The 86215-nt window shown below is 70.8% G+C and carries 89 protein-coding genes and 1 rRNA gene (1 of these 90 running past the window's edge); 29 read left to right on the forward strand and 61 right to left on the reverse strand.

What is annotated here, in order from left to right; all coding sequences use genetic code 11:
- The 5 genes from KUM49_RS04115 to KUM49_RS04135 all read right to left on the reverse strand — a co-directional run.
- A protein-coding gene (locus KUM49_RS04115; RefSeq protein WP_217235288.1) for a hypothetical protein crosses the window boundary here: on the reverse strand, positions 1–298 show its start. It extends 359 nt beyond the left edge of the window; 298 of the gene's 657 nt are visible here — the first part of the coding sequence; its start codon is at positions 296–298; its stop codon lies beyond the left edge, outside the window.
- A gap of 7 nt (positions 299–305) precedes the next feature.
- Positions 306–1505: a cyclic dehypoxanthinyl futalosine synthase gene (gene mqnC / locus KUM49_RS04120; RefSeq protein WP_217235289.1), complete on the reverse strand. Its 1200-nt coding sequence runs from the start codon at positions 1503–1505 to the stop codon at positions 306–308.
- 72 nt (positions 1506–1577) lie between these two features.
- Positions 1578–2387: an A24 family peptidase gene (locus KUM49_RS04125; protein ID WP_217235290.1), complete on the reverse strand. Its 810-nt coding sequence runs from the start codon at positions 2385–2387 to the stop codon at positions 1578–1580.
- Positions 2384–4096, reverse strand: coding sequence for a serine/threonine-protein kinase (locus KUM49_RS04130; RefSeq protein WP_217235291.1), 1713 nt, complete (start codon positions 4094–4096; stop codon positions 2384–2386). The genes KUM49_RS04125 and KUM49_RS04130 overlap by 4 nt, the downstream gene beginning before the upstream one ends.
- Before the next feature lie 63 nt (positions 4097–4159).
- Complete coding sequence (locus tag KUM49_RS04135; protein ID WP_217235292.1) at positions 4160–5008, reverse strand: menaquinone biosynthetic enzyme MqnA/MqnD family protein; 849 nt, start codon at positions 5006–5008, stop codon at positions 4160–4162.
- Between the two features lie 299 nt (positions 5009–5307).
- Between KUM49_RS04135 and KUM49_RS04140 the strand changes: the two genes are divergently transcribed.
- Positions 5308–5511, forward strand: coding sequence for a cold-shock protein (locus KUM49_RS04140; protein ID WP_003992177.1), 204 nt, complete (start codon positions 5308–5310; stop codon positions 5509–5511).
- A gap of 188 nt (positions 5512–5699) precedes the next feature.
- Positions 5700–6368, forward strand: a complete 669-nt coding sequence (locus KUM49_RS04145; RefSeq protein ID WP_217235293.1) for a class I SAM-dependent methyltransferase — start codon at positions 5700–5702, stop codon at positions 6366–6368.
- On the opposite strand, the gene kstD is transcribed toward KUM49_RS04145, so the two are convergent.
- Positions 6365–8158 (reverse strand): 3-oxosteroid 1-dehydrogenase, encoded by a 1794-nt coding sequence (gene kstD, locus KUM49_RS04150; RefSeq protein WP_217235294.1) that lies wholly within the window; start codon positions 8156–8158, stop codon positions 6365–6367. The genes KUM49_RS04145 and kstD overlap by 4 nt on opposite strands.
- Positions 8159–8303: 145 nt before the next feature.
- Positions 8304–10217, reverse strand: a complete 1914-nt coding sequence (locus tag KUM49_RS04155; RefSeq protein WP_217235295.1) for a long-chain fatty acid--CoA ligase — start codon at positions 10215–10217, stop codon at positions 8304–8306.
- A gap of 316 nt (positions 10218–10533) precedes the next feature.
- On the opposite strand from KUM49_RS04155, the gene KUM49_RS49705 reads away from it, so the two are divergent.
- Both KUM49_RS49705 and KUM49_RS04160 read left to right on the forward strand, forming a co-directional pair.
- Complete coding sequence (locus KUM49_RS49705) at positions 10534–10656, forward strand: hypothetical protein (RefSeq protein ID WP_302185391.1); 123 nt, start codon at positions 10534–10536, stop codon at positions 10654–10656.
- The gene (locus KUM49_RS04160; RefSeq protein WP_254400710.1) at positions 10656–11726 is read left to right on the forward strand and encodes a MaoC/PaaZ C-terminal domain-containing protein; all 1071 of its coding nucleotides are present in this window, start codon (positions 10656–10658) and stop codon (positions 11724–11726) included. The genes KUM49_RS49705 and KUM49_RS04160 overlap by 1 nt, the downstream gene beginning before the upstream one ends.
- On the opposite strand, the gene KUM49_RS04165 is transcribed toward KUM49_RS04160, so the two are convergent.
- The 7 genes from KUM49_RS04165 to KUM49_RS04195 all read right to left on the reverse strand — a co-directional run bounded on the left by KUM49_RS04165 (position 11708) and on the right by KUM49_RS04195 (position 16521).
- Positions 11708–12370 (reverse strand): TetR/AcrR family transcriptional regulator, encoded by a 663-nt coding sequence (locus KUM49_RS04165; protein ID WP_217235297.1) that lies wholly within the window; start codon positions 12368–12370, stop codon positions 11708–11710. The genes KUM49_RS04160 and KUM49_RS04165 overlap by 19 nt on opposite strands.
- Positions 12371–12409: 39 nt before the next feature.
- Positions 12410–12718, reverse strand: coding sequence for a DUF4229 domain-containing protein (locus KUM49_RS04170; protein ID WP_217235298.1), 309 nt, complete (start codon positions 12716–12718; stop codon positions 12410–12412).
- 120 nt (positions 12719–12838) lie between these two features.
- Complete coding sequence (locus KUM49_RS04175; RefSeq protein WP_217235299.1) at positions 12839–13360, reverse strand: GNAT family N-acetyltransferase; 522 nt, start codon at positions 13358–13360, stop codon at positions 12839–12841.
- Positions 13361–13426: 66 nt separating this feature from the next.
- On the reverse strand, positions 13427–14080 hold the full coding sequence (locus KUM49_RS04180; protein WP_217235300.1) for a UdgX family uracil-DNA binding protein: 654 nt from the start codon (positions 14078–14080) through the stop codon (positions 13427–13429).
- Between the two features lie 28 nt (positions 14081–14108).
- Positions 14109–15272, reverse strand: a complete 1164-nt coding sequence (mqnE, locus tag KUM49_RS04185; protein ID WP_217235301.1) for an aminofutalosine synthase MqnE — start codon at positions 15270–15272, stop codon at positions 14109–14111.
- A 50-nt stretch (positions 15273–15322) separates the two neighbouring features.
- Positions 15323–15778, reverse strand: coding sequence for an Lrp/AsnC family transcriptional regulator (locus KUM49_RS04190; protein WP_217235302.1), 456 nt, complete (start codon positions 15776–15778; stop codon positions 15323–15325).
- Between the two features lie 44 nt (positions 15779–15822).
- Positions 15823–16521, reverse strand: coding sequence for a UbiX family flavin prenyltransferase (locus tag KUM49_RS04195; RefSeq protein WP_217235303.1), 699 nt, complete (start codon positions 16519–16521; stop codon positions 15823–15825).
- Positions 16522–16611: 90 nt separating this feature from the next.
- Here KUM49_RS04195 and KUM49_RS04200 point away from each other — a divergent pair, with 90 nt between their 5' ends.
- Complete coding sequence (locus KUM49_RS04200; protein ID WP_217235304.1) at positions 16612–17217, forward strand: rhomboid family intramembrane serine protease; 606 nt, start codon at positions 16612–16614, stop codon at positions 17215–17217.
- Here KUM49_RS04200 and mqnP read toward each other — a convergent pair.
- Positions 17207–18112 (reverse strand): menaquinone biosynthesis prenyltransferase MqnP, encoded by a 906-nt coding sequence (mqnP, locus tag KUM49_RS04205; protein ID WP_217235305.1) that lies wholly within the window; start codon positions 18110–18112, stop codon positions 17207–17209. The two genes, KUM49_RS04200 and mqnP, sit on opposite strands and share 11 nt — an antisense overlap.
- Entirely contained in the window at positions 18109–19566 is a 1458-nt protein-coding gene (locus tag KUM49_RS04210) for a menaquinone biosynthesis decarboxylase (RefSeq protein WP_217235306.1), read from the reverse strand. The genes mqnP and KUM49_RS04210 overlap by 4 nt, the downstream gene beginning before the upstream one ends.
- An 88-nt stretch (positions 19567–19654) precedes the next feature.
- Here KUM49_RS04210 and KUM49_RS04215 point away from each other — a divergent pair, with 88 nt between their 5' ends.
- On the forward strand, positions 19655–20020 hold the full coding sequence (locus tag KUM49_RS04215) for a PLD nuclease N-terminal domain-containing protein (protein ID WP_217235307.1): 366 nt from the start codon (positions 19655–19657) through the stop codon (positions 20018–20020).
- 28 nt (positions 20021–20048) lie between these two features.
- Here KUM49_RS04215 and KUM49_RS04220 read toward each other — a convergent pair whose 3' ends face one another.
- The 5 genes from KUM49_RS04220 to KUM49_RS04240 form a co-directional block, all read right to left on the reverse strand.
- On the reverse strand, positions 20049–20672 hold the full coding sequence (locus KUM49_RS04220; protein ID WP_217235308.1) for a hypothetical protein: 624 nt from the start codon (positions 20670–20672) through the stop codon (positions 20049–20051).
- A 142-nt stretch (positions 20673–20814) separates the two neighbouring features.
- A complete protein-coding gene (locus KUM49_RS04225; protein WP_217235309.1) occupies positions 20815–21582 on the reverse strand; it encodes a CDP-alcohol phosphatidyltransferase family protein in 768 nt (255 codons plus the stop codon).
- A 258-nt stretch (positions 21583–21840) separates the two neighbouring features.
- Complete coding sequence (locus KUM49_RS04230; RefSeq protein WP_217235310.1) at positions 21841–22293, reverse strand: hypothetical protein; 453 nt, start codon at positions 22291–22293, stop codon at positions 21841–21843.
- A 26-nt stretch (positions 22294–22319) separates the two neighbouring features.
- Entirely contained in the window at positions 22320–22535 is a 216-nt protein-coding gene (locus KUM49_RS04235) for a hypothetical protein (protein ID WP_217235311.1), read from the reverse strand.
- 9 nt (positions 22536–22544) lie between these two features.
- On the reverse strand, positions 22545–23804 hold the full coding sequence (locus tag KUM49_RS04240) for a PucR family transcriptional regulator (protein ID WP_217235312.1): 1260 nt from the start codon (positions 23802–23804) through the stop codon (positions 22545–22547).
- Positions 23805–23903: 99 nt separating this feature from the next.
- On the opposite strand from KUM49_RS04240, the gene KUM49_RS04245 reads away from it, so the two are divergent.
- From KUM49_RS04245 to KUM49_RS04260, 4 genes are all read left to right on the forward strand, one after another.
- Complete coding sequence (locus tag KUM49_RS04245) at positions 23904–24362, forward strand: nucleoside deaminase (RefSeq protein ID WP_217235313.1); 459 nt, start codon at positions 23904–23906, stop codon at positions 24360–24362.
- Entirely contained in the window at positions 24355–25320 is a 966-nt protein-coding gene (locus tag KUM49_RS04250) for an isopenicillin N synthase family oxygenase (RefSeq protein ID WP_217235314.1), read from the forward strand. The genes KUM49_RS04245 and KUM49_RS04250 overlap by 8 nt, the downstream gene beginning before the upstream one ends.
- Positions 25321–25430: 110 nt before the next feature.
- Positions 25431–27542 carry a hypothetical protein gene (locus tag KUM49_RS04255; protein WP_217235315.1) on the forward strand — a complete coding sequence of 704 codons (2112 nt, stop codon included), beginning with the start codon at positions 25431–25433 and terminating at the stop codon, positions 27540–27542.
- The gene (locus tag KUM49_RS04260; RefSeq protein ID WP_217235316.1) at positions 27542–29113 is read left to right on the forward strand and encodes a hypothetical protein; all 1572 of its coding nucleotides are present in this window, start codon (positions 27542–27544) and stop codon (positions 29111–29113) included. The genes KUM49_RS04255 and KUM49_RS04260 overlap by 1 nt, the downstream gene beginning before the upstream one ends.
- A gap of 65 nt (positions 29114–29178) precedes the next feature.
- On the opposite strand, the gene ccsB is transcribed toward KUM49_RS04260, so the two are convergent.
- The 7 genes from ccsB to hemL all read right to left on the reverse strand — a co-directional run bounded on the left by ccsB (position 29179) and on the right by hemL (position 37047).
- Entirely contained in the window at positions 29179–30255 is a 1077-nt protein-coding gene (gene ccsB, locus KUM49_RS04265) for a c-type cytochrome biogenesis protein CcsB (protein WP_217235317.1), read from the reverse strand.
- Between the two features lie 186 nt (positions 30256–30441).
- Positions 30442–32160: a cytochrome c biogenesis protein ResB gene (locus KUM49_RS04270; protein WP_217235318.1), complete on the reverse strand. Its 1719-nt coding sequence runs from the start codon at positions 32158–32160 to the stop codon at positions 30442–30444.
- Positions 32161–32163: 3 nt separating this feature from the next.
- The gene (locus KUM49_RS04275; protein ID WP_217235319.1) at positions 32164–32937 is read right to left on the reverse strand and encodes a cytochrome c biogenesis CcdA family protein; all 774 of its coding nucleotides are present in this window, start codon (positions 32935–32937) and stop codon (positions 32164–32166) included.
- A 1-nt stretch (position 32938) separates the two neighbouring features.
- Positions 32939–33547 carry a TlpA disulfide reductase family protein gene (locus KUM49_RS04280; protein ID WP_217235320.1) on the reverse strand — a complete coding sequence of 203 codons (609 nt, stop codon included), beginning with the start codon at positions 33545–33547 and terminating at the stop codon, positions 32939–32941.
- A 66-nt stretch (positions 33548–33613) separates the two neighbouring features.
- Positions 33614–34918, reverse strand: coding sequence for a hypothetical protein (locus KUM49_RS04285; protein WP_217235321.1), 1305 nt, complete (start codon positions 34916–34918; stop codon positions 33614–33616).
- Between the two features lie 111 nt (positions 34919–35029).
- Positions 35030–35731 (reverse strand): histidine phosphatase family protein, encoded by a 702-nt coding sequence (locus tag KUM49_RS04290; RefSeq protein ID WP_217235322.1) that lies wholly within the window; start codon positions 35729–35731, stop codon positions 35030–35032.
- Positions 35728–37047, reverse strand: a complete 1320-nt coding sequence (hemL, locus tag KUM49_RS04295; RefSeq protein WP_217235323.1) for a glutamate-1-semialdehyde 2,1-aminomutase — start codon at positions 37045–37047, stop codon at positions 35728–35730. Before hemL ends, KUM49_RS04290 begins: the two co-directional genes overlap by 4 nt.
- Before the next feature lie 573 nt (positions 37048–37620).
- On the opposite strand from hemL, the gene KUM49_RS04300 reads away from it, so the two are divergent.
- Together KUM49_RS04300 and KUM49_RS04305 are read left to right on the forward strand one after the other, a co-directional pair.
- A complete protein-coding gene (locus KUM49_RS04300) occupies positions 37621–38058 on the forward strand; it encodes a hypothetical protein (RefSeq protein WP_003974483.1) in 438 nt (145 codons plus the stop codon).
- 73 nt (positions 38059–38131) lie between these two features.
- Positions 38132–38503, forward strand: coding sequence for a helix-turn-helix transcriptional regulator (locus KUM49_RS04305; RefSeq protein WP_217235324.1), 372 nt, complete (start codon positions 38132–38134; stop codon positions 38501–38503).
- Between the two features lie 113 nt (positions 38504–38616).
- Here KUM49_RS04305 and KUM49_RS04310 read toward each other — a convergent pair whose 3' ends face one another.
- From KUM49_RS04310 to KUM49_RS04345, 8 genes are all read right to left on the reverse strand, one after another.
- On the reverse strand, positions 38617–39261 hold the full coding sequence (locus tag KUM49_RS04310) for a hypothetical protein (RefSeq protein WP_254400711.1): 645 nt from the start codon (positions 39259–39261) through the stop codon (positions 38617–38619).
- Between the two features lie 2 nt (positions 39262–39263).
- Complete coding sequence (locus KUM49_RS04315; RefSeq protein WP_217235325.1) at positions 39264–39413, reverse strand: hypothetical protein; 150 nt, start codon at positions 39411–39413, stop codon at positions 39264–39266.
- 28 nt (positions 39414–39441) lie between these two features.
- Positions 39442–39657, reverse strand: coding sequence for a hypothetical protein (locus KUM49_RS04320; protein ID WP_217235326.1), 216 nt, complete (start codon positions 39655–39657; stop codon positions 39442–39444).
- A gap of 5 nt (positions 39658–39662) precedes the next feature.
- Complete coding sequence (locus KUM49_RS04325; protein WP_254400712.1) at positions 39663–40154, reverse strand: DUF5994 family protein; 492 nt, start codon at positions 40152–40154, stop codon at positions 39663–39665.
- Between the two features lie 318 nt (positions 40155–40472).
- Positions 40473–41885 (reverse strand): HAMP domain-containing sensor histidine kinase, encoded by a 1413-nt coding sequence (locus KUM49_RS04330; protein ID WP_217235327.1) that lies wholly within the window; start codon positions 41883–41885, stop codon positions 40473–40475.
- 3 nt (positions 41886–41888) lie between these two features.
- Positions 41889–42599, reverse strand: a complete 711-nt coding sequence (locus tag KUM49_RS04335) for a response regulator transcription factor (protein ID WP_308406541.1) — start codon at positions 42597–42599, stop codon at positions 41889–41891.
- A gap of 130 nt (positions 42600–42729) precedes the next feature.
- Complete coding sequence (locus KUM49_RS04340; RefSeq protein WP_217235329.1) at positions 42730–43320, reverse strand: FMN reductase; 591 nt, start codon at positions 43318–43320, stop codon at positions 42730–42732.
- Positions 43317–44408 carry an LLM class flavin-dependent oxidoreductase gene (locus tag KUM49_RS04345; RefSeq protein WP_217235330.1) on the reverse strand — a complete coding sequence of 364 codons (1092 nt, stop codon included), beginning with the start codon at positions 44406–44408 and terminating at the stop codon, positions 43317–43319. Before KUM49_RS04345 ends, KUM49_RS04340 begins: the two co-directional genes overlap by 4 nt.
- Before the next feature lie 113 nt (positions 44409–44521).
- Here KUM49_RS04345 and KUM49_RS04350 point away from each other — a divergent pair, with 113 nt between their 5' ends.
- The gene (locus KUM49_RS04350) at positions 44522–45325 is read left to right on the forward strand and encodes a helix-turn-helix transcriptional regulator (RefSeq protein ID WP_217235331.1); all 804 of its coding nucleotides are present in this window, start codon (positions 44522–44524) and stop codon (positions 45323–45325) included.
- 197 nt (positions 45326–45522) lie between these two features.
- Complete coding sequence (locus tag KUM49_RS04355) at positions 45523–45870, forward strand: DoxX family protein (protein WP_217235332.1); 348 nt, start codon at positions 45523–45525, stop codon at positions 45868–45870.
- A 16-nt stretch (positions 45871–45886) separates the two neighbouring features.
- Here the strand turns inward: KUM49_RS04355 and KUM49_RS04360 are convergent, their stop codons facing one another.
- Entirely contained in the window at positions 45887–46777 is an 891-nt protein-coding gene (locus KUM49_RS04360) for an NADP-dependent oxidoreductase (protein WP_217235333.1), read from the reverse strand.
- 126 nt (positions 46778–46903) lie between these two features.
- Between KUM49_RS04360 and KUM49_RS04365 the strand changes: the two genes are divergently transcribed.
- On the forward strand, positions 46904–47314 hold the full coding sequence (locus KUM49_RS04365) for a helix-turn-helix domain-containing protein (protein WP_217235334.1): 411 nt from the start codon (positions 46904–46906) through the stop codon (positions 47312–47314).
- 133 nt (positions 47315–47447) lie between these two features.
- On the opposite strand, the gene KUM49_RS04370 is transcribed toward KUM49_RS04365, so the two are convergent.
- Positions 47448–47924, reverse strand: coding sequence for a hypothetical protein (locus KUM49_RS04370; RefSeq protein ID WP_217235335.1), 477 nt, complete (start codon positions 47922–47924; stop codon positions 47448–47450).
- Positions 47925–48048: 124 nt separating this feature from the next.
- On the opposite strand from KUM49_RS04370, the gene KUM49_RS04375 reads away from it, so the two are divergent.
- On the forward strand, positions 48049–48384 hold the full coding sequence (locus KUM49_RS04375; RefSeq protein WP_217235336.1) for a YnfA family protein: 336 nt from the start codon (positions 48049–48051) through the stop codon (positions 48382–48384).
- A gap of 22 nt (positions 48385–48406) precedes the next feature.
- On the opposite strand, the gene KUM49_RS04380 is transcribed toward KUM49_RS04375, so the two are convergent.
- Positions 48407–48841, reverse strand: coding sequence for an ester cyclase (locus KUM49_RS04380; protein WP_217235337.1), 435 nt, complete (start codon positions 48839–48841; stop codon positions 48407–48409).
- Positions 48842–48995: 154 nt separating this feature from the next.
- Here KUM49_RS04380 and KUM49_RS04385 point away from each other — a divergent pair, with 154 nt between their 5' ends.
- From KUM49_RS04385 to KUM49_RS04390, 3 genes are read left to right on the forward strand one after another with little or no spacing between them, the layout of a single operon-like run.
- The gene (locus KUM49_RS04385; RefSeq protein WP_217235338.1) at positions 48996–49772 is read left to right on the forward strand and encodes an SDR family NAD(P)-dependent oxidoreductase; all 777 of its coding nucleotides are present in this window, start codon (positions 48996–48998) and stop codon (positions 49770–49772) included.
- Positions 49676–49891 carry a hypothetical protein gene (locus KUM49_RS50610; RefSeq protein WP_374200127.1) on the forward strand — a complete coding sequence of 72 codons (216 nt, stop codon included), beginning with the start codon at positions 49676–49678 and terminating at the stop codon, positions 49889–49891. The genes KUM49_RS04385 and KUM49_RS50610 overlap by 97 nt, the downstream gene beginning before the upstream one ends.
- Positions 49892–49929: 38 nt before the next feature.
- Complete coding sequence (locus KUM49_RS04390; protein WP_217235339.1) at positions 49930–51186, forward strand: GNAT family N-acetyltransferase; 1257 nt, start codon at positions 49930–49932, stop codon at positions 51184–51186.
- Between the two features lie 43 nt (positions 51187–51229).
- Here the strand turns inward: KUM49_RS04390 and KUM49_RS04395 are convergent, their stop codons facing one another.
- On the reverse strand, positions 51230–52423 hold the full coding sequence (locus tag KUM49_RS04395; protein ID WP_217235340.1) for an RtcB family protein: 1194 nt from the start codon (positions 52421–52423) through the stop codon (positions 51230–51232).
- 203 nt (positions 52424–52626) lie between these two features.
- Here KUM49_RS04395 and KUM49_RS04400 point away from each other — a divergent pair, with 203 nt between their 5' ends.
- Complete coding sequence (locus KUM49_RS04400; RefSeq protein ID WP_217235341.1) at positions 52627–53505, forward strand: DUF3558 domain-containing protein; 879 nt, start codon at positions 52627–52629, stop codon at positions 53503–53505.
- Between the two features lie 118 nt (positions 53506–53623).
- Positions 53624–54556, forward strand: coding sequence for a DUF3558 family protein (locus KUM49_RS04405; protein ID WP_217235342.1), 933 nt, complete (start codon positions 53624–53626; stop codon positions 54554–54556).
- A 64-nt stretch (positions 54557–54620) separates the two neighbouring features.
- On the opposite strand, the gene argG is transcribed toward KUM49_RS04405, so the two are convergent.
- Positions 54621–56042 (reverse strand): argininosuccinate synthase, encoded by a 1422-nt coding sequence (gene argG / locus KUM49_RS04410; protein ID WP_217235343.1) that lies wholly within the window; start codon positions 56040–56042, stop codon positions 54621–54623.
- A gap of 111 nt (positions 56043–56153) precedes the next feature.
- Between argG and KUM49_RS04415 the strand changes: the two genes are divergently transcribed.
- Positions 56154–57485 (forward strand): DUF2637 domain-containing protein, encoded by a 1332-nt coding sequence (locus tag KUM49_RS04415; protein WP_217235344.1) that lies wholly within the window; start codon positions 56154–56156, stop codon positions 57483–57485.
- Between the two features lie 70 nt (positions 57486–57555).
- On the opposite strand, the gene lysS is transcribed toward KUM49_RS04415, so the two are convergent.
- Positions 57556–59301 carry a lysine--tRNA ligase gene (lysS, locus tag KUM49_RS04420; RefSeq protein WP_217235345.1) on the reverse strand — a complete coding sequence of 582 codons (1746 nt, stop codon included), beginning with the start codon at positions 59299–59301 and terminating at the stop codon, positions 57556–57558.
- 166 nt (positions 59302–59467) lie between these two features.
- Here lysS and argS point away from each other — a divergent pair, with 166 nt between their 5' ends.
- Both argS and KUM49_RS04430 read left to right on the forward strand, forming a co-directional pair.
- Positions 59468–61237 (forward strand): arginine--tRNA ligase, encoded by a 1770-nt coding sequence (argS, locus tag KUM49_RS04425; RefSeq protein ID WP_217235346.1) that lies wholly within the window; start codon positions 59468–59470, stop codon positions 61235–61237.
- 64 nt (positions 61238–61301) lie between these two features.
- Positions 61302–62165, forward strand: coding sequence for a DUF4253 domain-containing protein (locus KUM49_RS04430; RefSeq protein WP_217235347.1), 864 nt, complete (start codon positions 61302–61304; stop codon positions 62163–62165).
- A 13-nt stretch (positions 62166–62178) separates the two neighbouring features.
- On the opposite strand, the gene KUM49_RS04435 is transcribed toward KUM49_RS04430, so the two are convergent.
- The 3 genes from KUM49_RS04435 to KUM49_RS04445 form a co-directional block, all read right to left on the reverse strand.
- Positions 62179–63006, reverse strand: coding sequence for an arylamine N-acetyltransferase (locus KUM49_RS04435; protein ID WP_217235348.1), 828 nt, complete (start codon positions 63004–63006; stop codon positions 62179–62181).
- Positions 63007–63040: 34 nt separating this feature from the next.
- Positions 63041–64261 (reverse strand): PLP-dependent aminotransferase family protein, encoded by a 1221-nt coding sequence (locus tag KUM49_RS04440; protein ID WP_217235349.1) that lies wholly within the window; start codon positions 64259–64261, stop codon positions 63041–63043.
- A 114-nt stretch (positions 64262–64375) separates the two neighbouring features.
- The gene (locus KUM49_RS04445) at positions 64376–65278 is read right to left on the reverse strand and encodes an SAM-dependent methyltransferase (RefSeq protein WP_217235350.1); all 903 of its coding nucleotides are present in this window, start codon (positions 65276–65278) and stop codon (positions 64376–64378) included.
- A gap of 224 nt (positions 65279–65502) precedes the next feature.
- Between KUM49_RS04445 and KUM49_RS49715 the strand changes: the two genes are divergently transcribed.
- Complete coding sequence (locus KUM49_RS49715) at positions 65503–65634, forward strand: hypothetical protein (RefSeq protein WP_302185393.1); 132 nt, start codon at positions 65503–65505, stop codon at positions 65632–65634.
- A 60-nt stretch (positions 65635–65694) separates the two neighbouring features.
- Here the strand turns inward: KUM49_RS49715 and KUM49_RS04450 are convergent, their stop codons facing one another.
- Positions 65695–66051 carry a DUF805 domain-containing protein gene (locus tag KUM49_RS04450; protein ID WP_217235351.1) on the reverse strand — a complete coding sequence of 119 codons (357 nt, stop codon included), beginning with the start codon at positions 66049–66051 and terminating at the stop codon, positions 65695–65697.
- A gap of 298 nt (positions 66052–66349) precedes the next feature.
- Positions 66350–67342 (reverse strand): porphobilinogen synthase, encoded by a 993-nt coding sequence (gene hemB / locus KUM49_RS04455; protein ID WP_217235352.1) that lies wholly within the window; start codon positions 67340–67342, stop codon positions 66350–66352.
- Between the two features lie 351 nt (positions 67343–67693).
- Here hemB and KUM49_RS04460 point away from each other — a divergent pair, with 351 nt between their 5' ends.
- Positions 67694–69088 carry an FAD-binding oxidoreductase gene (locus tag KUM49_RS04460; RefSeq protein WP_217235353.1) on the forward strand — a complete coding sequence of 465 codons (1395 nt, stop codon included), beginning with the start codon at positions 67694–67696 and terminating at the stop codon, positions 69086–69088.
- Between the two features lie 77 nt (positions 69089–69165).
- Here KUM49_RS04460 and KUM49_RS04465 read toward each other — a convergent pair whose 3' ends face one another.
- The 5 genes from KUM49_RS04465 to KUM49_RS04485 form a co-directional block, all read right to left on the reverse strand.
- Positions 69166–70887: a bifunctional uroporphyrinogen-III C-methyltransferase/uroporphyrinogen-III synthase gene (locus KUM49_RS04465; protein ID WP_217235354.1), complete on the reverse strand. Its 1722-nt coding sequence runs from the start codon at positions 70885–70887 to the stop codon at positions 69166–69168.
- Complete coding sequence (gene hemC / locus KUM49_RS04470) at positions 70884–71843, reverse strand: hydroxymethylbilane synthase (RefSeq protein ID WP_217235355.1); 960 nt, start codon at positions 71841–71843, stop codon at positions 70884–70886. The genes KUM49_RS04465 and hemC overlap by 4 nt, the downstream gene beginning before the upstream one ends.
- Positions 71840–73615 carry a glutamyl-tRNA reductase gene (locus KUM49_RS04475; protein ID WP_217235356.1) on the reverse strand — a complete coding sequence of 592 codons (1776 nt, stop codon included), beginning with the start codon at positions 73613–73615 and terminating at the stop codon, positions 71840–71842. The genes hemC and KUM49_RS04475 overlap by 4 nt, the downstream gene beginning before the upstream one ends.
- Positions 73612–74379: a redox-sensing transcriptional repressor Rex gene (locus tag KUM49_RS04480; RefSeq protein WP_217235357.1), complete on the reverse strand. Its 768-nt coding sequence runs from the start codon at positions 74377–74379 to the stop codon at positions 73612–73614. The genes KUM49_RS04475 and KUM49_RS04480 overlap by 4 nt, the downstream gene beginning before the upstream one ends.
- A gap of 281 nt (positions 74380–74660) precedes the next feature.
- Positions 74661–74948 (reverse strand): glutaredoxin family protein, encoded by a 288-nt coding sequence (locus KUM49_RS04485; RefSeq protein WP_217235370.1) that lies wholly within the window; start codon positions 74946–74948, stop codon positions 74661–74663.
- 105 nt (positions 74949–75053) lie between these two features.
- On the opposite strand from KUM49_RS04485, the gene KUM49_RS04490 reads away from it, so the two are divergent.
- From KUM49_RS04490 to KUM49_RS04500, 3 genes are all read left to right on the forward strand, one after another.
- Positions 75054–75965 carry an HAD family phosphatase gene (locus KUM49_RS04490; protein ID WP_217235358.1) on the forward strand — a complete coding sequence of 304 codons (912 nt, stop codon included), beginning with the start codon at positions 75054–75056 and terminating at the stop codon, positions 75963–75965.
- 340 nt (positions 75966–76305) lie between these two features.
- Positions 76306–77079 carry an ECF subfamily RNA polymerase sigma factor, BldN family gene (locus KUM49_RS04495; RefSeq protein ID WP_217235359.1) on the forward strand — a complete coding sequence of 258 codons (774 nt, stop codon included), beginning with the start codon at positions 76306–76308 and terminating at the stop codon, positions 77077–77079.
- Positions 77080–77312: 233 nt separating this feature from the next.
- Positions 77313–78545: a DUF5667 domain-containing protein gene (locus tag KUM49_RS04500; protein WP_217235360.1), complete on the forward strand. Its 1233-nt coding sequence runs from the start codon at positions 77313–77315 to the stop codon at positions 78543–78545.
- 76 nt (positions 78546–78621) lie between these two features.
- Here the strand turns inward: KUM49_RS04500 and KUM49_RS04505 are convergent, their stop codons facing one another.
- The 9 genes from KUM49_RS04505 to rrf all read right to left on the reverse strand — a co-directional run.
- Positions 78622–79683 (reverse strand): lysophospholipid acyltransferase family protein, encoded by a 1062-nt coding sequence (locus KUM49_RS04505; protein ID WP_217235361.1) that lies wholly within the window; start codon positions 79681–79683, stop codon positions 78622–78624.
- A gap of 14 nt (positions 79684–79697) precedes the next feature.
- Complete coding sequence (locus KUM49_RS04510; RefSeq protein WP_217235362.1) at positions 79698–80759, reverse strand: NAD-dependent epimerase/dehydratase family protein; 1062 nt, start codon at positions 80757–80759, stop codon at positions 79698–79700.
- 227 nt (positions 80760–80986) lie between these two features.
- Entirely contained in the window at positions 80987–81085 is a 99-nt protein-coding gene (locus tag KUM49_RS04515) for a 30S ribosomal protein bS22 (RefSeq protein ID WP_003948845.1), read from the reverse strand.
- A 154-nt stretch (positions 81086–81239) separates the two neighbouring features.
- Complete coding sequence (locus tag KUM49_RS04520; RefSeq protein ID WP_016437488.1) at positions 81240–81449, reverse strand: helix-turn-helix domain-containing protein; 210 nt, start codon at positions 81447–81449, stop codon at positions 81240–81242.
- Positions 81450–81578: 129 nt separating this feature from the next.
- Positions 81579–82394: a phosphatase gene (locus KUM49_RS04525; RefSeq protein WP_217235363.1), complete on the reverse strand. Its 816-nt coding sequence runs from the start codon at positions 82392–82394 to the stop codon at positions 81579–81581.
- A 537-nt stretch (positions 82395–82931) separates the two neighbouring features.
- Complete coding sequence (locus tag KUM49_RS04530; RefSeq protein ID WP_217235364.1) at positions 82932–84104, reverse strand: acetoin utilization protein AcuC; 1173 nt, start codon at positions 84102–84104, stop codon at positions 82932–82934.
- A complete protein-coding gene (locus KUM49_RS04535; RefSeq protein ID WP_217235365.1) occupies positions 84055–85269 on the reverse strand; it encodes an MFS transporter in 1215 nt (404 codons plus the stop codon). The genes KUM49_RS04530 and KUM49_RS04535 overlap by 50 nt, the downstream gene beginning before the upstream one ends.
- Before the next feature lie 135 nt (positions 85270–85404).
- Entirely contained in the window at positions 85405–86049 is a 645-nt protein-coding gene (locus KUM49_RS04540; RefSeq protein ID WP_217235366.1) for an HAD family phosphatase, read from the reverse strand.
- A 71-nt stretch (positions 86050–86120) separates the two neighbouring features.
- Positions 86121–86215, reverse strand: a 5S ribosomal RNA gene (gene rrf, locus KUM49_RS04545); the annotation flags it as partial.

The following is an 86215-nucleotide window of genomic DNA, read 5'->3' on the forward strand; positions in this document are numbered from 1 at the left end:
CGCTCTCGACGACCGCCGCGAGCGCGTCCCCGGTCAGCGGCTCGGTGCCCAGCTCGTCGGCCTCGCGCGGATCCGGATGGTAGGCCAGCTCCAGCAGTTCGGGCCCGTGAGGATTCAGCAGACCCGGCGTCAGCAGACCCGGCCAGCGCCGCACCCGGGCGGTCGGACGAGCCGCCACCAGTTCCTCGTACGGGCCGACGGCCGCGATCACCCGGCCGTCCACCAGCACCGCGCCGTCGGGCACGGCGGGCCGCCGGTCCCCGGGGACCAGAAGACCGGCGGTGTGGATCGTCAGCATCGGGGCCCTAGTTGGACGCGAGCAGCTTCAGCTCCGGATGAGCCGTGCCGCCCGCGATCGCCGTGGAGGAGATGTGGGACATGACGCGCTCGTCGACGGGGTCGTTCGCCGGGTCGTCGTGGACGACGAGGTGCTCGTACGTCGTCGCGCGCTGGGCCGGGACCCGTCCCGCCTTGCGGATGAGGTCGATGATCTCCATCCGGTTGGAGCGGTGCCTGGCGCCGGCGGAGGAGACGACGTTCTCCTCCAGCATGATCGAGCCGAGGTCGTCCGCCCCGTAGTGCAGCGACAGTTGGCCGACCTCCTTGCCGGTGGTCAGCCACGAGCCCTGGATGTGGGCGATGTTGTCCATGAACAGCCGCGCGATGGCGATCATCCGCAGGTACTCGAAGAGCGTGGCCTGCGTGCGGCCCTTCAGGTGGTTGTTCTCGGGCTGGTAGGTGTACGGGATGAAAGCGCGGAAGCCGCCCGTCCGGTCCTGTACGTCACGGATCATCCGCAGGTGCTCGATGCGTTCGGCGTTGGTCTCGCCGGTCCCCATCAGCATGGTGGAGGTGGACTCCACACCCAGCCCGTGCGCGGTCTCCATGATCTCCAGCCAGCGCTCGCCGGACTCCTTCAGCGGGGCGATCGCCTTGCGGGGACGCTCGGGCAGCAACTCGGCGCCGGCACCGGCGAAGGAGTCGAGACCGGCCGCGTGGATACGCGTGATGGCCTCCTCCACACTCACCTTGGAGATCCGGGCCATGTGCTCGACCTCGCTCGCCCCCAGGCTGTGGATGACCAGCTGCGGGAAGGCCTGCTTGATGGCGGAGAAGTGCTCCTCGTAGTACTCGACGCCGTAGTCCGGGTGGTGACCGCCCTGGAACATGATCTGCGTCCCGCCGAGCTCGACGGTCTCCGCGCACCGGCGCAGGATGTCGTCCAGGTCGCGGGTCCAGCCCTTGGCCGCGTCCTTGGGGGGCGCGTAGAAGGCGCAGAACTTGCACGCCGTGACGCACACGTTGGTGTAGTTGATGTTGCGCTCGATGATGTACGTCGCGATGTGCTCGGTCCCCGCGTACCTGCGCCGCCGTACGGCGTCGGCGGCGGCGCCCAGCGCGTGCAGCGGGGCGTCGCGGTAAAGGAGGAGCGCCTCCTCGGGGGTGATGCGCCCACCTTCGGCGGCACGGTCGAGGACGGACTGAAGGTCGGCCTTCTCGGTCACCGGGGGCGTCCCTTTCGTAAGGGGTGAGGACGGTCCGAACCAGCCTACGCCAGCCCTTTTCGGCGCCGGACTTCAGGCCGCGTACGCGCCCGTCAGCAGTCCCAGGTACGCGCCCGCGATCAGGAACGGCCCGAACGGGATCGCCGTCCTGCGCCCGGCCCGCCGCGCCACCACGAGCGCACCGCCGTACAGCGCCCCCGACAGGAACCCGGCGAGGGTACCGAGCAGCACGGTCCCCCAGCCGTACCACCCGAGCAGGGCCCCCGTCCCGAGCGCGAGTTTCACATCGCCGAAGCCCATGCCACCGGGGTTGGCCAGCCACAGCACGAGGTATCCGGCGCCGAGCGCGAGCGCGCCGAGCGCGGCGGACGGCCAGCTCCCGGCGTGCTCCGGCACCAGCGCGACCAGTCCGAGCAGTACCAGGGCCGCGCCGGCGAGCGGCAGCGTCAGCACGTCGGGCAGCCGCTGCACCCGGAGGTCGACGACGGCCAACAGCACCCCCACGGGCGCGAGCAGCAGCCAGACGGCGATCTCGGGCCGGGTGTCGGTGGCGGCGGCGAGGCCGGCGCAGAGGAGGGCGGTGACGAGAGCGAGGACGGGCGCGCGGGGGCCGTACCTCCCCTGCGCGGACCGCCTCGTCACGACCGTCCCGTCGCCCGCCGCCACCACGACGGCCCCGCCCGCGCACTCCCCGCACCGCGCCCGCCCGAGCCACCCGCGGATCGGATGCCCGCCGGGACACCGCTGCCGCCAGGCCTCCTCCGGGGGCACCGAGAACCGGTAGGCGGCGCGGGGCACCAGCGCCCCCGTCACCGCGCCCCACACCGCGGCGACGGCGATCAACAGGCCGGACAGACCGACTGGGCCGGACAGACCGGTCATCCCCGCTCGACCTTCGACAGCCGTGCCTGCGGCCGCCCCGAGTCCTCGCTGTCCGAGTCGTACCGCAGGTCGTCGCCGACCGGCGTGATCCGGACCGTGTGGGCGGCCTGGCTGCACACGCCCCGGTTCGACTCGGCGCCGACGGCGGTCGCCACGACCTGCCGGTTCGTCACCCTCTTCAGAGTCAGTACGTCGTCGCAGACACCGCCGAGCACATCCGTGTGCCGCAGCGTGCCCAGCTTCTCGCCCACCTGGGCCTTCCCGACGGTCAGCCGGAAGGTCCCCATGGGAAGCGTGCCGCCGAGCGCGGCGGCCTGTCCCTCCCAGGTACCGACGTACTTCACCGGTACCGCGGCCGCGTCGCTGTCCGCGCTCGTGCTCGGTGCCGAGGAGTGGGCGCTGTCGGAGTCCCCGGCGGCGCTGGGGCTGTTGTCGTCCGGCAACAGGTCGAACACCAGCACCGAGCCGACCGTCACCGCCGCCAGCGCGCCCGCGACAGCGAGGGCCACCGTGCAGCTGAGCCGGCGCCCTCGGCCGGTGGCCGCGGGGGCCGCCGTGGCGGACAGGGACACGGAGAGCCTGCCGGGACCGCGGTCGGAGGGTGCCGCGTCCTGCGGCTGATGCTCGTGCGGGTCCCGGGGCCCGGGGACGGGCGGCGCGGGCGTCTCCTCCGCGGCCGAAGCCGCAGCCGGAGTCGAAGCCGGAGTCGCAGTCGGGCTCGGAGCCATGACCGGTGGTGGGCCGAACTCCCCCAACGCCGGCGCCGCCTCCGAGGTCCGGCTGAACTCCACTGGCCCGGACGTCACCTCCTGTGCCGTCTCCAGGTTCAGCAGCCGTACGGCCCCCCGGCTGACCTGCTCGACCAGCGCCCCCGGCAGCCACCCGCCCGCGACCAGTCGCGCCGCGCCCTCGGGTGCCAGCTTCCGGGCCACTTCCGCGGGCGTCGGCCGCTCCTGCGGCTCCTTGGCCAGGCAGGCCTCCACGAGCGGCCGCAAGTCGTCGTCCAGCGAGCCTATTTCGGGCGGCTCGTGGACGACCCGGTAGAGCAGGGCCGCCGAGGAGTCGCCGCGGAAGGGCGCCTCCCCGGTCGCCGCGTACGCCAGCACCGCGCCCAGCGAGAAGACGTCCGCCGCTCCGGTCGCCCCGTTGCCCAGGATCTGCTCGGGCGACATGTACCCGGGTGAGCCGATCGAGACGCCGCTGGAGGTCAGGGAGGCCGTACCGTCCGTGGCCCGCGCGATACCGAAGTCGATCAGCAGCGGTCCGTCCAGCGTGAGCAGCACGTTCGACGGCTTCACGTCCCGGTGCACCAGCCCCAGTTCGTGCACCGCCGTGAGCGCCTCCGCGAGTCCCGCTCCCAGCGCCCGTACCGAACGCGCGGGCAGCGCGCCCCCGTCCGCGACCGCCGCCGACAACGACGGCCCCGCCGCGTAGGCGGTCGCCACCCACGGCACGGCGGCGTGCGGGTCCGCGTCCAGGACCGGCGCGGTCCAGGCGCCGCCGACCCGGCGCGCCGCGTCGACCTCGCGGCGGAAGCGGGCGCGGAACTCCTCGTCCAGGGCGAAGTGCGGGTGCACGATCTTCACCGCGACCGTGCGGCCACCGGCGCTGCGGCCGAGGTAGACCCGCCCCATGCCGCCGGAGCCGAGCCGGCCGAGCAGCCGGTAGGGCCCCACGACCGTGGGTTCGTCGACTCCGAGCGGCTGCATGGCGTCACTCCTCCCCCGTACGCCTCACGTCCTGGGCAGCGTAGCCCTGAAGGCCGCCGCGCCTCATGGCTGGAGCAGGTCGACCTTCACGTCCGCGGGGAAACCGGTCGTCGGACCCACCCGGCGGGCGAACTCGGCGACCGCCGCGAGCTGCGGGTCGCCGAAGCGGAAGTCGAGGGTCGTGAAGTAGCGCTCCAGGACCTGTTCGTCGAAGGCCTCCCAGCGGGCCGCCTGCTCGGCGACCTTGCCGACCTCCTCCAGGGAGAGGTTGCGGGAGGCGAGGAAGGCCTCGTGCACCTTGCGGGTGATGGCCGGCTCGCGCTCCACGTAGTCCCGGCGGGCCGCCCACACCGCGAAGACGAACGGCAGCCCCGTCCACTCCTTCCACAGCGCACCGAGGTCGTGCACTTCGAGCCCGAACCTGGGCCCGTCGAGCAGGTTCGCCCGCAGCGCCGCGTCCCCGATGAGTACGGCCGCCTCGGCCTCCTGCATCATCAGGCTCAGGTCGGGCGGGCAGGTGTAGTAGTCGGGCCGCACGCCGTAACGGTCCGACAGGAGGAGCTGGGCCAGGCGTACGGAGGTGCGCGAGGTCGAGCCGAGGGCGACCCGGGCGCCGTCCAGCTCGTCGAGCGGGACCTTCGAGACGATCACGCAGGACATCACCGGCCCGTCGCAGCCCACCGCGATGTCCGGGAAGGCGACCAGGTCGTCGGCGTTCTTCAGGAACTCGACCAGCGTGATGGGCCCGATGTCGAGGTCTCCCCGCACCAGCTGCTCGCTGAGCTTCTCCGGGGTGTCCTTGGTCAGCTCGAAGTCGAGGAGCGTGCCGGTTCTCGCGAGCCCCCAGTACAGGGGCAGGCAGTTGAGGAACTGGATGTGGCCGACGCGCGGCCGGGTGCGAGAAATGTCCACATCGCGAGACTAGCCCCCATGGGGTAGCGTGCAGGGCTCAGGGTCGGACTCGGATCTGTCAAGCCCGAGACGGCTCTTTCAAACGTCCGGGTGACGTGATCTTGACCTCTATTGCATTCGGCTGCCTGCATGCTAGGCTCGCCGCAAGTTGCAGTTTGGTTTCCCTTGCAGTACAGAGCCTGCGGAGCATGTGACCGCGGGCTCTAGTCGTTTTCAGACGTATGCAGTTGTGCGGCATTTTTGTTTTCACACTTGCAGGGTTCTGGAGCAGGGCGACCCTTTGGGCCCAAGGAGGGCTTATGGCTACCGGAACCGTGAAGTGGTTCAACGCCGAAAAGGGCTTTGGCTTCATCGCCCAAGAAGGCGGCGGCCCCGACGTCTTCGTCCACTACTCCGCGATCAACGCGAGCGGCTTCCGCTCGCTGGAGGAGAACCAGCAGGTTTCCTTCGACGTGACCCAGGGCCCGAAGGGCCCGCAGGCGGAGAACGTCACCCCTGTCTGAGTTCATGAGCCCAAAGCTCTGATCCGGAATCGACCGTAGTACCCAAGGAGCCCCGCGCCGCAAGGCGACGGGGCTCCTGCCTTTGCCCGGAGCGGCGGCGGCAGGAGTGGGGCCGGGTCGCGGGCCGTGAGAGGGGCCCGGCCGGCGGTCGGGTCGGTTGTCAGTGGCTGCCGCTAGGGTCCCCGCCCATGACCGAAGCCGATTTCCTGACCGCCACCCGCACCTTCTACGACACCGTGGCCGAGGACTACGCCGCCCGGTTCCTGGACGCGCTCGCGAAGAGGCCCTTGGACCGGGCCGTGCTCGCCGGGTTCGCCGAACTCGTCACCGCGGGCGGAGCCGACGGCGAGGTGGCGGACCTGGGCTGCGGGCCCGGGGAGGTGACCGCGTACCTGGCCTCGCTCGGCCTGCCCGTGTTCGGGCTCGACCTGTCGGAGTCGATGCTGGCGATCGCCCGCCGGGAGCACCCCGGCCTGCGTTTCCAGCAGGGCTCGATGCTGGAGCTGGAACTCGCCGACGGGGCGCTCGCCGGGGTCCTGTCCTGGTACTCGTCCATCCACACCCCTGTGGACCGGCTGCCCGGCCTCTTCGCCGAGTTCCACCGCGTGCTGGCACCCGGCGGCCACCTGCTCGTCGCCTTCCAGGTCGGCGACGAGCCCCGGTACCACGACCGCCCCTTCGGCCACCAGGTGTCGCTGGGCTTCCAGCGCAGGCGGCCGGAGGCCGTCGCCGAGCTGCTGTCGGCGGCCGGCTTCGCCCTTGTCTCACGGACGGTGCGCGAGCCGGACGACACGCTCGGGGAGCCGACCCCGCAGGCGGCCCTGATCGCCCGGAAGCCGCCGCGGGCCGCCGGCTAGAGCGCGCCCGCGAGGTCCAGTGCCGCGATGTACCCGAAGGTCATCGCCGGACCGATCGTCGAGCCCGCGCCCGCGTAGCTGTGCCCCATCACGGCGGCGCTGGCGTTCCCGGCGGCGTACAGGCCGGGGATGACCGAGCCGTCGGGGCGCAGGACGCGGGCCCGGGCGTCGGTGCGCAGGCCGCCCTTGGTGCCGAGGTCGCCGGGGACGATCTTGAAGGCGTGGTACGGGGGCAGCCACAGGGGCGCGAGGCAGGAGTCGGGGAGGACGGCGGGGTCCGTGTAGTAGTGGTCGTAGGCGCTGTCGCCGCGCCCGAAGTCGGGGTCGTCGCCCTTCACCGCGAGGGAGTTGAAGCGGTCGACGGTGGCGCGCAGGGCGGCCGCGGGGACGCCGATGGCGGTCGCCAGGGCGTCCAGGGTCCAGGCCTTGTGGGCCGCGCCCGAGCTGTACCAGTCGTCCGGGAACGGGAAGGTCGGAGCCACGTCCTTGAAGAGGTACCGGTTGCGGTAGTTCTGGTCGGTGATCAGCCAGGCCGGGATGTCGGGGTCGGTGGGGTGGCGCTCGTACATGGTGTGGACGACGTCGCTGTAGGGCGCGGCCTCGTTGACGAACCGACGCCCCGCCGCGTTGACCAGCAGGCCGCCGGGGAGGGTGCGTTCGGCGAGGCAGAAGTACGGCTGGCCGGGGAGCGGGATGGCCGGACCCCACCAGGCGTCGTCCATGAGGGCGAGGTCGGCTCCTAGGCGGTGGCCCGCCCGGATTCCGTCCCCGGTGTTCTCCTTCGCGCCGACGGTCCAGTCCGTGCCGATCGGCTGCTGCTGGTACTGCACCCGCATCGCCGCGTTGTGCTCGAATCCGCCGGATCCGACGACGACCCCGCGCCGGGCGCGGAGCAGCCCCGGGGTGCCGCCCCGCGTGACCACGGCGCCCGTGACCGCCCCGCCCTCGACGTACAGCTCGGTGAGCGGGGTGCCGAGCCGGACCGGCACGCCGGCGGTCCGGAGTCCGAGGCGCAGCCCCGCCGCCAGCGACTGGCCCATGGTGAGCGGCTTCTGCCCCAGCGCCGCGGCCTTCGTGCCCCGGGCCAGGCACTCGGCGGCGACGGCGACGCCCTTCGCGTTCACCGCGGCCAGGGCGAGCCACTTGTAGTCGGCGCTGAAGACGACCATGCCGGCCGGGACCTGGAGGTACGGCGGGTTGAGGCGGGCGAGTTCGGCGCCGAGGAGGTTGCCGTCGAGCTGGTCGGGCTCGATGGAGCGACCGTTCGGGAGGCCGCCGGGGAGCTCGGGGTAGTAGTCGCTGTACCCCTCCATCCAGCGGAACCGCAGCGGGCTGTTGGCCATGACGAAGGAGAGCATGGCGGGCCCGTGGGCGAGGAAGGCCCGCTGCCGGTCGGCGGGGACGTCGGCCCCGACGACGGCGGCCAGGTAGGCGGCGGCCTTGGCGGGGGTGTCGGGCACGCCGGCGGCGAGGATCACGGGGTTGTTGGGAATCCAGACCCCGGCGCCGGAGCGGGCGGCCGACCCTCCGAAGGTGTCCGCCTTCTCGACCACGACACAGCTCAGCCCCCGCTTGGCGGCCGTCAGCGCGGCGGTCATCCCGGCGGCGCCGGACCCGATGACGACGACGTCGTAGGTACCCAGGAGCGGCAGGTCGGCCGCACGGGCGCCTTGCTGGACGCCGGCCGCGACGGCGAGGCCGGCACCGGCGGCACCGGCGAGCAGGTGTCTTCGGGAAGGGCCGCCGGTCGGTCCGGTGCGTCGTCTCTCAGGGTCCGCGCTCGTGGTCATGGCTGCTCCAGCCCGCCGGGAACGATGGAAAGAGGTGCGGGACGGGAATGTCGCGCGGGGGCCTTGCGAAGTCAAGGGCCGTGCGGCTGGAGCAACTTCCTTGGCCTGAACCAGACGTGAACCAGACTTGGGGTGCGACGCCCTCTCACCGCTCGTACAGCCCCTCCACCTCCTGCGCGAAGTCCTTCATGACCGCTTCCCTGCGCAGCTTCATCGACGGGGTCAGGTGGCCGGCCTGCTCCGAGAAGTCCTTCGGCAGGATCGTGAAACGGCGGATCGACTCCGGGCGGGAGACCAGCTTGTTGGCCTCGTCGACCGCGCGCTGGAGGACCGCTCTCAGCTCCTCGTCGTTCACGAGGAGCTCCGGCGGGACGGAGTGCTTGCCGTTCATCCGGCGCCAGTGGCTGACGCCGTCCATGTCGAGGGTGATGAGGGCGGAGATGTAGGGGCGGGTGTCGCCGAGGACCATGCACTGGGAGATCAGGGGGTGGGAGCGGAGCCAGTTCTCGAGCGGCGCCGGGGCCACGTTCTTCCCTCCCGCCGTGATGAGGATTTCCTTCTTCCGGCCGGTGATCGTCAGGTAGCCCTCGTCGTCCAGGCGGCCGATGTCGCCCGTCGGGAACCAGCCGTCGGAGGACGAGGGGATCAGGCCGTTGCCGTGCGGGTCCCAGTAGCCGCGGAAGACCTGGCCGCCGCTCAGGAGGATCTCGCCGTCCGCGGCGATGCGGACCTTGGTGCCGGGCAGGGGCCAGCCGACGGTGCCGAGACGGGGTCTGAGGGGCGGGGTGACGGTGGCGGCGCCGGTCGACTCGGTGAGGCCGTACCCCTCGTAGATCTCCATGCCCGCGCCCGCGAAGAAGGCCGCGATGGGGCGGCCGAGGGGGGAGCCGCCGGAGATGATGTGGCGGATGCGGCCCCCCATGGCGTTGCGGATGCGGCGGTAGACGAGGGGGTCGTAGCAGGCGCGGGCCGCTTTGAGGGCGGGGCCGGGGCCGCTGCCGGTGCCGGCCTTGCGGGCCTCGACCGCCTCGGCGTAGCGGCCGGCCACGCCGGTGGCGCGGTCGAAGAGGGCGACCCGGCCGCCGCTCTCCGCCTTGGCGCGCGCGTTGTTGAAGACCTTCTCCAGCATGTACGGGATGACCAGCAGGAACGTCGGTTTGAAGCTGCCGAGGTCGGCGAGCAGGTCCTCCGCCTTCAGGCTCGGCGCGTGGCCGAGGCGGACCCGGGCGCGGACACAGGCGACGGCCACCATGCGGCCGAAGACGTGTGACATGGGCAGGAAGAGGAGGGTGGAGAGTTCGTCGGCCGTCTTCGACTTGAAGACGGGGTGCAGGAGTTCGATCGCGTTGTCGACCTCGGCCAGGAAGTTGCCGTGTGTGAGGGCACAGCCCTTGGGGCGGCCGGTGGTGCCCGAGGTGTAGACGACGGTGGCGAGCGTGTCGGGGCCCAGGACCCCTCGCCGTACGGCGATCTCCTGGTCGGGGACCTGCTGTCCTAGCTCGGCCAGGCGCTCCAGGTGGCTCTTCTCCAGGATCCACATGTGGCGCAGGTCGGGGAGATGGCTGAGTTCGGGGCCCAGTGCCGAGGCCTGTGCGACCGTCTCCGTCACCAGGGCCACCGCGCCCGAGTCCTGGAGGATCCAGCGGGTCTGGTAGACGGAGGAGGTCGGGTAGATCGGGACGGTGACGAGGCCGGCGGCCCAGGCGGCGAAGTCGAGGAGCGTCCACTCGTACGTCGTGCGCGCCATGATCGCGACCCGGTCGCCCGGCACGAGCCCTTCCGCGATCATCCCCTTCGCGAGGGCGAGCACTTCCCCGGCGAACTCGGCCGCCGTCAGGTCCGACCAGCCGCCCTCCTCGGTACGGCGGCTGAGCACCGGGTCCTCCGGCGCCGCGTCCGCGTTGTCGAAGGGCAGGTCGGCGAGCGACCCGTACGTGACCGGCGGGACGATCGGCGGGACGGAAACCTCCCGGACCTCTCCGTCCAGCCGCCGGATCTCCGGTTCCACGAGCACGGGCGCACCGTCGTAGTCGTGACCGGACGTGTAGGCGAGGGACATGGGGCAGCTCCAGGGGCGTGCAACAGTGTTCCGCTCTGTTGCATGTGGTACGTACGGGACGTACCGGGGCGTTCACCAGCGGTGCGCGGCTGACGGGTTACCGCGGGTTAAGACGGTGATCGTACGGCGCCCTCGTGGAAGGTTCGTGCGGGTTCGGGGGTGGTCCGGAGCCGGGGATGTGCAACCTCGGAGGTTATGTGAGCGACCCTCAGGTACGCTCCCGTGTCGCCGCCGCCCCTGCCCACCAGGCACGCTCTCGCCTTACCTGCGGTAACCTTACTTCGGAGTAAGCAGAGATCCGCGTGGGGAGACGGCCATGGCCGACCGCTACCTGAGGTTCACCGGCACCGCGCCCGGCCCTTTCCCGACCTGCCGGCCGAGGCTGCCGCATCCGGCCGCCCTCGTGCGGGTCCGCGGCCGGCGCCTGCCGGGGGCGTGATGTCCGTCGCCCTCACCCGGCCGCCCGCCCTCGCGCCCCTGCTCGCCCGCGGCGCCCTGCTCTCCCCCTTCAAACGCCCCCGCCCGGACGCGGACTTCCCCCGCACCCGGCTGGTGCTGCCCGGCCTGCGCGTCGACCTCGCACGGCTGGCCGCGTACGAGCGGGTGTGCGGCTTCGCCACCGGGGAGGACGCGCTGCCGGTGACGTATCCGCACGTCCTGGGCTTTCCGCTCGCGATGCGGCTGATGAGCGGGCGGGACTTCCCGCTGCCGCTGCTCGGACTCGTCCACACGTCGATCGAGATCACCCGGTACCAGGCACTCCCGGCCACCGGAGAGTACGAACTCACCGTGGGTGTCGAGCGGTTGGTGCCGCACCGGCGCGGCACTGAGGCCGTCGTGGTCACGGAGGTGCGGGCGGGCGGCAGCGTCAGGTGGGAGTCGAGAAGCACGTATCTCGCCCGGCACCGCACAAACGCCCACACCACGGAGCCCACGGAACGGGGACAGGAGCCCGGCGAACAGGCACGGGAGCCCGGCGAACAGCCGCGGCAATCCGGGTGGCAGGCACGGGAAACCGGCGAACAGCCGGAGGAGCCCGGGTGGCAGGCACGCCAATCCGGCGGGTGGTCGCAGGAACCCGGCCGACAGGCACGGGAAACCGGCCGACAGCCGCAGGAGCCCGGCCGACAGGCGCCTGGCACCGACCGGCGCGTACCGGACACCGCCCCACAGGCACCCGTGCCGCTTCCCGCTGTCGCCGAGTGGCGGCTGGCCGGGGACGTCGGGCGCCGGTACGGCGCGGCGTCCGGGGACCGCAACCCCATCCATCTCCACCCGCTCACCGCCCGGCTCTTCGGCTTCCCCCGGGCCATCGCGCACGGCATGTGGACCGTGGCCCGCTGCCTGGCCGCGCACGGCACCTCGCAAGCCGTCCGGATCCGGGCGGAGTTCAGGGCACCGGTGCTGCTGCCGGGCACGGTGACGTACGTCGCCGACGGCGAGCGGTTCGAGCTGCGCGGCGGAGACCAGGTGCATGTGAGCGGCGAGGTCTACCCGATCGCCTCGTGAACCGGCTCCGCCGGTGACCACGGCTGCCCGGTCATCAGGTTCCCCAGCCCGGCCCACGCGAAGTTCATCAGGGTCGCCGCCGCCTGTCTGGCGCTGACGCCGGGCGTCACGTTGGCCCAGGCGGCAAGTGACTCGGCCGCTCCGACCAGGGCCTCGGCGAGGCCGGCGACCTCGCGCTCGGGGAGGTCGGGGTCGCGGTGGGCCTCGCGGGCGGCGACGACGATCAGGTGGGTCACGAAGGCGACGATCTCCTCGCGCATCGCGGCGACCTCGGCGGCGAACCGCTCCCCGTGGGTCCGTGCCTGCAGATGCAGGACCGACCAGGCGTCCGGGTGCTGAGCGGTGTGCGTGAAGAACGCCCGCAGGCCGTCCCAGAGTTGGCGGTCGGCGGGCAGGCCGGTGTCGACGCCGGCCCGGACGGCCGCGGTGAGGGCCTGCGCCTCGCGGCGGATGCAGGCGGCGAAGAGATCTTCCTTCGAGTTCAGGTAGAGGTAGACCAACGGCTTGGACACGCCCACGAGTTCGGCGATCTCGTCCATCGACGCGGCCATGTACCCGCGCTGCCCGAAGGTCCGCACGGCGGCGTCCAGCATCTGCTGTTCACGGACGGCACGCGGCATCCGCTTGCTCTTCACGGCACCCATGCCGGAAAGACTAATTGGGTGCGGCCGTGCGGAACCCCCCTACGACGCCTGGGAGGCCGTGCCCTGCGTCCGCGCGGTGTCGTCGGCGACGTCCTCCTGGCTGCGGTTCGCGTCCAGGTTGGACTTCATGCGCTCCACCTTCTGCACGACCTTGACCGAGGCCCGGTCCCGCTCCTTGCGCAGCACGACGAAGCTGATCGGGGCGGAGAGCACGAGGGAGAGCAGGATGATCCACATGCCGTTGGAGTCACCGAGGCCGCGCGGAACGACACCGGAGTAGACCAGGCCCCAGACGACCACGAGGCAGCCCACCAGGATCCCGAGGCGCATCAGTGTGTAGCGGAGCATGTCAATCCACTCTTCCGTTCCGACTGGGGGTCGCCCCTCCGGGGGCGTTCCCGAAGGCACCATCCAGTGAAGCACGCCCGGGACGCGATCTTGCAGGGGGTCCGCGACGACGGGACGGCGTCAGTTCAGGGGAAGCCACATCATGATGTCGTCCCGGTAGTCGTCCGCGGCGACCCGCAGCCCTCCCGGCACCCGGCCCACCTCCTTGTAACCGACGGAGGCGTAGAAGTTCTCCAGGCCCGTCCCGCCCCGGCAGGTCAGCTTGATCGCCTCCAGACCGAGGGCACGGGCGTGCTCCTCGGCCGCCGCGAGCAGGGCGCGGCCGTGACCGCCGCGCTGGAGGGAGGGGTCGATCATCACGGTGGTCAGCCAGGCGTAATGGCCCTGGAGGCGGTGCGCGTTGAGGCCGAGGAAGGCGGTGGCCCGCAGCCGTCCGTCGAGGTCGAGCCCGGCGATCAGGCGGTGGCGTCCGGCCGCGAGCGACTGCGCGTACTGGTCGGTCTCGGGACGTACCTCCTCGTACGTCGTCTCGCCGACGAAGCCGACCGCTCCGCCCGCGTTGTTGACGGCCGTCCACAGCAGGGTCAGTTCGTGGAGGAACGCGGGGGTGGGGTCGGGGTCGAGCCGGAAAGTGAGCTGCATGGTCAACGAGCTTAGGTTCGGCCGCTCGCGCGCCGGTATCCGGGTCGCGGGCCTTCGCCCACCCGCTCACCCCAGGGCGTGGGCCGCCACCCGCAGGTCGGAGAGCAGTCCGCGGTAGGCGGCCTCCCGGTCGTCGGCCCGCAGCACCGACGAGGGATGCACGGTCGGCACCAGCCGCTCCGCATGCCCGTGGATCTCCTCCTCCAGGACCGTCCCGCGCACTTGCGTGACCCGGAACGACGAGCCGAGCAGTGCCTTGCCCGCGGTCGCCCCGAGCACCACGATCAGCTCGGGTTCCACGACCGCCAGCTCGGCGGCCAGCCACGGCCCGCACGCGGTCATCTCCCGCAGGGACGGCGCCTTGTGGATCCGGCGTTTGCGGGGCTCCGCCTGCGTGAACTTGAAGTGCTTCACGGCGTTGGTGACGTACGCCTCGCCGGGATCGATGCCCGCCTCCGCCAGCGCCCGGTCCAGCAGCTTTCCGGCCGGCCCGACGAAGGGCTTGCCCTGCCGGTCCTCCTGGTCCCCTGGCTGCTCCCCCACGAGCATCACGCGCGCGTCGGCCGCCCCCGCCCCGAACACGGTCTGCGTGGCGTCCCGGTGCAGGGGGCAGCCCCGGCACTCGCCGGCGGCGCGGCGCAGGGCCGGGAGGCCGCCGCGGTCCGGAACGAAGGGTTCGGCGGTGTACGCGTCTTCGGGCGCGGCCGTACGCGGACTCATGTCCGCCGGGTACCGCGCCCGCGGCGCCTCACACGCGCATCGGCTGCGGGGACTCCCGACGCGCCGGGTCGGGACCGTCGTACTCGCGGATGATCTCGTACCGCGTGTTCCGCTCGACGGGCCGGAAACCGGCGTCGCGGATGAGATCCAGCAGGTCCTCGCGGGTCAGCTTGTTCGGCGTGCCGTAGTTGTCCGCGTCGTGCGTGATCTTGTACTCGACGACCGAGCCGTCCATGTCGTCGGCGCCGTGCTGGAGCGCGAGCTGCGCGGTCTGGACACCGTGCATGACCCAGAAGACCTTGACGTGCGGGACGTTGTCGAAGAGCAGCCGGGAGACCGCGAAGGTCTTCAGCGCCTCAGCACCGGTCGCCATCTGCGTACGCGCCTGAAGGCGGTTGCGGACCTTCCCGTCCTGCACGTCCACGAAGTCGTGCTGGTAGCGGAGCGGGATGAAGACCTGGAAGCCGCCGGTCTCGTCCTGGAGCTCACGCAGGCGCAGCACGTGGTCGACGCGGTGACGGGGCTCCTCGATGTGGCCGTACAGCATGGTGCACGGGGTCTTGAGCCCCTTCTCGTGCGCGAGCCGGTGGATCCGCGACCAGTCTTCCCAGTGGGTGCGGTGGTCCACGATGTGCTGCCGGACCTCCCAGTCGAAGATCTCCGCGCCGCCGCCGGTGAGGGACTCGAGCCCCGCGTCGATCAGCTCGTCGAGGATCTCGGAGGCGGACAGCCCCGAGATGGTCTCGAAGTGGTGGATCTCCGTCGCCGTGAACGCCTTCAGCGACACGCTCGGCAGCGCGGCCTTCAACTCCCGCAGCGAGCGCGGGTAGTACCGCCACGGCAGGTTGGGGTGCAGCCCGTTGACGATGTGCAGCTCGGTGAGGTTCTCGCCCTCCATCGACTTGGCGAGCTTGACGGCCTCCTCGATGCGCATCGTGTACGCGTCCTTCTCGCCCGGCTTGCGCTGGAAGGAGCAGTAGGCGCAGGACGCCGTGCACACGTTGGTCATGTTGAGGTGGCGGTTGACGTTGAAGTGGACGACGTCGCCGTTCTTCCGCGTCCGCACCTCGTGCGCGAGACCGCCCAGCCAGGCCAGGTCGTCCGACTCGTAGAGCGCGATGCCGTCCTCGCGGGTCAGCCGCTCACCGGCCCGGACCTTGTCCTCCAGCTCGCGCTTGAGCCCGACATCCATGCTTGTACCTCTCCTCAGTGACAAACCGTGTCAACCGTACGCCTGCCCGCCTACTCCTCCTCGGGCAGCTCACCCACCCGGTTCTCCCACTTGGTGGAGAGCACGATGGTGGTACGGGTGCGGGACACGCCCTTGGTGCCGCTGAGCCGCCGGATGATCTTCTCCAGGCCGTCCACGTCGGTCGCCCGCACCTTGAGCATGAACGAGTCGTCGCCCGCGATGAACCAGCAGTCCTCGATCTCGGACAGGTCCTTCAGCCGTCGGGCCACGTCCTCGTGGTCGGCGGCGTCCGAGAGCGAGATGCCGATCAGGGCGATGACACCGAGGCCGAGCGAGGCGGAGTCGACCGTGGCCCGGTACCCGGTGATGACGCCGGCCGCCTCCAGCCGGTTGATGCGGTCGGTGACGCTGGGTCCCGACAGACCGACGAGGCGTCCCAGCTCCGCGTAGGAGGCCCGGCCGTTCTCCCTCAGGGCCTGGATGAGCTGCCTGTCCACCGCGTCCATGCGATTGAAGCCTTCCGATGAAGAGACTGAAGAGGTAGTGGTGCTTACTCGGGCGGTTCGGGCCGCTCGGCCCGGGAGCTCCCCAACTCGCCCGCCCACCGGCGGTACAGCCCGTGCCGGACGCCCGCCGCGTCGAGGACCCGTCCTGCGACGAAGTCCACCAGGTCCTGGATGTGGGTCGCGCCCGCGTAGAAGGCGGGCGAGGCCGGTACGACGCTCGCGCCCGCGTCGTCGAGCGCGACCAGGTGCCGCAGGGTCTGCCCGTTCAGGGGGGTCTCCCGCACGGCCACGACCAGCGTCCGCCGCTCCTTGAGGGTGACGCTCGCGGCCCGTTGCAGCAGGTCCTTGGACAGACCCAGCGCGACGCCGGCGACACACGCGGTGGAGGCCGGCACGATCAGCATCCCCTTCGAGGGGTACGACCCCGACGACGGCCCCGCCGCCAGGTCCCCGGCACTCCAGTGCCGTACGCCGTCGATGTCGGCCTCGAAGGTCCCCGGCTTCCCGTCGGCGCCCCTGGACAGCCATTCCCGCAGGTCGTCCTGCCAGTGGGCGTCCCGGAAGGAGATCCCGGTCTCGTCCAGGAGGGTCAGCCGGGAGGCCCGGGACACGACCAGGTCGACGCTCTCCCCGGCGGCGAGCAGCGCACGCAGCACGGCAGCGGCATAAGGGGTGCCGGAGGCGCCGGACACCCCTACGATCCAAGGCGTACGCGGCGTCTCTCCTGGCTTGACTGGGTTCACAACCCCGAGCCTATCCGGCGTCGCAGGGTGGGAACCGGCCAAGGGGTCCGGGCCGTTCCTCGGAGGGACGAGCGAGCTGTGGGGGTTGCCATGCCCGGCAGGGAACTGGAGTGGTCGCGCGGCGACCGTGCGAGGACCGCGGCCATGCTGATGGCGGGCTGGGTCGCGCTGCTGTGGCTCCTCGAGGTGGTGGACGTGGCCACGGGCCACGCGCTGGACGACTTCGGGATCGTCCCGCGCGTTCCCGGCGAGCTGGTCGACATCGTCCCCGCCGCCTTCCTGCACTTCGGCTTCGCCCATGTGGCCGCCAACAGCGTGCCGCTGCTGGTCCTCGGCTTCCTGGCGGCGCTGGGCGGTCTGCGCCGCTTCGCGGCGGTGTGCGCGCTGATCATCGTCGCGGACGGCCTGGGTGTGTGGCTGATATCCCCGGCACACAGCAACACCGCGGGCGCCTCCGGGCTGATCTTCGGCCTCTTCGGCTTCCTGATGGTCAGCGGCTTCGTCGAGCGCCGGCCGCTCGGGGTTCTGATCGGCCTGCTGGTCGGCGCGGTCTGGGGCGGCGCGATCCTCTCGGGCCTCGCCCCCACGCAGTCCGGGGTCAGCTGGCAGGGCCACCTGATCGGGCTCGTGTCGGGCGTGGCGGCGGCGTTCGTGTTCCGCCGCCGGGCCGGGACCGCCCCCGCGCTCACACCGTGAGGCCGCGCACCAGCAGATCCAGCAGCGCACACACGAACAGGGCAATCCCGATGAACCCGTTGACGCTGAAGAACGCCCTGTTCAGGCGGGACAGGTCATGGGGTCGCACGATCGAGTGCTCGTAGACGAACGCGCCCGCGACGATCATCAGGCCGAACCAGAAGAAGGCACCCGCGTCGGTCGCCGCGGCGTACCAGACGAACAACGCCGTCGTGGCGGCGTGGCAGACCCGCGCGCCCCACACCGCCGCCGGAATGCCGAAGCGGGCCGGGACCGACATGACGCCGATCTCGCGGTCGGTGTCGACGTCCTGGCAGGCGTAGATCAGGTCGAAGCCGCCGATCCAGACGCCGACGGCGAGACCGAGGATCACCGCGTCCCAGGACCACTCGCCGCTGATCGCCAGCCAGCCGCCGACCGGGCCCATCGCCTGGGCGAGACCGAGGATGGCCTGAGGGAAGTTCGTGAACCGCTTGCCGTAGGGGTAGACCACCATCGGGATCACCGCGATGGGGGCCAGCGCCAGGCACAGCGGGTTCAGCAGGGCCGCCGAGCCGAGGAAGACCACCAGCGCGACCAGCGCGCCCGTCCAGGCGTGCTTCACCGACATCGCGCCGGTGACCAGCTCGCGGTGCGCGGTGCGGGGGTTCCGGGCGTCGATCTCCCGGTCGATGATCCGGTTGACGGCCATCGCGAAGGTCCGCAGGCCCACCATGCAGACGGTGACCAGGAGAAGGCGGCCCCAGTGGATGTTCTTGTCCCACTGGAACATCGCGGTGAGCGCGGCGATGTAGGCGAAGGGCAGCGCGAACACGGAGTGCTCGATCATGACGAGGCGCAGGAAGGCCTTCGTGCGCCCCGGCTGCTGCGGAAGCGCCGCGGAAGCTGAACTCACAGCCCGTACTCCTTCCAGCGGCGGTCGACCGTCGCCGCCGTCTCGGGGTCGGACAGCACCATCTCGGGCCAGCCGCCGTCTCGCGTGTAGCCCTCCTCGGGCCACTTCCTCGTCGCGTCGATGCCCGCCTTGCCGCCCCAGAACTGCTGGTAGGAGGCATGATCGAGATGGTCGACGGGACCTTCGACGACCGAGAGGTCACGGGCGTAGTCCGTGTTGCCGAGGGCCCGCCACGCGACCTCGTGCAGGTCGTGGACGTCACAGTCGGCGTCGACGACCACGATCAGCTTGGTCAGGGACATCATGTGTGCCCCCCAGACCGCGTGCATCACCTTCTGCGCGTGCTTCGGGTACTTCTTGTCGATCGACACGATCGCGCAGTTGTGGAAGCCGCCGGCCTCGGGCAGGTGGTAGTCCACGATGTCCGGCACGATGATCTTCAGCAGCGGGAGGAAGAACCGCTCGGTCGCACGGCCCAGGGGTCCGTCCTCCGTCGGAGGGCGGCCTACGACGATCGACTGCAACAGCGGACGCTTCCGCATCGTCACGCAGTCGATCTTCAGGGCGGGGAAGGGCTCCTGCGGGGTGTAGAAGCCGGTGTGATCGCCGAAGGGACCCTCCGGCAGCATCTCCCCCGGCTCCAGCCAGCCCTCGATCACGACCTCCGCCTGCGCCGGCACCTGCAGCGGCACCGTCTTGCAGTCGACCATCTCGATCCGCTTGCCCGCGATGAACCCGGCGAACAGGTATTCGTCGATGTCACCGGGCAGGGGCGCGGTGGAGGCGTACGTCACGGCGGGCGGACACCCGAAGGCGATCGCGACCGGCAGCCGCTCGCCCCGCCGCGCCGCGACCTGGTAGTGGTTGCGGCTGTCCTTGTGGATCTGCCAGTGCATGCCGATGGTGCGCTTGTCGTGGCGCTGCAGGCGGTACAGGCCCAGGTTCCGGATGCCGCTCTCCGGATCCCTGGTGTGGGTGAGCCCCAGGTTGAAGAAGGAGCCGCCGTCCTGCGGCCAGGTGAAGAGCGCGGGCAGCTGGTCGAGGTCGACGTCGTCACCCTGGAGCACGACCTCCTGTACGGGCGCGTCCCCCGGCTTCACCTTCTTCGGCGGTACGTGCGTCATCGCGCCGAGCTTCCCGAACGCCTCCCGCACGCCCACGAAGCCGTGCGGCAGCTCGGGCCGCAGCAGCCCGCCGATCTTCTCGGAGATCTCGCCGTACGACTTCAGCCCGAGGGCCTTCAGCAGCCGCCGGTCGGTCCCGAAGACGTTCATCGCGAGGGGCATCGCGGAGCCCTTCACGTTCTCGAAGAGCAGCGCCGGGCCGCCGGACTTCTGCACCCGGTCGACGATCTCCCCTACCTCCAGATACGGGTCCACCTCGACCTTGACGCGCTTGAGGTCGCCCTCGCGCTCCAGGGCCCTGAGCAGGGAACGAAGATCGTCGTAAGCCATGGGGTCAAGTATCCCCGAGCGGCTACCCTGGCCCGGTACCTGGGGTCCGTGCCCGCGGCCCCGACGACTGTTCCACTGGAAGGCCCCCATGCTCCGGGTACTGATGTTCCTCGTGCCACTGGCGCTGAGCGTGTACGCGTTCATCGACTGCATCAGCACGAAGGACCAGGACGTCCGCTACATGCCCAAGCCGCTGTGGGCCATCCTCGTCCTGGTTTTCCCGCTCGCCGGCTCCCTCTCCTGGCTCATCGCGGGCAAGAAGCGGCACCCGGCCGGCGCGGGCGGCTCCGCAGGCTCCGCCGGTTCGCCGTGGAGCCGGGGCGGCAGGCAGCAGTGGGTGGCGCCCGACGACAATCCCGAGTTCCTCAAGTCCCTCAAGGACGAGAAGTCCCCCGACGACGAGGACAAGAAGGACCAGGACAAGAAGGACGGCGGCGAGGACCCCACCGCCTGACCCCACCGCCCGACACCACCACCTGACGTCAGCCGGTGACCAGGTGGGCCTGTTCCACGTGCTCCACCTTGAGATACCGCTCGCCGAACTCCTTCTCCAGGACCGGCCGGGCCTTGTCCGGATCGTCGACGCCCACGGCCACGTACCCGCTCTCGTCCACGCCGACTTCACGCAGGGCGAAGGTGCCCTCCCAGCGGTTCATGCCCTCGCCGATCCGCTCGGCGAGGGCGGCCAGGTCCTCGCGGTTCACGTCGGTGCTGTGCAGCCGCACCCTCACGCCCTTCTCGGCGGCGGCGCAGGCGGCGGTGTCGAAGGCGGAGGACGGGATGCGCCACACGTCCACGGCGTTGTCGTCATCGTCGACGGACAGACCCGTGTAGACGGCGGCGTGCCGGCCGGCGGTGAGCTTGTCGAGGTGGACCAGCGTCCGGTCCAGCGGGTTGTCGGGGAGCAAGTCGTCGTCCGTGGGAACGGGGCGGGTGCCGACGCATTTCCTGTCCGTGGCCGCCGCCTTGATCTCGGCGGGTGCCACCCGGGAACCCACGTCGGTGTGGCCGGTCTCCAGCTCGTCGATGTACAACCCGGCGGCCACGACCACCCCGGCGGTCGCGAGGCCCGCCGCGATCCAGGTGCGGTGCCAGATATCCCTCATGTCCCCCTCCGTCCCTCGTCGTCAGCACTCTGACGCCGGAAGGGACACGGAGGTTCAGGCGTTCTCGCGCAGGACGAGTCCCGCCGGTCAGCGCAGAGCGGAGGTGAAGTGAGGAGTGTGCCGTCACCTTCGTACGGCTGCCTCAGCGCAGCCGTGACGACGACAGGATCGACAGCAGGTGGGCCGGGACCATCACCCAGGTGATCACGGCGAGCGCGCCCAGGGCCCAGCGGGTCGGCTCGATGCCGCCGGTCATCTCGTCGGCGACGGCGGCGACCAGCAGCACCAGGGACGCCTCGATGCCGTTCGTCACACGGTGGATCTTGAAGGCGGCGGCGAGGCGGCGTACCGTCGCCACGCCCTGGGAGCGCGGGCGGGTCGACTCGTCGTCGACGACGCCCAGCCCGCGCCGGGCGCGTGCCACGTCCACGAGGTCGGTGGAAGCCTTCAGGAGGACGACGCCGAGCGCGGTGGCGATGCCGATCGACAGCCAGCCGCCGACGCCCGACTCGGCGGCCCGGTAGCCCGCGCCCGCCAGCAGGGCGGCGTCGGCCAGGTAGGCGCCGAGGCGGTCGACGTAGATGCCGGATGCGCTGTTCTGGCCCTTCCAGCGGGCGACTTCGCCGTCCACGCAGTCGAAGAGCAGGAACAGCTGCATGAGGACGACGGCCAGTACGGCACCGGTCAGGCCCGGGATCATCAGCGCGGCCCCGGACGCGACCCCGCACACCACCATCGTCCAGGTCAGCTGGTCGGGGGTGACCGGCGTGCGCACCAGCTGGCGGGTGAACCGCAGCGAGAGGCGCCGCATGTAGAGCCGGCCCGCCCAGTGCTCGCCGTTGCGGCTCGCCAGCTTGGCCTGCGGCTGGCAGACCTCGCGCAGCTCCTCCAGAACCGGAGCAGCAACCATGAACGTTCCTCCAAGAGGGCCCAACTGCCGCGGACACGGCGGTGATCGGCACAGGTTACCTGCCCGGACTCCTGGACATTTCGCCGGGAATTTTGACACGGTTCCGGCTGTGCATGGCGCCGTACAACGGGACGAGCGAAGTCACCCTGCGCTGAGGGCGTGAGCCACAACGCCCTGAGGAGGGGGCCTGGAAGCCGGTCTCCGGACTCCGGGTCCCTCCTCTTCTACGCGTCCGCTTCCTGCGCTCCCGTGGCTCCGCTACAGGTCACTGCGGAGCGTGCCCGGTGCCGTCCGTTGCTCCAGCACGGACAGCAGCCGTTGCCGGTCGGACAGGCGGACCAGCAGCAGCGGCATCTCCGTCCGCTGCCCCTTGTTGCCTTCCAGCACGAGCAGGCCGGCGCTCCTCGTCCGTCCTGTGCTGCGGGCGGTGCGCGGGACCGAGGCGAGCTCGGTCCAGGGGATCCGCGACGTACGGCCGCGGAAGCGCACGGCAGCGCCCTCCTGGTCCAGCCTGATCTGCATGAGCCGGGTCAGCAGCGGTACCGCAAGCATCGCGGCGGCCAGGCCGCCCCACAGCAGCCGGCCTTGGAGACCGTGGCCGAAAGCCACCCTGGGCAGCACGAGCAGCAGGCCGGGTACGACCAGCAGCAGGCCGAACCGCAGGGCGGGCCGGACGACCAGGTCCGGTTCAGGACGCTCCCTCGGTGACAACGAGACTTCCTCACTCTCTCGCATGCTCACCCCCCGCAGATCTTCCGCAGATTGCTGATCAGCGGGTCGATGGGCGCGGAGCGCATTCCCGGGAGCTTCCCCGTCGCCCAGCTTGTGCCGCCCACCGTCGCCAGGTCGGCTCCGAGCATGTCCCGCGCCCGAGGGAACCACCACATCACGCCGTTGACAAGCCTGCGCAGGTCGGGAATGGGACCGCGTTCGCCCAACGGCAGCAGCGGCACAGCCAGCCCCTAGGCCACCGTCCGCAAGCCGCCCGCCACCGTCGGGCTCGTCCCCCGCACCACCCGGTGCGCGCAGGCCGCCGTCAGGAGTTCGCCCAGCAGGTCCGGGTCGCCGATCTCCAGCCCGAGCAAGGACTCGATCCGCTCCAGCCGCTGGTAGAGGGACTGCCGGCCGATGTGCAGCAGGGCGGCCGTGCGGGTGGGTGAGCAGCCGTGCCGCAGGTGGACCTCCAGGGTGCGGACGAGGTCGCTGGGGTGGGCCGCCTCCCAGGCCAGCAGCGGGCCCAGGGCGTGCTGGACCAGCCCGGCGAGCCGCTCCCGGTTGGCGTCCACGCCACCCCGGGTCAGCTCCCGTTCCAGGGCGAGGGCGCGCGAGGACGTGACCAGCGCGCCGTCCGGTACGCCCGGTTCGGCGGCCGGCACGGTCAGCGCGAGCTCCAGCGTCGTACGGGCCGCACGCAGCGTGTCGCTCCAGCGCAGCCGGCCTCCACCGGCGGCGACGGCGTGCCCGACCGCGACGGTCAGGCCGGGCTCGGCGGCCGTACGGAAGGCGTCCTGGACGGCCCGTACCGGGTCGCCGGCACGCGAGCCGGGCAGTGACAGCAACGCCAGTACGTCCCCCGGGAACGTCGCCCGGAGCACCCCCGCCCCGCCGAGCAGCCGTACCGCACGGTCCACGGTGCTCACGTCCCGCGTGCCGTGCAGGGACACCCCCAGCAGGCGGGCGCCGGGGCCCGGGTGGAACCCGGCCAGCGCCGCCCGCGCCTCCACCTCGGGCTGATTCAGTGCCGCCCGGTCGGCCAGGTCCGCGAGCAGCGCGGCCGTGTGGTCGTCGCCCCACGGCCGTACCACCGACCGCCCGGACAGGCCCCGGGCCACGATCGCCCGGTTCGCGGCCTCCGTGATCCGTACGAAGGGCACGACCCGGTGCAGGGCCAGCAGCGGCAGCCCCACGCGGCGGGCCTCGTCGGTCACCTCGGCCGGCATCGACGGCAGCGACCGCCCCACCTCCACCGCGAGCCCGGCCGCGTCCCGTGCCGCCAGCTCACGCACGTACCGCCGCCGGACCTCCTCGCCCGCGTCCGTCAGCCCGAAGCCGTTGGTCAGCAGCAGCTCACCGCCGTCCAGGAAGTTCGCGCCCTCGTACACCTCGCTGGAGTGCACCCAGCGCACCGGGCGGTCCAGGGCGCTCTCACCTGCCAGCAGTTCGGGCTCGGCGGCCCGCACCGGGTCCAGCTCCAGGATGTCGCGGAGGGTGAGTGCGGGCACGGGAACCTCCGGGGCACTGACAGTTCGTCCGGCTACGGGATGCCCGGAGAGTACTTTCCGCACGTTGCCCTCGTGTTTCCGCCACAGGAGAGTGAAGCCATGGACCCTTTGGATCAGGCGACGGCCCGCAGCTGGCTCGCCACCGCCGTCGCGGAGGCCCGCGCCGGGCTCGCCGAGGGCGGCATCCCGATCGGCGCCGCCCTCTACGGCACCGACGGCACCCTGCTCGGCCGCGGCCACAACCGCCGCGTCCAGGACGACGACCCCTCGACGCACGCGGAGACGGCCGCCTTCCGGAACGCGGGACGGCAGCGGTCGTACCGCGGTACGACGATGGTGACCACCCTCTCCCCGTGCTGGTACTGCTCCGGACTGGTCCGCCAGTTCGGCATCTCGCGGGTCGTCGTCGGCGAGGCGGCCACCTTCCACGGCGGCCACGACTGGCTGGCGGAGCACGGCGTGCAGATCGTGCTCCTGGACGATCCCGAGTGCGTCGAGATGATGCGCGACTTCATCAAGAACAACCCGGCACTGTGGAACGAGGACATCGGTGAGTAAGCCCCGCATCCCCACGATCGACCTGAAGCCCTGGGTCGAAGGCACCCCCGACACCCGCGCCGAGATCGCCCGTACCGTCGACGAGGCCCTCCAGACCGCCGGGTTCCTGCTGGTCACCGGGCATGGGGTGGACCCTGCCCTGCGGTCCGGGATCCGGGAGGCGGCGCGGGCGTTCTTCCGGATGCCGGTCGACGTCAAGCAGCCGTACGCGGCGAAGGTCGGCGGGCGCGGCTGGCTCGGGCCGGGCGCGGAGGCCAACGGGTATTCGGAGGGGACGGAGACCCCGCCGGACCTGAAGGAGTCGTTGACGTTCGCGACGCACGAGCACTTCGAGGACCCCGTGATCGACGCGGAGTGGGCGGCGCCGAACGTCTGGCCTGCCGAGGTGCCGGAACTGCGGGAACTCTGCGAGGAGTACCTGGCGCGGATGGCCGGCCTGGAGAAGGAGCTGCTGTCCCTGCTGGGCGAGGCGCTCGGGCTCGACGCCGGGTTCTTCTCGAAGCACATGGACCGTCCGACGTACGGCTTCAACATCAACTGGTATCCGGGGACGGAGGTCGTCGGTGAGCCGCAGCCGGGCCAGTTCCGGATCGGCCCGCACACCGACTTCGGGACGGTGACGATCCTCGACCGGCAGGCCGGCAAGGGCGGACTGCAGGTCTGGACGGAGCAGGGCGGCTGGGAGGACGCGCCCTTCGACCCGGAGGCGTTCACCGTCAACGTCGGTGACCTGCTGGCCCGTTGGACCGGAGACCGCTGGCGTTCGGGACGGCACCGCGTGCTGCCCCCGCCGGCCGACGCGCCCGCCGAGGAGCTGATGTCCCTCGTCTACTTCGGCGAGTGCACGCCGGGCACGCTGGTGGAGTCGCTGCCCGCGCCGGTGGGACGGGTGGCGTACGAGCCCGTCGACTCGCACGTGTACCTGCGGGCGAAGCTGGACTCGATCACCGTAGCCTGAATCGTCGGGACGGGTCGAGAGTTTCGTAACACAACGGACATCACCGGGTCTGGCCCGCACCAACTCCCTCTCCTTACCCTGAGGTTGGAGTCTCTGGGGGGAGAGATGCGGTGGGCAGACCGTTGCACGGGCGCGGGGCGCTGTTCGACACCGATCCGGCCGGCCTTGCTCCGCGGCTCGTGGGCCTGCGTCCGCATCAGCACCGGGCCACTGCCGTGGAGCATCCGAAGGAGCTGCCCTTCGTGCTGCTGACCGGGGGGCGCGGGCTCGGCAAGAGTGCGGTGCTCGGCGAGTTGCGGGACGCCTACAAGGGGCACACACCGGTCGCGTCGATCGACTGCGAGGACGTCCAGTTCGCGAGGCCGACCGGGGGGCGGCCCCTGGAGGCCTGGTCGCCGGTGTCGCAGGCGCTGCTGGTCGTCGCCGAGCAGCTGGCCGAGCCGGTGACCGGGGCCGGGCGGATCGCGTTCCCGCGGCTGATGTCGGGTCTGGTCGCGGTCGCGGCGGGCGGCTGGGACGACGCGGACTCCGAGCGGATCCGGCGCGAGGTGGAGCGGATCCTGCTGCTGAACGAGGGCGGGTCGTGGGTCGCCGGGTTCGCGGGGCGGATGGCCGGCCGGGTCACCGCCAACGTCGTCGCGGCGGTGAGCGGCACCGGGCCGCTCGTGGCGTCGGCGATCGAGGCGACCCTGGAGTCCTTCTCCGACAGTTTCGTCAACCGGCGCCAGCAGCGCGCCTCCGCCTGGTGGCGCGACTACCCGAACGCGGGCGGCGACGCCCGGCGCGGGCTGATCCTGCTGTCCGGGCACTTCCGGGCCGGCGGCACCTCCCGGGAGCACGCCGAGCGGTATCTCGTACGGGCGCTGCTCGCCGACCTGGCCGACGCGTACGCGGGGGTGCTGCCGCGGATGCAGCGGCTGGGGCGGCCCCTCGTGCTCATCGACAACGCGCACCAAGCCCCCGGTCCCGGCCTGGCCGACGCCATACTGCGCGACCGCGCCGGCGGGATCGCCGACCAGGTCGTGTTCGTCGGCGGTCTGCGCGGCACCGACCGCCCGGTCCTGCGCAGCGCCGTCCGGCGGACCCTGGCGGAGGTCGCGCGGCGCGGCGACTGGGCGCCGGACCCGGCGGCCCCGTCGTCCCGGGCGCTGCTGGTGGCGCTGCCGCCGCTGAGCCCGGACGACACCCTGCACCTGGTGGGCGCCGCCTGCGCACAGGCTGCGGTGCCGCCCCAACTGCCGTACGCCATCCACCGGCTGACCGGCGGCAACCCGCTGGGGATCGTCCACCTGGCCGACTCCGCCGCGCAGAACCTGCCGGGCGCCGCCTCCCTCGGGGAACTGCTGACCGCGGACGTACGGCTGGACGACGACCGCGACGGGCGGCCCACCTATCTCGAACTCCTCGACCGGCTGGTGCCCGCCGACCGGCTGGACGAGCTGACCGTGCTGGCCGCCGCGCACGACCACGCCTCGGCCTGCGCGCTCGCCGAGGCGCTTCTGCCGGACGACTTCGGCCCGGCGGACGTGCGGGCGCTGGAGACCCGGCTGGTGGCGGAGGGGCTGCCGGAGGTGCCGGGCCGGTTCGTCGGGGACTTCTTCGTACGGACCCTGCTGTTGCTGCGGCTGCACCACCGGGACCCGGACCACGGGCAGTGGCGGCAGGCGCACGAGACGCTGATCCGCTACTACGCGCACGCGGCCGACGACGACGATCCGGCCCGCGCCCGCTACCGGCTGCACCACGAACTCGCGCTGGGTGGCGCGGAGTCGGCGGTGGCGTACCTGCGTGACACGTTCCCCGCTCTGGACATCCGCGTCTGGCTGCGGTCGCTGCGGTTCATCGCGTCGGCGCCCTACTTCCACGCCCACGACCCCGAGGGCCACGACTTCGCCGGAGCCGGACGGGACGACCGGCGGGCGGCGGTCGCGCTCGGGCGTACGGACGCCGGGCAGGTCGTGCCGGAGGGTGCGGACGCCGTCCTGCACCTGCGCATACGGCGGCTGCTGCACGCCGTGTGGCAGCTGACCGACCCGCTCGCGCTGCCCGACGCGAAGGTGTGCGACCGGCTGCGGTTCGAGCTGGAGCAGCTGTCCAACCTGCGGCCGGCGGGCAACGCGCTGCTGTGGCGCGCCTCGCGGGACTGGCCCGAGGACGCCCTCGCCGGGCGGGCGTTGCGCGTCCCGGACGACGACGAGGACGAAGCGGACGGGGAGGCGTGATGGCGGGGAGCGGTGCGGGCGGGGGTTCGGGCAGAGGCTTCGGCACCCGGCTGCGTGAGGGGATCTGGGAGATACCGCTGCGCCGCTGTCTCGCCCTGCTGGTCGCCGCCGCGGTGGTGGCCGGGCTGGTCCTCGGCGTCCGGGTGCTCGCGCACGACGACCGGTCCTGCGCGGCCGGGGTGGTCCGGCCCGAGGGCAGCGACGAGTGCGTGGGCGTGTCGGCGACGGACTACTACTTCGGCCGGCCCCAGCTGCGGGAGACCGTCAGGGCGATCGACCGGGAGAACAGGTCGCTCAAGGCGGACAGCTATGTCACCGTCGCCCTGCTCGAACCCTTCACCTCGACCGACGCCGACAACCTCGGGGACGTCCTGCACGAGTTGCAGGGCGCGTATCTGGCCCAGTACCAGGCCAACCACAAGTCGGCCGGGCAGACCCCGGCGATCCGGCTGGTGCTGGCCAACCCCGGGGCGACCGGCGCCCACTGGGAGCACACGGTCGACCAGCTGGAGAAGATGACCGAGGGCCCGGACCGGCTGCGGGCGGTGACCGGGGTGGGGCTGAGCACCGAGAACAACAAGAAGGCGGTCGCCGAGCTGACCCGGCGCGGGATTCCGGTGATCGGCTCCTCCATCACAGCCGACGACCTCGCCAACGGTCAGGACGGCACCGATCCCTTCCCGGGGCTGGCCCGGGTCTCCCCCACCAACACCGACGAGGCCCGCGCGCTCGCCTCCTTCGCCAAGGTGACCGCGGGCAACGCGCTGCTGGTGTACGACAAGCCGGGCGACCCGTACACGACGACGCTGCAGAAGTCGTTCGCCGACCTCATCAAGGGCTCGCCGTACGAGCCGCAGCCCTTCACCCCGCCCGACGACCGCAGCCAGGAGGGCACCACCGCCAACACGTTCCGGCAGATCACCCACCTGGTGTGCGACACGGCTCCGGACACCGACACCATCCTGTTCGCCGGACGCCACACCCAGCTGCGGCAGTTCATCAACGCGCTCGGCGGGCGCGGCTGCCAGGACCGCAGGTTCACGCTGCTGACCGGCGACGAGGGCTCCTACCTGACCGGCGACAAGGACCTCGACCGCAGCGCCCTCACGCACAACCTGTCCGTGCGCTACACCGCCCTCGCCCACCCGGACGCCTGGACGAAGGACCCGGCGAAGACGGGCGGCTCGGCGCAGGGCGCGAGCGTCCTGAACGGTCTGCTCGCGAGCAGCAAGCGCGAGCCGGTCGGCCCGATCGGCCCGATCACCCTGTCGGACGGCCAGCTGATCATCGCTTACGACGCCATGCAGCTGGCCGTCAAGGGCATCCGCGAGGCCACCCCCGACGGCGAGGTGGTCCCGCCGCTCGCCGATGTCGGCCTGCAGTGGCCGCAGGTCAAGGGCTCGCTGAAGGTGAGCGGGGCGAGCGGCTGGATCTGCCTGGACGTGCACGGCAACCCGTACGACAAGGCCGTACCGGTGGTGGAGGTGACCCCGCAGGGCGCCAACCGTTTCGTGAGGATCGCCTGGCCGGAGGGAAAGCCGCCGGCGGAGGAGTGCCTGCCGCCGTCGTAGGACCGGCGAAGGCCGGCTCCCATGACTCAGTCACGGAGAACCGGCCTTCACCGTAAGGGAGTCGGTCACACGCCCGCGTAGGAGTGCTTTCCGCTCACGAAGATGTTGACGCCGTAGTAGTTGAACAGCCAGCAGCCGAACGCGAGCAGCGCCAGGTAGGCGGCCTTGCGGCCCTTCCAGCCGGCGGTGGCGCGGGCGTGCAGGTAGCAGGCGTAGGCGACCCAGGTGATGAACGCCCAGGTCTCCTTGGGGTCCCAGCCCCAGTAGCGGCCCCAGGCGTCGCCCGCCCAGATGGCGCCCGCGATGATCGTGAACGTCCACAGCGGGAAGACTGCCGCGTTGACGCGGTAGGAGAACTTGTCCAGCGACGCCGAGGCGGGCAGCCGCTCCAGGAACGAGGTGGCGAACTGGCCGGGCTTTCCGCCGCTCGCCAGCTTGTTCTCGTACGAGTCCCTGAACAGGTAGAGGATCGTGCTGACGGCGCCCACGTAGAAGACCGCGCCGCACAGGATCGCGGTCGAGACGTGGATGTACAGCCAGTACGAGTGGAGGGCGGGAACCAACTGGTCGCTGGCGGTGTACAAGACGGTGACGGCGATGCCGAGATCGAGGAGGACCGTCGTGATCAGGAACAGGCCGAGCCAGCGCACGTTCTTCTTCAGCGCGAGCAGCGTGAGGTACACGCCGACGGCGACCGTCGAGAAGGTGATGTTGAACTCGTACATGTTGCCCCAGGGAGCCCGCTCCACCGAGGCCGCTCGGGCGACGACCCCGCCCAGCTCGATGAGGAACGCGAGCACCGTGAGGGACACCGCGACACGCCCGTAGAGGTCACCCTGCGCGTCGCCACCGTGCGCGCCGGGCCCGTCGGGCACGTCACGCGCACCGGCCGCGGCCCGCACGACCACCTTCGGCCGCTCCAGTACGGCGGTCGAACCGCCCTTCTGCACGGTGACGTCCGGTGCCTTCGTCTCCGTCCGGGAGGTGAGCGCCGCGGCGGTACGGCCGATCTTGCTGCGGCCACCGAAGATCCATTCGGTGATGTACGCGAAGAAGGCGAGGGTGTAGACGGCCATCGCGGAGTAGATCAGCGTGTTGCTGAGGTTCGCGAGGTTTTCGTTGGTGGCGGCGGCGAGTGTCACCTCAGCGCTCCTTCGATGGATATCCCGGCAACGTGCGCTCGGGCGGCGAGATCTGCAGGTAGCGGGTGTTCGTGTTCACCGGGCTGGTTTCAACCCGGCTGGCGTTGATCGTGGAAGACCTGGAGGGCCGCTGGTCCGCCGGGCGGCGTGAGCCAGGAATCTCCCTTGTTCCGCGCGGGAGAGGATTCAATTCTCAGCCCCTTCGGCAGATGCGGCGTCGGAGTCGGACACACCGTCCGACTCCGCCCCCGTGTCGGTGGGGGCGCCCGGTGCCTGGTCGTACAGGATCCCGGCGAGATCGCCGAGTTCCTCGGGCACCTTGGCGGACTCGCTGCGGCCGAGGCCGGCCATCTCGACGACGGTGACACCGTCGTCACCCTTGACGGCCCGCACCCACACGCGGCGGCGCTGGATGAACAGGGAGCCGGCCAGACCGAAGATCGCGGTGATCGCGCCGCCGAGCGCCCAGCCGCTGCCGGGCTGCCGGGTGATCTGGAAGTTGGCCCACTCCTTGGTGGCCTCGTACGTGACCGAGCCGGCGCCGCCCGGGAGCTGCATGGTCTCGCCGGGCTTCAGGTTCTCCCTGAGCTGCTCGCCCTTGGAGTTCTTGAACTCCTTCAGGTGGCTCTTGTCGAGCTGGTACACGCTCTGCGGGATGCCCGAGTCGACGCCGAGGTCACCGTGGTAGGCCTCCAGGTTCAGCACCGGGTTGGTGAGCGCCGGGAACTGCGAGGCCACCTCGTTGCCGGGCACGTAGGACGGCAGGAAGAAGGCCTGGAAGCCGAGCTGTTCCCTGACGCCCTTGGCGTTGCGGTAGCCGTCCATGACCTTGATCGCACCGGAGGAGGTGACGTTGGAGTCGAGCGGCAGGAGCGGGACGGCCTGGCTGTAGACGACGTTGCCCTTGCCGTCGCGGACGGTGATGACGGGCGCGTAGCCGTGGGCGGTGAGGTAGACCTTCGAGTCGCCGATCTCCAGCGGCTCGTTGACCTTGACGATGGTCTTCCTGTCCTTGCCGTAGGCGCCGACGCTGTAGTCGAGGGCCGCCTGGTAGGTGCGCGGGGTGCCCTTGTTCGGGCCGCTCGTCTCGTAGGTGCCGGTGAAGTCGTCGAGGTGGAAGCTGAACGGGTCCAGGTCGTCCTGGCTGAAGAGGTTGCCGGACTTGAAGTCGTCGTACTGCGTGATGGTGTTGGAGAACCCGTCGCCCTCCACCACCAGCTTGTTGCCCTCCATCTTGAAGAGCTGCCCCCACGCGAAGGCGGTCAGCAGCACGATGAGGGCGATGTGGAAGGCGAGGTTGCCGACCTCGCGCAGATAGCCCTTCTCGGCGGCGACGGCGTCCCCGGCGAGGTGGGCGCGGAAGCGGCGCTTCTTCAGCAGGGCGAGCGCGGCCTCGCGGACCTGCTCGGGCTCCGCCTCGGTGCGCCAGGTGGTGTAGGCGGGCAGCCGGGTCATGCGCCGGGGGGCACCCGGCGGCCGGCCGCGCAGCTGGCCCACGAACTGCCAGGTGCGCGGGACGATGCAGCCGATGAGGGAGACGAACAGCAGGATGTAGATCGCGGAGAACCACACCGAGCTGTAGACGTGGAAGAGGCCGAGCTTGTCGTAGACGTCACCGAGGGTGGGGTTCGCGCTGCGGAAGTCGGCGACCTTCGTCTCGTCGGTGCCGGACTGCGGGATGAGCGAGCCGGGGATCGCGCCGAGCGACAGCAGCAGGAGCAGCAGCAGCGCGACCCGCATGGAGGTCAGCTGCCGCCAGAACCAGCGGGCCCAGCCGATGACGCCCAGGGAGGGCAGGTTGGGCAGCTCCTCCTTGGGGGCGGTGGACAGCTGGGATCCGGCGGTGCCGAGGTCCTGGTCGTCCGCGGTCGCGTCGGCGGGCGCGCCGGTGGTCGTCTTGCTCATCGATCAGATCCCCACAGTGAAGCCGTTGGACCAGTTCTGCATTTCGGAGACGATCTGGTCCCACGCGCCGGTCAGCAGCAGCACACCGGTCACGATCATCATGGTGCCGCCCAGGCGCATCACCCAGACGTAGTGGCGCTTGACCCAGCCGAAGGCGCCGAGCGCCTTGCGGAAGGCGACCGCGGCGAGCACGAACGGCAGGCCGAGGCCCAGGCAGTACGCGACCGTCAGTATCGCCCCGCGGCCGGCGCTCGCCTGGTTGAAGGAGAGTGCCTGCACGGAGGCGAGCGTGGGTCCGATGCAGGGCGCCCAGCCGATGCCGAAGAGGGCGCCGAGGACGGGGGCGCCGACCAGTCCGGCGGTCGGCTTCCTGTGGAAGCGGAAGTCGCGCTGGGTGAGCCAGGGCATCAGGCCCATGAAGAAGACGCCCATGAGGATCATGAGGACGCCGAGCACCTTGGACAGGATGCCCTTCTGCTCCTGCAGCGACTCGCCGAAGTACCCGAACAGGGCCCCGCCGGAGACGAACACGGCGGTGAAGCCGAGCACGAACAGCGAGGCGCCGGCGACCATCCGCCCGCGCCGGGCCTCGGCCAGGTCGGTGCCGGTGACGCCGGTGACGTAGGAGAGGTAGCCGGGGACCAGGGGCAGGACGCACGGTGAGAAGAAGGAGACGAGTCCGCCGAGCAGGGCGATGGGCAGGGCGACCAGCAGGGCGCCGCTGAACACGGTCTCGTTGCGGCCCGTCGCCTCGGCGAGGGTCACCAGCGCGCTCACGTCACTTCTCCGCGAGGACGGGCTTGAGCATGCTGAGCAGATCCTCTTCACCGAGGGCCTGCAGCGCCCGCGCGGCGACCTTGCCGTCCTTGTCGATGACGAGCGTGGACGGGATGAGCTGCGGGTTGAGGGTGCCCTTCTTGAAGCGGAGCATCAGCTTGCCCGTGGGGTCGTACAGGCTCGGGTAGGTGATGCCGAAGTCCTTCTCGAAGGAGAGCGCGACTCCGGTGCTGGTGTCCCGGGTGTTGATGCCGACGAACTGGACGCCCTTGCCGGCGTACTCCTTGGAGATCTTGGAGAAGTACTTGGCCTCCGCGCGGCACGGGCCGCACCAGGAGCCCCAGACGTTCAGGACGACGACCTTGCCCTTGTAGTCGGCGACGTCGAGCTGCTTGCCGGCGATGGTGCCGCCGGAGAGGTCGGGGGCCGCGACCCGCTTGGCCTGCGCGACGGTGTCGATGCCGTTGTTGCCGGTGACGAAGTTGGTGTCGCCGCCTCCGCCGGACGTACCGCCGGAGCTGCACGCGGAAAGGGTCAGCGCGGCTGCCGCGGTAACGGCGGTGAGCAGGACGGCACGACGACAGGTGCGACTACGGCTGGCGGCACTCATGTGAAAAGTTTCGCATGCCCGTTCTGGGGATCTTGCGCACCCCCCTTGCGGGCGGAAACCCGCATTTCAGGCAGCGTTCGAGGAGGTCCCGGAGGCGGTCGAGGCGGCGCCCTTCAGGAACTCGTTCCAGCCGCCGGCCGGCTGCTGCCCGACGTCGAGCGTCCGCAGTGTGGCCAGCACCTCCGGCTTCTGCACGTCCATCCAGTCGACGAACTGCCGGAAGGAGACCAGGCGCACGTCCTCGCCCTTCTCCTTCTCCCGCGCGATGTGCTTCAGGGCCTCCTCGACGGCGTCCATGTAGATGCCGCCGTTCCACTGCTCGAAGTGGTTGCCGACGAAGAAGGGGGCACGGTTCGTCTCGTACGCCCGCTTGAATCCCCCGATGTACGCGCCGGCGGACTGCTCGCGCCAGGCCGGGTGGTTGTGGGAGGGCGCGTTGGTGGAGTTGACGGACTGGTTGGCGAGCATGTTGTAGTCCATCGACAGGACCTCGAACCGGCGGCCGGGGAAAGGTATCGCCTGTAGGGGCAGGTCCCACATCCCGTCCCGCTTCTGCGGCCAGACCTGACGGCCGCCGGGCGAGGAGGCGTCGTAGCGCCAGCCGAGTTCGCGGGCGGTGGGCAGCAGGTTGTCCTGGCCGAGCAGGCAGGGCGTGCGGCCGCCGACGAGTTCCTTGTCGTAGTCGAAGGGCAGCGCGGGCAGATCGGTCCAGCCCGTGTTGGTGCGCCACTCCTTGACGAAGGACTTGGCCTGGTCGATCTCGCTGCGCCACTGCCGGGGTGTCCAGTTGCCGACGCTTCCGGTGCCGCCGCAGAAGTGGCCGTTGAAGTGGGTGCCTATCTCGTGCCCTTCGAGCCAGGCCCGCCGGACGTTCGTCAGCGTCGCCTTGACGTGCTCGTCAGTGAGGTAGCCGATGTCGGAGGCGCCGCGCGGGTTGTTCGGCGGGTCGTAGAGGCGCTTCTTCGACTCGGGCAGGAGATACAGCCCCGAGAGGAAGAAGGTCATGCTCGCCTCGTGCTCCTTGGCGAGGTCGAGGAAGCGCGGGAAGAGGCCGTTGCCGACCTCGGCGGCCCCGTCCCAGGAGAAGACCACGAACTGCGGAGGGGTCTGCCCCGGCTCCAACGGCTCCGGCTTCGCGGGCTGGTGGGGCTGCCTGCCGGTGAAGGAGGTGGAGCCGTCACCGAGGGGGCGGGCGGTGGGCTTCGGGCTGCTCGGACGGCCGTCCCCGGAACCGGAACCGGAACCGGAACCGGAACCTCCGGCATGGTTGGACCCGTCTGACGAGGTGAGCGTGCCGCACCCCGCCAGTCCTGCGGCGGCCGCGGCGCCCGCGCCGAGTCCGAGTGCTCCCCTGCGGGTGAGAGTGCGCATTGCATCCCCGTTCGTCACGTTCTCTGCTGGTCACCCAGTCAGAGGCGGCGACGAACGGGGAGGTTCCTCCGGTACTTACGGATTTCGTAACAGAGACATGCAGAACGGGCCCTATGCCCCGAAGGCCTTGCCCTGCCCCTTCACCGGCCTGGCACCGGCGAGGAGATGGGCCGGGACGAGGTCGCGGGCCGGCTCGGTGTAGCCGACGGACACGATCCTGTCGCCCCGGTACGTGAAGGTCGTCAGGGACGCGAGCGTGCACTGCCGCTTGCGCGGGTCGTGCCACAGTCGCCGCTTCTCGACGTACGACCGCACGATCCAGATCGGCAGCTGGTGACTGACGAGCACGGCCTCGTGGCCACGCGCCCGGTCCTTCGCCGCGTCGAGCGCGCCCATCATGCGGATGACCTGGTCGACGTACGGCTCACCCCAGGACGGCTTGAACGGGTTGACCAGGTGCTTCCAGTTCTCGATCCGCCGCAGCGCGCCGTCCCCGACCCCGAAGGTCTTGCCCTGGAAGACGTTCTCGGCCTCGATGAGCCGCTCGTCGGTGGCGATGTCCAGGCCGTGCGCCTTGGCGATCGGCGTCGCCGTCTCCTGCGCCCGCTCCAGCGGGGAGGCCACGACGTGCGTCACGTCACGGCCGGCGAGGTGCTCGGCGACCCGGTCGGCCATCTGCCGGCCGAGCTCGGAGAGGTGGTAGCCGCCGAGACGGCCGTAGAGGACGCCGTCCGGGTTGGCGACCTCGCCGTGCCGCATCAGGTGGACGACGGTGATGTCCCTGTTGTCGTTGTCGTTGTCGTTGCCGCTCATGCTTGCGTGGCCTCCGCAGCCGCTCGGGCCGCCGCCGGAAGGGCGTCGGCGATCCGCTGGACGGCCCGCTCGTCGTGGGCCGTGGACACGAACCAGGACTCGAAGGACGACGGCGGCAGGTAGACACCGCCCGCCAGCATGGAGTGGAAGAAGGCCGTGAAGCGGTACGACTCCTGCGCCTTGGCGTCCTCGTAGTCACGGACCGGGCGGTCCGTGAAGAAGACGGAGAACATGTTGGAGGCGTTCTGCACGGTGTGCGCGACGCCCTCCTTGGTGAGGGCCCCGGAGACCAGCGCCTGGATCTGCGCCGACACGTCGTTGACCTTCGCGTAGGCCGCGTCGTCGAGCAGCCGCAGCTGGGCCAGACCGGCGGCGGTCGCCACGGGGTTACCGGAGAGGGTGCCGGCCTGGTAGACAGGCCCGGCGGGCGCGAGGTGCCCCATGACGTCGGCGCGGCCACCGAAGGCGGCGGCCGGGAACCCGCCCCCCATCACCTTGCCGAAGGTCATCAGGTCGGGCCGGACGCCGTCGATGCCGTACCAGCCGGCCTTGCTGGTCCGGAAGCCCGTCATGACCTCGTCGGAGATGTACAGCGCGCCGTTCGTCGCGCACGCGTCCTTCAGCCCCTGGTTGAAGCCGGGCATCGGCGGTACGACGCCCATGTTGCCCGGCGAGGCCTCGGTGATCACGCAGGCGATCTCGCCGGGGTGGGCCTGGAAGGCCGCGCGCACGGCGTCGAGGTCGTTGTAGGGCAGGACGATGGTGTCGCCGGCCTGGGCGCCGGTGACGCCGGGGGTGTCGGGGAGGGCGAAGGTGGCGACCCCGGACCCGGCGGCGGCGAGCAGCGAGTCCACGTGACCGTGGTAACACCCGGCGAACTTGATCACCTTGGTGCGCCGGGTGAACCCGCGGGCGAGCCGGATGGCCGACATGGTGGCCTCGGTCCCGCTGGACACCAGCCGCACCTGTTCCAGCGGCTCGATCCGGCCGACCATCTCCTCGGCCAGCGTGACCTCGCCCTCACCGGGCGTGCCGAAGGAGGTGCCGCGCGAGACCGCGTCCCGCACCGCGGCGATGACCTCGGGGTGGGAGTGCCCGAGGATCATGGGCCCCCAGGAACAGACCAGGTCGACGTACTCGCGCCCGTCGGCGTCCGTGAGGTACGGGCCGCTGCCGGACACCATGAACCGGGGCGTTCCGCCCACGGCACGGAAGGCGCGCACCGGGGAGTTCACGCCCCCGGGCGTGACGGTGGCCGCACGGTCGAACAGGGCCTGCGAGACAGGCGCATCGTATGAATAGGGCAGTTCGCTCATGTTCTGCGACTTCTCCGACCTTCTCCGACTGCTCGGACTCCGGTTTTGCCAGTGACCTCCTCAGGGTAGGCCAGGGGGCACCGACGACAGCGGGACCGCTGCCGAGGCGGGGACGGATGCGCTGCTGAGACGGCTACTGACCCGGCAACCAGTCCCCGCCCTCCGTGATCTGCGAGACTGGGACCTGATACACACAGCTCACAGGGACGATGTTGTGGTGCGCCCTGTTCAGGGGCTGCGAAGATCCTGCGGTCAGGTGTTTCAACGCACGTTTCGGCGGGCGGCCGTGGGGGAGGTCACTGACACGATGATCGGGTTGCGCGGCGGGGGCCACGCGTCCTAGAAAAGCAGTCGGGTGGAGATATGCATCGCGGTGGCGGACTGGGCGAGGGGACTGACGGCCTGGGTCCTCGACGTGCCCGGCGGGGGAAGCACCGACGCGACGCGGAGGAATCGAACGAAGCCCGGCAGGGACACGTTGTACCAGGTGTACCCGGTGGACCGGGTGAGGAGCCGGAGCGGGCCGACCGACGGGTCGACCGGCTGAGGGCGGGGAGCAGGAATGGTGGTCGGGTGGGGGTGACGTACAAGTATTTCGGCGCGCCGGACGGCGCGACCGCAGCCCGCGTGCCGATCTCGATGCGCCCCGAGGAACTCGGCGGCGACGAGCTCGGCATGAACGGCATGTTCACGAAGATCAAGCCGGAGACCATGGCGGCGATGGTCCTCACCGGCATCGAGGGCGTCCCCCTCCACAAGGTCCCGCCGCTGGAGCTCGTCGTCCTGCACCCGGACTACGCGGTCGTGAAGCTCCCGATGACCGTGGTCGACCCCCTCCGCGGCATAGGCGAGGAGGCGGTGGGCGCGGCGGCGTTCATCTGGTCGACGGTGCCGGACCGGGGCGGGCCCCGGGACGCGTTCAACGTGTACCAACTGCTGCACGAGTGGCAGGACTTCTCGCACCGGTTGCATGAGGCGGGGCATCAGCCGTACTGCCTGGTGTGGCCGTGAGCTGAGTCGGCGGTCCTGGGGAGTTCCACGCCGACGCCGCTCCGGGTGGTTCGACGTATGTCAACATAGATGCATGTCGAACCCGAAGGTGTTGCCTCTGCTGGAGCCCGCGGCGGCCCCGGAGGTCGCCGTACCGTGCTGCCCGCCGCTGGCCGAACGGCCCCTGACCGCCGACGAGGCCGAGCGGACGGCACGGATGTTCAAGGCGCTGGGCGACCCGGTCCGGCTCCGGCTGTTCTCGCTCGTGGCCTCGCACGAGGGCGGCGAGGCATGCGTGTGCGACATCTCCGACGTCGGCGTCTCCCAGCCGACCGTCTCCCACCACCTCAAGAAGCTCAAGGAGGCCGGCCTCCTCACCTCCGAGCGGCGCGGCACCTGGGTCTACTACCGGGTCGAGCCGTCGGTGGTCGCCGCGATGGCACAGATGCTGAGGGTCGCCGGCTGAGCGGCGACGTGCCGGTGCCGGTGCCGTCCGGGTACTCGCGTCGGCGGCCCGGGCCGCCTGCTCGCCGCCTGCCCCGCCGTGGCCGGCCGCCCCGCCTCCGGCCCGTTGGACGGTCAGTCCGGCCGCTGGGTGCGGTTCTCGTGGGCGAGGCCGTGCGGTCCTGGGGCCGTGTGCGGGCCGAGGGGAAGGACCAGCGCGCGGAGCACCTGCGGGGTCGACGGGCGCAGGCTCTCCGGGGCCGACGGGCGGCGGACATGGCCGATGTCCTGCCATCCCCACGACAGGAAGGCGTCGAAGGCCGCGGAGTCGGCCCGGTCGACCAGCGTCGCCCCGAGGGAGGCGTGATGGTCGGCGAGCAGGCGTTCCTGGAGTCGGCGGGCGAGGTTCCGGTCCATCGTGTGCGGGTGGACCAGGGTCTCGGTGATCGCGAAGACGTGTCCCGACGCGGTGAGCTGTTCGACGCTCCGGGGAAGGCCGCCGACGAAACCCCGCCACCACGCCCCCTCGCGCCGTACGGGGAATCCGTAGACGCACCCGACGAAGGCCGTGTCCTCTCCGATCAGCAGGGCGAACCCGGGCCGGCGGATGTCGCCCGTCAGCCGGCGCAGGAACCCCTCCCGGGCTTCGCACTCCGTGCCGGGCCGCGCCCGCGAGGACTCCACGTACAGGTCTGCCAGGTCCTCCCGCAGGGTCTCGGCCTGCCAGCGGTTCAGCCGGCGCAGGCGTACCCCGCCCGCGGGTGACGGTGTGTTGGCCATCGTCACAGAACACCACCCGGAGCCGACGCGGCGTGCACCGACGCGGGCGTGACCGGGGCGTTGTCCCCCACGAGGGCGATCAGGGCACGGGTGGTGCGGCCGGCACGGGCGGTCCGATCGTGCCGGTACACGTTCGGTCGGGGAAGGGTCATGGATCCTCTCGGGGCCTCCTCGTCGGGCCTACGGCTGATCGGGAGCGTCGGCCTCCTGCTGTCCCTTACGGGCACGGCGCGTCTTCCACGGACGGGCCGGCACCGGTACCCGGAGTGCGGGGCGGGGGGAACCGTAGTGGAAGGCGCCGATGCGCTCGTCGTGCTGTGCGTTGAGCCGTCGGATGAGGAACACGCCCACGGCGGTCACCGCCAGGATCACGACCACGGTCAGGATGGCCTCCATGGCCCTCACCTCCCTGTTGTCGGCTGGTGCTGAGTAGGAAGCGGCACCGTGTTCTCCTCCGCCATCAACCGGCTCGCGGTCGACGTGCGCCGCGGGTCGCTCGCGGCGGCCATCAGCCGGGCGGCCGCGGCGGGAGTCGTCCGCGGCGGAATCACCAGCAGGTTCCAGCGGCCCACGCGGTAGGAGAGCAGCAGCAGTTCGTGCGGGTCCTGCTCGCCGTGGAACCAGCCCACCTTCACCACACGGCCGGCAACGGGCGCCTTGCGCGGGACGGTCGGCCAGTGCGTGGGATTCACCGCTACACGGGTGATCCGCCCCCACAGCGGGTCGAGTACGGCTGCCAGGGCGGGGAGTTCGGCCGCGAGGTCCCGGGTGCGGGGCCACCAGGCACCGTCCAGGAGAGCCGGCGCGGAGCCGACGGGAGCCAGGGACAGGCGAAGTGAAGGGGCCGAGGGCCGGTCTTCGAGTGTCGACGGGCGGGTGATGGTCGCAGCCATGGCGCAGACCTTGCCCCAGGCCGATCGCGACCGGCCCGGCGTCTTCGATCACCGAAAACGACACGGGCGTGGAGGCCGGTGCGCGAAGTGTCCTCGGTCTTCTCAGAGTACTCCCCGGACCGGCCGACCGGTCGGCGAAGGAACCGGCACCCCGGACCGGCGACCGGATCGGCGAAGGGGCCGGAGAGGGACGTACGACCGGACCGGCCGAACAGGCCCACCGAACCAGCCCACCGAACCAGGCGACCGACTCCGCGATGCCGTCCGCGCGGCCCGAAAGGTCCCCGCGCGCCCCGCACCGGATGCCCGTCCCCCGCCTCAGCCCCCGCCCACCGTGAACCCGATCACCGTGCCGCCCCCCTCCCGCCGGACGGCGAAGGGCGCTCCCCCGTGCGCGAGTGCCACTTCCCGCACGATGGACAGGCCGAGGCCGGATCCCGGCAGGGAACGCGCGTCGGCGGCGCGGTAGAAGCGGTCGAAGACGCGGACCAGGTCGGCGTCGGCGATGCCGGGCCCCCGGTCGAGGATCTCGACGCGGACCGGACCGGGCCCGGCCTGACCGCTGACCTCGATCTCGATGGGCGCGGTGCCGTCGCGGTCGAACTTGGCCGCGTTCTCGACGAGGTTGGACAGCGCCCGCTGGAGCATCCCCGGGCGGCCGTCGGTCGTCGTGTCACCGCTCGCGCGGACGACGACCTGCCTGCCGGTACGGCGGCGGGCGAGCCCGGCGACGTCCTCGGCGATGTCGGCGAGGTCCACCCGCTGCGGCGGCTCGGTGTCGGACTGCCCGGCCGCGAGGTCGACCAACTCGTTGACCAGGTCGGTGAGTTCGCGGGCTTCCTGACCGAGATCCGCCACCAGTTCGTCCCGGGTGCCGGGGGGCAGCTCGTCGATCCTGCGCAGCAGCGAGATGTTCGTCCGCAGGGAGGTCAGCGGCGTACGCAGCTCGTGTCCGGCGTCCTGCACGAGCCGGCGCTGGTCCTCCTCGGACTGGGCGAGCCGGCCGAGCATGCGGTCGAAGGCGCGGCCGAGGCGGCCGACCTCGTCGTAGCCGGCGACGGGCACCTGGATGCCGAGCCGGCGGGTGCGGGCGACGTCCTCGGCGGCGGAGGTGAGGATCACCAGCCGTCGGGTGATGCGCCGGGCCAGCCACCAGCCGAACAGCCCGGCCGCGACGACGACCGCGGCCATCAGGGCCAGCGTCCGCTGCTGCAGGGCCCGCAGCAGGTCCTCGGTGTCGCTGAACTCCTGCGCGACCTGCACCGCGCCCCGCCCGCCGCCGAGCGCGACGGTCGCGACGCGGTAGACGTCGTTGCCGACGTCGACGTCCTTGTGCTCGACCATCGTCCCGGCCACCGGGCCGGCCGCGATCCGCCGGTCGCCGGCGACGACCGGCAGCCCCGGCCGGCCGGGGTCGACGATCCTGCCGTCCGGCCCGAGCACCTGCACGTCGGTGCGGGCGGGCCGGACGAGGTCGTGGCCCGGCTCGGTGGAGGAGAAGTCGTCGGGCGTCATCAGGTGCGTGCGCACCTCGCCCCGCAGGTCCTGCACGACCTCGTCGAACACGGACTCCTGGTCGACCCGGACCAGCCGGGCGGCCGCGTTGTAGGACAGCACGCCGACCAGCAGGGTGACGGCGGCGGTCACGGCCGCGAAGGACACGGCGAACGTGGTCCGCAGCGACAGGAGCCGGAGCCTCCGTCTCGCCGGCAGCCGCCCGAGGCGGCCCACTCCTCAGTCCTCCCGCAGCACGTAACCCACACCGCGGACCGTGTGGATCAGCAGCGGCGCCCCCGGCTGGTCGAGCTTGCGGCGCAGGTAGCCGACGTACACGGCGAGGTTCTTGGAACCCGGACCGAAGTCGTAGCCCCAGATCCGGTCGTAGATGGTGGAGTGGTCGAGGACGATGCCCGCGTTGCGGACCAGCAGCTCCAGCAGCTCGAACTCGGTGCGGGTCAGCTCCAGCTCCCGCCCGCCGCGCCAGGCCCGCCGCGCCTGGACGTCCATCCGCAGCCCGGCCGCCTCGATGCGGCCCTCGGGAACCTCTGGCGCCTGCGGCGGCCTCGGCGCACCGCTCAGCGCGCCGACCGGACTGGTCCGGCGCAGCAGCGCGCGCAGCCGGGCGAAGACCTCCTCGACGTCGAAGGGCTTCACCACGTAGTCGTCGGCGCCCGCGTCCAGTCCGGCGATCCGGTCCTGGGTCTCCACGAGCGCCGTCAGCATGAGGATCGGTGTCCGGTCCCCTTCGGCGCGCAGCACCCGGCAGACCTGCAGCCCGTCGATGCCGGGCATCATCACGTCCAGGACGAGCACGTCCGGCGGACTTTTGTGGGCCTGGGCCAACGCCTCGACACCGTCGGCGACCGCGGTGACCCGGTACCCCTCCAGGGTCAGGGCGCGCTCCAGCGCATGACGGATGGCGCGGTCGTCTTCGGCGAGCAGCACAGTTCGGGGCACGTCCTCAGTGTGCCAAGCCGGCACAGGCGTACGGCGTGATGAACGGCTCACCAGGTGCCCTTCTTACTGCCCTCTCACCGGTAGGGGCGCAACCCGGGGCGCGCCCCTACCCGTCCTCTCACCCTGCGGTCCGCAGCGCCGCCAGCCGCTCCTCGAACGGCACGACCGCGAAGTCGTCCTTGACGGGCCTGGCCGCCGACAGCCCGGTCATCAGGGCCGCCAGCTCCCCCGCCGCGCGTTCGATCCGCCCGTCCAGCCCTTCGGCGCCCCAGTCCTCCGAGGCCGCGTACACCCCGGTGGGGACGACGACGGCCCGCAGGTGGGCGAAGAGCGGCCGCAGCGCGTGCTCCAGGACGAGCGAGTGCCGGGCGGTTCCGCCGGTCGCCGCGATCAGCACCGGCGTCCCCGCCAGCGCGTCCTTGTCGATCACGTCGAAGAAGGACTTGAACAGCCCGCTGTACGACGCCGAGAACACCGGCGTGACGACGATCAGGCCGTCGGCCCCGGTCACCGCGTCGATCGCGGCGGCCAGTTTCCGGCCCGGGAACCCGTTGGTGAAGTGGTGCGCGATCTCCACGGCGAGCTCGCGCAGCTCGACGACCTGGACCTCGACCGGCAGGTCCCGGCCCACGGCCGCGGCCAGCCGGTCCCCCAGCAGCCGGGTGGAGGACGGGACGCTCAGTCCGGCCGAGACGACGACGAGCCTCATGCGACGTCCACTCCCTTCGATGCGGCCGCGAGCAGGGACTGGTGGGTCGGCGCCTGAGGCACCCCGGCCGGACGCCTCGCGGCGAACTCCCTGCGCAGCACCGGCACGACCTCCTCGCCGAGCATGTCGAGCTGTTCGAGCACGGTCTTCAGCGGCAGCCCGGCGTGGTCGACCAGGAACAACTGGCGCTGGTAGTCGCCGGCGTACTCGCGGAAGGACAGGGTCTTCTCGATGACCTGCTGCGGGGAGCCGACGGTCAGGGGGGTCTGGTCGGTGAAGTCCTCCAGCGAGGGCCCGTGTCCGTAGACCGGGGCGACGTCGAAGTAGGGCCGGAACTCGCGCACCGCGTCCTGCGAGTTGCGCCGCATGAAGACGTGGCCGCCCAGGCCGACGATCGCCTGCTCCGGGGTGCCGTGCCCGTAGTGGGCGTACCGGCTCCGGTAGAGCTCGACCATCCGCTTGGTGTGGTCGGCCGGCCAGAAGATGTTGTTGTGGAAGAACCCGTCGCCGTAGTAGGCGGCCTGCTCGGCGATCTCGGGCGAGCGGATCGAGCCGTGCCAGACGAAGGGCGGTACGCCGTCCAGCGGGCGGGGCGTGGACGTGAACCCCTGGAGGGGGGTGCGGAACTTCCCGTCCCAGTTCACGACGTCCTCGCGCCACAGCCGGTAGAGCAGGGCGTAGTTCTCGACGGCGAGGTTGATGCCCTCCCGGATGTCCTGGCCGAACCAGGGATACACCGGGCCGGTGTTGCCACGCCCCATCATCAGGTCCACCCGGCCGTCGGCCAGGTGCTGGAGCATCGCGAAGTCCTCGGCGATCTTCACCGGGTCGTTGGTGGTGATGAGGGTGGTGGAGGTGGAGAGGATCAGCTTCTCCGTGCGCGCGGCGACGTACCCGAGCATGGTCGTCGGGGACGACGGCACGAAGGGCGGGTTGTGGTGCTCGCCGGTCGCGAAGACGTCGAGCCCGACCTCCTCGGCCTTCAGCGCGATGGCGACCATGGCCTTGATGCGCTCACGCTCGGTCGGCGCACGGCCCGTGGTGGGGTCCGGCGTGACGTCGCCGACGCTGAAGATCCCGAACTGCATGGTCGCTCAACCTCCAAATTTGTTGACCGTTGAACTATATCGGAGAACGGTCACCCGCGCCGCCGTATTCCGCCCGCCCGGCGACTGTCAGTGCCCCGTCCTACGATCGGTCCATGGCCCCCGTACGCCGTGACACCCGAGGCATCGTCGATGCCGCGGAGCTCTTCACGCACGTGGACTTCCGCCGCGTCGAGCCCGCCGAGCCGCTGCGCCGGTATGTCGAGCAGTACTGGCTGATCGACTGGAACCTCTCCGAGCCGTACGTCTCGCACGTGGTCCCGCATCCGGCCGTCAACATCGTCTTCCAGCGGTTCACGGACCAGGAGCCCTTCGTCGAGGTCGCGGGCATCCAGCACGGCCTCTTCGCGCAGAAGCTGGAAGGCCGGGGCCGGGTCTGCGGCATCAAGTTCCGGCCGGGCGGCTTCCGCCCCTTCGCCCCCGAGTACCCCGTCACCCACTGGACGGGCCACCGGATCCGCTCCCCCGAGGTCCTCCCGGACGCGGACCCCACGGCGATCCTCACCCCGGACGAGGAGAAGGCCCGGATCGCGGCCCTCGACGCCTTCCTCCTCGGCCTGGATCCGCGGCCCGACCCCCAGGCCGACCTCGCCGCGGCCCTGGTCGACCGCATCCACACCGACCGCACGATCCGCCGCGTCGCCGACTTCGCCCGCTCCGAGGGCATGTCCGTACGACTGCTGCAGCGCCTGTTCGCCGCGTACGTCGGTGTCGGCCCCAAGTGGGTCATCCTGCGCTACCGCATCCACGAGGCGCTGGAACGGGCGGAGACCGACAAGGCGGTGGACTGGGCAGCCCTCGCCGCCGACCTCGGCTACGCCGACCAGGCCCACCTGGTGCGCGACTTCGCGGCCACGGTGGGCGTACCACCGACGGCGTACGCGCAGGCAGTGCACTGACCTCGACGGCCGGCCTCCTCCAGGGCACCGCACTCGGTCTGACCCTCTGATCCCCTGTCGGTCGGACCACCATGGCCTGCCCGGCCCCCGGGCGCGACCGCCGCCGGAAAATAGCCCCGGCCGCCCTGTCACACTTCCGCCCCGCTCCCCGTCAACCCGGTGAACGCACCGCAGCCCACCGATACGAGGAGCACCCCATGTCCGTCGCCCACACCGTCGTCACCCTGCTCGCCGCCGCCATGGCGGGTTACTCCGGGATCGTCGTCCTCACCCGGGCCGAATGGATCACCAAGGCGCTGACCGACTACCGGGTGCCGACCTCGTGGTGGCCCTGGCTCGGGGCGGCGAAGACCGCCGGGGCCGTGGGTCTGCTGGCCGGCCTGTTCGTGCCGGTCATCGGTATCGCGGCCGGGATCGGCCTGGTGCTGTACTTCACCGGGGCGGTCGTCACCGTGGCGCGGGCGCGCTGGTACTCCCACATCCCGTTCCCGCTGGTGTACGCCGCCCCGGTGGTCGCCGCGATGACACTGGGCGCGCCGGCCTGACCCGCCCGGCCGCCGCTCAGGGGATGAGCACCAGCCGTCCCCGCACCCCGCCCTCCGCGAGCCGGGCGTGCGCCTTCGGGGCCTCGTCCAAGGCGTACGTCTCGGCCACCCGGAGGGTGAGCACCCCCTGATCCACCAGCGCGCCCAGCTCCGCGAGCCGGGGCCCGTCGGCGCTCACCTCCACCGCGCCGACCCGCACCCCCCGCACCGGAGCGGGAGCCGCCTTCGGGATGACGCCGGCGAAGGCGCCCCCGTCCCGCACCCACGCCAGGGCCCGCTCCCCGAGCACCGCCGCGTCCAGCACCGCGTCGACGCTGCCCGGCTCGACCGCCCCGGCGGTGAAGGACGAGGCACCCAGCGACCGTACGAGCTCCGCGTCCCCCTCACGGGCCAGCGCGGTGACGGACACCCCCCGGTGCGCGGCGAGCTGGACGGCGAACCCGCCGACCGCGCCCGCGGCCCCCGTCACCAGCAGCGACTGCCCGGACGTCAACTCCAGCAGATCCAGGGCCTGTACGGCGGTCAGCGCGTTCAACGGCAGGGTCGCCGCCGCCACCACGTCGACCGACCTCGGCGCGCGCGCCACCGCGTCCGTGTCCACGACGACGTACTCGGCGTGCGTACCCAGCGGCTCGACCACGCCGTAGTGGAGCGCCACCACCTCGTCACCGACGCTCCAGCCCCCGGCCGCGCCCACCGCGTCCACCGTCCCGGCCACGTCCCAGCCGAGCCCGAGCTGCTTGCCCGCGCCACCGAAGACCCCCGCCCGCACCCCGGCGTCCACCGGGTTCAGCGCGGCCGCCGCGACCTTGATCCGCACCTGCCGCGCCGCCGGTTCGGGCAGCTCGGTCTCCACGACCCGCACGACCTCGGGCCCGCCGAAAGCGGTCACCACCACTGCTCGCATGTCCGTCAACTCCGCATACGTCACTGCTTGCTCAGGTATCTCCTCAGCTGTCGGCAACCCTAGGAAGAGTTACTATCCATCGGGAAGTAGTTACCCAAGAGTGCGTACGTACCCCGGAGGTGAGCCATGGCGACCATGACAGCGGCCCAGCGGCGGAATCAGGCCCGCGCCGAGTACGACGCGTTCATCAAGGGCTGCCCCACCAACCAACTCCTGGACCGGCTCAGCGACAAATGGGTCAGCCTCGTCGTCGCCGCCCTCGTCCCCGGCCCCCAGCGCTACAGCGACCTCGGCCGCAAACTCGCCGGCGTCAGCCCCAAGATGCTCACGCAGACACTGCGTTCACTGGAACGCGACGGCATCCTCTCCCGCACGGTCACCCCGTCCGTCCCCGTCCGCGTCGACTACGAACTCACCGACCTGGGCCGCAGCCTGAGCCTGCTGCTGCTCGCGGTGAAGGACTGGGCGGAGACCCACATCGAGGAGGTCCGGGAGGCACGCGAGCAGTACGACGCCGAGGACGCGACGGCTTCCTGACGAGCCCTCACCCGGCTTCCGGGTCACCCCGTCCACCTCTCCTCAGCGCTGCGCAGAGATCGCCCGGCCGACCCGCCCGGGACGGGTGCGGCGCCGGCGCCTGTCCGGAGCACCGCTGCATGTCCGGAACTGATCAGAAGTGGTACTCGTCCCCCGTGTCCAGGACCAGCACCCGCCGCCGGTCGTTGTCGCGGTTACGGTCCACCGCCCCGCCGCTCCACACCGTGTCGATCTCCAGCAGCACCTCCGACGGCGCCCCCCGCAGCCAGACCCCCACCTCGATCCGCTCGCCCAGCCCGTCCGCGGCCAGCGCCCCGACGCGGCACAGCACCACCCGCAGCCCCGACCGCGCACACCCGTCCGGCAGCGTCTGCCGGAACGCCAACGGATGGGACCAGCGCAGCCGCACCGTCGCGTCCGGCACGGCGGACGGCCCGTGATTGCGCGGCGTGAACCCCACGTCGACCCGGCCGGAGGCCATCGCCGCGGACCCGTGATAGGCGAGATCGGCCTCGGGCCCCTCCGCGGCCGAGGCGACCGGAGCCACCCCGCCCACCGCCACCACCACGGCACCCCACACCGCAAGCCCCCGCAGAACCCGCTCCCGCATGCCACCACTCCTCAGTCCGCAGCCAGCCGTGGTCGTACGGGATGTATCCCACGCACGGCGCACCACAGGCGCAGCCCAACAGGTGACACCCGGCCGCCCGCACGCGCATGGCAGGCTGGCCCGCATGCTCGTCCTCCGCTCCGCCGCCCTCTTCGTCGTCGCCGCGCTCTTCGAGATCGGCGGCGCCTGGCTGGTCTGGCAGGGCGTGCGCGAGCACCGCGGGTGGCTGTGGATCGGCGCGGGCGTCCTGGCCCTCGGCGCCTACGGCTTCGTCGCCACGCTCCAGCCGGACGCCGACTTCGGCCGCATCCTCGCCGCGTACGGCGGTGTCTTCGTCGCCGGTTCCCTGGCCTGGGGCATGGCCGCGGACGGCTACCGCCCGGACCGCTGGGACGTCACGGGCGCGCTGATCTGCCTCGCGGGCATGGCGGTGATCATGTACGCCCCGCGCGGCAACTGAGGGATTGCGAGACGGGGACGGCTCAGGACGGCTCGTCGGACAGCAGACCCAGCTGCCCCAGGAAGTCCATCTCGTCGAAGTAGAGCCGGTAGTCGACGATCCGGCCGTCCGCCACGGTGGCGATGTCCACCCCGCGGATCCTGATCTCCTTCTGCGTCGGCGGCAGCGTCTCCCCGTTGGGAAGCTGCAGCGGCCCGGTGTTCCTCCCGCTGAAGAACCCCTCGTCGATGGCCGTGTCACCGACCTCGTACGAGTGCAGCGTCTCGTAGGTGGCCTCGGGGACCGCCTCCGTCATCTGCCGCCAGTACTCGACGATCTGGTCGCGCCCGCGGATCTCCCCCTCGTCGGGGGTGAAGGCGACCGCGTCGTCGGCATACAGCTCACCTATGACCTCGATGTCGTGGTGCGCGGTCAGCGCGTCCGTGAGCCGGTCCATGACCTCACGTGCCTGTCCCATTGATCCACCTCCGGTGAAACCAAAGGATCACCCACCTCATTCTCTCACCGCGCCCCCGCCCGAGCAGACCGGAGGACGAGACGCCCGACCGCCCGGGCACCGGGCCTGCCTATCCTGGCCGAACAGGTTTCTGACCACGCCCGAGGAGCAGCCCATGGCCACCGCCGCACCGTCCGCCGCCTCCCGCATCGCCGTCGTCACGGGTGCGAGCAGCGGAATCGGCGCCGCCACGGCACGCCGGCTCGCCGAGGCCGGCTACCGCGTCGTCCTGACCGCCCGCCGCAAGGACCGCATCGAGGCGCTGGCGGAGGAGATCAACGCGGCCGGCCACCAGGCGACCGCGTACGCCCTCGACGTCACCGACCGCGCCGCGGTGGACGAGTTCGCCACCGCGTTCCCCGCGATCGGCGTCCTGGTCAACAACGCGGGCGGGGCCCTCGGCGCCGACCCCGTGGCCACCGGCGACCCGGCCGACTGGCGCTCGATGTACGAGACGAACGTCATCGGCACCCTCAACCTCACCCAGGCCCTGCTCCCCAAGCTCGACGCGAGCGGTGACGGCACCGTCGTCGTCGTCTCCTCGACCGCCGGCCACGGCACCTACGAGGGCGGCGCGGGCTACGTCGCCGCCAAGCACGGCACCCACGTCCTCGCCGAGACCCTCCGCCTGGAGATCGTCGGCCGCCCGATCCGCGTCATCGAGATCGCCCCCGGCATGGTCAAGACGGACGAGTTCGCCCTCACCCGCTTCGCCGGCGACCAGGAGAAGGCGGAGAAGGTCTACCAAGGCGTGGCAGAGCCCCTCACCGCCGACGACGTGGCCGACACCATCGCCTGGGCGGTCACCCGCCCCAGCCACGTCAACATCGACCTCCTGATCGTCCGCCCGCGCGCCCAGGCGTCGAACACGAAGGTCCACCGGGAGTCGTGACGGCGGAGAAGGACCCCCACAACGAACGCCAGATGTGGTGGTGGCTCGCCTACTTCCTCTTCGGCATCCACATCGTGGCCTTCGTGATGATCTACGCGATGGCGCACGCGCCGAAATAGGAAGCACCCGGCGCGGGCGGGACATAGGGTCCGGGTCCGTGGACAGACACCTACCGTTCTCCCGGCTGCACAACTTCCGCGACCTGGGCGGCTACCCGACCCCGGACGGACTCCGCGTCCGTCCGGGCCGCCTCTACCGCGCCGACTCCCTCGGCAAGCTGAACACCGGCACCCCCGACTGGGACCGCTTCCTGTCCCTCGGCATCCGCACGGTCATCGACCTCCGCCACTCCTGGGAGGCCGACGCCAGTGGCCGCGTCCCGTCCCACCCCTCCTTCACGTACCACAACCTCAGCATCGAGCACCGCCCCTACGACCAGGCGGTCCAGACGCCGGACGTGGACCCCGCCCCCTACCTGGTGCAGCGCTACCTGGAGGTGGCGGAGGACGGCACGAAGGAGATCCGCAGGGCGCTGGAACTGATAGCGGAAGCGGACGCCCCCGTGGTCTTCCACTGCGCCTCGGGCAAGGACCGCACGGGCCAGCTGGCGGCCCTGGTCCTGGCCCTCCTGGGCATCCCGGACACGACCATCACGGAGGACTTCAGCCTCACGGAACTGGCGACACCGGCCCTGCTCGCCGACTGGAAGGCACGCCACAACGGCCGCACCCCGGCCTGGCCGGGCTTCGGCCGGGCTCCCGAGGCGGTGATGCGCCTGTTCCTCGCCTCGATGAGGTCCCGCTACGGCTCGGTCGAGGCGTACGTCACCCAGGCCCTGGGCATGGACGCGCGAGCCCTCTCGGACACCCTCCGCACGGCCCTCCTCGAACCGCTTCCCACCACCCACCCGACCCTGACCTACCGCAAGGCCACCCCGGCCGACGCGCAGCTCCTGGTCCGCCTGCGCGACACGTCGGCCCTGTGGCAACTGGCCCGCGGCATCCCCCAATGGCAGCCGGGCGAGAAGGACGAGACCCACTTCCGCACGTGCATGGAGACGGGCGAGGTCTGGCTGGCCCACGCGGCAGGAAGCCTGACCGGCGCGTGGGAACTCTGGTGGACCGACGAGGCCGCCTGGGGCACCCGCCCACCCGACGCGGGCTACATCCACCGACTCATGACCACCCCGCACACGTCCCCGCCCGGCACGGGCCGCCGCATGCTCGCAGAGGCGGAATCCCGCATCACGGCAACAGGCCGCCCCTACGCCCGCCTCGACTGCCTCACCTCCAACCCCCGCCTCCGCGCGTACTACGAGTCGGCCGGCTACACGGCCGTAGGAGAACAACGCGAAAAGAAGGGCGGACCGGGCACCCCGTACGCGGTGACACTGCTGGAGAAGCGGCTGCGGTGACGCGACGAGGGTCCGAGTCTCCTCGGGCCCTCCCGCCTGACCGTCAGCCCTTCACACACACGACCTGCTTCAGCTTCGCCACGACTTCGACAAGGTCCCGCTGCTGGTCGATGACCTGCTCGATCGGCTTGTAGGCTCCCGGGATCTCGTCCACGACGCCGGAGTCCTTACGGCACTCCACGCCCCGCGTCTGCTCCTCCAGGTCCTTCGTCGAGAAGCGACGCTTCGCCGCGGTCCGGCTCATGCGCCGACCGGCGCCGTGCGAGGCCGAGTTGAAGGACTTCTCGTTTCCGAGACCCTTCACGATGTACGAACCGGTTCCCATGGAACCGGGAATGATCCCGTACTCGCCGGAACCCGCGCGGATCGCGCCCTTGCGCGTGACGAGCAGGTCCATCCCCTCGTAGCGCTCCTCGGCGACATAGTTGTGGTGTGCGCTGATCTCCGGTTCGAAGACCGGCTTGGCCTTCTTGAACTCCTTACGGATCACGTCCTTGAGGAGCGCCATCATGATCGTCCGGTTGTATCTGGCGTACTCCTGCGCCCAGAACAGGTCGTTGCGGTACGCCGCCATCTGCGGGGTGTCCGCGATGAACACGGCGAGGTCGCGGTCGACCAGGCCCTGGTTGTGCGGGAGCTTCTGGGCGATGCCGATGTGGTGCTCGGCCAGTTCCTTGCCGATGTTGCGGGATCCGGAGTGGAGCATGAGCCAGACAGAACCGGTCGTATCCGTGCATATTTCGACGAAATGGTTGCCGGATCCGAGCGTTCCCATTTGTTTTCCAGCACGTTCGTGCCGGAATTTGACCGCTTCAGCCACTCCGTCAAACCGCCCCCAGAAGTCGTCCAACCCGCCGGTCGCGAACCCGTGCAGCCGACCCGGATCGACGGGACTGTCATGCATCCCCCGCCCCACCGGAATCGCCTGCTCGATCTTCGACCGCAGACGCGAGAGATCCCCCGGCAGATCGTTCTCCGTGAGGGACGTCTTGACGGCAGACATGCCGCACCCGATGTCCACTCCCACCGCCGCCGGACACACGGCCCCGCGCATCGCGATGACCGACCCGACCGTCGCACCCTTGCCGTAATGCACATCGGGCATGACCGCCAGGCCCTTGATCCACGGCAGCGTCGCCACGTTCCGCAACTGCTGCATCGCGCCGTCGTCGACCGCCGCCGGGTCGGCCCACATACGGATGGGCACCTTCGCGCCAGGCATTTCCACGTACGACATATCTTCCTCATTCCCCCGAAGTCACAACAGAAGTCTCACAACGCAAAAGCGGCGCCTAGGTCGACGTAAAGGACAACGGACCGGCGTCCACGGCCATGCGTGCGATACACATTGTCTGCAGGGCACGCCCCCGTGCGGCAAGCGATTAACCAGCGGGGACACTGAAGAACCCGGCACCAAGCCCCCTCGAGAGGAGCCTGACCGTGCAGCGGAAGGCGTACGTACCCGGCGTCGCCGCGCTCCTCGCGGCCCTGCTGGCCGGCTGCACCGGCAGCTCGGGAGACACCGGTACGACGGACGACGCGAACCCCGGCGAGGCCGGCACGGCATCCGCCGTGGCCGAGCCCGGCAGGTACCGCGTGCTCCCGGAACCCTGCGGCGCGGTCAGCCAGGGCACCCTCGACTCGCTCCTGCCCGGCATCCGACAGCTCGCCGACGAGGCGCAGCAGGAGATCGCGTACGCGGGCGAGGCCACGCCCACCTACGACACCGACCGCAAGGTCGGCTGCCGTTGGAAGGTGGAGTCCGCGGACGCCACCGACCACCTGCTCGTCGACTTCGAGCGGGTCGTCTCGTACGAAACCTCGGTGAGCGACGACACCCAGGCCCAGCAGCTCTTCGCGACGAAGGAGGAGGTGGCCGACCTCCCCGAGGCGGCGAGCCCCAGCGTGGCGTCCGACGTCGAAACAGGCGGGACAGGCGACACGAGCACCGCCACGCCGACGGACTCCGCCTCGGCGTCCCCCTCCCCTTCCTCCTCGGCCCCTTCCTCGGCCCCTTCCTCCTCGGCCCCTTCCGGCTCGGGCTCGCCCTCCTCCACGGTCTCCGCCACCCCGACCGACCTCCAGCCCCGTCTCCTCGACGAACTCGGCGACGAGGCGTTCCTGGACGACGCGTTGAGCAGTTCCGGTTCAACGGCCCAGCAGCGCACGGTGACTGTGGCGTTCCGCACGTCGAACGTCATCGTGACGATCGAGTACGTGGAGCAGCCGGCGACGATCGGCGTGGCCCCGGACAGCAAGGAAATGCAGGACAAGGCCAGGAAACTGGCCGTTCAGCTGGCGGACTCGCTGGCCGGCTGACGGCCCTTCACAGCCCTCTCACGCTCGCGCACAAAGCGGCCGAAGCGAGACCGCACATCTCCCTCACCGCGTACCGTGGCCCCTCGGACCAGATCCGACGGCAGGAACCACAAGCGTCATGAGTGAAGGAACCATGCAGCGACCAGCACAGGCAGAGCAGCGTGACGAGCGAGACCAGCGGGCGAAGCGCCTCCACCGCGTACTTGTCTGCGCGGCCGCAGTCCCCGTGATGCTGATCGCCGCCGGCTGCTCCTCGGACTCCGGCTCCGACGACACCGGCGGCAAGAGCGCGGACACCGCCGCGTCGGCTTCCGCGAGCCCCTCACCGACGGTGCAGGCGGCGGCGTACAAGTCGCTTCCGGAGCCGTGCGCGGTGTTCGGGAAGAAGACCTTGGGCGAACTGGTGCCGAAGGCGCCGAAGTCGGGCAAGCAGGGCACCTCGGACGACACGTCGGCGCGTGCCAGCTGCTCCTGGAGCAGCCTCGACAACAACGGCGTGAAGGGCTCCCAGTTCCGCTGGCTGAACGTCTCCCTGCTCCGCTTCGAGTCGGACGTCTCGCGCGGTGCGGGTGCCGATCAGGCGCAGACGTACTACGAGAAGCAGCTCCAGGACGCACAGGCGGTGGAGGGCGCGAAGAGCGTCAAGTCGCAGCCGGTGAGCGGCACGGGTGACGCGGCGACGACGGTGACGTACGACCTGAAGAAGAAGGAGGGCTCCTTCAGGCAGCAGACGGTCGTCACGCGCGTCGAGAACGTCGTCATCACGCTCGACTACAACGGCGCGGGCCTGGCCGGGGAGAAGACCCCGAGCGCGGCCTCCCTGACGAAGCTCGCCCAGAAGGCCGCCAAGGAGGCGGTGGCGGCGGTGTCGTCGGCGAACGGCGAGGGATCCGGGTCGGGGTCCGGGTCCGGATCGGAGGGCTCGGGTTCGACGAGCCCCTCGCCGTCCACGTCGGCGTCGAAGTCCGCGTCGAAGTCCGCGTCTCCGTCGGCGTCCGAGTCCGCGTCGAAGCCGGCCTCTGCGTCCGCCTCGGCCGCGAAGAAGGACTGACGGACCTCACTCGGTGCCCCCGCTGTAGCCGGTGTGCCGCGCCCGGGTCGGGCACGGACGCAGGTCAGTCCGTACCCGACTCGATCGCCGCCTGGTCGAGCGCGTCGGAGTCCACCGGCACGGCACCTTCGTAGCTGCCCGCCGCGATGGCCTCCGCGCCGCCCGGGGGCAGCTCGCCGATGAGCCCGCCCCAGGCCGCGAGCTGGCCCTGCGCGGCGTACTGCTCGAGCTTGCTGCGCGAGTCGGCGATGTCGAGGTTGCGCATGGTCAGCTGGCCGATGCGGTCGTCCGGGGCGAACGCCGGGTCGTGGCTGCGCTCCATGGACAGCTTCTCGGGGTGGTAGCTGAGGTAGGGGCCCTGGGTGTCGAGGAGCGAGTAGTCCTGGCCGCGGCGCAGCCGCACGGTGACGCTGCCGGTGACGGGGTTGCCGACCCAGCGCTGCAGGCCCTCGCGGAGCATGAGCGCCTGCGGGTCGAACCAGCGGCCCTCGTAGAGCAGCCGCCCGAGCCGACGGCCCTCGCCGTGGTACATGGCGACGGTGTCCTCGTTGTGGATGGCGTTGAGCAGCCGCTCGTAGGCCAGGTGCAGCAGTGCCATGCCGGGGGCCTCGTAGATGCCGCGGCTCTTGGCCTCGATGATGCGGTTCTCGATCTGGTCCGACATGCCGAGGCCGTGCCGGCCGCCGATGAGGTTGGCCTCCTGCACCAGTTCGACGGCGGTGGGGAAGGCGCGCCCGTTGATCCGCACGGGGCGGCCCTGCTCGAACTCGACGGTGACGTCCTCGGCCGGGATGTCGACCTCGGGGTCCCAGAAGGGGACACCCATGATCGGGGACACGATCTCGAGCGAGGTGTCGAGGTGCTCCAGGCGCTTGGCCTCGTGGGTGGCGCCCCAGATGTTCGCGTCGGTGGAGTACGCCTTCTCGGCGGAGTCCCGGTAGGGCAGGTCGCGCTGCGTCAGCCAGGCGGACATCTCGTGCCGGCCGCCGAGCTCGGCCACGAAGGCCTGGTCGAGCCAGGGCTTGTAGATCCGCAGGCTGGGGTTGGCGAGCAGGCCGTAGCGGTAGAACCGCTCGATGTCGTTGCCCTTGTAGGTGGACCCGTCGCCCCAGATGGAGACGTCGTCCTCGCGCATCGCGCGGACCAGCAGGGTGCCGGTGACCGCGCGGCCGAGGGGGGTCGTGTTGAAGTACGTCTGCCCGGCCGACCGAATGTGGAAGGCACCGCACGCGAGGGCGGCCAGGCCTTCCTCGACGAGGGGCTCACGGCAGTCGACGAGCCGGGCCTGTTCGGCTCCGTAGGTGCGCCCGCGCTCGGGCACATCGGCCAGATCCGGTTCGTCGTACTGCCCGATGTCGGCTGTATAGGCATAAGGGATGGCGCCACGCTCACGCATCCACGCCACGGCTACGGAGGTGTCCAAACCGCCGGAGAACGCGATTCCGATCCGCTCTCCGATTGGAAGTTTATTCAGTACCTTCGACATGTATGCATCCTAGACCCGAAGGAGAGCGGCCGATTCCTACCGGCCACGCGTACGAAGCACATCTGTGCCACCCTGTTGCGCGCAACAACACGCATCGGGAGGGGAGTACGGGTGGCCGCGCCACTGCAGCTGACACGGATGCACCGGATTCTGATCGGCGTGGTCGTCGCCGGTGCGGTCGTCATCGCCGGAATCGGCTTCGCCGGCTCGTACGCCGCCGTCCGTGAACTCGCTCTCCAGAAGGGCTTCGGGAACTTCAGTTACGTGTTCCCGATCGGCATCGACGCAGGCATCTGCGTCCTGCTCTCCCTCGACCTGCTCCTGACCTGGGTCCGGATCCCGTTCCCCCTGCTGCGCCAGACGGCGTGGCTGCTGACGGCGGCGACGATCGCCTTCAACGGCGCGGCGGCCTGGCCCGACCCGCTGGCCGTGGGCATGCACGGGGTGATCCCCATCCTGTTCGTGGTCTGCGTCGAGGCGGCCCGGCACGCGATCGGCCGCATGGCCGACATCACGGCCGACAAGCACATGGAGGGAGTCCGCCTCACCCGCTGGATCCTGTCCCCCCTCCCCACGTTCCTTCTGTGGCGGCGCATGAAGCTGTGGGAGCTGCGCTCCTACGAACAGGTCATCAAGCTCGAACAGGAGCGCCTCGTCTACCAGGCCCGCCTGCGCTCCCGCTTCGGCCGCGCCTGGCGCCGCAAGGCCCCGGTGGAGTCCCTGATGCCGCTGAGGCTGGCGAGGTACGGCGTCCCGCTGGCCCGCACCGCGCCGGCGGGCCTGGCAGCCGCGGGCATCGAGCCGGCGCTCCTGCCCCCGGCCCCGCGGCAGGAGGACGGGGACACGGCGCCGAACGCCAAGGCTGTCCCGTCGGCCGCCGCGGTGACACCTCCCGCCGAGCAGCGCCTGGAGCTCGACACCACCCCGAACGGGCCGAAGGCGCCGGACGCGCCGGAAGCGCCCGCGGAGGAGGAGAGCCCTTGGTTCAGGCCTCCGCAACAAGTCGACTACCAGGGCGGCTACGACCCCGCCTATGACCCGCCGGAGCAGTACGAGCAGTGGTACGAGGAGCAGCAGCACGCCGAGCAGTACCTGGAGCCCCCGCACCAGGAGACCCAGTACCAGGAGACCCAGTACCAGGAGCCCCTGCGTGAGCCCTCCGGGGAGGAGACCGGCAGCTTCCCCATCCCGGTGAGCCCCGGCCGCACCCGCGAGCTGGGCGAGGGCGGCGGCACACCGGTCACCGAGCCGGACGAAGAGTCGTACTACCAGATATTCAAGCAGTCGTCGATGAGTGGCAGCGGTTACCCGACGCCGAGCCAGTTCAGCTACGACGTGGAAGCGACCTACGGCTCCCCCATCCCGGACTCCGAGGCCAAGCGCATGGTCATGCGCTTCCAGAACCGTCACGCGGCGGAACTGGAGGAGGACCACATCGCCTGACCCACCCGGGTACGGCGGAGGGGGCGCCCGGTGCCGACACCGGGCGCCCCCTCCGTCGTGGAACCCTGGCCTACTCCCCGAGCAGAACCCGCACCCGCTCCTGCCCGACCGCCAGCAGCAGCGTGGGCAGCCGCGGACCGGTGTCGCGCCCGACGAGCAGGTGGTACAGCAGGGCGAAGAAGGTCCGCTGGGCGGTCTTGATCTCCGCGGGCAGCTCCTTGGGCGTCGCGTCCGCCGCGAAGCCGGCCTGCACCTTGGGCACGCCGTACACGAGGTGGGTCAGCCCGTCCAGGGACCAGTGCGAGGCCAGCCCGTCGAGGAGCAGCCGCAGTGACCCCTGCGCCTGCTCGTCGAGGGACTTCAGCAGCTCGGCGTCGGGTTCGTCGCGCACGATGGTCCGCTGGTCGGCGGGCACCTGCGTGTTGATCCACGCCTCGGCCTTGTCGTACCGCGGGCGGGCCTCGTCGAGGGATCCGAGCGGGTTCGACGGGTCGAGCTCGGACAGGATCCGCAGGGCCTGGTCCTCGTGCCCGGCGGTGATGTCGGCGACGGAGGCCAGCGTCCGGTACGGCAGCGGCCGGGGCGTCCTCGGCAGCTCACCGCCCGCGGTTCCCACGGCACGCGCGTGCGCGGCCACGTCACCGGGCAGGGCGGACCGGTCCGCGACCTTCGCGTCCAGCTTGTCCCACTCGTCGTAGAGCCGCTGGATCTCCTGGTCGAAGGCGATCTTGAAGGACTGGTTGGGCCGGCGCCGGGCGTACAGCCACCGCAGGAGCTGCGGCTCCATGATCTTCAGGGCGTCACCGGGGGTGGGCACACCGCCCTTCGACGAGGACATCTTCGCCATCCCGCTGATGCCGACGAAGGCGTACATCGGCCCGATCGGCTGCTTCCCGCCGAAGATCCCGACGATCTGCCCGCCGACCTGGAAGGACGATCCGGGGGACGAGTGGTCGACGCCGCTCGGCTCGAAGATCACGCCCTCGTACGCCCACCGCATCGGCCAGTCGACCTTCCAGACCAGCTTGCCGCGGTTGAACTCGTTCAGCCGGACGGTCTCGGAGAAGCCGCAGGCGGTGCAGGCGTACGTCAGCTCGGTGCTGTCGTCGTCGTAGGCGGTGACGGTGGTGAGGTCCTTCTCGCAGTTGCCGCAGTAGGGCTTGTACGGGAAGTACCCGGCCGACCCGGAGCTGCCGTCGTCCTCGCCTGCCGCCCCCGACCCCTCGGCGGCCTCCAGCTCGGCCTCGTCGAGAGGCTTCTGCGACGGCTTCTTCCCGGGGGCCTTCTTGGTCCGGTACTGGTCGAGGATCGCGTCGATGTCCCCGCGGTGCCTGATCGCGTGCAGGATCTGCTCGCGGTAGACGCCGGAGGTGTACTGCGCGGTCTGGCTGATCCCGTCGAACTCGACGCCCAGCTCGGCCAGCGACTCGACCATCGCGGCCTTGAAGTGCTCGGCCCAGTTCGGGTGCGACGAGCCCTTCGGCGCGGGCACGGAGGTCAGCGGCTTGCCGATGTGCTCCTCCCAGGCCTTCTTGTCGACCCCGGCGACGCCTTCTGGCACCTTGCGGTACCGGTCGTAGTCGTCCCAGGAGATCAGGTGGCGCACCTGCCGGCCCCGCCGCCGGATCTCGTCGGCGACGAGGTGCGGGGTCATCACCTCGCGGAGGTTCCCCAGGTGGATGGGTCCGGAAGGCGAGAGCCCGGACGCGACGACGACCGGTTTGCCCGGGGCCCGACGCTCCGACTCCTCGATGACCTCATCCGCGAAACGGGAGACCCAGTCGGTGGTCTCGGTGCTCTGAGCCACGATCGGCACGTCCTCTTTTTGATGGTTCCTGAAGGTTTCACACGAGCAGCCGGTACGGCCGCACGGCTGACGATCCATTCTCCCAGACCACCTCGCGCCCAGGAAAACCGCTTTACGCCCCGTGGGATACTGGGCGGGCCCACCTATTCCCACGAGGAGAACGGCACCCACTCCTATGGCCCCGGTCACGTCCCTCACCGCTTCCGTCAACCAGCGCCTCGCGTCCGCCCTCTCGGCTGCTCTGCCGGAGGCCGGCTCCGCCGACCCGCTGCTGCGCCGAAGCGACCGGGCGGACTTCCAGGCCAACGGGATCCTGGCCCTCGCGAAGAAGGCGAAGGCGAACCCGCGGGAGCTGGCGACGCAGGTCGTCTCCCAGGTGGTCACCGGTGACGTGATCAAGGACATCGAGGTCTCCGGCCCCGGCTTCCTGAACATCACGCTCACGGACGGCGCGATCACCGAGAACCTGGCCGCGCGGCACGCGGATGCCGACCGCCTCGGGGTCCCCTTCGCCGAGAACCCGGGCACGACGGTCATCGACTACGCCCAGCCGAACGTGGCGAAGGAGATGCACGTCGGCCACCTGCGTTCCGCGGTGATCGGCGACGCGGCGGTCAGCCTCCTGGAGTTCGCCGGCGAGACGGTGGTCCGCAGGCACCACATCGGCGACTGGGGCACGCAGTTCGGCATGCTCATCCAGTATCTGGACGAGCACCCGCACGAGCTGGACCACAAGGACACCCAGGTGTCGGGCGAGGAGGCGATGTCGAACCTCGACCGCCTCTACAAGGCGGCTCGCAAGCACTTCGACTCCGACGAGGAGTTCAAGACCCGGGCCCGCCGCAGGGTGGTCGACCTCCAGGCCGGCGACCCGCACACGCTCGCCACCTGGCAGAAGTTCGTGGACGAGTCGAAGATCTACTTCTTCTCCGTCTTCGAGAAGCTGGACATGGAGGTCCGGGACCCGGACATCGTCGGCGAGTCCGGCTACAACGACATGCTCGCGGAGACCTGCCGCCTCCTGGAGGACTCAGGTGTGGCGGTCCGCTCCGAGGGCGCCCTCTGTGTCTTCTTCGACGACGTCCTGGGCCCGGACGGCAACCCGGTCCCGCTGATCGTCAAGAAGTCGGACGGCGGCTACGGCTACGCGGCGACCGACCTCTCGGCGATCCGCGACCGCGTCTTCAACCTGAAGGCGGACACGCTCGTCTACGTCGTCGACGCCCGCCAGTCCCTCCACTTCAAGATGGTCTTCGAGACCGCCCGGAGGGCCGGCTGGCTGGGCGAGGACGTCAAGGCGGTCCAGCTCGCCTTCGGCACGGTCCTCGGCAAGGACGGCAAGCCGTTCAAGACGCGTGAGGGCGAGACGGTGAAGCTGGTCGACCTCCTGGACGAGGCGGTCGAGCGGGCGACGGCCGTCGTCCGCGAGAAGGCCGAGAAGGTGGGCCTGAGCGAGCGGGAGATCGTCGAGAACGGCAGGTACGTCGGCATCGGCGCCGTGAAGTACGCGGACCTGTCCACCTCCGCCGTACGGGACTACAAGTTCGACCTGGACCAGATGGTGTCGCTGAACGGCGACACGTCCGTGTACCTCCAGTACGCGTACGCCCGTATCCAGTCGATCCTCCGCAAGGCCGGCGAGGCCCGCCCCGCCGCGCACCCGGAGCTCGAACTGGCCCCGGCGGAGCGCGCACTGGGGCTGCACCTGGACCAGTTCGGCGAGACGGTCCTGGACGTGGCGGCGGCGTACGAGCCGCACAAGCTGGCCTCGTACCTGTACCAGCTGGCGTCGCTGCTGACGACGTTCTACGACCAGTGCCAGGTGCTGTCGGCCGACAACGCCCCGGAGGTCGTCGAGAACCGCCTGCTCCTGGTGGACCTCACGGCCCGCACCCTCCACCAGGGCATGGCCCTCCTGGGCATCAGGACGCCCGAGCGCCTCTGACCTCCCGTCACCGGCGGACAGGCGGGGGCAGCCGCTGTCAGTGGCTGCCCCTACAGTCACCGGCATGGCGACACTTCCCAACCCCCTGCCGCGACTTGCGACGCTCGGCCTGCGACTCCCGCCCGGAAGCCTGGTCGACGAGACGTCCGACGGCCCCTGGCACGAACCCCTGCTGTGGTACGCCGAGCAGCCCCCGTCCCCCGGCGACTGGGCGGCCCTGGCACCGCCCGCCGCCCGGCACGGGCTGCTTCCCGTACTCGTGGACACCTACGGCGCCGACGGCGGCGGCCCGGAGGGCTGGGCACTGGACCCCGAGCTGATGTCGTACCCCGGGGACCACGACGCCGAGGAGGTCCTGGCGGAGTTCTGGGAGGAACACACGGCGGACGATCAACCCCCGCCCGAAACCGAAGCGGCCGAAGCCACCGAAGCCACCGAGCAAGCCTCCCCCTCCCACGACGACCCGCTCGCCCCCTTCGGCCCGGCCTGGCCCGGCCTCGCCCCCGCGGGCCGGGAGGAAGCCGACCCGGACGTGCGGGCGGCCGAGGTCGCCGACTCGGTGCGCGGCGGCCGGGGCTCCGCGTTCCACCACCCGCGGCTCGCCCTGGTCCCGGCCCGCCGCTCCGCCGACATACCGGCGGCGATCGGCTGGACCGGCCCGCTCAACCACGAGAACGACGTGGCGCGGCTCTGCGCGGTCCTGCGTTCCTGGGAGGACCGCTTCGGCATACGGGTCGTGGCGCTGACCTCCGACACGCTGGTCGTCTCCGTAGCCGCCCCGCCCAGCACTCCCGCCGAGGCCGAGGCGGTCGCCGCCGAGCACGTCGCCTTCTGCCCGGACACCCTCATGCAGGGCGACCTCGACGACCTGCGCACCTACGCGAAGGAGCTGATCGGCGAACCCGCCTGGTCCTTCTGGTGGGACTGACCTGGCCCGCCTCTCACGGCAGCAGGGTCGCCCCCTCCGGAGCCACGATCCCGAACTCGTCCTCCAGAACCCGACGCGCCTGTGCCTCGTCCGTCAACTCCCGCTGCCTGACCGTGCCGTCGGCCTTCGTCTCGGTGAACACGCGGCCGACGAGGACGAAGTGCCGTCCGGGGGCGACCCGCTGCACGAAAAGGCGCTGGGTGAAGGGCGAGCGCGGGTTCGTCGCGATGTGCCAGTTGATGACCTCGAAGTCGGGCTTCTCGAACGGCTCCAGGGTGAACGCGTACTGCGCCTCCCACTGGCCGCCCCCCTTCTCCGGCGCGTACGCCTCGAGCACCCACATCTGCGACGGCCCTCGATGCTCCGGCGCGTGCACCAGCCGGTGGCGCCGCTCCGCGTCCCGGAACTCGGTGTCGGCCACCAGCGGCACCGGCTCCAGCAACGACCCGAGGGCCCCGAAGCCGACGTCGGCCAGATACGGCCCGGGTTCGCCCGGCACCTCGACGAGCAGGGCCATGTGCGTGCGCGGCCGGCTCTCGATGCGGTCCGCGCCCACGACGACGCGGGCGGTCAGCCGGGTCACGCCGAAGCCCAGCGCCTCCAGGACCAGCGAGAACAGCGAGTTGTGCTCGTAGCAGTAGCCGCCGCGCCGGCTGTCGACCAGCTTGGCCACGAGGTCGACGGGGTCCAGGGAGGGAGCCCGGCGGCGCAGGGCATCCAGGTTCTCGAAGGGGATGGCCCGCGTGTGCGCGAGATGCACGCCCTTCAGCGTCGCCACATCGGCCCGCCGCTCCCCTTCCCAGCCGATCCTCTCGAAGTACTTCTCCACGACATCCGACATTGACCGCACCATAAGCAGACCACCGGCACGGAACTCAAAGAATTTCCGACCCCGCCTCGCGCAGCCCGGCTCCCAGCCGCCGCAGCCCCTCCCCGATCTCCTCCGGCGTCTGCGTCACGAAGCACAGCCGCAGCGTCGACCGATCCGGCTCACCGGCATAGAAGGGCGCCCCCGGCACATAGGCGACGTCGTGCCGCACCACCCGCGCCAGCAGCTCGGTCGTGTCGTACGAAGCCGGCAGCCGGGCCCAGAGGAACATCCCGCCCTCCGGCCGGCTCCAGGCCGACCCCTCCGGCAGCGCGTCCCCGAGCCCCGCGAGCATGGCGTCCCGGCGTTCCCGGTACACCCCGGCGACCCGCCGGACATGCGCGTCCAGGTCCCGGTGAGCCACGTACCGTGCCGCGGCGAGCTGGTTGACGGTCGGCGTGTGCAGATCGGCGGCCTGCTTGGCGACCACGCACGCCCGCCGCAGCTCACCGGGGGCCCGCAGCCACCCCAGCCGCAGCCCCGGCGCCATCACCTTGGAGAAGGAGCCGAGCAGGACCGTACGGTCCTCCGCCCCCGGGTACGTGGCGATCCACGGCACCCGCTCGCCCTCGAACCGCAGCTCCCCGTACGGGTCGTCCTCGACGATCCACAGCCCCCGCCGGGCGGCCACGGCGGCGACCGCAGCCCGGCGCGCGGCCGGCAGCGTACGGCCCGTCGGGTTCTGGAACGTCGGCACGGTGTACAGCAGCTGGGGCCGCTCCCGCACCACCAGCTCCTCCAGCGCCGCCGGGTCCAGCCCGTCCCCGTCCCCCGGCACGGCCAGCACCCGCGCCCCGGCGAAGCCGAAGGCCTGAAGTGCCGCCAGGTAACAGGGACTTTCGACGAGAACCGTGTCCCCGGGCTCCACCAGCGCGGTCGCGAGCAGGGACAGAGCCTGCTGCGACCCCGTGGTGACCAGGACGTCGTCGGCCTCGGTCGGCAGCCCCCGCACCGACATCCGTGCCGCCAGCGCGCCCCGCAGCCCCGGCTCGCCCTCGGTGGTGGAGTACTGCAACGCCCGCGCGGGCGCCTCCGCGAGGACGGCCCGGTACGCCTCCGCGATGCCTTCCGCGTCGAACAGCTCCGGCGCCGGCAGCCCGCCCGCGAAGTTGATCACCTCGGGGCGGGCGGTGACGGCGAGGATGTCCCGCACGGCCGAGCCGCCGACCGCCCGGGTCCGAGCGGCGAGCGGCGGCACGGGCGCGGTTTCCACCTCGGTGACGGTCATGGCGGCGACTCCTTCGACTACGGCGGACGAACGGCAACGCATGCCACGGCACCCTAGAGACATACATGCCGTCTACAAGCAGGTTTCCGCGATACGGACGGAACCAGCCCCCCGTCAGGCCTTCGTCCCCACCGCCGCGTACACGTTGATGTCCGCGTCCGTCACGTCGTTGATGTCGGCGTACCGCACCTTCTCGATGTCGTCGAGCCCCGCCAGGTACGACGCCTCCGGCTGCTCCGGCACCGGCGCCGCGCCGTCCGCCCGCCACCGGTGGGCCGGTACGACACCCGGCTCGACCAGCTCCAGTGAACTCTCGGCGAAGAACCGCTCGACCTCACCCTTCGTCCGCAGCACGAAGGTGAACCCGCGCTCGGTGTACGTCCGTTGCACCGCCCGGATGTTCTCGGCGTTGAGGTCCTCGGTGAGATGGCTGAGGACCAGCCGGCTCCCGGAGGGCAGCGCGTCGACGAGTCCGCGCACGATCGGGTACGCCTCCTCGTCCTCGACGAAGTGCAGGATCGCCACCAGGCACAGAGCGATCGGCTGGTCGAAGTCCAGCGTCTTCGCGGCCTGTTCGAGGATCTGCGCCGGGTCCTTGAAGTCGGCGTCGATGTAGTCCGTACGCCCGTCGGGCCCGCTCGTCAGCAGGGCACGCGCGTGCGCGAGCACGACCGGATCGTTGTCGACGTACACGACCCGGGAGTCCGGCGCGGTGCGCTGGGCGATCTGATGGACGTTCTCCGCGGTGGGCAGGCCGGTGCCGATGTCGAGGAACTGCCGGATGCCGTCCTCCCCGGCGAGCGTGTTCACGGCCCGGCGCAGGAAGTCACGGTTGTGGCGCACGTCGAGGTAGCCGCGCGGGTTGGCGGCGAGCGCCGCGGCGGCCGCCTCACGGTCGACGGGGTAGTTGTCCTTGCCGCCGAGGAAGACGTCGTAGACACGGGCCGGGTGCGCCCTGGTGGTGTCGATCCTCCTTCTCAGCTCGGCGGGATCCAGGCTGAGGGCGTCACCGGACATCGGCGTCTCCTCGAAGAGTCGGCGGAAGAGAGTCAACAACCTAACTCCCGGCGGTACTTGATGGTGCCCGCCACCGCATTTCCCCGGTCCCCGCCCTACGGCGTCCCGCACGGCGTCCCACGATCACGACATCCCCGCAGGTCATCCGGCGTCCCATCGCCCCGGCGTCCCGAATCCCCCGCGAATCCTGGCCCCCGCGGCCGTCCACCCCGCACGCTGTCTCCATGCCCGCCCGAATCCGCTGCCTCCTCGCCACCACCGCCCTCACGCTCCTCGCGCTCGTGCTGACGGGCTGCGAGGACGGAACGGGCGTACGCGACGAGGGCCCGTCCACCGCGTCCTCGACGACCCCCTGAACAAACCGAGAGGCCGCCCGGACAGCCGGACGGCCTCGAAGCACAGCAGGTATCCCGACGTCAGACGAGAGCCGGCGCTTCCTTCGGGTTCGCGCCGAACTTGTTCGCTCCCGACTCGCCCTCGCTGCACAGGAAGACCAGCATCACGATGGCGCCGACGAGCGGGACGAGCCCGATGAGGACCCACCAGCCGGTGCGGCCGGTGTCGTGCAGACGGCGAACCGTGACCGCCAGGCTCGGCAGGAGGATCGCCAGGTAGAAGACGACCGCGATCAGCGGCTGCTTGGTGACGGCGGCGAGGATCGCCAGCACGATGTAGATGATCGCGACGAACAGCGTGTACATCCAGTATTCCTTGCGGCGCGCGCGCCCACTGAACACCGCGTACTTCTTCAGCGCCTCGATGAACCAGCTCATTGCGTTCCCCCCAGGGATCGACGTAAGACCCCTCCGAACGGATCAGGCCAGGCGCAGAAGATAAGGACCCTGACGGGGACTCGTCAATTCGTTACATCGCCCCAGTTCCTGTCCCCGTACTCGCCGAATCGCCCAACCCCCGACCGTCGTTTTCCGGACAGACCCACAGAAGATCACCCCAGGAACTCCGGAAAACCACCAGACCACCACAGGCCACCCCCCGGACGTTCCCCGGAACGAGTTCCAGCCGTAGCCGGACCGACTTCGAACCGTTGCGTCCCGGGGGCGCCCCAGGGCCTCACAACAACCGCTGCGCGACCTCGGTCGCCCAGTACGTGAGGATGTTCTGCGCACCGGCTCGCTTGATCCCGGTCAGCGACTCCAGGATGGCCCGGTCCCGCTCGATCCAGCCCTTCTCGGCGGCGGCCTCGATCATCGAGTACTCCCCGGAGATCTGGTACGCGGCCACAGGAACGTCCACGACGTCCGCCACCCGCGCCAGAATGTCCAGGTAGGGCCCGGCCGGCTTCACCATGACCATGTCGGCGCCCTCTTCGAGGTCGAGCGCCAACTCCCGCAGGGACTCCCGCGCATTCGCCGGATCCTGCTGATACGTCTTCCGGTCGCCCTTCAACGACGAGCCGACGGCCTCCCGGAAGGGCCCGTAAAAGGCGGACGCGTACTTCGCCGTGTACGCGAGGACGGCGACATCCTCCCGCCCGATCTGGTCCAGAGCGTCCCGGACGACCCCGATCTGCCCGTCCATCATGCCGCTGGGTCCCACCACATGGGCCCCGGCGTCGGCCTGGACCTGCGCCATCTCGGCGTACCGCTCAAGGGTGGCGTCGTTGTCGACCCGCCCCTCGGCGTCCAGCACCCCGCAATGCCCGTGGTCGGTGGTCTCGTCGAGACACAGGTCGGACATGACGAGCAGTTCGTCGCCCACCTCGGCCCGCACATCACGGATCGCGACCTGCAGAATCCCGTCCGGGTCGGTCCCCGGCGTACCCACCGCGTCCTTCTTCGACTCCTCCGGCACGCCGAACAGCATGATCCCGGAGATCCCCGCCGCGACCGCCTCCGCGGCGGCCTTCTTCAGCGTGTCCCGGGTGTGCTGCACCACGCCGGGCATCGCCGCGATCGGCACCGGCTCGGCAACGCCCTCGCGCACAAAGGCCGGAAGGATGAAATCTGCGGGATGCAGCCGGGTCTCGGCGACCATCCTCCGCATGACGGGGGTGGTCCGCAGCCGCCGAGGCCGCGTGCCGGGAAAGGATCCGTACGTCGTCATACACCAACGCTACGCCCGCCCCAGCACCCCCTTTGCCGACGCCTAGTCGGCTGTCCTCCCACCGGAGAAGGCGCGCAGCGCGCCCCTCCGGCACCACCCAGCGGCACGACGCGGCCGGGCGCACACCCCGGCAGCCGCGTACGGCGGCAAGGGGCCGTGTCGGGGGGTGCCCGCCCGCAGCGGTTGGCGCGTCAACACCGGCACCTCGATGGCCAACCGATTCCGCGCCGTTCCGAGGACGGACACCCCCCGACACAGCCCCGGCCACCCCCACCACAAGGCGCACAGCATGCGCCCCGCACCCCACAGGTCCAAGCTGAAAGGACAAGCCTCCCACCCCCGGAGGACGAGATGACGTCCACGCACCACCCCCACCCCACCCCCGACCTCTTCGCCCTCTCCGACGTCAAGGGCCCGGTCCTGCGCCCCGGCGACGACGGCTACGCCGACGAGGTCACCGGCTTCAACCTGTCCGCCCTGCACACCCCCGACGTGGTCATCGGAGCAACCGGCGCCGACGACATAGTCGCGGCGATGCGCTGGGCCACCGCCACCAGCACCCCGGTGGCCGTCCAGGCCACCGGCCACGGCGCCAACTTCCCCATAACCCACGGCCTGCTGATCACGACCACCCGCATGACGGACGTACAGATCGACCCGGCCACCCGCACTGCGACAGCCGCCGCAGGCGCGAAGTGGCGCCACGTCGTCGACGCCGCGGCCCCCCACGGCCTCGCCCCCCTGACCGGCACCTCCACGGACGCGGGCGTCGTCGGCTACACCCTCGGCGGCGGCCTCCCCGTCCTCGGCCGCACTTACGGCTACGCGGCCGACCTGGTCCACTCGTTCCAGGTCGTGACCCCCGACGGCGCCCTCCGCGAGGTGAACCGGAGCACCGAACCCGAGCTCTTCTGGGCCCTGCGCGGCGGCAAGGGCAACGTAGGCATCGTCACGCAGCTGACCTTCGACCTGCTCCCCCTCGCCCGCATCCTCGGCGGCGGCATCTACTGCCCCGGCGAGCACACCGAGCCCCTCCTCCGGGCATGGGCGGACTGGACACGCACCGTGCCGAACGAGATGTGCAGCGCGTTCAGCCTCCTGCGCCTCCCCCCGATCCCCCAGATCCCCGAACCGCTGCGCGGCGGCTTCTGGGCAAGGGTGGCGATCGCGTGGACGGGCGACACGGCGGAGGGCGAACGCCTCCTGGCCCCGATCCGCGAGACCGCCCCCGTGGCGGTCGACATGGTGGAGGAGATGGACCACGCGGCGGTGGACCGCATCTACATGGAGCCGCAGGACCCGCTCCCCGCCCGCGAATCCTGCGCCCTGCTCCGCGACCTGACCCCGGACGCCATCCGTACGTTCCTGGACCAGGTGGGCCCGGACAACCCCGACTGCCCGCTCCTCCTGGTGGAGATCCGCCACATGGGCGGAGCCCTGTCCGACCCGCCGACGGTCGAGGACGCGATCTGCGCCCGCGACGCGGAGTACTTCCTGGAAACGGTGGCGGTCCTGGCCGCCCCGCCGGCCGCCGAGGCCGTGGAACAGGCCACGACAGCCCTGCAGACCGCGATGGCCCCGTACGGCACGGGCCGCACGATGGTCAACATCCACGGCACCCCGGGCGACGAAGCGGACCGGGCCCGGGCCTGGACCCCGGAGGTCTACGCCCACCTGCAACAGGCCAAGTCGACCTACGACCCGGACAACCTCCTGCGCTACGGCCACGCGGTGACCCCAGCCTGACAAAACCGCCCAGCCCAGCCAGCCCAGACGGTCCGAACCAGCCCAGCCCAGCCCAGCCCAGGCCAGCCGGCTCAAAATCAGGTAGTCGTACGCCTACGCCGAGCCCCCGGCCGCCGCTCACTCGGCCGAGTAACCGCGTCCCCGGCCTCCAGCGCGGCAGTCCTCCGCCGCAACCCGAAGTCGGCCAGAGCCTCGGCCAGCTTGAGCACGGACGGCTCGGGAGCCATGACGTCCACCCGAAGCCCATGCTCCTCGGCGGTCTTGGCCGTGGCGGGCCCGATACACGCGATGACGGTCACGTTGTGCGGCTTGCCGGCGATGCCCACAAGGTTGCGCACCGTGCTCGACGAGGTGAACAGCACCGCGTCGAAGCCCCCGCCCTTGATCGCCTCCCGGGTCTCGGCCGGCGGCGGCGACGCCCGCACGGTCCGGTAGGCGGTGACGTCGTCGACCTCCCACCCGAGCTCGATCAGCCCCGCCACCAGCGTCTCGGTGGCGATGTCGGCACGCGGCAGGAACACCCGGTCGATCGGGTCGAAAACCGGGTCGTAAGGAGGCCAGTCCTCCAGCAACCCGGCCGCGGACTGCTCCCCGCTCGGCACAAGATCGGGCTTCACACCGAAGGCGATGAGCGCCTTGGCGGTCTGCTCCCCCACCGCGGCGACCTTGATGCCGGCGAAGGCGCGAGCGTCGAGCCCGTACTCCTCGAACTTCTCCCGAACGGCCTTGACCGCGTTCACCGAGGTGAAGGCGATCCACTCGTACCGCCCGGTCACCAGCCCCTTGACCGCCCGCTCCATCTGCTGCGGCGTCCGCGGCGGCTCGACGGCGATCGTCGGCACCTCGTGCGGTACGGCCCCGTAGGACCGCAGCTGGTCGGAGAGCGAAGCCGACTGCTCCTTGGTCCGCGGTACGAGCACCCTCCAGCCGAACAGCGGCTTGGACTCGAACCACGAGAGCTGCTCACGCTGAGCCGCGGCGGATCGCTCACCGACCACGGCTATGACCGGCCGCGCACCGTCCGGGGACGGCAGCACCTTGGCCTGCTTCAGCGTCTGGGCGATGGTCCCCAGAGTCGCGCACCAGGTCCGCTGCCGAGTGGTGGTACCGGCGACGGTGACGGTCAGCGGCGTATCGGGCTTGCGCCCCGCGGAGACCAGCTCTCCGGCCGCGGCGGCCACGGAGTCGAGGGTCGTCGACACCACGACCGTCCCGTCCGACGCCCCCACCTCCGTCCAGCACCGGTCGGAAGCGGTCCGCGCGTCGACGAACCGGACGTCCGCGCCTTCGGCGTCACGCAGCGGTACCCCGGCGTAGGCGGGCACTCCGACGGCGGCGGCGACCCCGGGGACGACCTCGAAAGGCACCCCCGCGGCGGCGCACGCCAGCATCTCCTCGGCGGCGTACGCGTCGAGCCCGGGATCCCCGGACACCGCACGTACGACCCGCCTGCCGCCCCGCGCGGCCTCCATGACAAGATGTGCGGCATCCCGCACGACGGGGACACTCACGGTTGTCGACGCACCGTCAACAACCTTTAGTTGAGGCGCGCCTGTACCCGGAGTCGGGCCGGAGGACGGATCCCCGGAGGGGTCCGAATCCGTGTCGACGACGGCCACGTTGGCCCTGGCGTGCGTACGTACGACGTCGAGCACTTCGTGCCCGGCGACGAGAACGTCCGCGCGCGCCAGCGCCTCGACGGCTCGAAGAGTCAGCAGTCCCGGATCCCCGGGTCCGGCACCAAGGAAGGTGACGTGCCCGTGTTCCAGACCGGCGGCGGGAAGGGTGGTGGGGCTCACTGTGCTCGCTCCCCCATCAGACCGGCCGCGCCCTGGGCAAGCATCTCGGCAGCGAGCTCGCAACCGAGCGCCATTGCCCGGTCGTACGTCTCGGGCACGGGACCGGTGGTGGACAGCTGCACCATCCGCGTGCCGTCGGTGGTACCGACGACTGCGCGCAGGCGCATTTCCTTGACAATCTGCCCGTCGGCCAGCAAGTCGGCCAGCGCGCCCACAGGGGCACTGCAACCGGCCTCCAGGGCGGCGAGCAGGGACCGTTCGGCAGTCACGGCGACCCGCGTGAACGGGTCGTCGAGCTCACCGAGCGCGGCGATCAGGTCCGCGTTGTCTGCGGCACACTCGATCGCGAGTGCCCCCTGGCCAGGGGCGGGCAAAACCGTGTCGACCGACAGGAAGTCGGTCACTTCGTCACCGCGGCCGATGCGATTGAGGCCGGCCGCGGCCAGCACCACCGCATCCAGCTCGCCGTCGCGCACGAACCCGATGCGCGTATCGACGTTGCCCCGGATCGGAACCGTCTCGATGTCCAGCCCGTGGCCGCGTGCGTACGCGTTCAGCTGGGCCATCCGCCGGGGCGAACCCGTACCGATGCGCGCGCCGCGCGGCAGGTCGGTGAACTTGAGCGCGTCCCGGGCGACGATCACGTCCCGCGGGTCCTCGCGCTGGGGTATGGCGGCCAGCGCCAGCTGGTCGGGCTGCCCGGTCGGCAGGTCCTTCAGCGAATGAACCGCGAAGTCGACCTCCCCCTTCAGCAGCGCCTCCCGCAGCGCGGTCACGAAGACGCCCGTGCCGCCGATCTGTGCGAGCTGTTCGCGGGAGGTGTCGCCGTAGGTGGTGATCTCGACGAGCTCGACGGGCCGTCCGGTCACCTGGCTCACGGCGTCCGCGACCTGCCCGGACTGGGCCATGGCGAGTTTGCTCCGCCTGGTCCCGAGCCTCAATGCCTTGCTACTCATGCCGGCCCTCGGTTCTTGCTGTTCTCAGGTTCGTCGTCGGCGCCGTCGGCCCGGGAGACGGCGGCCACCGTCTCGGGGTCGAGGTCGAACAGGGTCCGCAGCGCGTCCGCGTACCCGGCGCCGCCGGGCTCGGCCGCGAGCTGCTTGACCCGTACGGTCGGCGCGTGCAACAGCTTGTCGACGACGCGCTTCACGGTCTGGGTGATCTCGGCGCGGTGCTTGTCGTCGAGTCCGGGCAGCCGCCCGTCGAGCCGGGCGATCTCGCCTGCGACCACGTCGGCTGCCATCGTCCGCAGCGCGACCACGGTGGGCGTGATGTGCGCGGCCCGGAGCGCCGCCCCGAAGGCCGCGACCTCGTCGGCGACGATACGGCGGACCTGGTCGACGTCGGCCGCCATCGGAGCGTCGGCCGAGGCGTCGGCCAGCGACTCTATGTCCACGAGCCGCACCCCGACCAGCCGGTGCACGGCCGCGTCGATGTCGCGGGGCATGGCCAGGTCGAGGAGGAACAGGGTCGGCTCGGGCCGCGGGATCCCGGCGACGGGCTCGGGCCTGCGCCGCTCGGGCACCCGGCCGACGGTGGCAGCGGCGGCGGCCAGCGCGGCGATGGTGTCCGCCTCCTCGGCCGGGTCGAGCACGGTGACGGCACCCGCGGGGGCGGAGGTCTGCTGGCGCTGGGTGCCGTTGTCCACCCAGGCGGCGTGCTGTTCCAGGTCGGCGGCGGCCATCCCGGCCACGGCGCCCTCGCCGAGTACGGAGAACCCGGCGGTGGCCGCCTGCGCGGCCGGCAGGTCGAGCGGACAGCCGTCCTCGGCGCCCAGGCTGGTGGGCGGCAGCTCGCCGGGCCCGGCCTCCGTCACTGCCGTACGACCGGCGCCTGCGTCGGACAGTGCGGGGGAAACGGTCCCGCTCCCCGCGGCGGCCCCTCCCGAACGGCCCTCGACCGCCCCCGCGACCGCCTCGGCCGTCAGCACCAGGCCCGTCGCCCCCGTACAGGAGACGGCAAGATCGGCACGTGTCAGCTCGACCGGCACCGACTCCATCGGTACCGCGCGGGCCAGCACGTCCGTGTCGTCGCCCTCGGTCAGGATCTGGACCAGCCGCTCGGCGCGGTCGGGCGTGCGGTTGGCGACGACGATCTCGGCGACCCCGGCACGCGCGAGCGTGGCCGCGGCCAGCGAGGACATCGAGCCGGCGCCGATGACCAGGGCCTTCTTGCCGCGGGCCCACTGCTCGACGGCGCTGCCGGCGGACAGTTGCTCCAGGCCGAAGGTGACCAGGGACTGCCCGGCCCGGTCGATGCCGGTCTCGGAGTGGGCGCGCTTGCCGACGCGCAGGGCCTGCTGGAACAGGTCGTTCAGCAGCCGCCCGGCGGAGTGGACGTCCTGCGCCTTGGCGAGGGAGTCCTTGATCTGGCCGAGCACCTGCCCCTCGCCGACGACCATCGAGTCCAGCCCACAGGCCACCGAGAAGAGATGGTGGACGGCCCGGTCCTCGTAGTGCACGTACAGGTACGGAGTGAGCTCCTCGAGCCCCACCCCGCTGTGCTGGGCGAGCAGCGTGGACAGCTCGGCGACACCGGCGTGGAACTTGTCCACGTCGGCGTACAGCTCGATGCGGTTGCACGTCGCGAGCACCGCGGCCTCGGTGGCGGGCTCCGCCGCGACGGTGTCCTGGAGCAGCTTGAGCTGCGCGTCCGCGTTCAGCGCGGCCCGCTCGAGCACGCTGACGGGGGCGCTGCGGTGGCTCAGCCCGACAACAAGAAGACTCATGCCGGCATCACGGCGGGGACGTCCCCGTCTGGGCCCTTGTCGGCGGACTGCTTGCGGGCGACGGCGTGCGGCACCGCGCCGTCGGCAAGGGCGGCGGCCTCCTCGCCGGCCTTGCGCTGCTCGTGGAAGGCGAGGATCTGCAGCTCGATGGAGAGGTCGACCTTGCGCACGTCGACGCCCTCCGGCACGGACAGCACGGTCGGCGCGAAGTTCAGGATGGAGGTCACCCCGGCGGCCACGAGCCGGTCGCAGACCTGCTGGGCGGCACCGGCGGGCGTGGCGATGACCCCGATGGACACGCCGTTGTCGTCGATGATCCGTTCCAGCTCGTCGGTGTGCTGGACGGGGATCCCGGCCACCGGCTTTCCGGCCATCGCGGGGTCGGCGTCTATGAGAGCTGCGACCCGGAATCCACGCGAGGCGAAGCCGCCGTAGTTGGCGAGGGCGGCGCCGAGGTTACCGATACCGACGATCACTACCGGCCAGTCCTGGGTCAGGCCCAGTTCACGGGAGATCTGGTAGACGAGATACTCGACGTCGTAGCCCACACCACGCGTTCCGTACGAGCCCAGGTACGAGAAGTCCTTGCGCAGCTTCGCGGAATTGACCCCCGCGGCGGCCGCGAGCTCCTCGGAGGAGACCGTGGGCACCGAGCGCTCCGACAGTGCGGTCAGGGCACGGAGGTACAGCGGAAGGCGGGCGACGGTGGCCTCGGGAATCCCTCGGCTACGGGTCGCCGGTCGGTGAGATCGGCCAGTTGCCACGGTGCTCCTGCGGGTAGAGCGGGGCTGCAGGCGGTCACACGTTCCCAGACCGCCCCGTCGAAAGCAGGCTATGTCTTTGTGAACGCGTGCACAAAGATGGTGTCCGATTTGCCCGGCCAACGTGACCGGGGTCACGCGCCCCCGGCGCACCTGTACGGAACCGGCGCACGCCCTCCACCGTTCCTCTTCTCTTGGGGGCAAAACCGCACACGCTCCTCTACGATTCCCGCCCCCGAGACCAAGTCGCCTTCGATCCTAAGCGACGTTCCGGACCAGTTGGACTACTCGGTCAGTGCCTTGCGGAGGCGGCCCTCGTCCACCCGCCAAAAGGTGTGCTGCGCTCCGTCGACGAGCACGACGGGGATCTGTTCCCAGTACTGGTCGTGGAGTTGGGGATCCTGGGTGATGTCCTTCCGCTCCCAGGGAACGCCGAGATCGGCACACACCTTCTCGACCACGATCTGTGCGTCATCACACAGATGACACCCGGGTTTGCGGACGAGAGTGACGAGCCGGTCCTGTGGGGGCCTTGGGGCGTTGCGCCGAAAGAGGGGAGTCATGTCGGCCATTCTCACGCCGACGGGCCGACTCTTTAACGACTCGGTCGCCGAGAGTTCACACCCTCCGAACCTCGCGACTCCGGAACCACCGAACAGACTGGCTATGCTCACGCCATGGCCGCTCTCGGATGGCTCACTCCCCGTAGGCGCTCCGCCACGGCGCGGAGCGTGTTGGCAGGCGAGGCCTCGGCGGAGGCCGCGCGCAAGTCCACGCAGGAGACTGCCGGTGAGGAACCGGTATTCCCGGTGCACGGCGACGCGCATGCCGCCGCCTTCTTCGACCTGGACAACACCGTCATGCAGGGCGCTGCCCTGTTCCACTTCGGGCGGGGGCTGTACAAGCGGAAGTTCTTCGAGACCCGCGACCTCGCCAAGTTCGCCTGGCAGCAGGCGTGGTTCCGGCTGGCCGGCGTCGAGGACCCGGAACACATGCAGGAGGCCCGCGACTCGGCGCTGTCGATCGTCCAGGGCCACCGCGTCTCCGAGCTGATGTCGATCGGCGAGGAGATCTACGACGAGTACATGGCCGAGCGCATCTGGCCCGGCACCCGGGCCCTGGCCCAGGCGCACCTGGACGCGGGCCAGAAGGTGTGGCTGGTCACGGCCGCCCCGGTGGAGATCGCCCAGGTCATCGCCCGCCGTCTCGGCCTGACCGGCGCGCTCGGCACGGTCGCCGAGTCGGTCGACGGCGTCTACACGGGCAAGCTGGTCGGCGAACCCCTGCACGGCCCGGCGAAGGCGGAGGCGGTCCGCGCGCTGGCCGCGGCGGAGGGCCTGGACCTGACCCGCTGCGCCGCCTACAGCGACTCGCACAACGACATCCCGATGCTCTCGCTGGTCGGCCACCCCTACGCCATCAACCCGGACAGCAAGCTGCGCAAGCACGCCCGCCGGCTGGAGTGGCGTCTGCGCGACTATCGCACCGGGCGCAAGGCGGCGAAGGTCGGCATCCCGGCGGCCGCGGGCGTGGGCGCGGTGGCCGGCGGCACGGCGGCGGCGATCGCCCTGCACAAGCGACGTCGCTGACGCCGGGCGTCACAACACGTCACGCCCGGCGCGCCCGGCCAATCCCGGGGTCGTACCCCGTTACCCCGCTGTCCAGTCCCGTTGGCTGCACACGGCCACAACACGCCCCGGACCCAGACGGAACACGACTTTTTTCGATCAAGTACCGATCACTGACGGGTACTTGATCGGGCGTCATTCGGTTACAGAAGCGACGTAATCGGTGATTTTAGCAACTGCGTGTAGCAGCGCCTGCACTAAGCGTTATTCTCCTCAAACGCAATCCGGTACCCCTTCCGTCGCTACGACGGGTGAACGGTCCCGCACTGCACGTGATGGAAGCTCTGCCTCTGGGAGTCCCGTGTACCCACACGTCGGGGTTGACGCCTCGGGCCTGGCTACGCTGCGCGCAACGGTCCAAGACCTGTTGCGGGGCTTCGTCCCCACCGCGTACGCCATCCCTGCCCTCGCCGTTGCCACCACCCCCGTCGGCCCGTGCTACGCGCTCGCCGACGGCAGCGCCGCCGTCGGAAGACGAGGGCGTTCGACCGGTGCCACAACCACCCGCCGTCCCGCCGCGGACAGCGACAGCGCCCGCATGATGGATCTTGTGGAGCGCGCTCAGGCCGGCGAGGCCGATGCCTTCGGCCGTCTCTACGACCAGTACAGCGACACCGTGTACCGGTACATCTACTACCGAGTGGGAGGCAAGGCCACCGCTGAGGATCTCACCAGCGAGACGTTCCTGCGCGCACTGCGCCGGATCGGCACGTTCACCTGGCAGGGCCGCGACTTCGGCGCGTGGCTCGTCACGATCGCCCGCAACCTGGTGGCCGACCATTTCAAGTCGAGCCGTTTCCGGCTGGAAGTCACCACCGGCGAGATGCTCGACGCCAACGAGGTCGAGCGCTCCCCCGAGGACTCCGTACTGGAGTCTCTTTCGAACGCCGCCCTCCTAGATGCCGTACGACGGCTCAATCCCCAGCAGCAGGAGTGCGTGACACTCCGCTTCCTCCAGGGGCTCTCCGTCGCCGAGACCGCCCGCGTGATGGGCAAGAACGAGGGTGCCATCAAGACCCTCCAGTACCGCGCCGTACGAACGCTGGCCCGGCTCCTCCCGGAAGACGCCCGCTGACAGAACACCCTCGGTAATACCCAACTCGCAGTCAGTGAAAGTCCGTTGACTTCCCGATCCGCTCGACCGTCGTCCGTAACCCAAGTGCCGCGCCGCTCGTTGTGCGGGATGCAGGCTCCCAGTGGTCACTCCCTGGCCGACTTCGATCACTCGATCGAGTGCTTGTGGTCAGGGCGTGCAACCCTCAGGACCCCCTGGGGAGTCGACCGTCTTGACGAGAGGAGGTGCCGCCAGTGATCGCGAACGTATCGGCGCACCGGCGGGCGAACGCCTTCGCCCAGGCCCTGGAGGAGCAGTCCGGCCAGGGCACGGCGGCCGAGCAGTCCGACGGACCACCGCCGTCCCCGGCTGCTGCGGAACAGACCGAGCAGGGCCGCCTCACGGCCCTCGCCACCGGTCTCGGCGAGCTGCCCAAGCCACAGCTGGACCCTGCGGTCAAGGTCGTCCAGCGGGCCCAGCTCGTGGCCGCCATGGAGGCCATGCTGCTGGAGGGCACCGCGGGAGGCGAGACAGACCGTTCGGTGCCGGAGCAGCGCTCCCGGTCCCGGGGCGCCCACCGGGCGAGCCCCCTGGGCAAGCTCCGACCGCGTTCCCGGCTCACCAAGGGCCTCGCCGCGGGCGGACTCAGCGTCGGTGTCGCCGCCGGCGCGTTCGGCGGAGTCGCCGCGGCGAGCTCGGACGCCCTGCCCGGCGACTCCCTCTACGGCCTCAAGCGAGGCATCGAGGACTTCAAACTCACCTACATGTCCGACGGGGACGACGAGCGCGGCGTGGCCTACCTCGACCAGGCCTCCACCCGCCTCAGCGAGGCCCGTCGGCTGATGGAACGCGACCGCGGCGGCCCACTCGACCACGAGTCCCTCGGCGAGGTCCGCCGCGCCCTGTCCGGCATGACCCACGACGCCTCCGAGGGCCACCGGCTACTCACGGCGGCGTACGAACGCGACCCGGACTCCCTCGGCCCCATCCAGGCCCTGGACACCTTCTCGCGCTCGCACCGGGAGGCCTGGGGAGCGCTCCGCGACCGGCTGCCCGTCCAGCTCGGTGACGTCAGTCAGCAGGTGTCGTCGGTCTTCGACGCCATAGACGAAGAGGTCGCCCCGCTCCAGTCCCTCCTCCCGAAACCCCCGGCCCCGGGCAGCGGCAACGGTCAGCGCCAGGAGTCCGGGCCGGCATCCTCCGACACCTCGACCGGTTCCGGCCGTTCGTCGGCGCCCAGTACCGGCGACGGCGGCTCCTCCGACGGCAGCGGCACCGGCAGCAACAGCCCCAGCAAGTCGGCCGGCTCCGGCACCGAGGACGACGGCCTCCTGGGCGGCAACACCGGCGGCCTCCTCGACCCGCCCGAGGACACCGGCAGCTCCTCCCCGCCCGCCACGACGCCGACCACCCAGCCCGACGTCACCGTCCCGCCGCTCCTCCCCGGCCTGCTGCCCGGCCTGGGCATCGACTCGGAGGACGAGTAATCGTCCGTACGACTACGGGGGCGCCCTTCTCAGGAGGGGCGCCCCCGTCGTCGTACACGGGCCTTGGTCAGGTCTCTCAGAAGAAGACCGACCGACGCTGCACCAGCAACTTGTAGAGCGTGTGCTGGATCTGTTCGCGGACCTGGTCGGTCAGGTTGAACATCAGCATCGGGTCCTCGGCAGCCTCCGGCGGATAGCCGTCCGTCGGGATCGGCTCCCCGAACTGGATGGTCCACTTGGTCGGCAGCGGGATCCCGCCCAGCGGGCCGAGCCACGGGAAGGTCGGCGTGAGCGGGAAGTACGGGAAGCCGAGGACCCTAGCGAGGGTCTTGGCGTTGCCGATCATCGGGTAGATCTCCTCGGCCCCGACGATCGAGCACGGGATGATCGGGGTGCCCTGGCGCAGCGCCGTCGAGACGAAGCCGCCGCGGCCGAACCGCTGGAGCTTGTAACGCTCGCTGAAGGGCTTGCCGATGCCCTTGAAGCCCTCCGGCATCACCCCGACCACCTCGCCCTGGGCCAGCAGCCGTTCGGCGTCCTCCGCACAGGCCAGCGTGTGGCCGAGCTTGCGGGCCAGCTCGTTGACCACCGGCAGCATGAACACCAGGTCCGCCGCCAGGAGCCGCAGATGCCGGTTGGCGGGATGATGGTCGTGGACGGCCACCTGCATCATCAGGCCGTCCAGCGGCAGCGTCCCGGAGTGGTTGGCGACGATCAGCGCCCCGCCCTCGGCCGGGATGTTCTCGACGCCCTTCACCTCGACCCGGAAGTACTTCTCGTACACCGGGCGCAGCAGGGACATCAGGACCTGGTCGGTCAACTCCTCGTCGTAGCCGAAGTCGTCGACCTCGTAGTCACCGGTGAGGCGGCGGCGCAGGAAGGCGAGCCCGCCCGCGACACGGCGTTCGAGGCCGCCGTACGCACTCTCCTCCGGCGGCTGCTGGGGCAGCTGTTCCTCACGGGTCACAAGAACATCATCCTGCGCGGGCGCCCTGCTGGGCAGGGGCTGGACCTCACGGACCTGCGCCGATTCCGTGCCCTTGCGCCGGCTGCCCGCGCTCCGGCGCCGCGGCGGGCGCTGCACGGCGCTCCCGCGGGACCGGTCGTCGTCGAACGGAATGACCTTGGCGTCCGCCATCGTTGATGCGCTCCTCAGTTGGCGCTCTGCGTCGGGGGGTGGCCGCTGCCCGCCAGCGGCAGCGCGGCGATCCGGTCGACGGCCCCCGCAAGGGCCTCCGGCGGCAAAAGCCCCGGTCCGCGACTGCGCGCGAACTCCGCGAACGTCTCCGCCGTCGTGTACTTCGGCTTGAATCCGAGCGTCTCACGCATCTGGGTCGTCGACACGACCCGGCCGTGGGTGAGCAGCCGGATCTGTTCGGGCGAGAAGTCCGTCATGCCCAGCGTACGCACCAGGGATCCGGCCCAGGTGACCGCGGGAAGCAGCAGCGGCACCGTGGGCCGCCCCAGTCGCCGCGAGCACTGAGACAGCAGCAGCACCCCGTCCCCGGCGATGTTGAAGGTCCCGCTGTTGAGCGTGCCCCGTGCCGGTTCGTGCGAGGCGATCCGCAGGACCTCGATCACGTCGTCCTCGTGCACGAACTGCAGCCGGGGGTCGTAGCCCAGCACGGTCGGCAGGATCGGCAGCGAGAAGTACGCGGCGAGCGGGGTCTCCGCCGTCGGGCCGAGGATGTTGGCGAAGCGCAGCACGCACACGGCGACGTCCGGCCGCCGCCGGGCGAACCCGCGCACATACCCCTCGACCTCCACCGCGTCCTTGGCGAACCCGCCACTGGGCAACGACTTCGGCGGGGTGGTCTCGGTGAAGACGGCGGGATCGCGCGGCGCGGATCCGTACACGTTCGTACTGGACTTGACCACGAGCCGCTTCACGGTCGGCGACTTCTGACACGCCCCCAGCAGCTGCATGGTCCCGATGACGTTGGTCTCCTTGACGGAGGTCCGGCTGCCGCTGCCCAGCGCGGTGCCGGTGACGTCCATGTGGACGACCGTGTCGGCGGCCGTCTCGGCGAGCACACGTGCTATCCCGGGCTGCCGGATGTCGGCCTGGATGAAGTCCGCGCCGCCCAGATGGTGCTCGGGCGGAACCGCGTCCACGGCGATCACCCGGTCCACCTGCGGGTCACGCTGAATGCGTCGTACGAAACGGCCCCCCAGTTGACGGGCCACTCCGGTCACGAGCACGACCTTGCCCAAGATCAGCGCCTTCCTTCCAGCCCATCCGGCACTCGTAGCCTGCCGCGTTCCCCGTGTGCGGCCAACCTAGCGGGTTGATGTTGCGCTGTGATGACTGCCCAATGCAAGAAGTGACGACATCAAGCCCCCGAGTGACGATCCGAACCCCCGGACGCGCGTACCCGGATACGCGTGTGGCCCCCCACCATCATGGGTGGGGGGCCACAAACGCGCTCTCGCGGTGTCGCCTACTTCTTGTTGCGACGCTGAACGCGCGTGCGCTTGAGCAGCTTGCGGTGCTTCTTCTTGGCCATCCGCTTGCGCCGCTTCTTAATAACAGAGCCCACGACTACCCTCGCTCACTTCTCATCACTCGGTGCTGGGCGCCATGGGCCCATACGACCTACGAGGGGCTAGCCTACCCGCCCGAGCGCTGAGGTTGTAATCGAGGTGCCGGGGTGATCCCTGACCTTGCCCTGAGGATCCCCCCGGCCACCGTCGTCAGGCGGTTTCCACCCCCACATAGCTCTCGCGGAGGTATTCGTGAACCGCGTTCTCGGGGACACGGAAGGACCGCCCCACCCTGATCGCGGGCAGATGACCGCTGTGCACCAAGCGGTACACGGTCATCTTCGACACTCGCATCACCGAGGCGACTTCCGCCACGGTAAGGAACTGAACCTCGCTCAGAGGCCTCTGCTCAGCAGCCATGACACACCTGAACCTTCCGCACTCGACGGCCACCGGCTTCCCCTTCCGGTGACTCTTCGTCGCTGCGTGCTCACTCCCCAATGTAGGGGCGGGTGATGCAAGTGGGGAAGAGGTGCACCCATCGGCGGCCTACTGTGACAGACACGCTCGATTGAGTACGTAGCGGGTCAGCGGCCGGTAGTAATCAGACCGCACAGCGTCATCAAGTGGAACGACGACGGACACGACCCCCTCCGCCTCCCCCACAAAGAGCGCGGGGTCATTCGTATCCGCCAGCCCAATGGCCTCACACCCCAGCTGACCTGCTCCGCAGACCCATCCGTGGTCTCCGATGACGAGCTCGGGAAGAGGCCCGCCGGCGTCCGCGGCCGCGGCCAGCGCGACCCGAACCGGGAGCGGTGAGTGCGTGTGCGCGCCGGTCGCACCACCGGAGCTCGGCGCGCCCGGTTCCCGCACCAGCGCGACTCCTCGTACGTAGTCAAGGTTGTACGTGCGTAGACCGAACCGGGTCGTTATGTCGACAGAGTGACCCTGCGCCGGGGTGAGGACGGTACACCCCGCCGCCGACAACGCGTCCGCCAAGGCGGCGTAGAAACCGAGCAGTCGATGGGGATGTCCGGTCCCGAGGAGGACCGTGGCGCCACGCCGGGCGGCCGCCTCGATCCGCTCGGCGAAGGCGTCCAGGGCGGCCAGCGTTCGCTCTGGATCGATCACATCATGGCCTTCCACGTGCCGAGGATCGCCCGAAACGCCACACTTGTCCGCCATCAATCCGATCAAATCCCGCTGCCCCCAAGTCCACTGAGGATCAAGCCCGATCAGCACCCGAGGATCCCGAGCAGCGAACAACCGATAACTCCGCAGACTCTCCTCCCGCGAGGTCGCCACCGTCCCGGCCAACCCCGCAGCAAGCAGATGGGCACGCAGCGCCCCGACGCTCAACACGCTGCGATGCTGACGGAAATCCCCCGCCCCTGCGACACGAATCCCCAAACACCGCACAGTCGGCCTAACCCCACCCACCCCGACCCGTTGGAGAGGAAGACCCTTCGGTCAGATGGCCGAGGGGCTTCGAGGAAAGGGGGTGAGCGGGGCACGGTCGCAGCCAGGGGCGGGGACCCTCGCGGGGCTCTCGTCACCGTCTCCAACGGCGCCTCTCGGGCCCGGTGGCACCACCTCCAGGTCTCCCTCCGACAGGGGGACAGTCATTGCGGGCTCGGACACCGACGACCCTCTTGCAGGACCGCGGCAGGGAACGCGGCCCCCCACCCACGCGCAGGACGGTGCCCTACAACGGGTGAGAGGAGCCCAGCCTCGCAGCCCCGCCGGGAATCCAGGGGCTCAGCCCCACCGACAGCCCACCCCGCCCATCCCCAGGGGCGCAGCCCAGCCCCTGGCGGGGTCGAAGGGGCAGCGCCCCTGGGGATGGGACGGGTAGGGGCGGCGGGGGCGAGAAACACCCCCGGCCAACCCCACCACCCCCTACGCCAACATCCCCCGCAACGGAAACACCGCCCGCCGAGCCGCCAACACCGCCTGATCCAACCGATCCGCAGGGTCGTACCCCGCCTCCCAGGAAGCCCACCCCACAGGCCACCGCCCATCAGTCATCCGCCCCGGCCCCAACTGCCGCGTCCGAGCGAACACCTCCTGCCGCCACCCCTCAGGAATCAGCGCCGTAGGCTCCACCGCCCGCCCCGCCGCGATCGCCACCAGATGGGTCCACGAACGCGGCACCACATCCACCACCGCGTACCCGCCTCCACCCAAGGCGACCCACCGCCCGTCGGCGTACTCGTGCGCGAGGTCATGACAGGCCACCTGCACAGCCCGCTGCGCATCAAGAGACACGGCCAGATGAGCCAACGGGTCCTCGAAATGCGTATCGGCCCCATGCTGAGTCACCAGCACCTGCGGACGAAAGTCGGCGATCACCTCCGGCACCACCGCATGGAACGCCCGCAACCACCCCGCGTCCCCGGTCCCCGCCGGCAGCGCGACATTCACCGCCGCACCCTCCGCGCTCTCCGCCCCCGTCTCCTCCGGCCACCCGGTCTGCGGAAACAACGTCCGAGGATGCTCGTGCAGCGAAATCGTCAGAACCCGCGGATCCTCCCAGAACGCCGCCTGCACCCCGTCCCCGTGATGCACGTCCACATCCACATAGGCGACCCGCTCAGCACCAAGCTCCAACAAGCGGGCAATGGCAAGCGACGCGTCGTTGTAGATGCAGAACCCCGACGCAGCCCCCGGCATCGCATGATGCAACCCGCCCGCGAAGTTCACCGCATGCAGCGCGTCCCCCCGCCACACAGCCTCCGCGGCGCCCACCGACTGCCCCGCGATCAGCGCGGACACCTCATGCATCCCGGCGAACGCCGGATCATCCATGGTCCCCAGCCCGTACGACGCGTCAGCCGCCCCTGGATCCACGGAGGCCGCCTTGACGGCCTCGATGTAGTCCTCCCGGTGGACCAGCCGTAGCGTCGACTCCCCGGCCGGCTTGGCGGCCACGACCGACATCTCCCGGTCAAGCCCGAAGGCCTGGACAAGCCTCCAGGTCAGGTCCAGCCGGACCGGATCCATCGGATGATCCGGACCGAAGTCATAGCCCGTTACTGCCTCGTCCCACATCAGCTGTGCGCGGCCGCTCATGCCCGCCACCGTATCGGTCCGGTTGAGCGGCGAACGACCGGGCGTACACGAGCGTCACCAGCACCAACACCATCGGCACGAGCATGGCCCCTCGATAGGTCCAGGCGTCCCCCAACGCCCCCACCAACGGCGACCCAACCAGGAACCCGACGTAGTTGAAGACATTGAGCCGAGCCACGGCCGCATCGGACGCCCCCGGGAACAACCGCCCCGCCGCCGCGAAGGTCTGCGGCACCAGCACACACAACCCGAGGCCCAGCAGCGTGAACCCGAGCATCCCGACCCACGGCCCGGGCGCCACCGCCACCACCCCGAACCCGACCGCCGCCACCAACGCCCCCGCCCGCACGACCGCGACCGCCCCGAACCGCCCTACCCCGAGGTCCCCGAGGGCCCGCCCCACCAACGTGGTCACCATGTACACGTTGTACGGCACGGTCGCCAGCTGCTCACTGCTTCCCAGCACGTCCTGCAGATACTTCGCGCTCCAGTTGGAGACGGTCGAGTCCCCGATGTACGCGAAACACATCACCAGACACAGCGGCAGGAGCAGCTTGAAGGCGAGGGCCCCACCCTCGCCCTTCTCCTCCACGACATCGGCGTCCCCACCCCCGTCGACGTACCAGCGACTCCCCACCAGCGCGGCCGGCAACAACACCAGCACCACCGGCACATACGACACCCACAACGCGAGATGCCAGTGCGCCCCCACCCAGGCGAGTGAGGCCCCCAGAATCCCGCCCAGGCTGTACACGGCATGGAAACTGAGCATGATGCTGCGCCGGTACGCCCGCTGCAGACTCACCCCGAGCATGTTCATCGACGCGTCCAGCGCCCCCACGGCGAGCCCGAAGGCAGCGAGCGACACGCCCAGCTGGAGCATCGACTCCCCCGCCCCCACCCCGAGCAGCGCCAGGAGCACGACGGGTTGGGACCAGCGGAGCACCCGGCTGGGCGGTATTCGCTTCACCAACTGCTCGGTACTCACGCTCCCGACCCCGGCGAGGATGGGCACGGCCGCGAGAAACGCGGGCAGCAGCGCGTCGGAGACCCCGTATCGGTCCTGGATGGCCGGGATCCGCGTCACGAGCAGGGCAAAGGCGACACCCTGCGCGAAGAAGCTGAACGCCAGCGAGGCCCTACCGCGCCGCAGCACATCAGTCATGGCGGCGAGCGTAGGGCCCCGGCGTACTCGTGGGTAGATCCAGCCAAAGATGAGTTTCCCTCAGCTTTACTCGTCACCGGGCGTCGGCAGCACCAGAACGCCCTCTGGCACGAGCCGCGCACGGCGCGGCGGAGGTCAGACCAGCAGGTCAGCCAACTCGCCCATGTCCGAGAAGAGTTGAGTGGCACCCGCCAGCCGCTCAGCAGGAGTCATGGCGGTGAACCCGTACACATCCATCCCGGCCGACACAGCCGCCCGCACTCCCAGCGGACTGTCCTCGATGACGACACACCGCTGGGGCGCCACCGCCATCCGCTCGGCCGCGTACAGGAACAGGTCCGGCGCCGGCTTGCCCCGCCCCACATCCTGCGAACTGAAGATCCGCCCCTCCTCGAACCACCGGTCCAGCCCGGTCTTCCGATGCCCCACCCGAATCCGCTCATGGCTCCCGGAAGAGGCGACACAGTACGGCACCCCGTCCGCGGCCAACTTCTCCAACACCCCGACGGCCCCGGCCACCGGTTCCAGCTCCCGCTCAAAGGCCGCGAACACCCGCCCATGGAAGACGTCGTCGAAGTCCCCGGGAAGCCGCCTGCCCGTACGCTCCCGAACAAGGTCGTGGATCCGATGCATCGCGGAGCCCATGTAGTCCCGGATGGAGTCCTCGTACGACGTCGGGTGCCCGAGCTCGGTCAGATAGCCGGCCAGGAGCCGGTTGGAGATGGGCTCGCTGTCGACGAGGACACCGTCGTTGTCGAAGATGACTAGGTCATAGCGCATGCCCCGACCCTAAACGACTCGGAAAAACAGAAAACCCCCGCGCCAATGGCACGGGGGTTTTCTCAAAAATTGTTCGGCGGCGTCCTACTCTCCCACAGGGTCCCCCCTGCAGTACCATCGGCGCTGTAAGGCTTAGCTTCCGGGTTCGGAATGTAACCGGGCGTTT

The organism is Streptomyces sp. AC555_RSS877 (assembly GCF_019049245.1).
Lineage (GTDB): Bacteria > Actinomycetota > Actinomycetes > Streptomycetales > Streptomycetaceae > Streptomyces.

Coding starts and splice junctions, on each gene's coding strand:
- KUM49_RS04125 (WP_217235290.1), bottom strand. CDS start 2,387: ATGACCGGTCTGTCCGGCCCAGTCGGTCTGTCCGGCCTGTTGATCGCC.
- KUM49_RS04130 (WP_217235291.1), bottom strand. CDS start 4,096: ATGCAGCCGCTCGGAGTCGACGAACCCACGGTCGTGGGGCCCTACCGG.
- KUM49_RS04140 (WP_003992177.1), top strand. CDS start 5,308: ATGGCTACCGGAACCGTGAAGTGGTTCAACGCCGAAAAGGGCTTTGGC.
- KUM49_RS04145 (WP_217235293.1), top strand. CDS start 5,700: ATGACCGAAGCCGATTTCCTGACCGCCACCCGCACCTTCTACGACACC.
- kstD (WP_217235294.1), bottom strand. CDS start 8,158: ATGACCACGAGCGCGGACCCTGAGAGACGACGCACCGGACCGACCGGC.
- KUM49_RS04155 (WP_217235295.1), bottom strand. CDS start 10,217: ATGTCCCTCGCCTACACGTCCGGTCACGACTACGACGGTGCGCCCGTG.
- KUM49_RS49705 (WP_302185391.1), top strand. CDS start 10,534: ATGGCCGACCGCTACCTGAGGTTCACCGGCACCGCGCCCGGCCCTTTC.
- KUM49_RS04160 (WP_254400710.1), top strand. CDS start 10,656: ATGTCCGTCGCCCTCACCCGGCCGCCCGCCCTCGCGCCCCTGCTCGCC.
- KUM49_RS04165 (WP_217235297.1), bottom strand. CDS start 12,370: ATGGGTGCCGTGAAGAGCAAGCGGATGCCGCGTGCCGTCCGTGAACAG.
- KUM49_RS04170 (WP_217235298.1), bottom strand. CDS start 12,718: ATGCTCCGCTACACACTGATGCGCCTCGGGATCCTGGTGGGCTGCCTC.
- KUM49_RS04175 (WP_217235299.1), bottom strand. CDS start 13,360: ATGCAGCTCACTTTCCGGCTCGACCCCGACCCCACCCCCGCGTTCCTC.
- KUM49_RS04180 (WP_217235300.1), bottom strand. CDS start 14,080: ATGAGTCCGCGTACGGCCGCGCCCGAAGACGCGTACACCGCCGAACCC.
- mqnE (WP_217235301.1), bottom strand. CDS start 15,272: ATGGATGTCGGGCTCAAGCGCGAGCTGGAGGACAAGGTCCGGGCCGGT.
- KUM49_RS04190 (WP_217235302.1), bottom strand. CDS start 15,778: ATGGACGCGGTGGACAGGCAGCTCATCCAGGCCCTGAGGGAGAACGGC.
- KUM49_RS04200 (WP_217235304.1), top strand. CDS start 16,612: ATGCCCGGCAGGGAACTGGAGTGGTCGCGCGGCGACCGTGCGAGGACC.
- KUM49_RS04210 (WP_217235306.1), bottom strand. CDS start 19,566: ATGGCTTACGACGATCTTCGTTCCCTGCTCAGGGCCCTGGAGCGCGAG.
- KUM49_RS04215 (WP_217235307.1), top strand. CDS start 19,655: ATGCTCCGGGTACTGATGTTCCTCGTGCCACTGGCGCTGAGCGTGTAC.
- KUM49_RS04220 (WP_217235308.1), bottom strand. CDS start 20,672: ATGAGGGATATCTGGCACCGCACCTGGATCGCGGCGGGCCTCGCGACC.
- KUM49_RS04225 (WP_217235309.1), bottom strand. CDS start 21,582: ATGGTTGCTGCTCCGGTTCTGGAGGAGCTGCGCGAGGTCTGCCAGCCG.
- KUM49_RS04245 (WP_217235313.1), top strand. CDS start 23,904: ATGGACCCTTTGGATCAGGCGACGGCCCGCAGCTGGCTCGCCACCGCC.
- KUM49_RS04260 (WP_217235316.1), top strand. CDS start 27,542: ATGGCGGGGAGCGGTGCGGGCGGGGGTTCGGGCAGAGGCTTCGGCACC.
- KUM49_RS04270 (WP_217235318.1), bottom strand. CDS start 32,160: ATGAGCAAGACGACCACCGGCGCGCCCGCCGACGCGACCGCGGACGAC.
- KUM49_RS04280 (WP_217235320.1), bottom strand. CDS start 33,547: ATGAGTGCCGCCAGCCGTAGTCGCACCTGTCGTCGTGCCGTCCTGCTC.
- KUM49_RS04285 (WP_217235321.1), bottom strand. CDS start 34,918: ATGCGCACTCTCACCCGCAGGGGAGCACTCGGACTCGGCGCGGGCGCC.
- KUM49_RS04290 (WP_217235322.1), bottom strand. CDS start 35,731: ATGAGCGGCAACGACAACGACAACGACAACAGGGACATCACCGTCGTC.
- hemL (WP_217235323.1), bottom strand. CDS start 37,047: ATGAGCGAACTGCCCTATTCATACGATGCGCCTGTCTCGCAGGCCCTG.
- KUM49_RS04305 (WP_217235324.1), top strand. CDS start 38,132: ATGTCGAACCCGAAGGTGTTGCCTCTGCTGGAGCCCGCGGCGGCCCCG.
- KUM49_RS04310 (WP_254400711.1), bottom strand. CDS start 39,261: ATGGCCAACACACCGTCACCCGCGGGCGGGGTACGCCTGCGCCGGCTG.
- KUM49_RS04315 (WP_217235325.1), bottom strand. CDS start 39,413: ATGACCCTTCCCCGACCGAACGTGTACCGGCACGATCGGACCGCCCGT.
- KUM49_RS04320 (WP_217235326.1), bottom strand. CDS start 39,657: ATGGAGGCCATCCTGACCGTGGTCGTGATCCTGGCGGTGACCGCCGTG.
- KUM49_RS04325 (WP_254400712.1), bottom strand. CDS start 40,154: ATGGCTGCGACCATCACCCGCCCGTCGACACTCGAAGACCGGCCCTCG.
- KUM49_RS04340 (WP_217235329.1), bottom strand. CDS start 43,320: ATGAGGCTCGTCGTCGTCTCGGCCGGACTGAGCGTCCCGTCCTCCACC.
- KUM49_RS04345 (WP_217235330.1), bottom strand. CDS start 44,408: ATGCAGTTCGGGATCTTCAGCGTCGGCGACGTCACGCCGGACCCCACC.
- KUM49_RS04350 (WP_217235331.1), top strand. CDS start 44,522: ATGGCCCCCGTACGCCGTGACACCCGAGGCATCGTCGATGCCGCGGAG.
- KUM49_RS04355 (WP_217235332.1), top strand. CDS start 45,523: ATGTCCGTCGCCCACACCGTCGTCACCCTGCTCGCCGCCGCCATGGCG.
- KUM49_RS04360 (WP_217235333.1), bottom strand. CDS start 46,777: ATGCGAGCAGTGGTGGTGACCGCTTTCGGCGGGCCCGAGGTCGTGCGG.
- KUM49_RS04365 (WP_217235334.1), top strand. CDS start 46,904: ATGGCGACCATGACAGCGGCCCAGCGGCGGAATCAGGCCCGCGCCGAG.
- KUM49_RS04370 (WP_217235335.1), bottom strand. CDS start 47,924: ATGCGGGAGCGGGTTCTGCGGGGGCTTGCGGTGTGGGGTGCCGTGGTG.
- KUM49_RS04375 (WP_217235336.1), top strand. CDS start 48,049: ATGCTCGTCCTCCGCTCCGCCGCCCTCTTCGTCGTCGCCGCGCTCTTC.
- KUM49_RS04380 (WP_217235337.1), bottom strand. CDS start 48,841: ATGGGACAGGCACGTGAGGTCATGGACCGGCTCACGGACGCGCTGACC.
- KUM49_RS04385 (WP_217235338.1), top strand. CDS start 48,996: ATGGCCACCGCCGCACCGTCCGCCGCCTCCCGCATCGCCGTCGTCACG.
- KUM49_RS04395 (WP_217235340.1), bottom strand. CDS start 52,423: ATGTCGTACGTGGAAATGCCTGGCGCGAAGGTGCCCATCCGTATGTGG.
- KUM49_RS04405 (WP_217235342.1), top strand. CDS start 53,624: ATGAGTGAAGGAACCATGCAGCGACCAGCACAGGCAGAGCAGCGTGAC.
- argG (WP_217235343.1), bottom strand. CDS start 56,042: ATGTCGAAGGTACTGAATAAACTTCCAATCGGAGAGCGGATCGGAATC.
- argS (WP_217235346.1), top strand. CDS start 59,468: ATGGCCCCGGTCACGTCCCTCACCGCTTCCGTCAACCAGCGCCTCGCG.
- KUM49_RS04430 (WP_217235347.1), top strand. CDS start 61,302: ATGGCGACACTTCCCAACCCCCTGCCGCGACTTGCGACGCTCGGCCTG.
- KUM49_RS04435 (WP_217235348.1), bottom strand. CDS start 63,006: ATGTCGGATGTCGTGGAGAAGTACTTCGAGAGGATCGGCTGGGAAGGG.
- KUM49_RS04440 (WP_217235349.1), bottom strand. CDS start 64,261: ATGACCGTCACCGAGGTGGAAACCGCGCCCGTGCCGCCGCTCGCCGCT.
- KUM49_RS04445 (WP_217235350.1), bottom strand. CDS start 65,278: ATGTCCGGTGACGCCCTCAGCCTGGATCCCGCCGAGCTGAGAAGGAGG.
- KUM49_RS49715 (WP_302185393.1), top strand. CDS start 65,503: ATGCCCGCCCGAATCCGCTGCCTCCTCGCCACCACCGCCCTCACGCTC.
- KUM49_RS04450 (WP_217235351.1), bottom strand. CDS start 66,051: ATGAGCTGGTTCATCGAGGCGCTGAAGAAGTACGCGGTGTTCAGTGGG.
- hemB (WP_217235352.1), bottom strand. CDS start 67,342: ATGACGACGTACGGATCCTTTCCCGGCACGCGGCCTCGGCGGCTGCGG.
- KUM49_RS04460 (WP_217235353.1), top strand. CDS start 67,694: ATGACGTCCACGCACCACCCCCACCCCACCCCCGACCTCTTCGCCCTC.
- hemC (WP_217235355.1), bottom strand. CDS start 71,843: ATGAGTAGCAAGGCATTGAGGCTCGGGACCAGGCGGAGCAAACTCGCC.
- KUM49_RS04475 (WP_217235356.1), bottom strand. CDS start 73,615: ATGAGTCTTCTTGTTGTCGGGCTGAGCCACCGCAGCGCCCCCGTCAGC.
- KUM49_RS04485 (WP_217235370.1), bottom strand. CDS start 74,948: ATGGCCGACATGACTCCCCTCTTTCGGCGCAACGCCCCAAGGCCCCCA.
- KUM49_RS04490 (WP_217235358.1), top strand. CDS start 75,054: ATGGCCGCTCTCGGATGGCTCACTCCCCGTAGGCGCTCCGCCACGGCG.
- KUM49_RS04505 (WP_217235361.1), bottom strand. CDS start 79,683: ATGGCGGACGCCAAGGTCATTCCGTTCGACGACGACCGGTCCCGCGGG.
- KUM49_RS04520 (WP_016437488.1), bottom strand. CDS start 81,449: ATGGCTGCTGAGCAGAGGCCTCTGAGCGAGGTTCAGTTCCTTACCGTG.
- KUM49_RS04530 (WP_217235364.1), bottom strand. CDS start 84,104: ATGAGCGGCCGCGCACAGCTGATGTGGGACGAGGCAGTAACGGGCTAT.
- KUM49_RS04535 (WP_217235365.1), bottom strand. CDS start 85,269: ATGACTGATGTGCTGCGGCGCGGTAGGGCCTCGCTGGCGTTCAGCTTC.
- KUM49_RS04540 (WP_217235366.1), bottom strand. CDS start 86,049: ATGCGCTATGACCTAGTCATCTTCGACAACGACGGTGTCCTCGTCGAC.